Source organism: Rahnella sp. ATs2, assembly GCF_051851855.1.
Lineage (GTDB): Bacteria > Pseudomonadota > Gammaproteobacteria > Enterobacterales > Enterobacteriaceae > Rahnella > Rahnella variigena.
Genome location: NZ_JBLYPL010000005.1, coordinates 173,015 through 288,357 on the forward strand (window position 1 = coordinate 173,015; position 115,343 = coordinate 288,357).

The following is a 115,343-nucleotide window of genomic DNA, read 5'->3' on the forward strand; positions in this document are numbered from 1 at the left end:
TTGTCCTGATGCAGGCTCATTTTAGCGCCCGGCTGATAACGGTTGATGAGACAGGCGTCCGGCTCAAATCCGGGGAATCCCGCCTGTTCTGCCGCTTTCACCGCAATCTGTCGAAACAGTTCCGGCATCGGCGGCCAATGCTGATGGTTTTCCGGCGACGTCGCCTGATAACGGTATCCGGCTTTATCTGTCACCCAGCCGACATCCCCGCAGTTGGTCATCGCTACCGACATCGCATAACCGCCGGGCGTCGCGCGATACTGAAATGGTACCAGTCCGGCAATACGATCGATTTCCGCCAGCAACACGACATCGTCTTCCAGCGCAGCACCGCGCAGAACCACTGCGCCGGGACACAAGTCTTCACGCCAGTTCGGGTGAAAATCCGGGTGATCGAAAAGATCCAAATTCATAAGCGCCTCCGTTCATGCGTATCGGTTAAGTATAACGGATGTGGCCAGACAGTCATGGACGCTGCCAGCGCGCGGCCAAAAAGTCGAGCAGCGCCTTCGCCGCCGGACCGGTACGCCGGTTGGGTCGCACACAATAAACACCGGTTTCCCGCCCTGTCCATTGCGGCAATACCTGCACTAAATCCCCTGCGGCAATCGCCGCCGCCATGGTGACCGCGGAATGAAACGCGATACCTTGACCATCAATACACAGCCGACGCGCGGCATCGGCGTTATCCACTTTGACCGATCCTTTTGGCGCCAGTATTCGCTCTTCTCCATTCGACTCTCTGGCATTCGATCCTTCAGCATTCAAAAATAGCCGCCAGAGCACACCATCCTGACTGGCGGAAGAGACAATACACTCATGCTCGTGGAGATCTTCCGCGCTCAACGGCGTGCCGCGTTTTTTCAGATAAGCCGGAGCCGCCACCAGGATCCGCCGGTTATCCAGCATCTTGTGTGCAATCAGAGAAGAATCCTTCAGGCGACCAATCCGGAACGCCAGCATGATGCCTTCTGACACCAGATCAACGTAGTCATCGGTCAGACGCAGATCCAGCTGCACCTGTGGACAGGTCGCCAGAAACTCGCTCAGATAAGGCACGATATGGGTATGACCGAACGCCACCGGCGCGCTCACGACCAGCACGCCATAAGGCAGCGTCTGTTCATCACGCACCATTCCGGCAGCATTATTGAGCTGCAACAGCGCCTGATGGCATTCGGCGTAATAGCGTTTGCCGGTTTCCGTCAGCGACATCGCCCGCGTGGTGCGGTTCAGCAGCGTGGTGCTCAGTTCCTGTTCCAGCATTTTAATAAAACGACTGACAGAAGAAGGAGTAATGCCCAGCGCGCTGGCGGCACGGACAAAACTATGATGTTCAACCACCGCGACAAAGGCTTGTACCAGATGCAGGGACGGCGCGTTCATTATTGCTCTCAGCGAATGAATGAATGTTATTTCCGGCTATTATCAGGAAAATTAAGCATGATTAGAATGATTCTTTTTTGAGGAACCCTTCCATGAAAACGCCATCTGCCACCTTATTTCGTGAACTGCATCTGCAACAAACTCCGCTGAAATTACCCAATGCCTGGGACGCAGGCAGCGCGCGCCTGATTGAAAGTCTGGGGGCGACAGCCATTGCCACCACCAGCGCGGGCGTCGCCTGGTCACTGGGCTATCGAGATGGCAACCTGTTGCCCGTTGAGGAATATGTCGCACGCGCGGCATCGATTTCTCGGGTGATTTCAGTGCCGCTGTCTGCGGATATCGAAGGCGGTTACAGCGATATTCCGGCGACGGTGGCGCTAACCGTCTCACGATTTATGGATACGGGCGTGGTGGGTATCAATATTGAGGACGGCGCAGGCGATCCGCATGTGTTGTGCCGGAAAATTGAAGCCATCAGAACCGCCAGCGCCCGCTGCGGTGTAGATCTTTATATCAATGTGCGCACCGACGTTTACGCACGCAATTTGGTTCCTGCTGGCGAAAAAGCAGCGGAGGTCATCACGCGGGCTCAGGCTTACCGCGACGCCGGAGCCGACGGCATTTTTGTCATCGGGCTGGCGGAGGCAGAAGAAATACGCGCCATTGCTGGCAGCACGGATCTGCTGCTCAATGTGGCGGTCTGGCCGGGACTGCCGCCGGTCAGCGAGCTTGCAGGCATTGGCGTACGCCGCCTGAGCGCCGGTTCCTGGTTGCCGCAAACGTTATGGGCGCACAACGCGCAGTTAGTCAGCGGGTTCCTGCAACACGACGAAATGACGCCTATGCTGGAAAAAGCCGCGCCATATTCAGAAATTAATGCGATGTTTTAATGACTCAGATAACGCCTGAACCGGAGAGATAAATGAATTCCACAGCCAGCCCCGCCAATGTCACGCAACCGCGCCCGGCAGTTCTGCATATTCTATGCGGGAAAATAGCCTCGGGAAAATCCACCCTGTCCCAACATCTGGCCAGCGCGCCTTGCACCGTAGTGCTTAATGAAGACCAGTGGCTTACTCATCTTTATCAGGATGAGATGCTCTCTGTGGCGGATTATGTCCGCTGCTCGGCCAGACTCAGACAAGCCATTGCCCCGCATGTGATTTCACTGCTCAGGGCCGGTGTCTCGGTCGTGCTGGATTTTCCGGCTAATACGGTGGCGAACCGTCAGTGGATGATGAGTCTTATCACGGGATCGGGCGCAGACCATCAGCTGCATTATCTGAACGTACCGGAAGAAGTGTGTAAAGCCCGGCTGCAGGCGCGCAATCAGGCCGGAACACATCAGTTTAGCGTCACCGATGAGCAGTTTGAGCTGATATCCCGTCACTTTGTCGCACCGGAACCGGAAGAAGGTTTTCACGTGATCAGACACGATTAAGCTTCCACCTCTGACCGTCCCGGAACAGGATTATTGTCGGGGCGTATCGTTTCAGCTAAGGTGCTCTGACAGGCCGTAAGGTCATAAAGAATATCTGAAAGGAGAACGAAATGAGTCGGGAAATCAATAAAGACACGCAGTTGTGTATGTCCCTTTCCGGTCGTCCGGGAAATTTCGGCACGCGTTTTCATAATTACCTCTATCAGGCGTCAGACCTGAATTTTGTCTACAAAGCTTTCTCTACCAAAGATATCGAAGCCGCGGTGAAAGGCGTCCGCGCACTGGGCATTCGTGGCTGTGCCGTGTCGATGCCGTTCAAGGAAGCCTGCATTCCTTTCCTCGATGAACTGGATCCTTCCGCCACCGCCATTCAGTCCGTGAATACCATCGTCAATGACGACGGCTTCCTGCGCGCGTACAACACCGACTATATAGCGGTCGCCAAATTGCTCGACAGCTATCAGGTACCACGCGACGCCGTTTTTGCCCTGCGCGGCAGCGGCGGTATGGGTAAAGCGGTAGTCGCCGCCATCCGTGATGCCGGATTCAAAAAGGGCTATATCATTGCGCGCAACGAAGCCAATGGTCGTGCGCTGGCAGAAGAATATGGCTATGAATGGAAAGCCGAAGTGGGTGATTTGCCGGTGGATATGGTGGTGAACGTCACGCCAATCGGAATGGCCGGCGGGCCGGAAGTGGATTCGCTGGCCTTTGAGCCGGCAGTGATTGACCGCGCCAGCATTGTTTTTGACGTCGTCGCGCTGCCGGCAGAAACACCGCTGATTCGCTACGGTCGCGAGCACGATAAAACAGTGATTACCGGTGCAGAAGTGGCGACATTACAAGCCGTCGAGCAGTTTGTGCTGTACACCGGCAAACGCCCGTCTGATGAGCTGATTGAAAAGGCAGCGGCGCACGCACGGAGTTGATTTCCGATCAGAACGTAAAAAGCCTCTCATATGAGAGGCTTTTTTACAGGTGCATAAAGTTTAACGCACCAGACACGGCCTTTTCGGATCAAACTTCCAGTCCGGCACCAGGAACTGCATGCCCTGCGCATCGTCGCGCGCGCCGAGGCCCATACCTTTGTAAAGCTCGTGCGCTTTCATCACCTGATCCATATCCAGCTCAACGCCCAGACCAGGCTGTTCCGGCACGCGTACTTTACCGCCTTTGATCTGCAACGGTTCTTTGGTCAGGCGCTGATTACCTTCCTGCCAGATCCAGTGCGTGTCGATAGCCGTGATTTTACCCGGTGCCGCAGCCGCAACCTGAGTAAACATTGCCAGCGAGATATCAAAGTGGTTATTGGAGTGCGAGCCCCAGGTCAGGCCCCATTCGTGGCACATCTGCGCCACGCGCACGGAACCCTGCATGGTCCAGAAATGCGGATCCGCCAGCGGGATATCCACCGATTTCAGCTGAATGGTATGCCCCATCTGACGCCAGTCCGTTGCGATCATATTGGTGGCTGTCGGCAAACCGGTCGCCTGACGGAACTCCGCCATCACTTCACGCCCGGAGAATCCCTGCTCTGCCCCGCACGGATCTTCCGCATAGGCCAGCACGTCGCGCAGTTGTTTACCCAGCGCAATGGCTTCATTCAGCGACCAGGCCCCGTTGGGATCAAGCGTGATGCGCGCCTGCGGGAATCGCTGCGCCAGCGCTGTCACGGCTTCAGCTTCTTCGCTGCCCGCCAGCACACCGCCTTTGAGTTTGAAATCATTAAAGCCGTATTTCTCATACGCGGCTTCGGCCAGACGTACCACCGCCGCCGGTGTCAGCGCTTCTTCGTGGCGCAACCGGTACCAGTCGCAACTGTCACCCGGCTGGCTCTGATAGCCCAGCGACGTCTTATTGCGGTCGCCAACGTAGAACAGATAACCGAGCATTTCGACTTCATCGCGCTGCTGTCCGTCACCCAGCAATGATGCGACGGTCACGCCAAGGTGCTTGCCGAGCAAGTCCAGCATCGCGGCTTCAATAGCAGTCACTACGTGGATAGTAGTACGCAAATCAAACGTCTGTAATCCGCGACCTGACGCATCACGATCGGCGAATTTCTCCCGCACAGCGGTCATCACATTCTTGTATTCGCCCAGCGTTTTGCCAATCACCAGCAGTGACGAATCATCCAGCGTCTGGCGGATCTTCTCGCCACCCGGCACTTCGCCGACGCCGGTATTGCCGCTGCTGTCTTTGAGGATCAGAATATTACGGGTGAAAAACGGCGCGTGCGCACCGCTGAGATTGAGCAACATGCTGTCGTGTCCGGCAACCGGGATCACCTGCATGGAAACAATTTTTGGTGTAGATGAAGCACTCATACTCACTCCTTATTGATTCAGATTCCGTAATCAGCGGCCCATTGCCGGGCGCTTACGATCGAATGTCCAGCCGGGGATCAGGTACTGCATCGCAATGGCATCATTGCGCGCCCCGGACGGCAGTTTTTTATGCAGTTCATGCGCGCGACGGATCTGATCCATGTCGATCTCCACACCCAGTCCCGGCTTTTCAGGTACTTTGATTTTTCCGTTCACAATTTGCAGCGGCTCTTTGGTCAGGCGCTGATTGCCTTCTTGCCAGATCCAGTGCGTATCAATGGCCGTCGGTTTGCCCGGTACGGCCGCGCCAACATGGGTAAACATCGCCAGCGAAATATCGAAATGATTATTCGAATGACAGCCCCACGTCAGACCCCATTCGTCACAAAGTTGCGCCACGCGCACCGCGCCGTGCATAGTCCAGAAATGCGGATCCGCCAGCGGAATATCCACCGACTGCAACATCACCGCGTGCTGCATCTCACGCCAGTTGGTGGCGATCATGTTGGTCGCGACGGGCAAGCCTGTCGCACGACGGAATTCAGCCATCACTTCGCGGCCTGAAAAACCCTGTTCTGCACCGCACGGATCTTCGGCATAACTGAGGATCCCGTGCAGGTCTTTGCACAGGTCAATCGCTTCATCCAGCAGCCACGCTCCGTTCGGGTCGACGGTAATTCGTGCATCCGGGAAACGTTTTGCCAGCGCTTTAACCGCGTCGATCTCCTGCTCGCCCGGCAGCACACCGCCTTTGAGTTTGAAATCTTTAAAACCGTAGCGGTCCTGCGCGGCTTCCGCCAGTCGTACCACGGCCTCGCTGTTCATCGCTTCCTGATGGCGCAGGTGATACCAGTCGTGAACGCCTCGCGCGCCTTCCTGATACGCCAGATTGGTTTTGTTCCGGTCACCGATGTAGAACAGGTAACCGAGCACCGTCACTTCATCGCGCTGTTTGCCCGGCCCGAGCAGTTCACACACCGGCACACCGAGGAATTTGCCCATCAGATCCAGCAACGCAGCTTCCAGTGCGGCGACCGCGTTAACCCGCAGTTCAAAGGTCCACGCGCCTTTGCCAAAGGAATCAAAATCCGACGACTGATTGCCGACATGGATCTGATGCACCAGCCGGTTCATGCGCGCCACTTCCTGGCCTTTCACCTGAGGAATGGCTTCCACCAGCGTGTTGTAAATGACTTCTCCGCCCGGCGCTTCGCCCACGCCGGTATTCCCGGCGCTGTCTTTGAGGATCACGATGTTGCGGGTGAAGTAAGCGCCGTGCGCGCCGCCAATATTCATCAGCATACTGTCGTGGCCTGCCACCGGAATAACCTGCATGTCAGTGATAACCGGTGAGGATTGTGTATTCATCATGGTTTCCTTTGACTCAGAAGGCACTTAACTGAATACGTTCGATTTTTCCGACGATAAACACATAGCTGACAACCGCCAGCAACGCGTGGATCCCGACATAAATCAGCGCACCGTTGAATGACCCTGTGCTGCCGATAATGTAGCCGATGGCAATCGGGGTGATGATGCCGGAGACGTTACCGAACATGTTGAATAAGCCGCCGCTCAGCCCGCTGATTTCTTTGGGTGCGGTGTCGGCCATCACAGCCCAGCCCAATGCGCCCAGCCCTTTACCGAAGAAGGCGAAGGCCATAATGCCGACTACCATCCATTCGGTATCGACGTAGTTGCAGAAGATCATCGACATCGACAGCAGCATACCGACCACGATCGGCGCTTTGCGGGACAGCGTAAGGTTGTTGGTTCTGCGCATCAGCCAGTCAGAAATGATCCCGCCCAGTACGCCGCCGAGGAATCCGCAAATCGCAGGCACCGAGGCCACCATGCCCGCTTTGAGGATCGACATGCCGCGCGCCTGTACCAGATACACCGGGAACCAGGTGATGAAGAAGTAGGTCAGCGCATTGATGCAGTACTGGCCGATGTAGATGCCAATCATCATGCGGGATTTCAGTAATTGCTTAAGCTGGAAGGCTTTTTCCCCTTTAACAGCCGCTTTTCTGGTGGTCTTCTGATCCATATTGATCAGCGCGCCACCGGCTTCCATGTAATCAAGCTCGGCCTGATTCACACCCGGATGATCTTTCGGATCGTGGATCACTTTCAGCCAGATGAAACTCAGGATGATCCCGAGTCCGCCCATGAAGAAGAAGACGTGTGACCAGCCCACTTCGTGGGTCAGCCAGCCCATGATCGGGGCGAAAATCACGGTCGCAAAATACTGCGCAGAGTTAAAAATAGAGACGGCGGTCCCGCGTTCCTGAGCCGGGAACCACGCGGCGACGATCCGGCTGTTGCCGGGGAAAGAAGGTGCTTCTGCCAGCCCGACCAGAAAGCGTAATGCGAAGAGAGAAACCACAATGCCGAAGCCGCTGAATATATCGACGAAGCCCTGCAGCAGGGTAAACAGAGACCAGATAAAAATACTGTAGAAATAAACTTTTTTGGAGCCGAATTTATCCAGCAACCAGCCGCCGGGTATTTGTCCGATAACATAGGCCCATGAAAATGCCGAGAAAATATAGCCCATCCCGACAGAATCCAGCCCGATATCTTTGGCCATCGCCGAACCGGCAATGGATAACGTGGCACGGTCGCCATAATTAAATGAGGTGACAATAAATAACATCACCACTATCCAGTAGCGCGCGTTAGTTCTTTTTTTGACGGCACTGGCTGCTGAAACGGTAGTTTCCATGGTGTTCTCCGGAATTAATGACAACGCCTCTAAACAGAGATAAAAGTCATTCCAGTCACAGAACTGTAGGGTTCAGAGAGGAAGGAACGCAGCCAGTATATGAACAACATTCCTTTTACTCATTGGGCAATACAACAGGCTTGAACCGCGCTTTGCATTTATCCTGAGGCAAATGCCCAGCGCGGTGCGAGTTGTTTCACAAAAAATGAAACAGCTGTGATGGCTGTCACAACTGATCGTTATCTAATTGCAGCGCGACATACAGCAATAAACGATCGTCGAAATTACCCAGATCCAGACCGGTTAATTCCGAGATACGGTTAAGGCGATATTCCAGCGTATTGCGATGGATATATAACGCTTTTGAGGTGGCGGTCGGCTGCACATTATTATGGAACCAGGATGTCAGCGTGCGGCGCAGTAATCCGTTGCCGTCCGTTGCTTTCAGCCGCGCCAGCGGACGAACCAGCTCGTCGGCCTGCCAGCCACCGCGCAGACTGTCGAGCAGTACGGGCAGGATCAAATCCTGATAGAAGTAACAGCGCTGTTCGGGCATCCGCTGCTTGCCGACGGTCATGGTGGTGCGCGCGGTCCGGTAGGAACGGGCAATGCTGCCGGGACCGGTGAAAAAGTTACCCAGCGAAATACGCACTCGCAGGCGGCCAGTTTCCGTCATGCGCGAAAGAAGGTGATCGATACGCTGGCGGTGTCCGTCCGCATCCCAGCGATCGTAGCTGTTCAGCGCCGGTTTCAGCACCACCATTTCGGTAAGGGAAACAATAGCGATCAGGTTGTCGCGCTCCGGCGTGGTGAGCAATGTTTGCAGCTGTTGCAGCTCGGCCATGGCGGAATCGACGCCGAGCTGTCCGCTGTCAACTTCAACCACGGCCGCCACGCGCGGACGGTTCAGGTCAATGCCCAGACGCTGCGCCCATTCCATCAGCGCCGGAGAAAGTTCGTCCACGCGGATAAGATTGAGCACCAGTTCTTCACGCAGACGGCTGTCCTGCGCCAGCATGTGCAGCAAACGCGCCTGCTCGAGCATCATTTCGGCGGTCATACACACCAGTTCGCCATATTGCCGTAGCTGGGAAGGATTACCGGTCAGGCCGATCACGCCGACGATCTGCCCGTCAATACGCAACGGCAGGTTGATCCCCGGACGCACACCGTGCAAATGCCTGGCGACGCCTTCATCAATATCGACAATACGTTCCTGTGAAATTGCCAGCAATGCGCCTTCGTGCAATTCACCAAGACGCTGATCGTCGCCACTGCCGATTATTCTTCCGCGGCCATCCATGACATTCACATTACTATCAATAATTTGCATGGTGCGGGCAACAATCTGTTGCGCCAGCTTTGCATCGAGATGATACGCCGACATGGATCCCCTGCCTTGGCTTATTGTTTTTTGTCCAGAGAGCATACCCAGCGCGTTGCTGCCATACATTATGCAAATGCCCAAAGAGCAGAAGCACCTGTTGAAGTTGCGGCGAAAGTCACATTTTTAAGCAAATGCCCAACTGGCATAAAATACGGGCATAAAAAAAGGCACGCCGGAGCGTGCCTTACTTAAGAACCGTGCTGACGAATTACTGCGCCAGCAGGTAAATCGAGGTGTCACCACGCTGAATGTCCAGCGCCAGAACGTTTGGTTTGGTGTCGAGAATTTTACGCAGTTCACCCAGATTGGTGACTTTCTGCTGGTTCACACCCAAGATCACGTCGCCTTTTTTCAGGCCAATGCGTGCTGCGGTAGAACCGGCTTTCACTTCATCGACTTTCACACCTTTCTGATCACCTGCTGAACCGTTGCTGAGTTCAGCGCCTTCGATGCCGGTGTAAATGTTGCCGGATTCGACTTTAGGCGTCTGCGTGCTTTGCTCAATGGTGACATCCACGTTCATCGGTTTGCCTTCGCGCAGCAGACCCAGCGTGACTTTGGTACCAATTGGCATGGTGCCGATGTCAGCACGGAACGAAGCGAAGCTGCTGATTGGCTTGCCGTTCATGCTCAGGATCACGTCACCGGCTTTGATGCCCGCTTTCTCTGCCGCAGATTTCGGCATGACCTGGCTGATGAATGCGCCGCGCTGTGCGTCGACTTTCATGGCTTTCGCCAGTTCAGAGTTCAGCTCGGTACCCATGATGCCCAGTTCGCCACGTTTCACCTGACCGAACTCAATCATCTGTTTGGACAGGTTTTTCACCATGTTACTTGGGATCGCAAAACCGATACCGATGTTGCCGCCGTCCGGAGCCAGGATCGCTGTATTCAGACCAATCAGTTCACCGTTCAGGTTCACCAGCGCACCGCCGGAGTTACCGCGGTTGATCGCCGCATCCGTCTGGATGAAGTTTTCGTAGTTTTCGATATTCAGGCCGGAACGTCCCAGTGCAGAAACGATACCGGAAGTCACGGTTTCGCCCAGACCATACGGGTTACCGATAGCCACGGTGTAATCACCGACGCGCAGTTGCTCGGAATCGGCCATTTTAATGGCTGTCAGGTTTTTCGCGTTTTGCAGCTGGATAACCGCGATGTCTGAACGCGGATCTTTACCGATCACTTTCGCGTCGAATTTACGGCCATCGTTCAGCTGAACGCTGATTTTTGTCGCGTTATCAACTACATGATTGTTGGTAACCACATAACCTTTATCGGCATCAATGATGACGCCGGAACCCAGCGCGCGGAAATCTTCTTTCTGCTCAGGTGCTGGCTGACCATCTGGTCCCTGACCGCCGCCCTGACAAACCGGTGACCCCTGGAACGGAGAACCGTCCTGGCACAGCGGCGAGTTCTGACCAAAGAACTGCTGGAACTGCTGGCCCATGCGCGGTGTTTTTACCGACGCACTGCCTTCCACGTTCACGCTCACCACGGATGGCATCACTTTTTCCAGCATTGGCGCCAGACTTGGCAGCTGTGTAGAGCTGGCGGACGAAGACGCTGTTTCAGCAGCCAGTGCAGAAGAAACCGGGGCCATTGCCATACCGATACTTAACGCTAATGCGCTGAGGAATAAACTCGATTTTTTCATTTTTCAGGATCTCTTAAAATTATTGTGGCAACCAAAATAGTCGCTTTGCTTGGTAGTCGTGATACTGAGATGGTATTAATAGCGTGAAGTTCATCAGGGTCGATCTGACAATGGTAAAAAATTATTGTCAGTATTTACAAATGGCGTCTTTTCAGACAGTTCCGTAAAGAAAATTAAAGAGAGTTCAACTTGTCTTTTTAAAAACAAATTACTCAGCCGCCATGAGTCTTCTGTATTCATCATACGCATAAAGGTCAGTCATTCCGCTGATATAATCCTGAATCATTCTCGCCCGGTAATAAAACTCCTGCGCCGCATGGTTTGCGACCGGTAATCCTTCCAGCGCCGTCACGGCATTGTTGTAAGCCAGACGATGCTTGGCAGAGATCTTATGCAGAAGACGGGTTTCTATAGGATATTTCCTGTGTGTATCTTCCTGAACCAGCTGCGAAAAATCCGAAAGCGGCATGTCCAGCAACGGGCTGTAAATATCCAGTAATCCGCTGATCACCCGGTAGCCCTGCAATTCCAGTTCTTCTACTTCGTGATGATTGAAAACCTGTTTGAAAGCCACGCTTTTATAAATCTCTAACAAACGATTAGCCTGACTGTCATCTTCGAGCAGGGCATGATTAAACGTGCCCTGATAAATATCTTCTATATTATCAATGAAGCGGCGTGCCGCGTGCGGGACAAGTTGTTTGACAGTCTGAACACGCAATTCCATAAAGAAGTAATCGACCGGATTACGGAAGGTTTTGGCTTTATCCATTTTCTCGTAAGCGGTACGAACCACTTTATCGAAGAAGTCGTTTTTCTCAATCTCGCCCCATTCGCGATACAGATAATGATAGAGCTGATCGACGCTAAAAATGTTTTTTTCGACCGCATCTTCGAGATCCGCAATACAGTAAGAAATATCATCCGCCGCTTCCATAATGTAGGTGAGCGGAAAACGATTGAACTCACCCAGACTCAGTTCGCTGCGCAACTCTTTAATAAACGGCTCTTCCGCCAGATAAAAACCCGGTTTTTTCATCAGGTAATCATGGGAAGGCAGTTTAGCCATCGAATACGCCGGACGGGTATATTTCAAAATGCAGGCGGTCTGGCTGTAGGTCAGATTGAGTTTCAGCAGGGTAAATACCAGCCGGATGGCCTGCGCGTTGCCTTCAAAATTAGACAGATCGTAGCGGATTTTGCTGCGCAACTGATTGAGTTCAACGTCCCCGGACGTCAGGCGTAAACAGGCCACCAGACAGGAATCTGTTTCCTGCGGCGTTTCGCCACAACTGTCAGTATCCATCCTTTTGGCAAACCAGTTATTAATCGCCGATTCACCAAAATGTCCGAACGGGGGATTGCCGATATCGTGCATCAGGCAGGCCATTTCGACCACGCTTTCGAAAGGATCGGTGACATCGTCAAGGCCATATGCCTCGAGTTTCCCCTGACGGCGCAGACGATGGAGCACTTCTTTGGCGATATGACGGCCAACCTGCTGAACTTCAAGGGAATGGGTCAGACGGCTGCGGACGGCGGCGTTTTTCTCCAGCGGAAAAACCTGCGTTTTTTGCTGCAAACGGCGGATGGCGGCGGAGTTGATAATACGCCCGCGATCGCTTTCAAACTGGCGAACCACGTCGTACGCATCACGCGCCTCAATCGGGGCGCTGAAAGGACGCTGAAAATTGAATTTCGCTTTAAAATCGATCCCGGACATGATTTCCCACCTTTTCAGCCACTCGCGCGTCAAACCGACACCAGGACAGCATCCCAAACGCATTATCTCTTGTCATTAGCCATGATAGACTATCGGCCATTGTTTTCGTGATTAAACCGTCAATTCCGCACAAGCTGCGGCTTATTCCAACCACATCTGCGAGTATTTATATGAAAGTAGGCATCATCGGTGCAATGGAGCAGGAAGTCACCCTGCTGCGCGACAAAATCATCAATCGTCAGACTATCGAACGCGCGGGCTGCGAAATCTACACCGGTCAGCTGCACGGCGTAGACGTGGCGCTGCTGAAATCTGGCATCGGTAAAGTGTCTGCGGCGATGGGCACCACGCTGTTGCTGGAACATTGCCGTCCTGATGTGGTGATCAACACCGGTTCCGCGGGTGGGCTGGCGAAAACGCTGAAAGTGGGCGATATCGTGGTATCTGATGAAGTGCGTTATCACGATGCTGACGTCACCGCGTTTGGTTATGAACCAGGCCAGATGGCCGGTTGCCCTGCGGCATTCACTGCGGATCCGGAACTGATTACGCTGGCAGAAAACTGCATCCGTGAACTGAATTTAAACGCCGTCCGCGGTCTGGTGTGCAGCGGCGACGCATTCATTAATGGTGCTGCGCCTCTGGCCCGTATCCGCGCCACCTTCCCACAGGTCGCGGCAGTGGAAATGGAAGCGGCAGCCGTCGGTCACGTGTGCCATCTGTTTGACACGCCGTTCGTGGTCGTTCGCGCCATTTCTGACGTGGCAGACGGGGAATCGCACCTGAGCTTTGAAGAGTTCCTGGTCGTTGCAGCACAGCAATCTACCCTGATGGTTGATGCGATGCTGAAAGCGCTGGCAGCGTCAGAAGAGTGATTGTTCGCGGGTTTTGTCTGGCGCTCTGCTGCCTGTGGCTGCCCCTTACGGCCACAGCGGCACCGGCGCAACGGGTGGTCAGTCTGGCACCCAATCTGACAGAACTGGCGTACGCGGCGGGTCTCGGTGGTCAGTTAGTCGGAGTTAGTGCTTACTCCGATTATCCGCCGCAGGCCAGCAAGCTGGAACAGGTGGCGAACTGGCAGGGGATCAACGTCGAACGTATTCTGACGCTTAAACCCGATCTGGTGCTCGCCTGGCGCGGCGGAAATCCTCAGCGTCCGCTGGATCAGCTGACGTCTCTTGGCATCAAAGTGCTCTATCTTGACCCGCAAAATGCGGATCAGGTGGCACAGGCGCTGGAACAACTCGCCTCGTACAGCCCTTCTCCTGCCACCGCGCAGAACGCCGCAAAAATGTTTCGCCAGCAATGGCTGGCACTTAAGCAGAAGTATCACCGGCAAAAACCGGTTCCGGCGTTCATCCAGTTCGGCACACAGCCCCTGTTTACGGCTTCTGCCGCCACGATGCAAAGCGAAGTGCTGGATGTCTGCGGAGCAAAAAACATATTTGCCGACAGCCGCGTTCCCTGGCCTCAGGTCAGCCGGGAACAGGTTTTAACCCGTCAGCCGCAGGTTATTGTTATTTCTGGCGGAAAGTCGCAAAAACAGGTCATTGAAGATTACTGGCATTCGCTGCTTAAAGCGCAGGTCATTGCGCTGGATGCAGACTGGTTCAGCCGTGCCGGACCACGAATTTTGCTGGCGGCACAACAGCTTTGTCCGCAACTGGCAGCCCTGCCTGAAAGGTAAATGCTTACTAACATTAAGTGTCGCACTTTTCTGAATTGTTCCTTTATTAACCAAAATCAATAATTCAGTGCTGTCATCTGGTAACATGTCCGGCGTAAAATCTTCGCTGCAATACCGTTCCCCGCTTTATTATCTCTTTGTTATACAACGTTGTTATACGACGAAATATAAAAAGTCTGGCGTGTGAGTAAAAAGAAACGTCAGAGAAAAGCGTGATTTCCATCCGGAACATAAGAAATCCGGATTAAAGGCTTCGAAAACTTTACCGATAACTTTTTCAGCCTGGGCTGAATTTTTATTACACCAGCAGGAAAGAAATTTAATGAAAGCTTTATTACTCAGTGCGTTGCTCGCCTTGAGCCCGCTGGTTGCTGTCGCTGGCATGACAAGTGGCGAGATTCATATCAGCCTGACCATTTTACCCAGCTGTAAAATTGATGCTGCGCACAGCGGCACGTCCGTCACCTGCGCCAGCCGGACAATGATGCAACCGCATATCAGCGAAATGATGCTCACCGCCGTTCCGGGGATCAGCACGGATTCAAAGCTGGTGACCGTTGAATGGTAACCGCTTGGTGAATGCTTACTTACCTGAAAACCCGCGTCTGACCATTAAAAAAGCCCGTCTGCATCAGCAAACGGGCTTTTAATTTATACAAATTCTCTACCCTGGATCATTCGAGCTTGAAGGGTAGTTAAATACTAAATGAAGAGCCGCACCCACAGGTCGTCTTAGCATTCGGGTTGGTCACAACGAAACGTGAACCTTCCAGACCTTCTGTGTAATCCACTGAACCGCCGACCAGATATTGCAGGCTCATCGGGTCAACCACCAGCGCCACACCGGCTTTCTCGATAGTCATGTCGCCGTCGTTAATTTTATCGTCGAAGGTAAAGCCGTACTGGAATCCGCTGCAACCGCCACCGGTGATATAAACACGCAGCTTCAGGTTTGGATTTTCTTCATCCGAAATAAGGTTCTGTACCTTACGTGCCGCGGCCTCAGTAAACTGTAACGGCAACGCGGCTGTGTCATTCATCAATGCTTCGCTCATAATCTCTCACTCCCAATCCGCATTTGTTCAGGCCGCCGGATTGACTGTCTGAATAATGTACTCATTATCTAATACCTGAAAGTATGGTTCAAGTATGGGCATTTTTTGCTGCGCTGTCCTGCTTATTGGTGCCTTCGGCGTCGGGTTCTGCCTGCGCTTTCTCTGCATTTTCACGTTCCTGCCTCTGCAAGGTGCGGGTCAGGATCGCGGAATACAAGGGTTTACCGCCTAAAAACTGCGCCAGCAGGGTCGCACCAAGGCAGGTAATGATCATCGGTAAAATAAGCTGATAGTTATCGGTCATTTCAAGAACCAGCACAATACCGGTGAGCGGCGCACGGACACTGGCGGCAAACAGCGCCCCCATTCCGGCTATCGCAAACGTCGCGGGCTGGATACCGTACTGCGGGAACCACGTCAGCGCGGCGGTACCAAATGCCGTGCCCAGCAGCGTGCCGAGCGCCAGCATAGGGGCGAAAATCCCGCCTGGTGCGCCGGAAGCAAAGCACAAAAGCGTTGTCACCACGCGAACAAGAAAGATCACCAGCAGCATCATCAGGCTGTATTTTCCTGCCGCTGCCAGCGGGATCAGCGCAAAACCGCCGCCGGTGACTTCCTGATGAACCAGCCCGAGCAGGCCACAAAACCCGCCCAGCATCCCGCCAATCACCAGGATATTTCGCAGATTACCGCCATGAACACGGGCAAACATGTCCTGCGTGCGGAAAATCAGGGCGTTAAACATCACGCCGACCACGCCAAAAACCATCCCCAATACCAGATACAACCAAAGCGTATTCAGCGGTGCGTTGGCCAGCCTGCCTACTTCGATCACTGCGCCGTCGCCGTTGAAAATCCTGAAAACGATGCTCGACATGATCACACCGATAAACACCGCTTTTATCGATATCAGGCTATAACGAAATTGCAGGCGCATCTCTTCGAGGATGAACAAAATGCCTGCCAGCGGTGCGTTAAAGGCCGCAGAAAGCCCGGCCGCCGCACCGGTCGCCAGCAGTGAGTGGCGTGCTTCTGCGCTGCGCAGACGGAAAATATCGAACATCATTTTCCCGACATTGGCACCCATCTGCACGGTCGGCCCTTCCCTGCCCAGCACCATTCCCGCGCCGAGCGTACCGAGACCGCCAAAAAATTTCACCGGGATCACCCGCCACCAGCGAACAGGACGCAACTCTTCCAGCGCCCCTTCGATTTCCGGGATCCCCGAACCGCCCGCTTCCGGCGCGAATTTGCGCACCAGGTAATAACCGAACATCGCCATGACCGCCGAGATAACAAAGGTCAGCGGCCAGAGCAGGATCCAGTAATCACTGAACATCCCAACGCTCGAAAGACGCAACGCCATCACCAGATTCACGGTTTTTTCAAAAGCAACACCCAGCAGACCAGCAACCGTGCCCACCAGTGCGGCCATGATCAAAATCGTGACCGGAGTTTTGTCACGGCGGAGTAAAAGGCGCAGCGCTTCGCTGCGTTTACGCGGTCCGCGCACGTGCGCGCCCGCTACATTCTCAGTCTCAGATTCATTCATCACGGAAAGAAAAATACAGAAATGGTTATGGAAGATGAATGAATTTAATCATACAAATTGGCTCCCTGACAGGATCAGCAACAAAATGCAGCACGGTTTACGGTTTTATAACGCCGCTCAGTTCACTAGAATGGGCGCAACAAAATTTCTTTACCCAGAACCCAGCAATTTCAGGAGTTGAATAATGAGTAAGTCAGAAAGTCTGTTCACGCAGGCGCAAGCGCTAATCCCGGGCGGTGTTAACTCGCCGGTACGTGCCTTCTCCGGCGTTGGCGGCGTGCCATTATTCATCGCACGCGCTGACGGCGCTTTCCTGTTTGATGCCGATGGCAAAGCGTATATCGACTATGTCGGTTCGTGGGGCCCGATGGTGCTTGGTCATAACAACGCCGAAATCCGCAGCGCGGTGATTGAAGCCGCAGAACGTGGCCTGAGCTTTGGCGCGCCGACCGAAATGGAAGTCAAAATGGCCGAGCTGGTCACCGGTCTGGTGCCAAGCATGGACATGGTACGCATGGTCAACTCCGGCACCGAAGCCACCATGAGCGCTATTCGTCTGGCGCGCGGCTTCACCCATCGCGATAAAATCGTCAAATTCGAAGGCTGCTATCATGGCCACGCCGACTGCCTGCTGGTGAAAGCCGGCTCCGGCGCGCTGACCCTCGGCCAGCCAAACTCTCCGGGCGTTCCGGCTGATTTTGCCAAACACACCCTGACCTGTACCTATAACGATCTGGATTCAGTGCGTGCCGCGTTCGAACAATTCCCTGACGACATCGCCTGCATCATCGTTGAGCCGGTCGCGGGCAACATGAACTGTGTGCCGCCTTTGCCGGAATTCCTGCCGGGCCTGCGCAAGATTTGTGACGAGTTTGGCGCACTGCTGATTATCGACGAAGTGATGACCGGTTTCCGCGTCGCGCTGGGCGGTGCTCAGGAGTATTACGATGTGATGCCTGACCTGACCTGTCTGGGCAAAATCATCGGCGGCGGTATGCCGGTGGGCGCATTTGGTGGCCGTCGTGACGTGATGGAAGCACTGGCACCGACCGGCCCTGTCTATCAGGCAGGAACGCTTTCCGGCAACCCGATTGCCATGGCAGCGGGTATCGCCTGTCTGACGCAAGTCGCACAACCGGGCGTGCATCAGACCCTGACTGAGCGCACCACACAACTGGCGGAAGGTTTGCTGGATGCAGCGCAGGAAGAAAATATTCCGTTCGTGGTGAACCACGTCGGCGGGATGTTCGGTCTGTTCTTCACTGATGCCGAAACCGTGACCTGCTATCAGGACGTGATGAAGTGCGACGTTGAGCGCTTTAAGAAGTTTTTCCATCTGATGCTGGAAGAAGGCGTTTACCTGGCACCTTCCGCGTTTGAGGCTGGCTTTATGTCTCTCGCTCATACTCAGGAAGACATTCAGCGCACCATCGACGCCGCACGCCGTTGTTTCGCTAAGCTTTAAGATCTGGTGAAGTCGGTTACCTCCCCTGCGAAGGGGAGGATTGGCGTGAGGTATTAAGCTGAAACTTCTATTTCGCCTGCTTTCTCAGCAGATAAATAAAGTATGGCGCGCCGATAAATGTCGCGAGCAAACCGGCCGGGATCTGGTTCGGGAAGATAATCATCCGGCCGCACCAGTCGGCAAATACCATCAGTAAACCGCCGAGAATGCTGGCGACCATCCACTGCGGAACCGCACGACGAAAGCCCATCATACGCGCCATATGCGGTGCCATCAGACCGACAAAGCTCAGCGGCCCGATGGTCAGCGTCGCGGCAGCCGTCATCACCGCCGCCAGCAATAAAATCGCCATACGCGTTGGTGTCAGTGCAACGCCGACTGATTTCGCCGTCACGCTTCCCAGCGGCAAAATATTTATCCAGCGACGACAGAACGGCACAATCACCATCAGCACCGCAGCCAGAATGAGCGTCCGCCATGCCGCTTCAGCGGACACAGAATAAGTGGAACCGGAAAGCCAGGTCAGCAAACCGCCCATACGCGGATCACCGCTCGCCAGCAGCAGTGACATCAGCGTGGTGAATGCGGTACTCAGCGCGATACCGGTCAGCAACATACGTTCGGCAGAAAAACTGCGCAGACCCGATGCCATCATAATCACCAGCAACGTCAGCGCCGCACCGAGACTCCCCGCCGGTAACAGCCAGGCAAAGGCATCACCCGGCACGATAAACATCATGACCACCACGCCGGTCGCCGCACCCGAGCTTATTCCCAGCACTTCCGGGCTCGCCATCGCGTTACCGGTGAGTTTCTGGATCAGCACCCCGGAAGACGCCAGCATGATGCCCGCCGCCAGCGCCGCCATCACGCGGGGTAAACGCCACGGCAGCAGCGCCTGTAAATCCGCGCCTGTTGACCAGCTCCAGCCAGTCGCATTACGTCCGGCCATCAGCGCGATAACCAGCCCGATAAACAGCACCGCCAGCGCCAGCGCGACCCAGCGCACCAGATGATGACGTTCAGCCGGCACGTTATCGCCCTGATCCATCGGCGGTGGCGTCATGCTGTTGCGAAGACGCGGCAACAGCCACAGCAGCAACGGCGCGCCGACCAGCGCGGTCGCGGCACCGGTCGGAATTTCCATCCAGAACGTGGTGATGTACTGCATCACCTGATCGGTGAACCACAGCAATAAGGCCCCGATCAGCGGCGCCATAATCAGACGTGAAGGTAAACGTCGCGCACCGAGCATCTTCGCCAGAAGCGGGGCGAACAGACCGATAAAGCCGACGATACCGACCGCATTCACCAGCTGCGCACTCATCAGGATGGCCAGCGTCAGCACCGCCAGACGTGCCGCAGAAAGCCCGAGGCCGAGGTTTTTGGCCACGCCGTCGTCCAGCCCCAGCAGCGTCATCGGACGCTGCAACAAAAACGCCAGCAACCAGACAATGATCACACGCGGCAACAGGAAACTGGCGACATCCCAGTCCTGCTGCGTCAGTGAACCACTGCTCCACATGTACAGGCTTTGCAGGCTCTGATAATTGAAGATACCGATCAGGCCGTTGACCGCACCGCAATACAAACCGAGCACCAGCCCCGCCAGGATCAGCGTGACCGGCGACATGCGTTTGCCCCAGGCGATACCGAACACCAGCGCACCAATCACCACCGCGCCGATCATGGCAGCAAACTGCTGGGTGATCATTCCACCCGGCAGCGCCCACAACGTGGCAACCGTCAGGCCGAGTTGCGCGCCCGCCGAAACGCCCAGCGTCGCAGGTTCAGCCAGAGGATTACGCAACACCTGCTGGAACAGTAAACCGACCAGCCCGAGCCCCGCTCCCGCGAGCAATGCCACGGCGATGCGTGGCAGTGAGCTGTAATGGAAAAGCATCTGCTGCACGTTGTCGATGTCCGGCTGCCACAGTGCGCCGCGCCATTGCGCGTAAGGCAATTGCTGATGCAGGTTGTAAATACTGAGCGCGCCCGCAGCCAGTGCCAGAATAATCAGAAGAGTCAGCGAAACGCTGAGCGAACGGCGGTTCATACCGGTTTCCTCAGCGTGTTGGTTAAAATATTGCAGAAGTGCATCGCGCTGAACGTTGCGCCGTAGTACCAGACGGCAGGGATGACGGTGAACTGGTTCGCACGAACGAACGGCATGGATTTCCACAGCGGCGTTTTTTCGACGGCTTTCATGATGTCAGCGCTGTCGTGATCAAAGCACAACACGCGGGCATTTTTGATCGCCGCCAGCCTTTCCACTCCGACGGAAACACTGCCCCAGAAACTGCCCTCGCCCTGCCAGGCGTTGGTGAGCCCGACATCGTTCATCACTTCATGCAGCATACTGCCTTGTCCGAAGACCAGAACATGGCGCGGATCGATGAACGTGATCAGCAACAACGGCTGCTGTGCTACCGGCTTCAGCTGTTCGCGGGTTCTGGCTAAAGTGTCCTGATACCGCTGCAAATGCTGTTCTGCACGATCTTGCAAACCGAGCGTATCCGCCAGTTTGTGCAGCGAACGGATCGCCAGATCTAATGGCTTCGCAGAGCCGTCATTGGCTTTGACACTCAGCACCGGCGCGATGGTTTCCAGCTGAGCGGTCGCCGGGCCGTAACCCTGCGTCAGCAACACCAGTGACGGTTTCAGTTGCTGGATAAGTTCCATATTCGGCTCGGTGCGCTGACCGACGTCAATCACGCCCGGCGCCAGCGGCGGTTCGGCTACCCAGATGTTGTAATTGCGAATATCCGCAATCGCCAGCGGCATCACGCCGAGTGCAATCAGAAGTTCAGCGGGAAGCCATTCGAGCGCAATAATGCGGCTGAGATCGGGGCGGGACGCAGAAAGCGCGGGCAAAGATGTCAGCAACGGGGAAAGCGCCATCATCTGCAAAATACGACGGCGCGTTATTCCGGAAAAGTGTAAAATATCAGACATATCAGTATACGAAGCTCACCGGTGCGCCACCCGCAGGATGCGGCAAAATGCCCATCGGAATGCCATAGATTTGTTCGAGCACGTCACCGCGCATCATTTCTTCAGGTTCACCCTGAGCGATCATCTCGCCGCCACGCAGCGCCATCAGCTGGTCACAATAGCGGGCTGCCATATTCAGGTCATGCAGCACCGCAATCACGGTGAGGCCCTTTTCACGGCTCAGACGCTGGATCAACGCCAGAACGTCTTTCTGATGGGCGATATCGAGCGCCGAAGTCGGTTCGTCGAGCAGCAGGCAGCGGCTGTCCTGCGCCACCATCATCGCCAGCCACGCACGCTGACGTTCGCCCCCGGACAGGCTGTCGACCAGACGATGTGCAAAGGGTTTGAGGCCCACCAGTGAAATCGCTTCTTCGACTTTTTCTTTATCGTGATGTTTGAAACGCCCGAGCGCGCCGTGCCAAGGATAGCGGCCAATCGCCACCAGCTCCTGCACGGTCATGCCTTCTGCCGCCGGAAGTTGCTGCGGCAAATACGCGACCTGCCGCGCAAAAGCTTTGCTGTCCCACTGCGCCAGCGGCGTTTCATTGAGGTAAATCGTTCCGGATGTCGCCGCCTGATGACGTCCCAGCATTTTTAACAACGTCGACTTCCCTGAGCCATTGTGACCAATCAGCCCGCACACTTTTCCTTGCGGGAAAGTCAGTGACAGTGGCGCAAGAAGCGTGCGGCCCGGGACGGCAAAACTCACATCCTGCAGACGAAAGACGCTGTCTGGCAGCGGGGAAGACGGATGTACGTTGTTATCAGGCATAAGATTTTCTACGTCGACATCTGGTTGAGAACAGGAAACGGGCACGACCAGCGTGCCCGGATTTGACTACGTCACTGCTACGATACCCTGAATAATTCAGTTTGCAGGAAGGCGACAAGTTCGCGAATCCCCGGGAGCTTAGTCAGCTAAGTGACCGGGGTGAACGAACGCCGTCAACGCATCTGCGGCCTGAAGTATGACGGGTATCAGAAGCGGAATGTGGCCGTTGCAACCACCTGACGATCTGAACCCCAGTAACAGGCGTAATCGCGGTAGCAGCTGGCGACATATTCGCGATCCAGCAAGTTGTTGATGTTCAGACCCACGGAAGAACCTGGCAGGCCGAAGCGACCCAGATCGTATTTCACTGTGGCATCTACCAGCGTATAGGACGAAACGTTGAAAGCTTCATTCTCTCTGGATGCATTCACACCGTTCGCCGTGTAGAAACTTGAGCTGGCACCGACATAACGCACACCGGAACCGAGTGTCAGGCCGCTGAGCGCAGTTTCGTGGAAGGTATAATCCGCCCACAGAGACGCCATATTCGCCGGTACTTCAACAGGACGCTTGCCTTCGAAATTGGTGTCATGGGTGTATTTTGCATCGGTGTAGGTGTAAGACGCCGTCACGTTGATGTTGGCGTTAACCGCGGCTTTGGCTTCGAGTTCCACACCTCGTGAACGTATTTCACCAGACTGAACGCTAAAAGCGGCATCAGCAGGGTTGGCCGTCAGGTTTTTGTCTTTTGTCAGCTGGTATACGGCTGCCGTCAGGCTGATCGGACGATCGTTCGGGATGTATTTGATCCCGGCTTCGTACTGTTTGCCCATTGAAGGATCGAATGGCTTCCCTTCTTTGGTCGCGCCTGCGGTCGGTTCAAAGGATTCGCTGTAACTGAAGTACGGAGAAATACCGTTGTCGAACAGGTAGTTCAGACCGCCACGCCAGGTGAACTGCTCATCGTTGATCTGCGACGCGCTGTTGGTCGTGCGGGTAAAGGTTGAGCTTTTCGCGAAGTCGTAACGACCGCCAACAGTCAGGATCCACTTGTTCCACTCCGCCTGATCCTGCACATACAGACCGGTTTGTTCCTGACGATTAAGGATTTCGTACGGGAAGTACAGGGAAACGTTGCCATTACCGTATTGCGGATTCGCCAGATTCAGGTTACTTGCACTGCCGTAGTCTGCGTCAATATCGTTACGCATACGCATGTAATCAACACCAGCCAGCACGGTATGATCGATATCGCCGGTGCCGAATTTGGCCTGTGCCTGTGTATCGACATCAAAGTTCGCCAGCTTCTCTTTGGACTGAACATAGCTGCGCGTAATGTTGCCGTTACCGAGGTAACCGAAGCCGTAAACGGATTTATATTCGGTATCGAGTTTGGTGTAGCGCAGGTTCTGACGCACCGTCCAGGTATCATCAAACTGATGCGCGAAGCTGTAACCGACCATTTTCTGGTTGCGGGACATGCGGTTACCCGCTTCACCTTCGTTGAAATCTGTCGGGAGTTTATGTGCTTTACCGTTGGCGTCGTAATACGGCACCACGGTACCTTCACGCGGCAACCAGCCGTAGTAACCGGCATCCGGATCGTTCTGGAAATTGCTCAGGAAGGTAAAGTCAGTTTTATCATCAGGACGCCATGAGAAAGACGGGGCAATGGAATAACGTTTCTCTTTCGCCATTTCCTGTTGCGCATCCTGACTGCGCGCCACACCGGTCAGACGGTAGGAATACACGCCTGCATCATCAATGGCATCGCTGAAATCAAATCCGGTCTGGTACAGGTTGTCTGTACCCATTTTAAACTGCACTTCTTTCAGCGGTTCAGTGGTCGGGCGCTTGCTGACCATGCTGACAACGCCGCCCGGATTGCTTTTACCGTACAAAACGGAAGAAGGCCCGCGCAGTACTTCGACACGTTCAAGCATGTACGGATCCATCGATACTTCAGAATAGTTATCGCCCTGAAGTTTGATGCCGTCGAGATACTGGTTGGTGTTAACAGAGGTGAAGCCGCGGATTGCCATGGCGTCGATGGTGTTAGAACTGCCGCGACTGGCAAAGACACCCGGCGTATAACCCAGGGCTTCTTTCACCGTCACCGGTTGCTTCATGTCCATTTCTTCGCGAGTCACCACGGAAACAGATTGTGGTGTCTTCACCAGTGGGGTATCGGTTTTTGTACCGGTAGCGCTATGTTTTGCTGCGATGGTCGCCGCAGGGCCCCATGCAGATTCCTGTGCCGCTTCGGGAGCAGAAGAAGCCGTCACATTAATGGTATCTTCCTTCGCAGGCGCGGTGGTGGCGGCACCGGCGTAAAATGCGGCAGTACCCAGTGTTGCGGTAATGGTTAAAGCTAACGTCCGACGCTTAAATGCGCCTTTTGGGACAGAATTTGAAAGCGAGCGTTGAGAAGCCATTGCATAATCTCTGGAGTGGAAATGGGAATGTAAACGATAATTATTATTATGACCGTCGCATATTATGCGCAATGCTTGCCCGCCTGCAACACTAATTCACATATAGATCGTCTGAATGAATAAAAAATATCCCCATGTTAAACATGGGTAAAAACGCCTATAAATTAAACGGGAATGAATGTGACGGGTTTGCGGAAAATGTAAAACGTGGCGGGTTAATTTGCGTTATGAATAACAATTAAAAAGGGCACGATTTTCATCGCACCCTTTTTTGTAATTAATCCAATATCCTAAATCATTCAAGTTGATTTAAGGCAGCCAACGCCGAGCCAGCCTGAAGGATGACGGATATTTAGTTGCCTGAGCCAAACATATCCTTAATCCAGCCCGCAACGCCGTTGCTGTCTTTCTTCTCATCCTGAGATTGTGGCTGTTGTTGTTGCCCGGATTGCTGTTGTTGCTGCTGCATCTGTTGCTGTTGTTGCTGCTGCTGTTGCTGAACAGCGGTCACAGAAGCCTGGCACATGGCATCAGGGGAATCCGTCCAGACCGGAATGGAACGCGTTGCGCCACCGCCGCCCAGCATTCCGCCGCTGTTGTTGCCACAGACAAAGTTACCGCTGCCATCAATGTTCATCGTGCTGATGCCTTCCGGCATTTGCAGATCCAGAGGCTGCGGCGTGCCGTTCTCCAGATAACGTCCGTACAGTACCAGCGCACCGGTTGAACCCCACAGTTTGGACGGGCCGTTGTTATCGCGGCCAACCCAGGTAATCGCCACCTGATTGCCGTCGATGCCCGCAAACCAGCTGTCACGCAGTTCGTTGGAGGTACCCGTTTTTGCTGCCAGATGCAGTTTCGGGAACTTGTTCGCCAGCGCGCGCGAGGTCCCTTCCTGCACAACCTGCTGCATCGCATACAGCGTCAGATACGCCGCCTGAGATGGGATCACGCGAACCGCCTGCGGGAAGCTCTGATAAAGTACCGTGCCGTCTTCCGCAATCACCGAGCGCACCGCGGACAGTGGCGCTTTGTTACCGCCGCTGGCAATGGTCTGGTATTCCTGCGCAACTTCCATCGGCGTCAGTGCAATCGCACCAAGCAGCATCGACGGCGTCTGATTCAGGGATTCTTTCGGGATCCCCAGATTGATCAGCGTTTGGGTTATGTTATCCAGCCCTACCGCCATACCCAGATTTACCGTCGGGACGTTCATGGAACGCGCCAGCGCATCCACCAGCAGAACCTGACCACGGAACTGATGGTCATCGTTTTTCGGTGACCACGTCTGACCATTTGCCAGTTTCAGCGTCAGCGGCTGGTCGGCCAGAATGGTGTTCAGACGGTATTTGTCCGGCTGAGAAAGCGCGGTCAGATAGGTCGCCGGTTTAGCCAGAGAACCCACCTGACGACGCGCCTGCATCGCACGGTTAAAGCCTGCGAACTGCGTTTCCGCGCCGCCGACCATCGCCCGTACTTCGCCGGTATAACGGTCAACAATGACCATCGCGGTTTCGATGTCATTCAGGCCGCTTTTCTTACGCAGTAACGGAATGCCTTCTTCGACCGCTTTTTCCGCCGCATCCTGAGAAATAGGATCCAGCGTGGTGAAGATTTTCACCCCTGACATGTCCTGAACTTTATCGCCCAGTTTGGCCTGAAGCTCCTGACGCACCATCTGCATAAACGCAGGCTGAGGCGAAATCACGCCGCCTTTCGGCTGCACGCCAAGCGGACGGGCGCTGAGCATGTCATACAGTTCCTGATCGATAACTTTCTGATCAACCAGTAAACGCAGCACCAGATTACGACGCTGCAACGCCATTTGCGGGTTACGCCACGGGTTATACAGCGACGCCCCTTTCACCATGCCGACCAGCAATGCCTGCTGATCCAGACTCAGTTCATTCACCGGGCGGCCAAAGTAATACAGGCTCGCCAGCGGGAAACCGCGGATCTGATCGGAACCGCTCTGGCCGAGATACACTTCGTTCAGATACAGCTCAAGAATGCGGTCTTTGCTGTAATCCGCGTCCAGCAGGATCGCCATAATGGCTTCACGTGCTTTACGGCTCAGTGAACGTTCGTTGGTCAGGAACAGGTTTTTCACCAGCTGCTGTGTCAGTGTAGAACCGCCCTGCACCGCATGACCGGCGGTCAGGTTTGCCAGCACCGCACGGCCGATGGAATAGAAGTTGATGCCATCGTGTTCATAGAAATGACGGTCTTCCGTTGCCAGCAAGGTATCGACCAGCAAATCCGGGAAACCGGAACGCGGCACGAACAGACGCTGTTCGCCGTTAGCATTCGACGCCTGCAACATGGTGATCAGACGCGGGTCGAGGCGGAACAGCCCGAAATCACGCTGATTATCCAGATTTTTAATTTCTGCAAGGCTGCTGCCATCAAACATCAGGCGGGCGTTCACCTGCCCTTCTTTACCTTCCGGGAAATCAAACGGACGACGCAGCAAATCGATGTAATTCGCGTGCACCGTAAATTCGCCCGGACGGGTGATACGCGTCACTTCGCGATACTGCGTACCTTCCAGCAATCCGACCATCTCAGCTTTGCTGATCTGCATGTCCGGCTCAAGGTTTACCTGACGACCATACACCGCCGCAGGCAACTGCCAGACTTTACCGCCATCAATGCGGTCATGGATTTGTTTGTTGAGGTAAAACGCATAAATCCCGAGCAGAATAAGAAAAACGATGAACAGTTTGACTAACAGCCAGAAAATACGGCGCTTCACACTCTTTTTTCCGCCTTTTTTGGCTTTACGCGGCGCTGCTTTACGGCTCATGCGCGATTCCTGTTCTTCTTCGTACTCATCGTCATCCTCATACTCGTCATCGATTTCTTCTTCATAATCATCGTAGTCGTCATCCCGGCGGCTACGGCGAACGGGACGAGCCCGCGCAGGCTTCCGCCCGGCAGGTTTACCTTTACGGCCAATCGGCTCGCGATCATCGCCAGACATCAGTCAATCTCCCAACGTGCTGCTGTGTTCGTCATAATGATTCTGCTTAGCTGAGTCATTTTCATTTTTGATTTCAAAAAAACACTGTATTTCAAAAAGATACTGTTGATGGCCTGAAGTTCAGGCCGCAAGGCGCTTACTCTGTGCCCCGCTCATGATTTCGCCCAGAAGAAATGTCTGAAAAATCGCCCCTTTCCTGCACAATTTTTAAAAGCTCAGACAGACATCAGGACGCATGTTTTTTCGTCCGGCGCGTAGGCAGCGCCTCCGCCGGATTGTCCGGCCACGGATGTTTCGGATATCGCCCTTTCATTTCTTTTTGCACGTCGCGGTATGATCCCTGCCAGAAAGCGGCCAGATCGGCTGTTATCTGCAACGGACGCTGTGCCGGTGACAATAACTCAAGCACCACCGCAACGCGGCCTTCCGCCAGTTGCGGGCTGCGCTGCTCGCCGAACATTTCCTGCATCCGCACCGAAAGTGCCGGTGGCTGGTCTGCATGATAACGGATTGGCAGACGACTGCCAGTCGGCACGGTGTAATGTGTCGGTAATGCACTGTCAAGACGCTGACGTTGTTGCCAGTCCAGCAACCTTAATAAGGCATCATGCAAATCAACCTGTTGCAGTGATTTTAACGAGCGAACGCCCTGTAAAGACGGCTGCAACCAGCGTTCCAGACCGTCGAGCAAAGCCTGGTCGTCGGCAGCCGGCCAGTCGGCCTCAGGCAGCCATTTTGCGGCACACAGAAGCCGGAGTCGCAGTTGTTCTGCCGCTACCGACCAGTTCAGCGCCTGCAAACCCTGTGTGCGGATCCAGTCGATCAACGCCTGTTGCAGTTCTTCGTCATCCGGCTTCGCCAGCGGATTCGCTTTCAGCACCAGCCGGCCAATCTGCCAGCGTCGCCAGGCGCGCAGGGTGCCTTTTTCTTCATCCCATTCCACCGCCGTCTGTTCTTTAACGACATCGGGAAGGCGCGACGGAAGTTGCGTGATATCCAGCGAGACAGCCAGCAGAATGCGGGCATCCGGGCTGTTGTTGCCCTGTAATAACTGCGGGGCGACCAGCCACGGCGCGCGGGTTAACCCGTCGTCCTGCGGCAAAGACGCACCCAGTCCGTTCGCCAGCAGATAGCGCCCATCTTCGCCGCGCCGCTGCGCAATGCGGTCACTGAAAGCGCGGGCCAGCAGCCACGGTGCAAGGGAAGCATCCGGTTCACCGTTTTTTGCACCGGTGCGCTGCGCCAGCTGTTTCGCCCGCCGCTGCCAGTTGCCCTGCGGGCGGCTGAACCAGTAATCGATATCCGGTAATCCGCCGCGTGGCGGTTCTTCGAGGATGGCGGCCAGTAAGGCTGCCGTTGCCAGTGCGTCCGGACTTTGTGTGGCAGCCGCAATCAGCATCGCCGCCAGCCGTGGCTCACAGCCAAGCTGTGCCATACGTTGTCCGGCGGCGGTAAGTTTTCCCTGCATATCGGTGGCACCGAGCTGCTGTAACAGATTTTTGGCAGCAGATAATGCGGCGACAGGCGGCTTGTCCAGCCACTGAAGTTGCGCCGGATCCTGACAGCCCCACTGCAACAACTCCAGCCAGAAACTGCTCAGATCGCTTTGCAGAATTTCCGCTTCGGCCTGCGCACTGGCGCGTTCAGCCTGCTCTTTGCTGAACAGATGCCAGCACAATCCCGGTTCAAGACGTCCGGCACGCCCCGCGCGCTGAGTCATCGACGCCTGACTGATGCGCTGCGTCACCAGCCGCGTCAGGCCGCTGCGCGGATCAAACTGCGCGCTGCGCTCCAGACCGCTGTCCACCACCAGACGGATACCTTCGATGGTCAGACTGGTTTCCGCAATATTGGTCGCCAGCACCACTTTGCGGCGTCCTGCGGAGGAGGGCTGAATGGCTTTTTGCTGTTGTTCCAGCGACAACGCGCCGTACAACGGACAGAGATCGACATCCTCCGCCAGCCTGCCGTTCAGCAGATTTTGCACGCGGGTAATTTCAGAAACACCCGGTAAAAACAGCAGCATCGAGCCGTGATTTTCGCCCATCAGACGGCTGACAACGCGCGCCACGCCTTCGTCCAGCCGTTCGTGCGTGGCAAGGGAAAGATACTGCCGCTCGACCGGGAAACTGCGGCCTGCGGATTCAATCACCGGCGCATCCGGCAATAAAGAAGACAGGCGCAGATTGTCGAGCGTCGCCGACATAATCAGGATTTTTAAATCATCGCGCAGCGCATTCTGCACATCGAGTAATAACGCCAGCGCCAGATCGGCCTGCAAACTGCGCTCATGGAATTCATCGAGGATCACCATCGACACGCCGGTCAGTTCAGGATCCGCCTGCACCATGCGGGTCAGAATACCTTCAGTCACCACTTCAAGGCGCGTTGCGGCACTGGTTTTGCTTTCAGCGCGCATACGATAACCCACGGTCTGCCCCGGCGTTTCACCCAGCTGTTGCGCCAGACGGAAGGCGACATTTTTTGCCGCCAGACGACGGGGTTCGAGCAGCAGAATTTTGCCCGGCAAATTAGCCTGTTTGAGCAACTGCAACGGCAGCCAGGTCGATTTACCGGCACCGGTCGGGGCAAGCAAAAGCACCTGCGGCGCCTGCTGCAGTGCGGCTAATAGCGGTTCAAGTACGGCGCTGACCGGCAAAGAAGGCAATGAATTCACCATGAGAGTTAACTTTAAACGGCGGGCATTGTAGCATTTAGCCCCACATCCGGCATGTTGCCGTGATTCGTCTTAACAGGAATTTCTATGTCTGCCGAACGCCGCCTGTTCTTCGCCTTATCTCTGCCTGCAAAAATGCAAAAGCAGGTGATTAAGTGGCGTGCGGATAATTTTCCGGCGGAAACCGGCCGCCCCGTCGCAGCCGCTAATCTGCATATTACGCTGGCATTTCTCGGTGAAGTCAGCGCCCTCAAGGAAGCCGCGCTGACCCGCGTCGCCGGGCGCATTCAGGGGCAAAAATTCAGCCTGATACTGGATGATATCGGCCACTGGCCGGGTTCCGGCGTGGTATGGATTGGCACCCGACGCGCGCCCAACGCATTGTTGCAGCTGGCGTCCGTATTGCGATCCCACGCAGCGCGCAACGGGTGTCATCAGAGTACACTGCCGTTCCACCCGCATGTGTCGCTGTACCGCAATGCGACGCGCCCGGTCACTATTCCTCCGGCCACACCTGGCTGGCAACTGGATGCCACCGAATTCAGTTTGTACGAATCGCTGTTTGAACGGGGACGCACCCGTTACCACTGCCTGCAAACCTGGCCGCTGGGCGATATGCAGGAAACCTGATCTCTTTTAGCATTCTCTTTGACCAGAGTATTTCACACGGAAACCCTCATGCATTTCGAGCCTGCGCTTCAATCTGCCACTCTCATTAAACGTTACAAACGGTTTCTCGCCGACGTGATCACGCCCGATGGCACCGAACTGACCCTGCACTGCGCCAACACCGGCGCGATGACCGGTTGCGCGACACCCGGCGACACCGTCTGGTATTCCACGTCCGACAATCTCAAACGCAAATATCCGCACAGTTGGGAACTGACGGAAACACAGCAAAATCACTGGATTTGCGTCAATACGCTGCGGGCCAATCAGCTGGTACGCGAAGCCATTATGGCGCAACGCATACCGGAATTATCCGGTTACAGTAAACTCACATCAGAAGTAAAATACGGCACCGAAAATAGCCGTATAGACTTGATGTTACAGGCAGAAAATCAACCTGACTGCTATATTGAAGTGAAATCTGTCACGTTGCTGCAAGAGGGACGGGGATTCTTTCCCGATGCAGTCACACTGCGCGGTCAGAAGCATTTACGCGAGTTACAGTCGATGGCAGAACAGGGGCAGCGGGCGGTACTTTTCTTCGCTGTTTTACATTCAGGCATTGAAAGCGTGTCCGCAGCACACCATATTGATCCGCGTTATACCGAATTACTGACGTATGTTCAAAACAAGGGTGTTGAGGTGATGTGCTACGGTGCCGAACTTTCTGCTGAGGGTATCCGCCTCACAGAAAGATTACCGCTGGTGACGACATCAGTCAGTCAATAAAAAGAGTTCGGATAACCCTGTAATTACCTGTCGGCGGCATAAAAAACAGGTCGCGAATACGCTTTTCCTCACAGGCTTGTCAAGCACCTGCGAGGAATAATTGCCAACCTCGTTGCCTTCTGTTATTTATAGCGGCCTGATTTTTTCCCCCGTTGGGGATCGAAATGTTCGAAGCCTGCATGTTGCAGTCATATGCGGCATAAAAAGCGGATGAACATAGTGCGTGTTATGTAGGAGAAGCATCATGCAAGAAGGCCAAACCCGTAAGACGTCGTCCTTGAGCATTCTCGCTATCGCTGGGGTGCAGCCGTATCAAGAGAAGCCGGGCGAAGAGTACATGAACGACGCTCAGCTGGCTCACTTCAAAAAGATTCTTGAAGCATGGCGCAATCAGCTCAGGGATGAAGTAGATCGTACCGTTTCACACATGCAGGAAGAGGCAGCTAACTTCCCTGACCCGGCTGACCGGGCAACACAGGAAGAAGAGTTCAGCCTTGAACTGCGTAACCGTGACCGTGAACGTAAGCTGATTAAAAAGATTGAAAAAACACTGAAAAAAGTGGAAGACCAGGATTTCGGATATTGTGATTCCTGTGGCGTTGAGATTGGCATCCGCCGTCTTGAAGCCCGTCCTACCGCTGATTTGTGTATCGACTGTAAGACTCTGGCAGAAATCCGCGAAAAGCAGATGGCTGGCTAAGTTTCGGGTCCCACGCGGTGCGTCATGCACCGCGTTCCCTTTTAACGCCATACCCCATTTTTATGCCGCAAGAACAACACTACACTGGCCGTTTCGCCCCCTCACCTTCCGGTGACCTTCATTTCGGTTCTCTGATTGCCGCGCTTGGCAGCTATTTGCACGCCCGTTCGCAAAACGGCAAATGGTTAGTGCGCATCGACGATATCGACCCGCCGCGTGAAATTCCGGGCTCCGCTGACCGCATTTTAGCCACGCTCGAACGCTACGGACTGGAGTGGGATGGCGAGGTCGTCTGGCAGTCAAAACGTCATGACGCCTATCGTGCCGCGCTGGACTGGCTGTATCAGCAGCAAAAAAGCTATTACTGCACCTGTACCCGCCAGCGTATTTCGCAAACCGGCGGAACCTACGACGGCCATTGCCGTGATTTAAATTTAGGTGCAGAAAATGCCGCCATCCGCCTGCGCCAGACGCTGCCTGTGTACGGTTTTGATGACGATTTTCAGGGGCATTTACAGGCCAGCGCGAAACTCGCTGAAGAAGACTTTATTATCCGCCGCCGTGATGGCCTGTTTGCCTATAATCTGGCGGTGGTGGTAGATGATCATTTTCAGGGTGTAAATCACATCGTGCGCGGTGCGGATCTGATTGAACCGACCGTGCGCCAGATTTCCCTTTACCGGCATTTAGGTTATCCGCAGCCCGGATACCTGCATTTACCGCTGGCGCTCAATGAAAATGGCGATAAGCTTTCCAAGCAGAATCACGCGCCCGCGTTGCCGGAAGGCGATCCCCGTCCGGTTATCATTAACGCATTGAAATTTTTAGGCCAAAGGCTGCCGGAAAACTGGCAGGATTACACTTTGCCTTTATTATTACGCTGGGCGACAGCACAGTGGACGACAGCCGATATCCCGCATCAGGGGCGCTAATGCTGCGCAGATGTGACATCGGCATTCTCAAAGCGGCTACTGTGAGCTATGATTAGCCGCTGTTTTTGCGTCACGCCAATTTTTTCAGTCACTATCGAGGTGTACCATTTTTACCCGAGTAGCCAATTTTTGCCGTAAGGTGCTAGTTCGTGAAGATAAAGTCGTTCGTGAAGAAAAGGCTGTTCATGACGAAGCCGCGCTTCATGGAGAACCTAATCGCGAGGAAAATCCCCGTCGTGATCCGTCTCCTGTGGCCGAAGGCAATGTGAAGGCAAAAAATCCTGAACGTCGTGACAACGAGCAACGCCGTGAAAATCGCGGCCGTCGGGATGACAACGCGAACCGGGGCGACCGCCGCAATAATAACAACCGCCGCTCTTCTTCCCCTTATCAGCCTCGTGGCGAACGCAGCGATTCCCGTGGCGATCGTCATCACGATCAGCGTACTGACCGTAATGAATCGCGTAACGAACCTCGCGCTCCGCGTCCTTCTGTCGAACACGTACAGAAACCGCGTCCGTCATTTGATTACGCCGGTGAAACCCGTGCGATGACCATTATCCCCCGCGATGAGCACAATATTTCTCGTCGTGATATCAGCGAAAACGCCCTGAAAGTCCTTTACCGTCTGAACAAGTCTGGCTTTGAAGCCTTCCTGGTTGGCGGTGGCGTGCGCGATTTGCTGCTGGATAAAAAACCAAAAGACTTCGATATCACCACCAACGCCACGCCGGATCAGGTGCGTAAACTGTTCCGCAACTGCCGTCTGGTCGGTCGTCGTTTCCGTCTGGCTCACGTGATGTTTGGCCCGGAAATCATCGAAGTCGCCACCTTCCGTGGTCACCACGAACAGCACGAAGAAACCGACGATAAAAACGTGTCCCAGCAGGCGGTCAACGGCATGCTGCTGCGCGATAATATTTTCGGCACCATTGAAGACGACGCCCAGCGCCGTGACTTCACCATCAACAGTTTGTATTACGGCGTTGCTGACTTTACCGTTCGCGATTACACCGGCGGTCTGCGCGACCTGGAAAACGGCATCATTCGTCTGATTGGTGATCCGGAAACCCGTTACCGCGAAGATCCGGTCCGTATGCTGCGCGCTGTGCGTTTCGCCGCCAAACTGGACATGAAGATCAGCCCGGAAACCGCCGAGCCGATCCCGCGTCTGGCTACGCTGTTGCAGGAAATTCCGCCAGCGCGTCTGTTCGAAGAATCCCTGAAGCTCTTGCAGGCCGGTTACGGCTACGAGACATACAAAAAGCTTTGTGAATACCAGCTGTTCCAGCCTTTGTTCCCGCTGATTGCCCGCCAGTTTACTGAGCAAGGCGACAGCCCGATGGAACACATTCTGATCCAGGTGCTGAAAAATACCGACCACCGTCTGCATAACGATCAGCGCGTCAACCCGGCGTTCCTGTTTGCGGCAATGCTGTGGTATCCGGTGATTGAGCACGCACAGAAACTGGCGCAGGAAGGCGGTCTGACATATTACGATGCCTTCGCGCTGGCAATGAACGACGTGCTCGACGAGCAGTGCCGTACGCTGGCCATTCCGAAACGTATTACCACGCTGGTGCGTGACATCTGGGCGCTGCAACTGCGTCTGTCACGTCGTCAGGGTAAACGCGCGCACAAGCTGATGGAACATCCTAAGTTCCGTGCAGCTTATGATTTACTGGTGCTGCGTGCTGAAGTCGAACAACACCGCGAACTGCAAAGTCTGGCGCAGTGGTGGGGCGAGTTCCAGGAAGCCACACCGGCTTCACAAAAAAGTATGCTGGGTACGCTCGGTGACGATGCGGCACCGGCACGCCGTGCGCGTCCGCGCCGTCCGCGTAAACGGGCTCCGCGTAAGGATGGCGGTCAATGATCCGCGTTTACCTGGCTCTGGGCAGTAATCTTGCCCGTCCGCTTGACCAGGTAAATTGTGCGCTGGAGGCGCTGGCACATTTGCCGCGCACCCGCTTTGTGGCCGCATCACCGTTTTACCGCAGTAAACCGCTGGGGCCACAAGATCAACCTGATTATCTGAATGCGGTGGTGGCACTTGATACGCTGTTACCGCCGGAAGAGTTGCTCGATTGCACGCAAGGGATCGAGCAAAATCAGGGACGCGTTCGCAAAGCCGAACGCTGGGGACCGCGGACGTTAGATCTCGATATGCTGATCTATGGCGATCAGGTGATCAGTACCGAGCGTTTAACAGTGCCGCATTACGATATGAAAAACCGCGAGTTTATGCTGTATCCGCTGGCCGATCTGGCGCCGGATCTGGTGTTTCCGGATGGCGAAACGCTGCAAAGCCTGCTCGCACGCGTTCCGCTCAACGGCCTGACTAAATGGTAAGTCGCTCAGCGGCTTACCCGTACGATCAATCCCCCTTCTGCTTTGTTCTCATAGACTACTTTCAGCTGATGTAACTGCGCGATCCTCTGTACGATCGAAATCCCCAGACCGCTGCCGGTTTGTTCCTGTCCCGGTGGCCGGTAAAAACGCTCGCCGAGTCTTGCCAGATGTTCATCGCTGATCCCCGGCCCCTGATCTTCAACCGTCATTCCCCACGGTTTCAGTCGCACCGTCACGCAGGTTCCGGCCGGTGAATAACGGATCGCGTTATCCAGCAGATTGCGCACCATCAGCGAAAGCAGCAGCGACTGGCCCCGCATTTCAGGCGGCGCGCCCTGCTCTTCAAAACGTAATTCGATACCTTTGCCGTGCGCACGATAATCCTGTTCCGCCAGACTTTGAGCGACCAGCGAAGGCCAGTCGATCCGTTCCAGTTCTTCCGGAGCGGAGAAACTTTCCAGCCTTGAGAGCGTCAGTAACTGATCCACCAGCCGCGTGGCGCGATCGATGCTGGTGGTCAGATTTTCCAGCGCATGTTCACGCATTTGGGCGTCATCGCCGGAAAGCTGCACCACTTCCGTTTGCACCCGCAACGCCGCCAGCGGACTGCGCAGCTCGTGGGCGGCATCCGAAGTGAACCGGCGTTCGCGTACCAGCATTTCACCGGTACGGGCAAACAGAGAATTCAGCGCATTCGCCAGCGGCAGCACTTCGCCGGGCAGAGAGTCCGTGACTATCGGCGTGGAATCTTCCGGCGAACGCTGACGCAATCCTTGCGCCACGCGACGCAGCGGACGCAATTCCAGCGTAACCATCACTATGAGCGCCAGTAACAGTACCGGCAGCGAGCCCAGCCACGGCGTCAGTTGTCCGCTGACCAGACTCCAGGCCATATCATTGCGATAATCATATTCCTGCCCGACGGCCACGCGATATTGTCCGTCCGGCGACGTCAGCCAGACCATCCGCCAGGTATCGCTGTCACCTCTCAGTTCCGCATCGACAAAGCCCTGCGTATCACCATCGAAGCGAATGCGTTTGCCGTTCTCACCATCATTAAGCAGCATTTGCCCGTGAAGGTTAAAAATAGCAAAGGTCAGCGCATCGTCATCGGTATGACCGCGTGATCCTTTGCGCACCATTTTTTTGGTATCCGGCAGTTCGGCGTCTTTTGAGAGATTCAGGCGATCGCCCAGCCCGGTGGCGGCAAGACGTTTGGCGAACAGCATTTGCTGAGTATCGAAAACTTCATTGATGTGTTTGCGGGTCTGATGCCACGCCACGCCGCTGGCAATCATCCAGGTCAGCAGCGCCAGTACCGAGAAAAGCAGGATCAGACGCAGGCGCAGGCTGAGGTTTTTCAGTTTCTTCACCCGCTTCACGCCTCCCCTCCTTCACCTGTTTTTATCTCATCGCCCAGCGTATAGCCCACGCCATGGACGGTGCGAATAAAACCTTTGCCGAGTTTGCTGCGCAGATGGTGAATATGCACTTCCACGGCGTTGCTGCTGACCTCATCGTCCCAGTTGTAGAGTTTTTCCTGGATGAGCGTACGCGCCAGCACGCGGCCTTTGTTGTTGAGAAACAGCTCCAGTACCGCGACTTCACGCGGGGTAAGCGTCACCGCTTCTCCGTTAAGCATCACGCTGCGGGCTGCGGGATCAAATTCTATCGCGCCATGAATGACTTTTGGCGTCACTACGCCGTGACGACGGCGGATCAGTGCCTGCAGGCGCGCGGCAACTTCCACCAGTGCAAAAGGCTTACACAGATAATCATCGGCACCGGCCTGCAGGCCACCGACCCGCTGCTCGAGCGCATCACGGGCGGTGAGGATCAGCACCGGCGTATCGCGTCCGGCCTTACGCCATTCGCGCAACAGATCCATTCCGTCCATGCCCGGCAGGCTCAAATCGAGGATCACTGCATCGTAAGGCGCGCTGTCGAGCGCCGCTTTGCCCGTCACGCCGTCGGTAAACCAGTCCAGTGTAAAACCTAATTTTGTCAGCCCGGCTTTGATACCGTCGCCGATCATCTTGTCGTCTTCAACTAATAGAATTCGCATGGTTCCCTCCGTTTTTGCCATTATAGCTGACGCTTCTTAATCACTTCTTAAGAGCGGGATCAACGTCTCTGCGAGTGATCGTGCTGTCTGACTTTCCACTCATACAGTAGAATACCGGCATCATATTCATCCGATGAATTATTCAAAGGAACGTGTTCATGAAACCAACAACGCTGAGCCAGCTTCGCCAATGGAAGCAGGAAAAACATAAATTTGCGACCATTACCGCGTATGACGCCAGTTTCGCGCAACTGTTTGCTGAACAAGGCATCTCTGTGATGCTGATCGGTGACTCACTGGGCATGGTCGTTCAGGGCCAGGATTCCACGCTGCCGGTGACGGTCGAAGAGATTGCTTACCACACCCGCTGCGTGCGCCGTGGCGCGCCTCACGCGTTATTGCTGGCTGACCTGCCGTTCATGAGTTACGCCACGCCTGAACAGGCGTTTGAAAGCGCTGCCGTGCTGATGCGCGCGGGCGGCAATATGGTCAAACTCGAAGGCGGCAGCTGGCTGTGTGATACGGTCAGAATGCTGACCGAACGCGCCGTGCCGGTGTGTGGCCATCTGGGGCTGACGCCGCAGTCGGTGAACATTTTCGGTGGCTACAAAGTTCAGGGACGCGATGAAGTCGCCGCCAATCAGCTGATCAAAGATGCGATGATGCTCGAAGAAGCCGGTGCGCAGTTGCTGGTGCTGGAATGTGTGCCTGTCGAACTGGCCCGCCGCGTGACCGAAGAACTGAGCATTCCGGTGATCGGCATTGGCGCGGGCAATGTGACTGATGGACAGATTCTGGTAATGCATGACGCATTTGGCATCACCGGCGGCCATACGCCTAAATTCGCCAAAGACTTCCTCAGCGAAGCCGGTGACATTCGTGGCGCTGTGCGTTTGTATGTCGATCAGGTCGCGCAAGGCGTGTATCCGGGCGAAGAACATTCCTTTAAATAAGCGGGAGAAGGCTGGTGTTAATAATTGACAGCGTGGCGCTGCTGCGTCGCGAAATCCGTGATTTTCGTAAGAATAACAAACGCATCGCACTGGTGCCGACGATGGGCAACCTGCACGAAGGCCACATGACGCTGGTGGAAGAAGCCAAAGCGCGTGGCGACGTGGTGGTGGTGAGTATTTTCGTCAACCCGATGCAGTTCGAGCGCGCGGATGATCTTGAACGTTACCCGCGTACCTTGCAGGAAGACTGCGAGAAGCTGAATAAGCGCGGCGTAGATCTGGTATTCGCCCCGTCGCCTGCGGAAGTTTATCCGAAAGGTCTGGCAACCCAGACTCAGGTTGATGTGCCGGTGATTTCCACCATTCTGGAAGGCGCGAGCCGTCCGGGACATTTTCGTGGCGTCTCAACCATCGTCAGCAAACTGTTCAATCTGGTGCAACCGCAGGTCGCCTGTTTCGGGCAAAAGGACTTCCAGCAACTGGCACTGCTGCGCACGATGGTGGAAGATATGGGATACGACATCGAGATTGTCGGCGTGCCGATTGTGCGTGCCAAAGACGGTCTGGCGCTCAGTTCCCGTAACGGTTATCTGACTGCCGATGAACGTAAAATCGCCCCTCAGCTGAACAAGATCATGAACGCGCTGGCACAACGTCTGAGCCAGGGTGAACGTCATACCGACGAAATGTTGCAGGAAACCGCGCAACAGCTCCGCGAAGCGGGTTTCACACCGGATGAACTGTTTATCCGTGATGCAAAAACCTTGCAGGAGTTATCCGTCGACAGCACCTCTGCGGTGATCCTGATGGCGGCCTGGCTGGGTAAAGCGCGACTGATTGATAATCAGGAAGTTGATCTGACGCAGTAGACAGCGCAGGTCAAATGGACAACTATGTTGGCCGCCGGAAACTTCGGACTTTTAGACTGTCCGCCCGGCGGATCCCCAGACTTTTTACGCACGAAGGGTCACACGGAATGGTACGTACAATGCTGCAAGGCAAACTGCACCGGGTTCACGTCACTCAGGCAGATTTGCATTACGAAGGCTCCTGCGCCATCGATCAGGATTTTCTTGATGCCTCAGGCATTCTGGAATACGAAGCAATTGATATTTATAACGTTGCCAACGGTCAGCGTTTCTCGACTTACGCCATCGCGGCAGAACGCGGTTCGCGGATTATTTCGGTGAACGGTGCGGCAGCGCGCTGTGCCTGTGTCGGCGACCTGCTGATCATCTGTTCTTACGTGCAGATGTCAGATGAACAGGCCCGCCAGCACAAACCGAAAGTGGCCTATTTCGAAGGTGAAAACCAGCTGAAACGCACCGCCAAAGCCGTGCCGGTTCAGGTGGCCTGATAAAACGCCTTCCCCTGCGAAGGGGGGAGGGAGCTAATGGTGTTTCGCACTCAGCTGCAATACAACCTGAACTGATTTTGGTTTTGCTCCTCCCCCTGCGAAGGGGGAGGTTGGGAAGGGGTTTTAAATACAAAGCAATGAGTTAAAGCACACCTTTAATTTAGTTTTTGACCTTAATACCCCACCCCAACCCTCCCCTTCGCAGGGGAGGGAGCACAGAAAAATCAACTTCTCAGACCACGCCCGCGTTCGATCAAGTACCACGCCAGCAAATAAAACACCGCAATAAACGCCACCAGCACGCTCATGGTGAACACCAGCGGCACGTCTGAAATCCCCAGGAAACCGTAGCGGAAACCGCTGATCATGTAGACGATCGGGTTCAGCTTGGAAACCGCCTGCCAGATTGGCGGCAACAACGACAGCGAGTAGAACACGCCGCCAAGATAGGTCAGCGGCGTCAGCACGAACGTCGGGATCAGGCTGATATCGTCAAACGTTGTCGCAAATACCGCGTTCAGTAAACCGCCCAGCGAGAACAGGATCGCAGTCAGCAGTAAGGTCAGCGCGATGATCCACCAGGAGTGGATCACCAGCGGCACGAAGAACAACGAGATCGCCGTGACCAGGATCCCCACGCAGATCCCGCGCGCCACGCCGCCGCCGACATAACCGGCGATCACCACGTGCGTTGGCACCGGCGCGACCAGCAGTTCTTCAATGTTGCGCTGGAATTTAGCGCTGAAGAACGACGACGCCACGTTGGCGTAGGAGTTAGTGATCACCGCCATCATGATCAGCCCCGGCACGATAAACTGCATGTAGGTGAAACCGTGCATGCTGCCGATCTGTGAACCGATCAGGTTACCGAAGATGATAAAATACAAGGTCATGGTGATGACCGGCGGAACCAGTGTTTGGATCCAGATCCGGCCAAAACGGTTGATCTCTTTCATCCAGATACTTTTGAGTGCCACCCAGTACAATTGCGACATTATTTCTTTTCCTCACTGCCGTTCACCAGCGTGACAAACAGCTCTTCCAGACGGTTCGCCTTGTTACGCATACTTAATACCTGCACGCCCTGCTTGCTCAGCTGGCTGAACAGGGAATTCAGTCCCTGCTCGCGCATGACTTCCACTTCCAGCGTTGACGTGTCCGTCAGCTGGCTACGGTAGCCTTCGAGCACCGGCAGCGGGCTTTTCGCGCCTAAATCCAGAATGAACGTTTCGGATTTCAGCTTCGACAACAGCTCTTTCATACTGGTGTTTTCCACCAGCTGGCCGCCCTGAATAATGCCGATATTACGGCACAGCATTTCCGCTTCTTCCAGATAGTGCGTGGTCAGAATGATAGTGGTGCCCTGCGCGTTCAGCTCTTTCAGGAAGCCCCACATGGAGCGGCGCAGTTCGATATCCACGCCCGCCGTGGGCTCATCGAGGATCAGCAGTTTTGGCTCGTGCATCAGCGCACGGGCGATCATCAGACGACGTTTCATCCCGCCGGAGAGCATGCGCGAACGCTCGTTGCGCTTGCCCCATAAATCCAGCTGTGTCAGATATTTTTCCGCACGTTGCAGTGCCAGCGGACGTGGCACGCCGTAATAACCGGCCTGATTGACCACCACCTGCATGACGGTTTCAAACGGGTTGAAGTTGAATTCCTGCGGCACCAGACCTAACTGGCGTTTAGCATTCACAATATCTTTATCAATGTCATAGCCAAACACCTGCACTTTGCCGGCAGTTTTGTTGACCAGTGAACTGATGATACCAATGGTGGTGGATTTACCCGCACCGTTCGGCCCAAGCAGGGCATAAAAATCGCCAGCTTCGACGCGCAGATCGATTCCACGCAAAGCCTGTACACCACCGGCGTAAGTTTTGGTTAACTTTTCCAGTTCCAATGCATAATTCATAAAGGGAGCGTACCTTCTTGTGAAAACCCTGTTGTAGGAATGAGTAAGTGGAGATGCCGAATCTGTTTGAAAAGTCGGGGCATTGCCCTATATTACCCCATCGCAGTGAGCTCGTTACAGGCTATTGACCTCCATGAATGACATAGAAAGACTCATCAGTAACAACGCAGCCTGGTCTAAAACCATGATTGACGAAGATCCTGGTTTCTTTGAACGCCTTTCCCAGTCTCAAAAACCCCGTTTCTTGTGGATTGGCTGTTCCGATAGCCGTGTCCCCGCCGAGCGACTGACTGGCCTGGAGCCGGGCGAACTTTTCGTTCACCGTAACGTCGCCAATCTGGTCATCCACACCGACCTTAACTGCCTGTCCGTTGTGCAATATGCTATCGACGTGCTGGAGGTCGAACACGTGATTATCTGCGGTCACTACGGCTGTGGCGGTGTGCAGGCGGCGGTTGAAAACCCTGAACTGGGTTTGATCAATAACTGGTTGTTGCATATACGGGACATCTGGTACAAACACAGTTCCCTGCTGGGCGAACTGTCGCCAGAAAAACGTCTCGATAAATTGTGCGAACTGAATGTGGTCGAGCAAGTCTACAACCTCGGTCACTCCACGGTGATGCAATCGGCCTGGAAACGCGGCCAGAAAGTCACGCTGCACGGCTGGGTTTACGGCATTCAGGACGGACGACTGCGCAACCTGGAAGTTGACGCCACCAGCCGCGAAACGCTGGAACAGCGCTACCGTCAGGGCGTCTCCGCCTTGCTGAACGGCGACCCGCAATAACAAGCCGCACTACTCTACCGAATTTCAAAAAACAAAAGGCACAAAAATGTGCCTTTTTTACCATTTATTTTTCCTGCACTTACAACGCGATCACTATAAATCAATGCGTTATATGCGGTGTGTCTTTGACGCCGATGCTGGCCTGAGCCGGGCGGATAAATGGCTGCGTCGGTAAAATCAACGATTAACTCCCCGGAATATCGTTATCCCATCCGAAATATAATCAATAGCCCCCTTGGCTGGCTATTACCGTTTCCCCGCCTACTATTATCTGTGAGCATTACTTATGGGGCGGTTCTGCATCCTTTTTGCTCATTATTATTAATGATTAATTTTTCTGGGGAAGGATAAATATTTGAAAACAAAAATGAAGTTATTTGTCTTTAGTGGGATCGCTGGCAGCTATGGGTTATTTAATCCTGTAAATGCTCTGGCAGCCTGTAGCCCCGCAGCGGGGAATGACGTAAGCATAATCTGTGATGGAATAATCAATACGCAGCAATCCTTTACTGATGCAAGTGGTATCACAGCGACGATTATTCCTCGTACGCAAATTGATCTTACTGCACAGGATACGCCTGCCTTTTATTTCAATACCTCATCCAGCAGCCTTCAAAACCAGGGCAATATTACAACAGACGCTATCACCAGTGATGGGGTGGCTTTAGAAACCCTCAATGCGTTCACTTTAATTAACGACGCCTCCGTGGGCACCTCGGGCAGCAATTCCAACGCCGTCCATCTGTCTGGTGTTTTTGATAGCACGATTACCAATAACGGACAGTTAAGTACAACGGGGAACGTCAGTTCAGGGATCCTGTTGGATGCAAACATCGGCAATAACACCTTAAATAACAATGGAGTTATTACCACTACCGGTGCTCAATCCCATGGTATCTGGGTAACAGGAGAGAGCCGGAACATCACAATTAACAATAGCGGAAGCATCACAGCAAGCGGTCCTGGCAGTTCCGGTATCTTCGTTGATACGGCCACAACTACGGCTGACGACGTCGCGGTGGTAAACCGCTCCTCAGGTGTGATCTACTCTGAGACTGACGATGGTATTAACTTTAGCCGTGATTCAACCGGTACCATTGATAACGCCGGGATAATTGAAGCGGCAGATAGCGGCATTGCGTTGCAGGATAACGCGCAAGTTTCACGCATTATCAACGATGGGATTATTGCTGCCGGGCGCGGTGGGATTACCCTTGACGATACCAGCGGAACCAATTTACTGCTTAACCGCGGCGTTATTGGTTCAATCGAAGGGGATGCGATCCGTGTCAGCGAGACCAGTACCGTGACTAACGGAATTAATAATGAAGGCATTATTATTGGCAGGGTTGATGCTCCCACAACGAATATGAGCAACAGTGGTCTGTTTGATTTGCTCAATAATAATTCCCCTTCACGAGTCGCCAACTACAGCCAGTCTTCAGATGCCTTCTTAGCTCTGCAGGCTGAGAATTCCACTAATTATGGGCAACTGCAGGTTGGCGGAACGGCATCGCTGGCGGGTAATACCATTGTGGTCACCAATGGTAGCCTGGACTTTAGCAATGGTGATGTATTGAGTGATGTGGTTACCGCCCCGAGTATTGTGGGCACACCGACATCGGTGATTGATGACTCTCTGCGCTTCCAGTTTGTGCAGGAGCTGACACCCACGAGTTACTCATTACGCATCGTCGATACGGGACTTACCAGCGTAAAAGAAGCGGTCACCACACAAACCGCCTCACCGACGGCTTCACGTATCGGTGGCGCTATCGACCAGATTATAGCCAAAACAACTTCCGCTGGCGAAGGCACTGGTTCGGGTACTATTCCCGGCACAACCCCGGAAACCAGCGGCAACGGTAACGAGTCCAGCTATTGTTCTGGCGCGTTAGGGGCGACGGTCTGTGCCATCACGTCCTCATCCAATGCACAACAGGTTTACCGTAACGTGGTGCAGTTAGGGCCGTTGATGAACGGTATGCTGCCCTATGCCGAGTTAAATAATGCGCGTGCCTTTGGCGATATCGTGGACTCACGTCAGGACTCCGTGCGTGAGTTTGGTCAATACGAAGAGTTTAATCCCGAGAAGTACTTATGGATCAGACCGGTAGGTCGCTGGGATAACTAGGAACAACGTGGTGGTCTGGATGGTTATAAATCTGATACTCGCGGTATCGCCATTGGTGCCGATGTGCCGGTATTAGAACAGGTTCGCGTGGGCGTGGCAGTGGGTACCAGCCGCACCGATGTGAAGGATACTTCAGACGATTTCCGCCATGATGCGCAGATTGAAAGCTGGAATACTTTGCTTTATGGCAGCTTTGACTTCACCCCGGCCACATCCCTGACCTGGAAAGCGGGCTACGGCCGCGACACCGTTGACGGTAATCGTTACCTGAACATCATTAACCCGTCCTCATCTGACCTGGCTTTTGGCGGCGTGGCGCGTTCCAGCTATGACAGCCATAACGTGCAGGCAGGCTTGGGTTTACAGAGCATCTTCAATCTGACTGACAACTTAACCCTGACGCCGATAGTGCGTGGCGACTACTACAGTATCAAGGACAAAGGCTACACCGAGAAAAATGCCAGCGATCTGGGTCTGGATGTGGATGGGCAGACCCTTGAAGCGATGATTGTTTCCACCAAAGCCAAGCTGGGCTTGCAGGTGTCTGACATTGTGAATGTGCACGCGACGGCTGGTGTGGGGTATGACACCATCAATGACCGTAGCGCCAACCGAATCGCATTTACCGGCAGCCCTGATACCCCGATCACCTACCAGAGCATGGAGCAGAGCCCGTGGATTGGGATGGCGGGCGTAGGCGTGACCGCCAAGTTCACTGACCAACTGGACGGCACCGTTCAGTATGATTCAGAGCAACGCTCCAGCTTCTTCAGCCAAAGCGTTGCCGTTAAGGCACGTTACGCTTTCTGATAACAATCTGAATTCACTGAATCACCTAAGCCACCCGCATCCGCAGGTGGCTTTTTTCTTGCCTTACTCCAGAGGGCTATGATGGGGTCCGCCCGGGAAACGAAGAATATCCTGCGCTAAGCCTTCTTTTATGCAGACAGCACAGGCGAGGTGGGACCAACTCCAGCCCCGCTTTCCCCCTCAGTGGATTGAAGGAAATTGCGTCCTGCTGGGAGTCCGGAGTATTGAAAGCACTAAATATAATTACTTTAAGAATCAACATATAACGAAACGTTTAATTCTCTTGACTTGAAAGGTTCCTTTATGCGACTTATGCCCTGGTCATAAGGGAAAGGAACCAATTAGAACCGAAAGGTTCCCCCCTAAAGAACAGCGGGCGGCAGCTTAAGAATACCCCGCTTAGCAGCGGTATTCTTTCGGGCGAGTTTCCTGTCATCAGGACTGGTGAATAAAAAAACGGCCTCCAAATCTGAAGGCCGTTTTTTAATTAACTGCTGTATAGGGCGTAGCCGATGACGTCAGTTCTGGCGTACATGACTGCCCAGGTAAGCGCTAATGTTCCTGGTGACGATCAGACTGTCCGCGTAGCACGTCGCGTTGCAAATGAGCTGAATGCATATGATGAAGAAGTGGGAAAGGTTGTGGGCTTTTTCGCGCCCCACCTCGGCGAATCATATGTAGATGAAATGCGCACCACTCAATGGCGCATCGTTGCTTCTGCCGTTGATTCTGAGGTTTTGACCGCAAAAAGCGCCTCCGGCGCGCCTCGGAGTCCTGTCAATAACTGTGGGTTCGATGGAATCAAACAGGCTACAAATTAGCGTGGTCGTCAGGTTGAGAGCACCGCTACACCATTCAGTTCTGGCAATCTGCGAGTTATTGACTGGACAGACACCGCCTCCGTGAGGGCGATTGTGGCGCGCATTAGGGAGGAAACACCGAGAGTCAGCAAGGCGCAGCGAAGTTTTGACCCAACGAAAGCCCGGGATGTTGCTCCTTCGGCAAGACTGACGGCAGAGGAACGGGCGCGATTGCCTGAGATTGGACGGGAATTGATGAAAAACGGCATCACTGCGCATCGCTGGGAGCTGGAGGCATTAAGCCGCGGGGCTACGTTGAAAGTAGGTGATACAGAAATACATTTCGGAATGGTTGAGGATTGGCCGGAGTTTAGCTAAAAGAGACGCCCTGGTGGGCGTTGTATTCTAATTGCTGAGTATTTTAGTCTGATGATCTTAAATGTCGTCGGATATAAATGCGACACAGCAGGATTACCAGAATAGATATTAAACCTGAAATAATTAGTGAGGCATCGACATAAAGGTCTAGCGTTCCTTCTATGTCATGTACTCCCCAAAATTGAGCGAAACCTTCTATCTGTTCACCTGTAGCATAGCTGTCAATCACTTGGGTAAAGAAGGTCACCAGTATGCAGAACGCCACAAAGTAGCCCAATGCGGCAAAAAAATACTTAACCCACCTCATCCGAGTGTAACTCTAATCGTACCGTGTGCCTTGAGCGAAGACCCAGGTACACCGATCATTGAGGTACCCAGCAATGCAGTCCGAAGATAATCAAAATCGGATTGTGATGTCATGGTAATACAGCCCTCACTGAGTCCTTGTGGTCCGATTGGATGAAGCCGAAAACTTCCACGTTTAACTCCTTCAATAAAAGTTTCATCGTTTATCTTTCCGTCATCGCGATAGAGCCCAAACCATGTTTCTCTGTCAGTGCCGTAACCATATTTAAGGACAGCATTTCGTATACCGCCTAAGCGCCCCCCCGAAACGCGGCTGACAATAAAGTAACGCCCTGTAGGAAGTGGTCCCAGATCAGCGATATTAGTTAATGTCGGGTTATTTCGACCAACTAACTGGCCTGAGAAGGCAGGGAAATTGCCGACACCAGCACAACTCAGAATTGATGTTTCCATTCCATTCAACACATAGCTGCAGGTGATAGCCATTTAAGCTGTCACTCTCTCATTCCAGGCGTCCGCAAAAATTACGTTGCCGTCACAATATTTCCATGTGATTTTTTCATAGCGAAGCTCAACACTTTCGTTGTGGTTATGCTTTTCGAAGGCTGGGTTTTTGATATGGTGCATTGTTGGGCAGATTGATACAATTTTAACGCCTTCGAGATACATGTTGAAGTACTCAACTTCCTGGCCTGCATCGTTGATTTTGTACCATTTAAATTCGGCAGATTGGAGAGTTTGGCCGGTGGCGGTTGCTTTGTAGAGATAAGGGCTGGAGCTGTCGAATTCTTTCTCAAAACCTAATGCCGCATGTATACGTGTGCCGGTGATCTTGCCTGTAGCCCCGTCAGTTGGAAGATGCAGAGAGTGCCCGAAACCTTGAATCTCAATTGAACCTTCACGTCCATTCACATCGACAGATCCTTTAATATCTGCTCCGCCGTCATCCTTCAACCATAAATACGCTGGTATAGCCATTGTTAACAACTCCTTATGTTTTGTAGGGAAAACATACGCCCAAAAAACCACTTAAACAATATGGACTTTTACCTCAAGGCAGGGATTGTCTTATTTGCAGGAGAAGCATTCAGGTGGCAGATGATTTCTACACATAACATTCATAAATATATAAACAGGAATGCCCATATTAGTTATCCTCAACAAATCCGTTTGATTGACCAATAGTCTTAACAATAGTATCGATACACGCTTTACTGTTCGGAACCTTATAAAGAGCCTGAATTGCATCAACGACATATTGGTTAAATTCCGGTTCTTTGATGCTATAAAAGGGTAAAGCACATACATTATCGGTACTGAAGGGTAAAGCCCCACCTTTAAGAAGGGAGAGCACACCTGCGGGATTATGTGGAATTGCCGTGGCAGCGGCAGTAGCAAGCGACTCCGCTGAATCAGCATCACTACCGGGCGCTAATAATGCAGCCACGTCCAGCCAGTTTTGTTCACCACTGCCTATTTTAGTCAGCACATACAGCCATTGGGATTCGCCATCTTTGTACAAATCGGTGATAACAACTCTGGCGCCCTGAGTTTTGATCTGCTGAGTTAACTCCACGGGTGTTATTTGGGTCGTGGCGGCGGCTGAAAAAGAAAGTAAAAGCAAAAGAGAGAGTACAATTTTCATTTGACCACCAAAATCATGTCGCCACGGTGTAATGAGCTATGGTGACCTTTTTATATAAGTCTGTTAGATAATTATTGACTAAACGGACCAGCCAATCTCATTTAATGAAGCCAGAAAAAAATACCCTCAATAAATCATTCAAACAATGCAGGTTTATCACATATTCTAAATAAAAAAACGGCCTCCAAATCTGTAGGCCGTTTTAATTAACTGCTGTGTGAGGCGTAGCCGATGACGTCAGTTCTGGCGCGCCCAGCGCTGAGCATCCGCAGTGGACATAAAGTCCATGAGGAATGCGAGCACTGCCCGCGGCGGAAATGGCTAAATCGGGTAGCTATTCACTACTCGTCCAGCATCACAACCTTGCCGACGTACGGCAGATGACGATAACGCTGGGCGTAGTCGATGCCGTAACCGACAACGAATTCGTCGGGGATCGGGAAGCCGACGTATTCAACTTTAACGTCAACTTCGCGGCGTTCCGGTTTATCCAGCAGGGTGCAAATGGCCAGAGATTTCGGGCCGCGCAGTTGCAGGATTTCACGCACTTTGCTCAGCGTATTGCCGGAATCGATGATGTCTTCGACGATCAAGACATCTTTACCACGAATGTCTTCGTCGAGATCTTTAAGGATCTTCACGTCGCGGGTGGTGGACATGCCGTTGCCGTAGCTTGAGGCGGTCATGAAGTCCACTTCGTGCGGTACATCCACGGCGCGACACAGGTCAGCCATGAACATGAACGAACCGCGCAGCAATCCAACCAGCACCATTTCGCTGCCGCTGTCGCGGTAGTGTTCGGTGATTTCACGGCCCAACTCGGCAATTCGGGTTTTGACTTCCTGTTCGGAAATCATGACGTCAACGCGATGTTTCATATAAAGACTAACCACCTGATTTAAGAATATTTATCGCTGCTTTTTAGGAAAGCAGCGACCATATAGTGGAAAGGATTATATCAAAGAACCCGCCGGGGAGTAACGCCGGTGTCAGCCAATACCGGCCTGATGCAGGTCATGCAGGTTGATCGCACCGACCAGCACGCCTTCGCTATCGACCACCGGCGCGGCGCTGATATTTTGCTGATGCAGGGCTTCGAGTGCCTCGCCTGCCCGCCATTGTGCCGGAAGCTGATAACCGGGACGACTCATGGCATCGGCCAGCGGGTCGTGCAGGCTGTGGCCTTTGACCAGCCAGCGACGTAAATCGCCATCGGTGAACACGCCAACCACATGCAGGCTGGCGTCGCATACCGCAATCAGCCCCAGGCCGGTGCGGCTCAGTTCCAGCATCGCGTCCATGACATTTTTCTGACTGTCGACCACCGGCAGACGATCGCCGGAACGCATCAGATGATGCACGCGATTCAGCAAACGCGCCCCCAGACTGCCGCCAGGGTGTGAACGGGCGAAGTCTTCCGCGCCAAAACCACGGTGTCGCATCAGCGCCATCGCCAGCGCATCGCCCATCATTAAGGTATTTACCGCGCTCGAGGTCGGTGCCAGTCCCATCGGGCAGGCTTCGCGCTCAACGCTGATATCCAGCACACAATCGGCTGCCAGCGCCAGCGGCGAATCTTTGCCGCCGGTGATGGCAATCAGACGAGTTTGGTTTTCTTTTAACAATGGCAGGATCAGATCCAGCTCTTTTGCCCGGCCGGAATAGGAAATAAAAATCATCACGTCTTCACTGCCGATCATGCCCAGATCGCCGTGCAGCGCTTCGGCGGGATGCACAAAGAACGCCGGTGTGCCGGTGCTGGCCAGTGAGGCCGCAATTTTCTTACCGATATGACCGGATTTTCCCATACCGGAAATGACGGCTTTGCCGCTACAGTTCAGCAATAAGCGGCAGGCGCAGAGGAAATTATCATCCAGCCGCGTCAGTAACCGGCGGGCTTCTTCTATTTCAATCTCAAGCGTTTCACGTGCGTAATTTAGTAATGCGTCACTCATCGTCTTCCCCGACTAAAATAATGCGGATCCCCAACTTTTCGATAGCATCACGATATTGCTGGCTTAACCCGCTGTCCGTGATCAGCGTATCGACCTTGCTTAAATGGCACACCACATTCGGGCTTTTACGGCCAAATTTTGACGAATCCACCAGCAGGAAAAGACGTTCAGCCGCTTTACACATCGCCTGACTGACGCCGTGAACTTCGTTGAATGTGGTGACACCGCCATCGAGATCAACGCCATCAGCGCCGATAAACAGCTTATCGAAGTTGAATTTATCAAAGGCACTTTCGGCAAGGCTGCCGTGGAAGGAAGACGATTTTTTGCGGTATGTGCCGCCCGGCATCAGGATTGTCTGGTCGTTATCCAGCTCCACCAGCGCATTGACGATATGCAGGCTGTTGGTCATGACAGTGATGTTATTGAACTGACTCAGGAAAGGCACCATCTGCATCACGGTACTGCCCGCATCGAAAATCAGCGAGTCGCCGTCCTGAATTTCCTGAATGGCCGCGCGGGCGATGCGCAGTTTTTTGCCGGTATTGATGTGTGTTTTACGATCAATAGGCTGATCACCTTCCTCGCGACTCAGCACCACGCCGCCGTAAGTGCGGATCACTGCGCCCTCTTCTTCCAGCAGGGTGAGATCTTTACGAATAGTGGTGCCGGTTGTGGCGAAATGCGCGGCGAGATCGTCCACCGCCGTCTTTCCAAATTGCTGCAAGTGCTCCAGTATCGCCGCCTGCCGTTGCTTAGGTTTCATCACGATTTTCGCTCAAATTTTAAGATAAATTCACTGCCATCATTCTTTTTGAAAGATAATAGCTTTTAAAGTGAAAATATCATGATTTCGGTTCAATCGCTAATGATAGTGCAGTTTGAATATTCGGATCTTTCGGGAAGATCACACCTGTCATCAATTGTTCCCGGCTCATGCCATTAAGCGATGAAACCGGCTGAGGGCTGGCAAAAATCGTCAGGCCGCGCAGTAAAAATCCGTCACAGACTTTTTCCTGTTGATCGAAAGCCAGCGCCAGCACCACTCTCGGTTTGAAACGTCCGCCGGAACGCCCGACGCCCACATTGCCCTGCAAACACAACTTGTCGAATGCCCGGTTAAAGCGCTGCAACTGCCACCAGCCCAGCGCGATTTGCGCCACCCAGGCCAGCACCGCACAGAGGATTAATGCCGAAGTCGGGGTCATCTTTTCTCCTTAACATGACTTTCTGAGTAACATGATTTGCTCATTAAAATAGTCATCCGCCCCTGCAAAACAGGGGCGGATGGCATCAGAACATCACCTGACCACCGGTGATATTGATCGACTGACCGGTGCAATATGAAGCTTTATCGCTGGCGTAAAACAGCAGCATATCCAGCACATCCTGATAGTCGCACCCGCGTTTCAGCGGCACTTTATCAATGTAATATTGCTCGACTTCATCGGCCTTAATGCCAAGCTTTTTGGCGTACTGCGGCAATAATGACTGGAACATCGGCGATTTGAGCAAATTACCCAGCATCAGTGAATGCACGGTGATGCCATATTCCGCCAGATCCAGCGCCAGAGACTGCGTCAGCCCGACGCCGCCGAATTTTGCCGCGCTGTAACCGGCATTATGTTTGCTGCCCACTTTGCCGGATTTAGAGTTGATCTGGATAATCCGTCCCGGAATACGGTCGCGGATCATCAGACGGGAAAACTCACGGGCACAGAGGAAATACCCCACCAGATTGACCTGCAGTGAGAGATCAAAGTCGTTGAGAGCGAAGTCGGTGATCGGCGATGCTTTCGCCATTCCCGCGCTGTACACCAGCAAACTGACCCTGCCAAACGTCTGATCCACCGCTTTCGCCAGTTGCTCTACGCTGGCCTCATTCGTGGCATCGACCGTAAATCCGAATGCCCGATCCTCACCAAACTGCTGGTTAATCTGTTCTGCCACCGACGCGGCATTCTTCTCATTGAGATCCGCCACCGCCACGCGATAGCCGGATTCAGCCAGCCCCTGACAGAGAAATGCGCCCAGCGTCTGTCCCCCGCCGATCACGACTGCAACCTGTTCCATAACTGACTCCTGATTCTGATAGTTAATCGATAAATTTCAATACGCTGCCCAGCGGAATATCGTCGGGCGTGGTGCCTTTTACATGGACGCTGCCGGGGAATTCAGCCTCGGCACTGCCGTCAAAACGCAGGGTGATATGCCCCAGCTCGCGCAGGTTTTGCATCGCCACGTCGCCCACGGCGGTCACCGGATATCGCACATCGGCAAGTTCCATGTAAGCGCCGCGGTGCAATTCCCCTTCGGTTTTCCCGTGCTGATGAATGAAGCAATAGTCCTGAATGTCTGCCGGTGCGCCTTCACGGAAGGTGATCAGCATCTGGTCGGTCAGCGCCTCACGCGCGAAGTCGCCGATTTGCGTGATAGTGGTCTGATAAATGGTTTGCACGATGACTCCTTACTGATAGATGAAAGCGGAAGCGGCCCAGGCGATAAGTACCGTCGGTGCGCCGGTCAGAAAACGGCTGACCAGCACCGAGGGCACGCCAACACGCACGGTGTCCTGTTTGGCTTCGGCCAGCGACAATCCGACGGGAATGAAATCGCAGGCCGCCTGAGCGTTGATGGCGAAAAGTGCAGGCAGCGCCAGATGTGGCGGGATATTGCCCAGCCCGATCTGCACACCCACCAGCACACCGATAACCTGCGCAATGACCGCGCCGGGGCCGAGGAAAGGAGATAGCAGCGGGAAGGAACAGATCAGCGCCAGCATCACCAGCCCGACCGGGCTTTTCGCCAGCGGCGTCAGCCCGTGCGCCACCAGATCCCCCAGCCCGGAGGCCATAATGATGCCGATCAGCGCCGCCACGAACGCCATAAATGGCAGGATGGTTTTAAGTACGGTATCAATCGTGTCGCGTCCGGCCTGGAACAACACGGCGACGCCGGAGCCCATACCCATACCGACTTTCGCCAGCAGGCCGTCGCTCTGTTCGGTGATTTTTTTGGTGGTGTCGTAGTCGCGCCCTGCCGCAGACGCAGCCGGTTTCGGCGTCGTCGTTACCGGTTCCGCGGCGTCTGTGCTTTCAATAACAATGTCATTCTCGCGGACACCGGAAACGTAAATGTCTTCGGTAATAAACTGCGCCAGCGGGCCGGACTTGCCGGTCGAATGGATGTTTATGGTCGGGATGCGCCGTTTAGGATAAATGCCGCAGCGCAGCGTGCCGCCGCAGTCGATAACCGCCACACCGATTTCTTCCGCAGGAGGTTCGCCTTCTTTAAAACCATCCACCGTTTCCCAGCCGGTCAGTTCCGCCAGCTTGTCGACAATCGCCGGGCGCGTGCCCGCCGTGATATACACCACTTTTTTGCCGGGCACCGCGTCAATCAACAGCGGACCACCCCAGCCACCTTCACCCCGGTTAATACGGATCGTAACGCTCATTTTCTGCTCCGGTTTTTAGAATTGGATTTTGAATAGACTGGAACCTGCCTACAGCTGCACCTGACGATCCAGCTGAATGCCCATCTTGCGTTCGAAGATGCGAGTGGTGAGATCCGTTATCCAGCCGCGGAAGAAATTGGTCACCATACCGACCAGGAAATAACTGACGGCCAGCGGTCCGAGCGGCAGTCCCAGCGTGGTCAGCCCGCTGGCAACGCCGAGATACACAAACAGTTCGCCGGGGTTGATGTGCGGGAAGAGACCGTTCATGGAATGGCAGCTGTAAGAGCCAGCGGCGTAATAGCTGGGTTTGTAGATTTCGGGCATAAAGCGCCCGAGGCTGAGGGTCATCGGGTTGCAGAAAACAAAGGTGCCAATCACCGGCAGCAGCAGGTAGCGCGAAATCGGATTGCCAGCACAGCGCTGTGCCAGACGTTCGATTCGCCGTTGTCCGACAAAAACAATCAGCGCGTTCATGACTACCAGCAAACTGATTAAGAGAGGCAGGATGCCGGTGACCATCCCGACAAACACCTCACCGCCTTTTTGAAACAGGCCGATAAACCACTCGGCACCGTGCGTTATTACATCAATCATCATCTTCTCCTGTAGGGGATCGTGGGTTTACGCTTTCATGTTTTGTTACTCCACGCTGAAAATATAATCATTATGAATTTATATTAATTATATATTGATCACATTTTGAAAGTTTAACCTTTCAATTTGAAAGATTGATAATCAAGAGGCATTACAGGAAGAAGAAGGGAGCAGGAAGAAAGAGGGGTGAGACTGACCGGAGGAACGTCTCAGGCCAGCTTATTTTTAGAAACTTTTAAGAAACTACAGAAAGTAAAACCCGTTACGCCGACACCGTAAATCCAAGCATCATGCCGGTATCTTCATGTTCCAGCAGATGACAGTGCGCCATATAAGCATGTTGTTTATTGGCCAGATGGTTGAAGCGGACCAGAACTTCACTGCGGGCACCCTCAACGCGCACGATATCTTTCCAGCCCTGCCGGTGCGGCGGCACAGGCTGACCATTTTCAGAAAGAATACGGAACTGCGTGCCGTGGATATGGAAAGGATGCAGCATCATGTCGCCCTCGCCGGAAATAGTCCATTTTTCGTACTGGCCTTGTTTCACATCGAAAGCGGGCACATTCATGTCATAGGCTTTGCCGTTAATTTTGTTGCCCTGCATGAAGTCGTAACCGGCGGACGATTTGCTCATATCCATACCCGCCATGCTGCCGTGACCGTCATGTTCTGAACCCGACATGCCCGGCATTGCTGCCATATCGCCGCCGCCATGATCCATGCTCATGCCAGCCATCGCATTGTGGCCATAGCGTTTCATCAGCGCCGCCATACCCTGCTGGTCCAGTTGCGGATCCATCATCAGTTGCAGCCAGCGGGTTGGCAGATTATCGACGGACACCAGCGCAGGCAGCGGCACCAGCGTGTCCGGCAGAGAACTGCCGCTTTGCGTCAGCGTCGGCTGAATACGCAGCACCGGCAACGGTTTGTCGAACGGTGCCAGCGTCATACCCATCTGTTTCACCGGCAGCGTAACCAGATCAAAGGCTTTGCCGTCGCTGCAATCAATCAGCACTTCAAAACGTTCGCCCATCAGCAAGGATAAATCGCTGACTTTCACCGGTTCAGGCAGGAAACCGCCGTCGCTGGCGATGACGTACATTGGCCGCTGGTCACTGGTGGCGATGTGCAGCGAGCGCGCATTACAGCCATTGAGCAGACGAAAACGCATCCAGCCGCGGGAAATACCGTGCTGCGGATAAACTGCGCCGTTGGTCAGCATATGTTGCCCGAACCAGCCGACAGCCGCGGTCATCACGTCCATCTGATAATCTATCTGTCCGGCGTCGTTCAGGCGTTTATCCTGCAAAATGACCGGAATATCATCCACGCCCCAGCGTTTCGGGATCTGCAACAGGTCGCTGGCTTCATCTTCAATCAGCACCATACCGGCCAGACCCATCGCCACCTGATAACCGCTGGTCTGATGCGGATGCGGATGGAACCAGCAGGTCGACGCTGGCTGATCGAGTGTGAAACTGACTTTTCTTTTCTGACCCGGAGCGATCAGTGCCTGAGGGCCACCATCGACGTCACCGGGGATTTCCAGCCCGTGCCAGTGAACGGTGCTGGCAACATCCAGACGGTTATTAACGGTGACATCGACCTGTTTGCCGCGACGGATACGCAGCGCCGGGCCGAGAAGATTACCGTTAACGCCCCAGGTTTCGGTGTTAACACCGGGCAAAAACTGGCTCTGACCGCGCTGCAACGTCAGCATAATAGCGTTGCGGATATCCGGTTCCAGCAGCGCAGGAATGGGCAATGCAGGGCGGTCTGCGGCGAGCGCGAAGCGGCTCCAGCCGGGCAGCGTACTGGCGGCCCCCATCAGGGTTGTCCATTTTACGAAATCACGACGGTTCATTTTTCAGTCCTTATGAGGGCAATTGCCAGACGGATGGCGTGAGCGTGCCATAATAGTACGACAGCCTAACCCTTCCCCTAAGGGGAAGGTCAAGCGGCTCAGCGGGAAAAGAAATTTGGTGCCGCTCAGTGCAAATATGGTAACGTCCTTTTAACTGTTTGTGAGCCAAGTCTTTCTGACTTTCTATCTAAAAGAACAAGAACACGCCGATGAAAAAAACAACATTGTGTTTACTATTACTGTCGCTGCTTGGCTTCTCGTCCGCCAGTCAGGCGCTGAGTGAATCAGAAGCGGAAGATCTGGCGGACCTGACTGCCGTTTTCGTTTATCTGAAAAACAACTGCGGTTACGAACAGCTGCCGAATACCCAAATCAAACGGGCGATCGTGTTTTTCGCCCAACAAAACCGCTGGGATCTGAGCAATTACAACAGCTTTAATATGCAGTCGATGGGCGAAGACAGCTACCGCGATCTGAGCGGGATTGCCGTCCCTAAACCGACCAAATGCAAATCTCTGGCGCGTGATTCCCTGAGTCTGCTGGCCTACACCAACTAATTTTTAAGCCTGTTTACGCGCTTTGCGCTCCGTCATTTTGTTGCCGGAGCCGCTTCCCCTTCCCTCTGTTACCCGTACCACGTTTGCCTCAGCTACACTTAACCTAAACGGGTTTGTCTGAAACCGTGCATGGACCGGCAGAGTTAGCTATCATGTGCGCCCATTTTTATGGCTGCGATTGATCAGGAGAAACCACAACATGTCCCAGAGCTCGTCATCCAAAGAAATATGGTATGAGACGCTGCACGCCCATTTTGGCCAGTACTTCAGCGTCGATAAAGAGTTATACCGAGACAAAACCGAGCATCAGGATCTGGTGATTTTCGAGAATGCCGCGCTGGGTCGCGTGATGGCGCTCGACGGCGTGGTGCAAACCACTGAGCGTGATGAATTCATCTATCACGAAATGCTGACCCATGTGCCGTTGTTCGCCCACGGCAACGCGAAAAAGGTGCTGATCATTGGCGGCGGCGACGGCGCAATGCTGCGCGAAGTGTGCCGCCACAAAGGTGTGGAATCGGTGACGATGGTGGAAATTGATGCCGGCGTAGTGGAGTTTTGCCGCCAGTATCTGCCAAACCATAATGCCGGTGCCTATGACGATCCGCGTTTCAACCTGGTGATCGACGACGGTGTGAACTTCGTTAATCAGACCGCTGAAACCTATGATGTGATCATCTCCGATTGCACCGATCCGATCGGTCCCGGTGAAAGTCTGTTTACGTCGGCGTTCTACGAAGGCTGTGCCCGTTGTCTCAAACCGGGCGGCATTTTCGTGGCACAAAATGGCGTGTGCTTCCTCCAGCAGGATGAAGCGGTCAACAGCCACACCAAACTGAGCCACTATTTCAGTGATGTCAGTTTCTATCAGGCCGCGATCCCGACCTATTATGGCGGCATCATGACCTTTGCCTGGGCGACCAACAGCCCGGAATATCGCCAGATCGACAGCGCAACCTTGCAGGCGCGTTTTGACGCCGCAGATATCACCTGTCGTTATTACAATCCGGCGATTCATCACGGCAGCTTTGCCCTGCCACAATATTTACTGAATGCCCTGTCAGCCGCGCGCTGATACTGCATCCATAAGGGGGTGAACTAAATTGCAAAAGCTGAAACTGCATGGCTTCAACAACCTGACCAAAAGCCTGAGTTTTTGTATCTACGATATCTGCTACGCCAAAACCGCAGACGATCGTGATGGCTACATTGCCTACATTGACAAAGAATATAACGCTAACCGCTTGACGGAGATCCTCACCGAAACCTGCTCGATCATCGGTGCCAATATCCTCAACGTGGCGCGACAGGATTACGAACCACAGGGCGCCAGCGTCACGATTTTAGTGAGCGAAGAGCCGATGGATCCGCGTGATGTCGATAACACAGAACATCCGGGTCCGTTGCCGAATTCCGTGGTCGCACATCTGGATAAAAGCCATATCTGCGTGCATACCTATCCGGAAAGCCATCCCGAAGGCGGCCTGTGTACTTTCCGCGCTGATATTGAAGTCTCGACCTGTGGCGTAATTTCACCGCTGAAAGCGCTGAACTATCTGATCCATCAGCTCGAATCCGACATCGTCACCATCGATTACCGCGTTCGTGGTTTTACCCGCGACGTGAACGGCGTGAAACACTACATCGACCATTCCATTAACTCGATTCAGAACTTCATGTCGCAGGATATGAAAGCGCTGTACGACATGATGGACGTCAACGTGTATCAGGAAAATATCTTCCACACCAAGATGTTGCTGAAAGAGTTCGATCTCAAACATTATCTTTTCAATGCCAAACCGGATGAACTGAGCGCGCAGGAGCGTAAGGAAATCACCGATTTGCTGTACAAAGAAATGCAGGAAATCTATTACGGTCGCAATCTGCCGTCAGTCTGATCAGGGCTGAATAAAGAAAAGGCCGGACATGAGTAAAATGTCCGGCCTTTTTTTGTATAGACAAATTCTGATATTGAATATTCTCCCGACTGAAACTCAATAAGCATCACTTAAGTAAAATAACTTCGCCTGTATAAGAACCGGCTATACTCCTTAAGGCAAATTAATATTTAAAGAGTGATTAAATCCTTATTTAAGTCAAATTAATCGCCAATCGATCTAACAATTAAGCCAAATTTCAAAAATAATATACAACCTATAAATCAAATATAATTCATGTATAACCAATAATTTAGCTTATGGCAGATCAAAAGATCGCTTTTTTCTGAAAAACAGATAAATCCCTTTATATATTCCCCCCTGACCATTAGCATCGCGTCATTGCTTACTAAGCAACCAGCTCCATCCACCTGCAAGCAGAAATATAAAATGACAATGAGTAAATTAAAGACCGTATCCAGCCTGCTGGTCGCGAGTTCTTTATTGGTTTCCGGGGTTTCCCGGGCCGGGGAAAGTTTGTTAGGCAGCAATACTGAAGGGATGCGGCACTATGTGAGTTACGGTGCTGAATATTATAAGTGGGACGAATCCGTCGATAATATGGACGGTAAATATGTTGCTGAACATGGCCCGCGCCTGCGCGTTAATTTCGGATCCAATAATTACCTTGATGCCCCCGGCGGATTATTAAAAGCCTGGGACATGAGCGTGATGTTCGGGATCGTCCGGTATAAAGGCAGTACGCTGGACGATCAGGCCAATGTGCCGAACGGATCACTGAAAGGCAAAACCTACTACACCGGTTACAGTGCGGACATGACGCGCGGCTACCGTTACCGGGCATCCGACAGTGTGTCTTTCGATATGAAAGGCGCACTCGGCGGCCAGGCATGGTTGCGAAACATCCGCTCTGACGATGTGTATATTGCCTCGGAAAATACCACCCGCAATTACAACGCGGTGGAAGTCACGCTGCAGCCTTATGCCAAAGCATCCCTGGGTGCGAACTGGCAGATGACCGCAGATTCACGTCTGAGTCTGGAAGGCGGTGCACTGTATCCGATTAAAACCTGGACGCACAGCAATCAGGGTTCAGTCTGGCTGGAGCCGAAATCTAAGCTCTCGCCATTCACCAGCCTGACCTGGAATATCAACAAAGATGTCTTTGTGAAAGCCAGCTATGTGCACCAGAAATACGGCAAGTCGGACGAGAAACAGGGTGACCTGAACGGACGCACCGTCGGCTATTATCAGCCCGCGACCACCACCTCCACGCTGGGATTAGAAGTCGGTTTCTACTTCTGATGATGCCAGCGAATAAGCGCCCTCAAGCGGATTGTTCCGGTGTAAATCACCGGGACAATCGCTTATCTTAAAAGCCTCCTTTTCCCGAGGCTTACCTTTCATATGGATCGTTTCGCAACGCTGGCTGGCGTTCTCGCCATTTTATTGTGGAGCATGAGCGTGGCGCTCACCCGCAGTTTATCTGAATCTCTGGGGCCTTTTGGCGCCGCCGCATCGATTTATACAGTCAGTGGAATTATGGTCTGGATGGTCGGCGGAAAGCCTTCCCTGCGCGGGGAATCGCCCGCTTATCTGATCGTCTGCGGTCTGCTGTTTATCTTTTATATGGTGGCGTTTTCGCTGGCGATTGGTCTGGCGCATACCCGTCAGCAAACGCTGGAACTGGGACTTATCAATTATTTGTGGCCGAGCCTGACGCTGATTTTTGCGGTTCCGCTGCTGAAATTACGCGTACGCTGGTGGATCTGGCCGGGCGTGGTGCTGGCGTTTGCCGGTGTGCTGTGGGCAATCAGCGGCGGGCACGGACTGGATATCCATCAGTTGCTGCGTAATGTGCGTGGCAATCCGGTGGCCTACAGTCTGGCGCTGGGCGCAGCCGTTTCATGGGCGCTGTATTCCAATCTGGTTCGTGTGTTATGTAAAGGCAAAGGCGTGCTGCCGTTGTTTCTGCTGGCGACGGGTGCCGTGCTGTGGGTGTTGTATTTTACCTATTCATCGAACCGCATCAGCCTGACGCTGCCGGCTATTCTCGAACTGCTGGCGATGGGCGCAGTGACGGCCATTTCGTATCAGTGCTGGGATATCGCGATGAAAAAAGGCAATGCCACACTGGTGGCTGCGCTGTCGTATTTCACGCCGCTGTCATCGATTCTGATTGCCGGGTTGTGGCTGCACACGTTGCCGGGCGCCAGTTTCTGGCCGGGCGTGCTGATGGTGGTCGGCGGTTCGCTGCTGTGCTGGACCGCCTCGCGGGGTAAATAAGTTTCAGCGACAGGTCGTAACCTTATCGATAAGTCGTCACGAAAGAACGGTATTTGGCGAGGACTTGCAAAAAGTCCTCGACGCCGCAAAACGCCAGACTCTCTTCGTCGTAATAACTCATGCCTTCTTCAATCTCATCGCCGTCGAAATCCAGCTGATTGGCGCGGATCATCACTTCATCGTCGGCTAACAGCAGCGTGTATTCGTGGCCGACCATTTGCGTCTGGCGCTCGCTGCCCTTCAGCTCAGCCAGTGCGGCTTCAACGGTATCCAGCACGCTCAGGTCGCCCTTCACTTCTTCATTCAGCCAGTGACCGAGCACTTCGTGGCCCATTGAAAAACGCACTTTGACCTCACCGGTGATGTCGCGCAAAAAATCGTAATCCATGGGTTACTCCGCAGGAGGATGAAAAGGGGAATCGTCAACCGGCCGCATTTTGGCGTTCAAACAGCCGTATGTCCACCTCTTCTATGTTGCAAATCGGCGCACCGGCTTTACGCAGGATCTTACTCTTGTCCATCAGTAACAGTGATTGTGCGGCGTATTTGATCAATAGCGCTTTAAAGCGGGCATTTTTGTCATTACTGTCCCAAAGCACGCCTTCGCCGTCTAATCCTTCACAGGAGAAAATAAACAGATCAATCTCCAGTGATCGCAGTAAAGCCAACAGATGCGGGATGTCACTGAGGTACGCCTGATATTTACGGGAAAGCACCCCGCCCGTCGCAATCACCCGGATATTCTCACGTCGCACCAGCGTCTCCATGATACGTACGCTGTTGGTGTAGACCGTCAGAGGGATATTGGGCAGTTTTCTGGCTAAATACCAGCAGGTGGAGCTGGCATCCAGAGCCAGCGTCATATCGTTTTCAATATAGGATAACGCTTGCTGAGCCAACTGATCCTTCGGTGAAATATGACTTTTCGCTCGCTGCGCGAAAGTGATCCCCACATCCTGGGTCTGATTGATGCTTTTTGCACAACCATGCCGGCGAATTATCTCCCCCTGAATTTGTAGCTGCCCGAGATCACGGCGGATGGTTTCATGACTGACGTGTAAACTGCGGGCGAGCTGACTCACGCTGAGCGCATCCTGCTGTGCCAGGAGTTCAAGAATGCAGAGATGGCGTGCCTGCTTTATCTTCATAAACGGTTCCATAAACCTGAAAGAAGAAGGCCAGCGTAAAGCGTTTAGACAATGAATACCGCGGTGCATCATTGATTCCCGGTCAGCACCGCGTTCGTCATTTATTTGTATAACGGGCCATAGTGCTGACAGGCGCGGTAATCCTGGCCTGCTTTGTCCATCCCAAACGCTGACCACGCAGAAGGACGGAAGAGTTGTACATCCGGCAAATTGTGCAGACAGACAGAAATACGCAACATGGCAGCCAGAGTGATCAGATCCGCACCAACATGACCCGGCGTTAGCACCCCATGATTGGCTCCCCAGCAATTCATCATCGTACTGGCATCGTTAAAGGGTTCCTGTCCGGTCAGTCTCGGCGTAAACCACGTTGTGGGCCAGGTGGAATTAGTACGCTGATCCAGCTGCTGATGTACATCCTCCGGCAATTCCACACTCCAGCCTTCTGCCAATTGCAATACGGGGCCAATGCCCTTGATAAGATTGATCCGGCTGAGGGTGAAAGGCATATCGCCAGGCGTAAGAAAGTTCGATGAGAAACCGCCTCCGCGAAAATATTCATGCACTGCCGGGCACCAGAGGGTTTGCGCCAGACAACGTTGTGCGTCTTCAGGCGTCACTTGCCAGTGTGGTTTAATGGTCGGCAGCCCCTGCTCATCGCGCTGTGCACCGCTGCCATCAAGCGCGGCAGAACCGGAGTTGATCAGATGGATAATTCCCTGAGCTGCCCTGCCCGCCAGCTGATGTCCCGTCACGCGAAAAACGGCCTGCGGCGACCAGCAGGTTCGCATATCGGCAAAGATTTGCGCCTTGCCGGTCAGGTAGTGACCGAACAACATTGAGACCGCATTCAGGCTATCGTTTTCTGTCGCCATCAATATCGGCTGACGGGGTCCATTCCAGTCGAAGCTGCTGTTGAGCAAGGCTTCTGCGATATCCGCATTCGGATAATGATCGGTCCAGTGCCTTTGCCCCTGAAACCCACCGGCAATGGCGTTATAGCCTGTCGCCTCTTCATTAAAGCCACGCACCGCCAGTTGCGGGTTACCCTGCATCATGTCGCGTAAGCACAACGCCATCGTCAGTGACTCTTGCAAAATCCGCCGCTTCTCGCTGTCAGAACGCTGAAATTCTGGCGGATTAACCTCTTCGCCGTACACAAACCCAGCCTCTGCCCAACTTATCGCCAGTGCCAGTTCCTCTTCGTCATAAATACCGCAGTCTATGCGGCGGCGAAGTTCAGTCATATCAACGCCTTGCACCTGCATGCCTAATGTTTCAGCAAAAAAGTGATGATCAACAATCGATCCGGCGATCCCCATTGAGACACTGCCCACTGACAAATAACTTTTGCCACGCAGACTGGCGACAACCAACCCTGCCCGGACGAAACGCAGCAGTTTTTCCTCTACATCCGCAGGAATATGGGTGTCATCGGCATCCTGTACATCACGTCCCGAGATACCGAACGCAGGCAATCCCTGCTGATTATGCGCGGCTAACGCCGCCGCCAGATAGACCACGCCCGGACGTTCAGTGCCGTTAAACCCCCAAATGGCTTTTGGCCGCAGCGGATCGTTGTCAATCGTTTCGTCGCCATAACACCAGCAAGGCGTCACGGTGAGGGTCAGACCGACATTTTCACGACGAAACAGCGCGTCGCAGCGCGCCGATTCTGCGCGCCCGGCAATCGTAGTCTCGGCAATCACGCAGCGCAGCGATGAACCATCGGGATGACGGATACACGATGAGATAAGCTCAGCGGCAGATTCGGCCATCGCCATAGTTTGCGCTTCCAGTGATTCACGCACGCCCATTCTTCGTCCGTCGATAACCGGGCGAATACCAAGTGTAATCGGTTGAGAAATCCAGGATTCAGTCAATGTTTTCATTTTGCGCCCTCACTGGCTAATACACGGTTGGTAATCACATTCTTACGGCGGACAAAGATCAGAGTGATACCCAGAAGCAGCCAGACGCCCATAACGCTGAGTGTTTTACTGTCGGTATCGCGAAGTAACATCACAATCATGCAGCCCAGAATGGCGATACTTAACGTAGCGGTAATGATGTGTAACGCAGGTGATATACGGAAAGAAGACATCTGATAGGCGGGCGTTTTGCGCACCCGCCACGAGCAGATAATGCAGACGATTTGTGCCGCCAGAAAGGTGATTGCAGCGGCACTGGCAATATTGGACACCGAAATACCGCACAGGATTGGTATCACCCCGATCAGATACAGCAGGGTCAGCAGTAAATACGGCACGCGGGTTTTAAGACTTACACGCCCGAGGCTGCGCGGCAGCCAGCCGTCATCGCAGGCCACCAGCAAACTTTTACTGCCCCACAACATCTGCACATTGGTTATCCCCAGCATGCTGATAATTCCCGCGCCGATACTGAAGAACAGGAAAGATCCCGGTGACATGAAGGATTTTGCGACCACAGTCAGCGGCTGATGTGCCACTTCTGATAGCGGTAAAATTCCGGTTGCGGTGACAGAAACCAGCATATAAATCAGCGCAGCAAACGCCGTGGAACCCATGATCGCCACCGGAATTGCGCGTGCCGGGTTTTTCATTTCACCGGCCAGTTCTGCCACCGTACAGGCACCGTTGGTAACAAACAGCAGCAAGGCCACCGAGGTTGCAAAGGCCGCGAAGCCGTTCGGCAAAAGGGTGGTGAAGTTGTCTATCTGCACTTCCCCGATACCTTCACCGACAAACAGCAACATGCCACATAACATGATAATCGTGAGGATCATACTCAGGCGGGCGCTGAGGGCTGCACCAAGCAAATTTGCCAGATAAATGACCGTTAATATGACGAAACTGACCGCTGTTTTTGGCAGGTCGGGAAAAAAGGCCATCAGATAATCGGAACAGGTCAGCGCATATAACGACAGTGAAACGTGAGTGAGTGAGAAAAACCAGAACACCAAAAAACCACACGTCGGGCTGATTAAACGTGAAGGCCAGCTGTATATTCCGCCGGTCACCGGCAAGGTTGCTGCTAATACTGCATAGGGAATACCGGCAAGAACGGTAATTAATGATGCCACTAAGTATGCCAGGGGTGTTCCACCGCCAGTATTGGCAATAATAACGCCAGTCAGTGCAATTACGCCGCCGCCAATAATGGCTTTAATTGCAGCGAAAAAAATTACCGGCGTGCTGAGTGTTTTAACCAGTTTGTCCGCATTCCGGGAAACCGAAGGTTCGCTCATGATCATTCCTTAATTGAATGAAATAACGCAGCAGAAGATCGAATTAGCGCAGCAAAAAATTATCAGGTCGCAGTGACCATTTGTCTGAGCGCGGACGTTAATAACGTGCGTGAAGTGGCATAGTTCAGGCGAATAAATCCGTCACCGCCCCTGCCAAAATGTGTGCCGGGTTCAATCCACACATCACTTTTTTCAAGGAAAAAATGTTGCAGATCGACCTGCTGCAAACGACGACAGTCGATCCACGCCAGATAAAGTGCGTCGCCACCACATCGCTGCATACCCGAATCTTTGAGTATCAGATCCAGTTGTCTGAGGTTATCGCGCAAAGTACTAAGCAACGCGTTCAGCCAAGGCTCACCGTTTCTGTAAGCCGCTTCACAGGCGATAATCCCGGCGATATTCGGGCGCTCAAGCCCGCAGGCCAGATAGTGTTGATGTAAACGCTGGCGCAACTGCGGATTAGAAATAATCAGCGTAGAGGTCTGTAGTCCGGCCAGATTAAAAGTTTTGCTGGGTGCGGTGCAGGTAATGCTGATGTCGGAAAATTCCGCGCAGAGGCTGGCAAAAGGCAGGTATTTCACCTGTGAATTGATCACTAAATCCTGATGAATTTCATCTGCTATCACCAAAATATTATGGCGCAGACAACACTCACCAAGCAGCAATAATTCTTCGCGACTCCAGACTTTGCCTATCGGATTGTGCGGGTTACTGAGAATGAAAATTTTCACATCAGGGGTAATCGCTGCCTCGAACTTTTCGATATCCAGCACGTAATCCTGCCCCACAAGCTCCAGCTCCACGGGCACAACCCGCCGCTGATTCAGACCAACGCTGTCATGAAAAGGGCCGTATACCGGCATCAGCATAATGACGCCATCACCCGGCGCAGAAAAGGTTTGGATCGTCAGATTCAGTGCGCTGACAATGCCCGGGCTATGCAACATCCATTGCGTTTTTACTGCCCATTGATGGTGAGTATATTGCCAGCCAGCCAGTGCTTCACGCAGGCTTTCAGGCGCGTCGGTGTAACCGTAAATCCCGTGTTCGGCCATCCGGCCCAGTGCCTGATTCACTGCCGGAGGACTGATAAAATCCATGTCAGCGATCCATAGCGGTATCGGCCTTTTGGTCACATTCTCAGGTAGCCAGGGTGAGGGAAAAGCCCATTTCAGCGAGCCATCTGAAGTACGATCGTGAGGATATTCAAAGCAGTGCTCAATTTCATTCATGACATCACTCCTTGTTATTTTTATTATTCAACTCTCAGCCCGTAATGCTTAAATCGCTCCAATACCACGTTAATCTCTTCCTCTGACAGGACTGGAACAGGATTAACTCGTCCTGATACGGCCAGATACAAGCGCGCCAGAACTTCGACTTCCTGAGCCAGCCAAAGGGCTTTCTCCAGATCCACTTCGCAGGCAATCATGCCGTGGTGTTGTAATAAAGTGGCTTTGCGATCGCGTAATGCAGCCGCAACATTCACGGACAGTTCAACGGAGCCAAAGGTGGCATAAGGAGCACAGGGGATGGTGTTTCCACCGGCGGCGGCAATCATGTAATGAATGGCCGGGATCGGCAGATTGAGAATGGCGACGGCAGTGCAGTGCGGCGCGTGGTTATGGACAACAGCGTTAACGTCTGGCCTGACCTGATAGGCTGCCTGATGAAAACGCCACTCGCTGGAGGGAATTTTACCTTCTTCAGATTCTCCGCTGGCGTTCACATACACAATTTGTCCGGCATTCATCTTTTCATAGGCAATTCCCGAGGGAGTAATTAGCATGCCTTCCTGATAACGCACGCTGATATTTCCGGCAGTTCCCTGATTTAACCCCAGACGGCTCATTTCCAGACAAGCATGAATAATGTTTTCGGCTAATGTGCTTCTCGTCATAAGTGGCCTTTTTATTCGTTAGATAACGTCATAAACAGAACCATCATGTTGAGTGCTATTTTATTTTCAGGAGAAAATCTAAATATGAAGTGTGATGGACGTCATCAAAACAGGAAGGAAATTGGGAGGGTATGATACGCAGAAATAAATAAAAGTGACCTTTTTCGTAATTAATAATTCAAATGGTCAGAAATATAAAAAATTGATATAAAAAAGGGAGCCGAAGCTCCCTTTTCAACACTGGCGCAAATATAACGATTTAGACTGCGGTTTGGAAAATCACGCCGTCAGCTTTATCCGTATATTCACTCAGCTTGTCGAAGTTCAGATAACGGTAAGTATCCACCGCAGTCTTATCCACTTCAGCCATATAGCCGAGGTATTCTTCCGGCGTTGGCAGACGTCCCAGCAGGGACGCAATCGCCGCCAGTTCTGCGGAAGCCAGATAGACATTGGCACCGTTACCCAGACGGTTCGGGAAGTTACGGGTAGAGGTGGAAACCACGGTAGAACCGTCGGCCACACGCGCCTGGTTACCCATGCACAGTGAACAGCCTGGAATTTCTACACGCGCACCGCTCTTACCAAAGACGCTGTAATAGCCCTCTTCCGTCAGCTGAGCCGCATCCATTTTGGTCGGTGGCGCAACCCACAGACGGGTTGGCAACGCGCCTTTATGGCTGTCGAGCAGTTTACCTGCCGCACGGAAGTGACCGATGTTGGTCATGCATGAACCGATAAACACTTCGTCGATTTTGCTGTTCTGTACGGAAGACAGCAGACGTGCATCATCCGGATCGTTTGGCGCACAAAGGATTGGCTCTTTGATGTCCGCCAGATCGATTTCGATGATCGCCGCGTATTCCGCGTCGGCATCGGCTTCGAGCAGGTTCGGGTTCGCCAGCCACTCTTCCATACCTTTGATGCGACGCTCGATGGTACGACGATCGCCGTAACCTTCAGAGATCATCCACTTCAGCAGCACAATGTTAGAGCTCAGGTATTCTTTGATCGGCGCCTGATCCAGTTTGATCGTACAACCTGCCGCTGAACGTTCTGCGGACGCATCCGCCAGTTCAAATGCCTGTTCTACTTTCAGTTCCGGCAAGCCTTCGATTTCCAGAATACGGCCGGAGAAGAGGTTTTTCTTACCCTTCTTCTCAACGGTCAGATGGCCTTCTTTGATCGCGTAATAAGGGATCGCATGCACCAGATCACGCAGGGTGATACCCGGTTGCATTTTGCCTTTGAAGCGCACCAGAACGGATTCCGGCATATCAAGAGGCATCACGCCGGTCGCCGCAGCAAACGCCACCAGACCGGAACCCGCAGGGAAGGAAATCCCGATCGGGAAACGGGTATGGGAGTCACCGCCGGTGCCGACAGTGTCCGGCAGCAGCATACGGTTCAGCCATGAGTGAATGATGCCATCGCCAGGGCGCAGTGAAACACCGCCGCGGTTCATAATGAAATCAGGCAGCGTGTGGTGCGTGGTCACGTCAACCGGCTTAGGATACGCGGCGGTATGACAGAATGACTGCATCACTAAATCGGCGGAGAAGCCCAGACACGCCAGGTCTTTCAGTTCATCACGGGTCATCGGACCGGTGGTGTCCTGAGAACCCACGGACGTCATTTTTGGTTCGCAATATTCGTTCGGACGAATACCGGCAACGCCACAGGCGCGGCCCACCATTTTCTGTGCCAGCGAGAAACCTTTGCTGCTTGCAGCAACTGGCTTGGCGATACGGAACACTTCGCTCTGAGGCAGTTTCAGTGACTCACGGGCTTTGGTGGTTAAACCACGGCCGATGATCAGCGGAATACGGCCACCGGCGCGCACTTCGTCGAGCAGTACGTCGGTTTTCAGTTCGAAAGTCGCAATCACTTCGTTGGTTTCGTGGTTACGCACTTCGCCTTTGTACGGGTAGATATCGATGACATCGCCCATGTTCAGGTCAGAAACGTCCACTTCGATCGGCAACGCACCGGCATCTTCCATGGTGTTGAAGAAGATTGGCGCGATCTTACCGCCGAGAACCACACCGCCGCCGCGTTTGTTCGGCACATGAGGAATATCATCGCCCATGAACCACAGCACGGAGTTGGTGGCTGATTTACGTGAGGATCCGGTACCGACTACGTCACCAACGTAGGCCAGCGGGAAACCTTTTTTGTTCAGTTCTTCGATTTGCTTAATCGGACCGACGCTGCCAGGTTGATCCGGGTGGATACCTTCACGTTCGTTTTTCAGCATAGCCAGCGCGTGCAACGGAATATCTGGACGGGACCAGGCATCCGGAGCCGGTGACAAATCATCGGTGTTGGTTTCACCCGTCACTTTAAACACAGTGACAGTGATTTTTTCAGCCAGTTGCGGACGTGACAAATACCATTCGGCATCCGCCCACGACTGCAGGATTTTCTTCGCGTGTTCGTTGCCGGCGTGTGCTTTTTCTTCCACATCGTAGAAGTTATCAAACATCAGCAGGGTGTGAGACAGCGCTTTCGCGGCGATAGGCGCCAGCGTTTCGCTATCGAGCGCGTCGATCAGCGGGTGAATGTTATAACCGCCCTGCATGGTACCGAGCAGTTCAACGGCTTTTTCAGGAGTGACCAACGGAGAGGTAGTTTCGCCTTTGGCGACTGCAGCCAGGAATCCGGCTTTAACGTAGGCGGCTTCGTCGACGCCCGGTGGAACACGATTAATCAGCAGGTCTAACAGAGTATCTTCTTCGCCTTGCGGCGGATTCTTCAGGGACTCAACCAACGCTGCCATCTGTGAAGCATCAAGTGGCTTAGGGACGATGCCCTCTGCAGCACGCTCGGCTACGTGCTTACGGTATTCTTCTAGCACGACTTTCTCCTCGCTCTCATTGTCATTTATTATGCCTGGCTTCCCTCATCAGACCGCTAGTAATCCTGCAGGGACAGCGGAATATCGGATTGTCTGATGAGTCGGGGACACTGCGGGTATGATTGTTTCTTTGTCGGTTTACGACACATCCTGAACCGGAGCACAGTGTCCTTTAGCGCCGAAGCAGCATAGCAGGATTTTTAGGGGGTGTTAATCTGTTTACAAAAAAGCAACATTAAATTCTTGCTGAATCGTTAAGGGCAAAATAATCCTTTCCGATATGGCGTTCAGGCATCAGCTTACCGCCTTGTAAAGCCCGCAAAGACAAGCGTGTGGAGTAAAAGTTTACTGTTTATAATTCATCTGCAAGCTTCTGCTAAACCTGGTGCATGAAGCGAGTTCTGCCCCTCTGACGAGAAACTGATCGCCTATGAAGACAAACAATAATCTCTCAAGCCATGGCAAAAACTCGCCGCTGGGACACAAGCCATTGGAAGCCATCACTCGCCTGATTGAAGTCTGTTTACCCCACGCCACGCCGGTGGCTACAGACACCCCCAATATCCCCATCACCCTGCGCGCTGAAGACGGCAAGCAGCAAATTATCTTGCTGCTGGAAGGCGATATAAAATGCTATCGGGCCTCTGACAACTTGCTGTATGGCATTGCTGACGCGCCCACTATGCTGGGATTAATGACTTCAGAATACAGCAGCGTCTCTTTTATATTTAAAGGAAATAAGGAAAGTAAGATCAGCGTGCTGCCGCGCGATAAGGCTATCGACCTGATTGCCGAACATGGACTGGTGAGAGAGCTTATCGCCTGTAACACCCGCTTTACCGATTACCGCAACTATCATTCCGATCTGATGATCAGCCGCACCGCCTATGACATTATTTGCGGTCTGTTACTCGAAATAGAACAGTTACCACAAGAAGTCCGCAGAAAAAGCAGCGTGGTAAACTTTATTCTGGAGCGTTCGAATTTAGCACGCAGCGGCGTCATGAAGATTCTGGCGGATCTACGGACAGGGGATTATATCGATATTCAGAACGGGAAACTGATCACCATCAATAAGCGTTTTCCAGACGAATACTGACAGGTAGCAGGCATTGCTTAAAAAATAAAACTTCGCTATATTTTTTGCGGGCTAATTTACTTGCCCATTACAGGTTTACTTAATACATGGTAACTATGAAATAAATTCAACTATCGATATTTAATATGGATATTAAGGAGAGTTAAAATGATGGGATGCAATGGTACAGAACATGAGTTCTGGAAGTGCATGGAAAAAACCTTTAAATAACAAGGAACGTTCCGTATGAGAAATATCCTCCTGGTACTTATCCTCGCACTGACATTCCCTTGCCTTGCGCATATAAATGAAGATATCGAATACAGCCGTGACAAATATCTTTTAGCTTACAATAACCTCAACACTAAACTTGAGGAATGCTTATCAGAAATGAAATCCAGGCCATTCATTACTTCGTCTGATATTGAGGGTTTTGATAAAAGAACGGTAAGCATTGCCGTTGTATACCTTGGCACAGTTCAAATCGATCAATGCACCGGGAATGAGCATCATCAGTATATGATCAGGGCATTCGATTACTACGATGCACTAACAGAAGTCAGCATCTACAGCCAGCAAATTAAAACACTTCAGGATAATATTTTTGCTCTTTTACCAGCGGGAAATATAAGATTAGAAAGGGAATATGAGAGTTTTCCCTTAAAAATCAGAACTGAGCTGGAAGCACGCTTAAAAAATAAAAACCTCAGATCCTACCCCTCTTTCCAAAGCAGCCCCCAGTATGATTTTGATGACCAATAATTTAATAACCACGCTTAATGCCTGGTCGGGCTAAGACGTCGTCGTCTATAACAGATCGTTTTTGAAAAGACTTAATTGAGGTCGTCTGTCAGGGCGACCTTTTCAATAGTAGATCATCGTAAACGTCGCTGTGCCGTTCGCACTTCCGCTGCTGAGTGTTTGTCCGTTGAGATAGTAGCGGGCAAAAAAGGGAATACTCAGGCTTCCTTCACTCGCCGAGGGCGTGATTGCCCATTCCTGTCCGATGCCCACGGGCGACGTATCGCCTTTGAGTATCTGAATCCCCACCCCGGTCGCCTGCCCCTCTGCGCCACTGCTGATTTTGATTACGCCGGCGGCCAGCGAATCATCGGCAGTGCCGTCGATACGGATATTCACATTCGCCCCGGCATCACAATTGAGTTCTATGCTGAAAGGGACATCCGGTGAAACACCGCCAGGAGAGGTACTGGAAAATTGTCCCTGAGTCACCGTACCCAGTGGCACATTTATTGTGTTATTCAGCACATCGCAGCTTTCGGTTCTGATATTGATATTGCCGGTGTACGAAAGCGTGTTGTTGCCCCCACCCCCGAGGCCTGATTTGCCATACACCCCCAATCCGAAACGGGTCTGGCTTTGCGCCAGTGCCGTATCCGAAATATCGTTGGCGGTTTTGACTAACGATAACGTCACTGTTATCTGATAGCTGAGACTGCTGTCCAGGCTACCCAACGAGGTATTACGCGTATCGCAGCTTACCCCGCCTCCGACCACACGTTGTCCGCTGGAGTTGGTCAGGGCTATACCGATACCCTCGACGCCGGTGGAGTAAACGCCAGGGAAACCTGCTATTTCAGCACCGGTTCCGTAGTAACAGGCGATGATCGGGTCACCGGCGAGTTCGTTGCTGCCGTTTGTACCGCAAGTACCGCTCACATTGAACGTATGCTGACTTCCGGGTATATCCGCGCCAACAGGCAGTGAAGAGGTCACCGCAACCGAACTTAAATCCCAGGACTGAGGCATGGACGGAGAAGTAGAGCAGGCCGCCCATAATTTGCCAGAAAACAGGGCCAGACAGGCCAGCAGTAACATCATTTTCATAAAGGCCTCATCGACATACGCTGGTGGCCTGTGAGACCGCCGCTTTCTGTGTACCGGATAATGTAAACGGTGCTTCGCACTGTCCCCCTTGCCACGTCACACGGACTGCGCCCTCCTCCGGCAAGCCGCTGAGATAAAGTTGCCCGATGTCTCCGACAATGGCGCGGTTCTGCTTATCGCCCACCACAAAGGCTTCTGCACCGAAAGGTACAGGCTGCCCGTGATAGGTCAGATTGAGTAATAACCGGTTACCTGAGCGCGTAGTAAAAGAGGCCATAACGACAGCACCGGCAGTGGGAACAACCGAAAGGATGTTGTCGTCAATATCAACGTTCTCATCCAGTGATGTGGTATCCAGCGCCACGCGGGTTCGCTTATAAGGACTGAGGTAATTCACCACGGCATAGCCGCGCCAGTCGGTATACACGCCGGTGTTATTTTGCAATTTCACTCCCGCCGCCCCCGGCGCGCGGACGATGGCAATGGCGGAGAGATCGCTGGCAAGAGGCTGCGCGAAAGTGACGCCGAAGGGATGACCCACAATCGCGCCCTGCCAGCCGTAATTGACCTGATGCGTGTCCTGATTGTAGTTGTAACCCCCGCTGAGCTGAGCGGCGCTGCCGAGATAATTCAGGCTGGCGCTGCCGCTGTTTCCCTGCCCGTGAGTGCCATAGCCTTCACTGACGGCATAAGAGAGGTTGTTATCCTCAAGCAGCATGCCGTTGATGCCGGTCTGATAAAGCGTCCGCCCATGGCTCGCGCTGTTCACGTTAGCCGTGGCCCTGGCGTTGGGCAGCCAGCGCGCCAGAGGAATACTGACATTAAACGCGATCTGTTTATCGCTCTCAGTACCGTAAGTCCGGTTATCCGATACCGATAAGGCGTAATCGATACTGGCAATATTAACGTTGTAACTGATCCCGAGACTGCGCTGGTTAATTTGCGACTGTCGGTAGTTTTGCTGGTACCAGGAAAGGGAAAGTGATCCCCACTGCCCGTTGTTAATCATCTGGGTCAGGTTAAGACGATACTGTTCCCGTGGCTGACCATAGTAAGTCCCGTTGCTTTCGTCCTGACGCCAGTTACTGGCATCACTGAAATGATAAAAATCCCCGGCAAATCGGATCCCGGCCAGCGACAGCGTGGAGCCGGTCGCGGCAACGCTTTTGGCATATTGCAGCCGGTACGCCACGCCCTTTTCCCGCTGACTGTCAGTCAGCTCGCTGTTGGCCAGCGTGGTATCAAACGACAGGGATCCAAAATCCCCGACCATAGTACCGACACCGGCATTCGCCGCTTTATAGTTCTGCGCCAGCTGACTGCCGCCAAACAGGGTCACGCCATAACCCAGTCCGTAAATCAGTGACCCCTGAAGAAATTCAGGCTCGTCTCCCCCGGACTGATAAGTACGGTATTTCCCCAGCGTCATGGCGTATTTCAACCGGCCTTCGCGCTGCATGATCGGGATAGCGGAAAATGCCTGGGTAAAATGGCGCTCTTCGCCATTACTTTCCCTGACCGTCACATCCAGATCTCCGGAGGCTGAAGTCGGGTATAAATCGTTAATGCTGAAAGCGCCGGGCGGTACATAGGTCTGGTAGATCACCATGCCGTTTTGCCTGATCGTCACCTGCGCGTTGCTTCTGGCAATGCCGCGGATCACCGGCGCGAAGCCGCGTAGGCTGTCCGGCAACATGTTGTCATCCGAGGAGAGCTGTACGCCGCGAAACGAAAAGCTGTCAAAGATATCCGCAGGTGTGGTGCTTTCTCCGGCGATAAATTGCCCTTTAAACACCGGCACATCGCGCTGGAGAAAACTGTAGGCCGAGTCCCAGTCCTGCTGCGATTGACCGTCAATGTTGCGGCTGTAACGCCATGTGCTGTAGTTGCGCAGCCGCCAGCCGCCCCAGTTGGCACCGCTTCTCAGGCTCAGAAACTGGCTCTGATCGCTGCCGCCTGAATTTTGCCAGGTACGGGCACCACTGAGATTGTAATTAAGCAGCAAGGCTGGCGTTCCCTCATCCCATAACTCAGGGCTGACCGCGCCCCTTGCCAGCGTGTCGAGCAATCCCTGAGGGATGGTGATCAGCAGCTTCTGACGCGAAAAGTCAAACTGGCTCACCACTCCGGGCATCAGCGGCGTGAAATCCTCAACCGGCTTTTGTGCGGGCCAGTCACGTAATGCCGGAATGCTGCGGGTTCTGAGCCCCAGATTTTGCCACTGCGTCGGGGTAAAAAGTGGGGAAAGCGTCTGGTCATGCAGGGCAATAAACATCACATCCTGCCGCCCTTTCGGCACATTGTTCACCAGCATATCCACACGGTAGACACCGGGGGTCTGCCCGCCTGCCCGGGAAAATTGCGATAAATCCACCGGCGCGCCAGGGTGTTCAATTTCCAGCGCCTGCACGTTGAAACGGTCATCCGCGCGTGTTTCAGAGGTTCCCAAAACAATTCCGGCCAGAAGCCATGACCGCAAAGTGAAGGATGAAAGATGCGTAACGACATGATTTTTATTCATAACATGCCTCAGCGCAGCCGGGTTTTTTCCACTGAACTGGCACCGCCATAATCATTGACGACCTGCCAGCTGACCTCACCAGCAACCGCCCCCTGAGGCCAGGGATAGCGGGCTTCCCCAAAAGGCGGAACCATTGTGTTGCCTGTCGCCACATGATTGCTGCCGAGGTTCAGCCTGAAAAAGGTGAAGTAATAAGGTGTCGGATTGGTCACCCGCAGGTCTGAGCCCTGACGGGAGAACTGCAACTGCCGCCAGGCGCTTTGCCCTGCGGGTGTGAGCAACGCTGCCGGCCGGTAAAAAAGCTTCAGGCGCGTCTTCACCACGATTTGCAATAAACCGGCGGGGGCGTTTTCAGGCAGACGGGGGATAGATTTGATATTTAGCCAGAACAGGGATTCGCGATCTTCAGGCAGCAGGCCGCCCGTGCGGATAATCCGCAGACTGTTATCTTCCCCGGCATTCAGCCGGAATAGAGGGGGGGTTACGACAAAAGGTGCGGGGACGGAGGACTTTTGCGTCCCGTCAGGACCGTTATTATCTACCCATGACTGGATCAGAAAAGGCTCTGCTTGTGCTCCCTGATTACTGACGGTAAGCGAGGCTTCTTTTTTATTGCCCTGATATATCACCCGTGTGGCTTCTGTAATCACACCCGCATAAACCGTGGGAACAGAAAAGAGAATGAATAACATCCCTGATAAAATAATAAAAAGACGCCGCATATATTCCTCTCATACTTCCGTCAATAAAAATAAAAGACATCCTCGTCTGAATCTCTGGCATCCTTGCCAGTTTAAAGAGATTATTTTTGATTCTTATTATTGATAATTAATGGTGAACTGTGAGGTCCCGTTTGCCGCACCTTCGCCTACAGTTGCCCCGGTACTTCTGTAGCGGGCGATAAAGTTCATATCCACCCCTTCAGAGGTTGCATCAATGGGATAAAAACGTGAGGCCGTATAAAGAGGAATGGGTGTCCCCTGATTATCCGCAATTTCAATGCCTACGCCGGTTGCGCCACCGGTCACTTCCAGTAGCTGGTTATCCACAGCATCAGCGGTACCGTCGAATTTGACCGCAGCAGCCGTGAAAGTTGCCGGGCAGTTGGTGAGTGAAATCGTAAACGCGGTCGGCGAAGAAGTATCACCGGCTGCCGTAAATGAGGTCGCGGCGACAGTGCCTAAATCCACATTAATGGATGCATTACTTCCGCCATTCACATCACATGTCGTGGCAACAATTTGTCCGATGAAATTAATGGTGCCATCAGCTGCATGTACGACGGTATGACTGAAACACAACACACTACCGAGAAGTAAAATAAAAGAATTACGCTTGTTCATGAAATAATACCTGAGATTAAAATTGAATAAATTCCACCAGATTCATTTATCAAAGCTGGCGATATACATCCACTTTAAACAAGCAGGTACATTTGAGGTAATCACATCCCCCTCACATTATTTTATCGATAATATTAAGAGAAAGAAAATAAATGAATGAGGATGTAATGAGATAAATGAGAACGGGGTTGGAGTGTGCTATAGAGGAAAAAAGCAAAAAACCGGAAATGGAAAAATTTCCGGTTCAGACATGGACGACTTATTGCATAGAAACCTGGCGCACAAACTCTTTTCTGAGCTGCATGCTGTATTCCTTGCCGTAAAACTGCGTGGCAACGTCTGGTTGCACCACGTCTGTTTTCACTTGTTTGTTCATCGGCACCGCGCCGAAAGCTACATTCAGCGCCCGCTGGGTTTCAGCTTTCGTTAACCAGTTCAGAAACACCGCCGACGCCGCAGGATGTGTGCTGTTTGCGGCAATAGCCGCAATATTGCCCCCTCCCGGCATACCAAAAGCCGGAATATAAAATTTCAGGCGGCCGGTAATCGCCCCGGATTTTTGCAAACCCGCCAGATGATCTTCCCAGGCGGGCACCAGCAATAATTCGCCATCATTCAGACGGGTCAGGCTATCTGCACCCGATGCGGTCTGGGTGATTTTTTCTTTATTACCGACAAACCATTCCCAACCCTTTTTCCAGTTTTTAATAATGGCAGGATCGACTTGCGTAGCATCGGCATCAAAAGTGCCTGAGGAGAGGGTGACTACGCGCTGAATAAAGGCTTCGCCTGCTCCGCCGTTATTTGGATCGTTGTAACCAAACTTCTTCGGATTCGCATCGATAAAGTGTTGTAAATCATCGAGTGATTGCGGCAAAGGTTGATTGCCCATCTGTTGCGGATCGTAAGCCATACCGGTTTGGTTGCCCCAAAAGGCAACCGCATATCCTTCGGTATCCACACTTTGCAACTGATGCACTGCATCTTTGTAGCCTGGCAGCCAGGCTACCTGCACCAGGGCATTTGCTTTACGGATGATCGGTAACTGCGCCACCGACAAAGCCACCACGTCCATTTTGCCTTTTTCACGGCGTGCTTCCGCCAGCAGTTTATTCATGTTGCCATCGATCGACCCTTCCGGAATACGTACTTTAATTGCGTACTGTTTCTCAAAATCAGCCACGAAACTGCGCCATTGCGGTTGTAAATACCAGACGTTAAATGTCACTGAGCCTTCTTTTTTGGCCTGTGCGACGACAAGATCCCAATCTTGTTGCGCCAGTGGCGTGGCGGTCGCTACCCCGCTCAATAACATGCCACCGAGAAGTAAAACCGTGCCTGTTTTCATGATAAATGACTCCCTCATCAAGGATTACGCCTTGCCGGTTGACTGTGACAGATAATTCCCTTTCAACAGCTTCTCAATAATGACCATCAGGACTACATTCGGGATCACCAGGATCATTGAGACTACCGCCGCATCCGGGCGCACAAAGGAATAGCCGAGGAAAGAATAAAGAATGGTCGGCACGGTAATAAAATCTGGCGCGCCCAGGACGTATGAAATGCTGAACTCTTCTAAACTACGCACCAGACAAAAAATCAACGCGGCCAGGAAACTGGGCTTGAGCATCGGTAAAAATGCATTGCAGAACGTTCCCCAATGGCTGGCACCGAGATCGCGACTGGCATCAATTAAATCCTGCGGCACCGCTTTAAACCCTGCGGACATAATGCGGATCGAGTAAGGCAGCGTCAGCACAGTGTGCCCTAACACGATGCTGATAAACGGGTTGCTGATATTCAGATTCATCAGCATGGCACTGAAGAAAATCCCGATGATCATACCTGGCATAACCAGTGGGATCAGCGTGAGCATTTCCGCAACGGCTTTGCCCCGAAAAGTCATGCGCCCAAACGCATAAGCGGTCGGTAACGACAGCAGTAAACTCAGCATCGCCACGGCGGGCGCAATGGTGTAGCTGTTAAAGAGGGCTTCTGACAGCGAAGTTTGCTGCCACACCTGTATCCAGCGGTTAATCGACAACACTTGCGGAAATAAGTCCGGATAGCTCCACGGGTGTTGCGGGTCAACCAGCGACCATAAGATAGCCATTGAAAATGGCAGTCCAAGCCAGACCAGATTGACCAGAACAAAAAACAACAGTGAAATCCTGACGATCAGGCGTCCATTCGCCGTTCGGTTCATTTGACCTCTCCTTTGCGGGTGGCGAGGGGTGTCAGGAGGACGGCGATAAGCAAGGTGCCCAATGCTGCCGTCAGCATGATAATCACGGCAATAACCGCAGAGTTATTCCATTCCCCGTATTCCATGGCTGTGGCCTGCATCAGGCGAGCCAGTGAGTAGGTATTGCGCGGGCCAGCGACAGAGAAGAAAGCAAAGTCGCCCAGCGCACCGATAAAAATAAGGATCAGGGACACTTGCACTGCGGGTAGCGTCAGGGGAAAAATAACGTCCCGAAAACAGCGCCATCGGCTGGCACCCAGGTTACTCGCCGCGTCTAATATGTCGGTACGGATTGCGTTAACTGAGCCACCAACCAGAATCAGCGCGAACGGCAGATTCTTCCAGATTTGTAAGATAACGACGCCCCAGCCAAAGTCATCGTTCTGCATACGCAGCGGTTGATCAATAACGCCCAGCGCCAGCAATAGCTCATTGATCACGCCGTGATAAGCAATGATATTGATGAACAGAAATGCCGCCACGAGGCCGGGAATAAACATCGGCGCACGCAGCACAGCAACAATACCTTCTTTCGCCACCAGCGGCTGACGGAGCCACAACGCCAGCGGGTAAGAGAGCAGCACCGCACCAAAAGCCCCCAATATTGAGACTTTAACCGAATAGAACAGCGCGCTGTGCAGCACCGGATCTTGTAATACGCTTTGCCAGTATTCGAGCGAAAACTGGCTGTCGCCGGAAAGATTGAAATAGCCGATGCTTTGTACCAGCACCACGTAAAAGGTCGATCCCATCAGCAACACAATAGTGCCTAGTCCACTGATCATCAGCAGCCAGGCAGTCAGCTCATTACGCCATTTCATCGTGTCCCTCCGCTACCGGCTCGAGGAAGTGAATCGCATCCTCGGGTAAACGGAAGCAAACCCGCGCCCCGCTTTCGGCCTGCGGTTTTTTGATCAGTTGCAGACGTACCGACAATTTACCGTCATCGTTATCGCCCCATGCTTCGGTCAGGTTGCCCATAAACGCCATTTTGCGCAGCGTGAGGAAGAAATGGTTATCGCCGGTTTGTGGCTGTGGCACAAAGCGCGCATCTTCAGGCCGCCAGCAGATATAGCAATGCTCAGCAAGCGGGGGACGCGGAGAACGTACGTAAAACTCACCTAACTGGCAGCGAACCCGATAAAAACCAGGCTGTTCCGCAGGCGTGATGTGGGCGATATCAATATTGGCCGCACCAATAAAATCGGCGACGAAACGGTTAGCAGGACGGTAATAAATCTCTTCTGGTGGCCCTATTTGCTCCACATTGCCCGCATTGAGCACCACGATCTTATCGGACATGGTCAACGCTTCGGCCTGATCATGGGTGACATAAATGGACGTGAGTTGATATTGCCGCTGTAACTCTTTGATTTCAAAACGCACACTTTCACGCAGTTTCGCATCCAGATTGGACAGCGGCTCGTCAAACAGCACCACATCCGGGCGCGTAACCATCGCTCTGGCCAGCGCCACCCGCTGCTGTTGCCCGCCAGAAAGTTGCACCGGCATTTTCAGGTGCTGATCCTGCAAGCCAACCTGCTTCAACGCCTCCGCCAGACGCAGTTGCTGCTCGGCAACAGGTAAGCGTTTTTGCTTCAAACCAAAACAGATGTTGTGCGCCACATTCAGGTGCGGAAACAACGCGTACGACTGAAAACACATTGCGGTGTTGCGCTTTTCCGGCGGCAAATTATTAACGGATTGCCCGTTAATCAGAATGCGTCCGCTGTCAGGCTGATGAAACCCGCCGATCATTTTAAGTAACGTGGTTTTACCACATCCGCTCGGGCCAAGCAGGGTGACAAATTCACCTTCTTCGGCGGTAAAGGAGATCTCGCGGGCAGCGTAAAACGCGCCAAATTGCTTTGTGACCTGTTCCAGTGAAAGTGTCGACATAGTGTACAAATCCTCTGTTAAAACTCGTCGATTAAATTTACACACTAAATATAAAATTTATGTGACAAAGTTCCTCAAAACCAAAAACAACACTAAGAGCGAAAATAAAACCAATAAAAATCAAATAATTAACATGAAAACATTGCCGGGATATAAATTTCACTTCTCTAATTAAGTTTATAGAGTAAATTTAATATTCAAACTTTGGAATCACATGAGGAACAACCATGGCGTTTAACTTTCATCAGGCCGCACAGGGCATCGTGCTGGCAAACAGTCACCGCGGATACTCCAGCCGTTATCCGGAAAACACTCTGCCCGCGTTTATCGGAGCAAAAAAAGCAGGGACGCATTGCATTGAGTTAGATATTCATCTGACCGCAGATAATCATCTGGTGGTCACACACGATCACCGCATTGATCGCGTGTCGACCGGCACCGGTTTTGTCGAGCAAATGACGCTCGCGCAGTTACAGCAATTTGATTTCGGCGTTAAGTACCATGCGCAATTTGCTGGCACGCCGATCCCTTTATTGCAGGATATTCTGCGTTGGGCGGCAGAGAATGGCATGGGCCTGATCGTGGAAGTGAAGCAACGTCGCCGACATGACGAATTTGTGCATCATCTGGTTGCCTTGTTGCAGTCAATGCCAGAGGCGCTGTCACATATTCAGTTGCTTGGGTTTAATCATGTGTTGATTAACCGCGTCAAAGCCCTGATCCCAGATTTAGCATTGCAGGTCGTGACGCTGGAGCGTTACAACAGTCAACTGGCCGCCGTGCAACATTCCCACGCCAGTTGTGTCTGTTTTGAATATGAGTTCGCCCATGTTGACGATCTTCGCGCCTATAAACAGGCGGGACTGGGGGTACGCATGTACCTGCATGAAGTGAAAAATGGCATGACGCCACTGGAGCAGTACCAGCACAAATTCGGGTATGATAGTCGCCCCGAGATCATGGGCTGGCTGCGTGAAGGTCTGATCGATATGCTCAGCCATGATGATCTTCCGTACCTGCAGGCGCTGATTGAAGAAGCGGGATTGCGCTGGGCCTGATAACAAAAATGATAGCCATATTATGAATGTAAAACCTGACCGTCTGGAACTGCGTCCTACCCAACGTTTGCTGCTGGAGCTGATTCGTCGCCATGCACCGGTAACACGCGCCGAACTGGCGCGCTATTCAAACCTCACCGCGGGGGCAATCACCCAACAATGCCGGGAGCTTTTATTTTCGGGTCTGGTTATCGAAGGCGAACGCAATATGGGACAGCGCGGACAACCGTCGCTGCCCCTGCGGCTTAATCCTGGCGGCGCGTGTTCGGTCGGGCTGGCTTTCAGCCCTGGCTTTATCGACATGACGCTGGTCGATCTCAGTGGCCGCAAACTGTTCAGTATTTCTGAGCCTCATCAGGAAAATCAGCCACTCGCCACCACACTAAAACAGATTAAAAATCTGGTGGAGCAGACGTTAAAAAAACGCCAGCTTCAACATGCGCGCATCCTCGGCATGGGTTATGCCGTGCCGGGTTTTCTAAAGCCCGATGGCAAAAAGCGCCACTGTGTGGCCTGGCTTTCAAGCTGGCGCGATGTCGACCTGCAACAGGCGTTTGAGGACAATTTGCCGTGGCCGACATGGGTTGAAAACAACGCCAATGCCTCGGCGATTGGCGAGCTGTATTCAGGTACGTGGAATTCCTATCGTGACATAACGTTTATCGATCTTGGTTACGGGATTGGTGCAGGGATTATCGCCGATGGCAAACTCCTGCGCGGCGGGTTTTTGAATGCCGGTGAAGCCGGTATGGCATTTCCCGGTGATAAACCGCGTCCATCCTATAAAGACCTGGTCGCGACGCTCACTCAGGCAGGGCTAAGCGAAGCGCAACTACCGGCACTCACCGCAGAACAGCACCCCTTGCTGGAATCCTGGTTTTCACGCTGTTGCGATCAGGTCGAGCAGAGCATCATGGGATGTCTGCAATGGCTGGATCCACAATTGATTATTTTAGGTGGGGCCATGCCGAAAACCATCACCGAAAGGCTGGCAGAGGTTTTAACGCTAAGACTGGATGCCAGGCTTGATCCAGACCGCCCGAAAGTGCGGCTGGTGAACTCCCCGATGGGTGCCGAAAGCGCCTCGTGGGGCGCGGCGATGATCCCGTTGTATCAGGTGATTAATCAGGCATAATCCGCCGGGCAAAAAAAAACGCCTCCGGAGAGGCGTTTATCAGCAAAGGAGAAAATTACTTTTTCTTCGCTTTCGGGTTTGGCAGGTCGGTAATGCTGCCTTCGTAGATTTCTGCTGCCAGACCCACGGACTCATGCAGAGTCGGGTGAGCATGGATGGTCAGCGCGATATCTTCTGCATCACAACCCATTTCGATTGCCAGACCGATTTCACCCAGCAGCTCGCCGCCGTTGGTACCGACAATCGCACCACCGATAACACGGTGAGATTCTTTGTCGAAGATCAGTTTGGTCATACCGTCTGCACAGTCGGAAGCGATAGCACGGCCTGAAGCGGCCCACGGGAAGGTGGCGGTTTCGTAGCTGATGCCTTTTTCTTTCGCTTCTTTCTCAGTCAGACCAACCCAGGCAACTTCTGGCTCAGTGTAGGCAATGGATGGAATGACTTTCGGATCGAAGTAGTGTTTCTTGCCAGAGATAACTTCGGCAGCCACGTGGCCTTCGTGAACACCTTTGTGCGCCAGCATTGGCTGACCGACGATGTCGCCGATGGCAAAGATGTGTGGCACGTTGGTGCGCATTTGTTTGTCGACGTGAATGAAGCCACGGTCGTCAACTTCAATGCCTGCGGCGCCCGCTTCCAGCAGTTTACCGTTAGGAACACGGCCGATAGCCACCAGCACCGCGTCGTAACGCTGTGGTTCTGCAGGGGCTTTCTTGCCTTCCATTGTGACGTAGATACCGTCTTCTTTGGCTTCTACCGCGGTCACTTTGGTTTCCAGCATCAGGTTGAATTGCTTGCTGATTTTCTTGGTGAAGACTTTCACCACGTCTTTATCAGCCGCAGGAATCACCTGATCGAACATTTCTACCACGTCAATCTGCGAACCCAGCGCGTGGTAAACGGTGCCCATTTCCAGACCGATGATGCCGCCACCCATCACGAGCAGACGCTCAGGGACGGTTTTCAGTTCCAGCGCATCGGTAGAATCCCATACACGCGGGTCATCATGTGGAATGAATGGCAGTTTGATTGGACGGGAACCCGCCGCAATGATGGCATTGTCGAAAGTGATGGTCGTAGGACCGTTTTCGCCTTCAACAACCAGAGTATTTGCGCCAGTAAATTTACCCAAGCCGTTCACGACTTTGACTTTACGGCCTTTCGCCATACCTGCCAGACCACCGGTCAGCTGGTTGATGACTTTTTCTTTCCAGACACGCACTTTGTCGATGTCAGTTTTCGGCTCACCGAAAACAATACCGTGTTCTGCCAGTGCTTTTGCTTCAGAGATCACTTTCGCGACGTGCAGCAGAGCTTTAGAAGGGATACAACCTACGTTCAGGCACACGCCACCGAGAGTGGAATAACGCTCAACCAGTACGGTTTCAAGACCTAAATCAGCGCAACGGAAAGCAGCAGAATAGCCCGCAGGGCCAGCCCCAAGTACCACGACCTGAGTTTTAATTTCAGTACTCATCATGACCTCTTAATTTATGTCCGGCGGGTCTGACGTCATTTTTATGTCGCAACGCCCATCATCCACCGGGTCGTTCTATCCGCCCGCAGTTTACAAAATTGTTAACAAATTTGAAACAACAAACGGCATACGATTTGTGCTTAGCGCCCGAAAATCCCAAACAGCATGAAGAGATTATCAGAAAAAAGCCGGCCGATTGGCCGGCTTTTCACTTACATCACCAGACGGCGAATGTCAGACAACACGTTGTTGATGATGGTGATGAAGCGCGCACCATCGGCACCGTCAATAACACGGTGGTCGAAGGAGAGCGACATTGGCATCATCAGACGCGGTGTGAACTCTTTACCGTTCCAGACTGGCTCGATAGCAGACTTGGAAACACCGAGGATAGCCACTTCCGGCGCGTTGACGATTGGCGCGAAGTGGGTCGTCCCGATACCACCGAGGCTGGAGATAGTGAAGCAACCGCCCTGCATTTCGCCAGCAGTCAGCTTACCGTCACGGGCTTTCTTGGAGATAGCCATCAGCTCACGGGACAACTCGGCGATGCCTTTCTTGTTCACGTCTTTGAAGACCGGAACAACCAGACCGTTTGGCGTATCAACCGCCACACCGATGTTGATGTATTTTTTCAGCGTCAGTTTCTGACCATCTTCGGACAGGGAACTGTTGAAGCGTGGCATCTGCTCAAGGGCAGCGGCAACGGCTTTCATGATGAAGACCACTGGAGTGAATTTCACGTCCAGTTTGCGTTTAGCGGCTTCATCGTTCTGCTGTTTACGGAACGCTTCCAGCTCAGTGATATCGGTTTTGTCGAAGTGCGTAACGTGCGGGATCATCACCCAGTTACGGCTCAGGTTCGCACCAGAAATTTTCTGGATACGGCCCAGTTCCACTTCTTCAATCTCACCGAACTTGCTGAAGTCAACCTTCGGCCAAGGCAGCATGCCTGGCAGACCGCCACCCGTTGCTGCTGCCGGCGCGGCTTCAGCACGTTTGACCGCGTCTTTCACGTAAGTCTGAACGTCTTCGCGCAGGATACGACCTTTACGGCCAGTCCCTTTCACTTTCGCCAGGTTAACGCCGAACTCACGGGCCAGACGACGGATAACCGGCGTGGCGTGAACGTAAGCGTCGTTCTCAGCGAATTCGCCTTTGCTTTCAGCTTTAGCTGCAGCCGGAGCCGCCGCTTTCTGTTCCTGTTTCGCAGGAGCAGCCGCTTCTTCTTTCTTAGCCGCCGGAGCAGCAGGCGCAGCGCCTTCTACTTCGAAGACCATGATCAGAGAGCCGGTGCTGACTTTGTCGCCCGCAGCGATTTTGATTTCTTTTACGGTACCCGCGAACGGTGCCGGGACTTCCATTGAGGCTTTGTCGCCTTCAACGGTGATCAGTGACTGTTCTGCACTGATTTTGTCGCCAACTTTAACCATGATTTCAGTGACTTCAACTTCGTCGCCACCGATATCAGGCACGTTCACTTCTTTGCTGCCGGACTGAGCCGGTGCAGCAGGTGCCGCGTCTGATTGGGTTTCTGATGCTGCGGCTGGTGCGGCTGCACCAGAACCTGCCACTTCGAAGACCATGATCAGAGAACCGGTGCTGACTTTGTCGCCCGCAGCGATTTTGATTTCTTTCACTTTACCCGCGAACGGCGCAGGGACTTCCATAGAGGCTTTGTCGCCTTCTACGGTGATCAGCGATTGTTCAGCTGTCACGGTGTCGCCTACTTTAACCATGATTTCAGTGACTTCAACTTCGTCGCCACCGATGTCTGGTACGTTCACTTCTTTGCTTTCGCTGGAAGCAGGGGCAGCAGCAGCGCTCTCTTGAACATTAGCTTCTGCTTTGGCTTCCTGTTTCGCAGGTGCTGCATCAGCAGCACCGTCAGCGGCTTCAAAGATCATGATCAGTTTGCCGGTTTCGACGGTATCGCCGACCGCAACTTTAATTTCTTTGACCACGCCAGCTTGTGGAGAAGGCACTTCCATAGAAGCTTTGTCGCCTTCAACGGTGATCAGCGATTGTTCAACTTCAACCTTATCGCCCACCTTCACCATAATTTCGGTGACTTCCACTGCATCTGCACCGATGTCCGGTACGTTAATTTCAATAGCCATCTGTCTTTACCTCTTATGCCAGACGCGGGTTAACTTTTTCTGGGTTGATATCGAATTTCTTAATGGCTTCAGCCACTACAGACGTTTCGATTTCACCGCGTTTAGCCAATTCACCCAGCGCAGCAACCACAACGTAGGACGCATCCACTTCGAAGTGGTGACGCAGGTTTTCGCGGCTGTCTGAACGACCGAAGCCGTCAGTACCCAGTACGCGATAATCGCTGGCCGGAACGTAAGTACGAACCTGTTCAGCAAACAGTTTCATATAGTCGGTGGACGCAACTGCTGGCGCGTCGCTCATCACCTGGGCGATGTACGGAACGCGTGGGGTTTCAGTCGGGTGCAGCATGTTCCAGCGCTCACAGTCCTGACCGTCACGGGCCAGTTCAGTGAAGGACGTTACGCTATAAACGTCAGAACCCACACCGTAGTCTTTGGACAGGATCTCAGCTGCTTCACGTACGTGACGCAGAATAGAACCGGAGCCCAGAAGCTGCACTTTACCTTTGCTGCCTTCCAGCGTATCCAGCTTGTAGATACCCTTACGGATGCCTTCTTCCGCGCCTTCCGGCATGGCTGGCATGTGGTAGTTTTCGTTCAGCGTAGTGATGTAGTAATAAATGTTTTCCTGCGCTTCACCGTACATACGCACCAGACCGTCATGCATGATGACAGCGACTTCGTAAGCGTAAGACGGGTCGTAAGAAATACAGTTAGGGATAGTCAGAGATTGAATATGGCTGTGACCATCTTCGTGTTGCAGACCTTCACCGTTCAGGGTAGTACGACCAGAAGTCCCGCCGATCAGGAAGCCACGCGCCTGCTGGTCACCCGCTGCCCAGCACAGGTCGCCGATACGCTGGAAACCGAACATGGAGTAGTAGATGTAGAACGGGATCATTGGGAGATCGTTGGTGCTGTAAGACGTCGCTGCGGCCAGCCATGAAGACGCGGCACCCAGTTCGTTAATACCTTCCTGCAGGATCTGACCTTTCTCGTCTTCTTTATAGTAAGCAACCTGCTCACGGTCCTGCGGGGTGTACTGCTGACCGTTCGGGCTGTAAATACCAATCTGACGGAACAGACCTTCCATACCGAATGTACGCGCTTCGTCGGCGATGATCGGGACCAGACGGTCTTTAATGGAGTCGTTTTTCAGCATCACGTTCAGGGCACGGACGAAAGCGATAGTGGTAGAGATCTCTTTCTTCTGCTCTTCCAGCAGTTGTGAGAAGTCGTCCAGTTTCGGCATTTCCAGCTTCTGAGTGAAGTTTGGCAGACGAGTCGGCAGGTAGCCTTTCAGCGCGGCACGACGCTCATGCAGGTATTTGTATTCTGCAGAGTCTTTTTCCAGAGTGATGTACGGCAGTTTTTCCAGATTTTCATCGGTAACTGGCACGCTGAAGCGATCACGGATATAGCGAACGCCATCCATGTTCATTTTCTTCACCTGGTGAGCAATGTTTTTACCTTCGGCAGCGTCGCCCATGCCATAACCTTTAATGGTATGCGCAAGGATAACGGTCGGCTGGCCTTTGGTGTTCTGTGCTTTGTTCAGTGCAGCGAAGACTTTCTTCGGATCATGACCACCACGGTTCAGCGCCCAGATTTCGTCGTCGGTCATATCTTTGACCAGCGCAGCGGTTTCAGGGTATTTGCCGAAGAAGTGCTCACGAACGTATTTGCCGTCTCGGGACTTGAAGGTCTGGTAGTCGCCATCCACGGTTTCGTTCATCAGCTGGATCAGTTTACCGCTGGTGTCTTTACGCAGCAGTTCATCCCAACGGTTGCCCCAGATGACTTTGATCACGTTCCAGCCAGCGCCTGCAAAGATGCCGTCCAGTTCGTTGATGATTTTGCCGTTACCGGTGACAGGGCCATCAAGACGCTGCAGGTTACAGTTGATGATGAAGCACAGGTTGTCCAGTTTCTCACGGGTCGCGATGGTGATCGCACCTTTGGATTCTGGTTCGTCCATTTCACCGTCGCCCAGGAACGCGTAAACGCGCTGTGCGGACGTGTCTTTCAGGCCACGGTGTTCCAGATATTTCAGGAACTTAGCCTGGTAAATTGCACCGATCGGGCCCAGACCCATGGATACGGTCGGGAACTGCCAGAATTCAGGCATCAGTTTAGGGTGCGGATAAGACGACAGACCTTTACCGTGAACTTCCTGACGGAAATTGTTCATCTGGTCTTCAGTCAGGCGGCCTTCAAGGAAAGCACGCGCATACACGCCCGGAGAGATGTGACCCTGGAAGTACACCAGATCGCCGCCGTCTTTCTCGTTACGCGCACGGAAGAAGTGGTTGAAGCACACTTCGTACACGGTCGCTGAAGACTGGAAGGACGCCATGTGGCCGCCGAGTTCCAGGTCTTTCTTGGACGCACGCAGAACGGTCATGATGGCGTTCCAGCGGATAGCGGTACGAATGTTACGTTCCAGCTCCAGGTTACCCGGGTATTCAGGTTCGTCTTCAACAGCGATGGTATTGACGTAGTTACGGCTGGCTGCACCAGCAGCGACGCTCACGCCGCCCTTACGCGCTTCACTGAGAACCTGGTCGATCAGGAACTGTGCACGCTCAACACCTTCTTCACGGATGACCGATTCGATCGCTTGTAGCCAGTCGCGAGTTTCGATCGGATCCACGTCATTATTTACACGTTCTGACATGGTGCTTTTCCTTATCTGTATCTAATACGTTGGTTTATCTGGAGCCTGTCTTCCTGCGCTCTTTTAAAACGGTCCTCGTGATGAGAAAGCGCACGAAGACAGGCCCGTCATGTAGTTGCCGTGAGCCCTCAAATGAAGACTCTAAAAATTAACCTCGTGGGTTAACTTTCATCTTTTCGTTGCTGGAGCCGTCGTAAAGACCGATCCCGCCGGGTGTGTTCCCTGCTGAGATCCAGCAAAACTTCTTCAATGAACGCCAGGTGACGGTGAGATGCGGCACGCGCTTTTTCTGGTTCCCGTGCAACAATCGCCTCGAAAATACTGGCGCGGTGGTTGCTTACCATCGCCAGCATTTCGCGGCGGGAGTAAAGCAATTCAAAGTTCTGTCGAACATTTTTCTCGAGCATCGGTCCCATACAGCGAACCAGATGCAGCAGCACCACATTATGCGCTGCTTCTGTTACAGCAACCTGATACTGCATTACCGCGTCGGCTTCTGCGTCCAGGTCCCCGCTGTCTTGTGCGGTCTGAATGACCACGTGACAATCACGAATGCGCTGCAAATCTTCCTCTGTGCCACGAAGCGCCGCGTAATAGGCAGCGATCCCTTCAAGGGCATGACGTGTTTCAAGGAGATCGAATTGTGATTCAGGATGGTCGGCCAGTAACTCAGCCAGCGGGTCACTCACGCTTTGCCATAAGTTACTTTGTACGAAAGTGCCACCACCCTGACGGCGCAGGAGTAGCCCCTTCCCTTCCAGGCTTTGGATTGCCTCTCTGAGAGAAGGTCGCGATACATCAAACTGTTTGGCCAGTTCGCGCTCTGGCGGAAGCTTTTCCCCGGGTCTCAAAGTGCCTTCGAGGATCAGGAACTCAAGTTGCTGCTCGATCACATCGGATAACTTAGGCTGTCGGATTTTGCTGTAAGCCATATATGTGCTGTTCTCTGCGAGTAGCGACTCTGTAAGTTGCCGGAGTCAATTGGTAATACCAATTTAAAAAACGTGGCCGTAAAGTAACAAAGTATTCACCTTGTGTCCATATGGCTACCCAGTAAATGCGTCGACCCCGCACAATTTAACAAATTTTTATCATTTATGTTTTTTACCCAGTCACGGATCACATTTTTTAGATCCTGAACAAATTTACAGTCAATTTGGCTATTTGTTATGCAGATGATGCATAAACCCCGTGCAAACTTTTGCGCATAACATTATTCTTGCGCGAACGGTAGATGATCCTGCGTTTTAGGTACAATCCAGCCGTAAATAATTAGATACAAAAAGTGTAATTATCGCCTTACATTCTCTCTAACACACAGAATGTTATGGGTTTTGCCCCAATGACAGAGGACAGGTAAATGGTTGAACAACAACAAGGCGATGAGCTGAAGCGTGGTCTCAAAAACCGCCATATTCAGCTGATTGCACTAGGTGGGGCCGTCGGTACAGGGCTGTTTCTGGGCAGCGCTTCCGTCATTCAGTCTGCGGGGCCGGGGATTATTCTTGGCTACGCAATTGCAGGTTTTATTGCCTTTTTAATCATGCGCCAGTTAGGTGAAATGGTTGTTGAGGAGCCGGTTGCGGGCTCATTCAGCCACTTTGCTTACAAATACTGGGGTGGGTTCGCAGGCTTTGCTTCTGGCTGGAACTACTGGGTTCTGTACGTGCTGGTGGCGATGGCAGAACTGACCGCAGTCGGTAAATACATTCAATTCTGGTGGCCGGAAATTCCTACCTGGGTTTCTGCGGCGGCCTTCTTCGTGCTGATCAACGCCATCAACCTGACTAACGTTAAAGTCTTCGGTGAGATGGAATTCTGGTTTGCGATCATCAAAGTGGTTGCGGTTGTGGCGATGATCCTGTTCGGCGGCTGGTTGCTGTTCAGCGACACTGCCGGTCCGCAGGCAACAGTACGTAACCTGTGGGAGCAAGGCGGATTCCTGCCGCATGGTATGACCGGGCTGGTGATGATGATGGCCATCATTATGTTCTCGTTCGGTGGCCTGGAGCTGGTGGGGATTACAGCGGCAGAAGCCGATAATCCTGAAGTCAGCATTCCTAAAGCGACCAACCAGGTTATCTACCGCATCCTGATTTTCTATGTGGGCTCACTGGCCGTGCTGCTTTCCCTGATGCCGTGGACTCGCGTCGGGCCGGACACCAGTCCGTTCGTCCTTATCTTCCATGAACTGGGTGATGCACTGGTTGCCAACGCACTGAACGTGGTGATCCTGACTGCCGCGCTGTCGGTCTACAACAGCTGTGTTTACTGTAACAGCCGCATGTTGTTTGGTCTGGCGCAGCAAGGCAACGCACCGAGATCCCTGATGAAAGTGGACAAACGCGGCGTGCCGGTGACGTCTATCCTTGTCTCTGCGGCCACTACTGCCCTGTGTGTTCTGATTAACTACCTGATGCCAGCCGAAGCATTTGGTCTGCTGATGGCGCTGGTGGTTTCTGCACTGGTGATCAACTGGGCGATGATCAGCCTGGCACACATTAAATTCCGTCAGGCGAAGCGTCGTGAAGGCGTGGAACCTAAGTTTAAAGCGCTGCTGTATCCGGTGGGTAACTACATCTGCCTGCTGTTTATGGCGGCAATTCTGGTGATCATGGCGATTACTCCGGGCATGGCGATCTCCGTATGGCTGATCCCTGTCTGGCTGGTGGTTCTGGGCATTGGTTACTGGATCAAGAATCAGCAAAGCGGGAAGTCCGTTAACGCTTAAGCAAGAGTCATAATTTAAAATCCTCAGACGCCCCGGTTAAGTCACTTGCCGGGGCGTCTTGTTATACAGGTCACACTTTTTCTGAGATGACCAAATCGTCCATCTTCATGACTCTTACCTCCTGACTCTTATTCCCTTCCTCAGCCAATACTCTGGTCTATCAAACAGTTTTTTAACAACTGTCCTTTTGACATCTATGCGGAGAGAACATCCATGAAGGAAGGCGCGCTGTCGTTCAAAGAGAAAGTGGCGTACGGCATGGGGGATGCGGGCTGCAATATGATTGGCGGCGCCATCATGCTGTTTCTTAATTATTTTTATACGGACGTTTTCGGATTAGCCCCGGCGCTGGTCGGCATACTGCTGCTCTCCGTGCGCGTTATTGACGCCGTCACCGACCCGATTATGGGCGCGATTGCCGACCGTACCACCACCCGCTGGGGACGATTCCGCCCGTATTTGTTATGGGTTTCGGTGCCGTATGTTCTTTTCAGCGTGCTGATGTTCACCACGCCGGAATGGAGCTACAACAGCAAGGTTATCTATGCTTTTGTGACTTACTTCCTGATGTCCCTGACTTACACAGCCATTAACATTCCTTATTGCTCGCTCGGTGGCGTCATTACTGCCGATCCGCACGAACGTGTTGCCTGCCAGTCTTACCGCTTCTTTATGGTGGGCATCGCAACACTTATTTTGTCTTCCACCCTGCTGCCAATGGCAGATTTTTTCGGTGGCGCGGACAAAGCCAAGGGTTACCAGATGTCGATGGGCGTAATGGCGATCATCGCGCTGTTTATGTTCCTGTTCTGCTTCAGCTCAGTGAAAGAACGTATCCAGCCAGCGGTGCCGTCTAAACATGCCTTAAAATCTGACCTGAAAGATGTCTGGAAAAATGACCAGTGGGTGCGCATCCTGCTGCTGACGTTCTGTAACGTGTGTCCGGGCTTCATTCGTATGGCAGCCACCATGTATTACGTCACCTGGGTCATGGAAAAATCCACGTCATTTGCCAGTATGTTTATCAGCCTCGGTGTGGTCGGCATGATGATCGGCAGCGCGCTGGCAAAACCGCTGACCGATAAATACTGCAAACTGAAAGTGTTCTTCTGGGCCAACATTATCCTGACCATTTTCTCCTGCGGCTTCTATTTCCTCGATCCGCACGCGACAACGCTGATTCTTGTGGCGTACTTCATCCTGAACATCATGCATCAGCTCCCTTCCCCGCTGCACTGGTCGCTGATGGCCGATGTGGATGATTACGGCGAATGGAAAACCGGTAAACGCGTGACCGGCATCAGCTTCTCCGGCAACCTGTTCTTCCTCAAATGCGGGCTGGCGGTAGCCGGTGCAATGGTCGGATTCCTGTTGTCAGCTTATGGCTACAATGCCGGAGCAGCGCAGCAAAGTGATCACGCAATCAACGGAATTATGCTGCTGTTCACCATCATTCCGGGCGTGGGATATCTGATTACTGCCGGTGTGGTGCGCTTACTGAAAGTGGATCGCGAAACCATGCGTACCATTCAGGCTGATCTCGAAATTCGCCGCCGTAATTACCGCGAACTGAATGAATATCACGATGCGAAAAATGCACAGGACGCGGATATCGCCAGCGTCTCACTGAACAGCAAGGAGCTGAAACATGAGTAATTACCCTAATCCGCTGATTGAGCAACGTGCAGACCCGCATATCTGGCTGCACAGCGACGGAAATTATTACTTTATCGCGTCGGTTCCTGAATACGACCGGCTTGAGATCCGCCGCTCGCCAACGCTGGCCGGACTTGCCAATGCACCAGCCACCATCGTCTGGCATAAACCTGAAACCGGCCCGATGAGCGCACTGATCTGGGCACCGGAACTGCATTTTATCGACGGAAAATGGGTTATCTATTACGCCGCTGCGCCGTCGCAGGAGATTGTGGACGGATTATTCCAGCACCGGATGTATGCGCTGGTGTGCGAAGAAGCAGATCCGCTCACGGGAAAATGGCAGGAGAAAGGCCGGATCCAGACCCCGATCGACAGCTTCTCGCTGGATGCCACGCACTTTGAGCATCAGGGCAAAAGCTATTATCTGTGGGCGCAGAAAGATCCGGCAATTCGCGGAAACTCGAATTTGTATCTGGCTGAAATGGAAAACCCGTGGACGCTGAAATCACCGCCTGTCATGCTCAGCAAGCCGGAGCTGGACTGGGAAATCATCGGTTTTTGGGTTAACGAAGGCCCCGCCGTGATCACGCACGGCGATAAGATTTTCATCACTTATTCCGCCAGCGCCACCGATGAAAATTACTGTATCGGGCTGCTTTGTGCAGATCTCAGCAGTAACCTGATGGACCCGGCGAGCTGGCATAAATCTCTGTATCCGGTGTTCACTACTCAGACTCAGAACAAACAGTTCGGCCCCGGCCACAACAGCTTTACCCGCAACGAACAGGGCGAAGATGTGCTGGTATATCACGCCCGAAATTACACGGAAATCGAAGGTGATCCGCTGTATGACCCAAACCGGCATACGCGCATCAAAACCTTCCGCTGGGATGAAAACGGGATGCCAGATTTCGGTGAACCCGCGGCCGATAACCGTCTGCTGACCTTACAAAAGCAGCGCGGATAAAAAGCAAAAAGCCCGGACATGTAAATGTACCGGGCTTTTTTAATTGCGCTCTCTTTTCAGATAAGCGGATTAAATCAGGGTGCCGTAAATCGTCAGCAGTGCCACAACCACCAGAATAATCATCGTCACTTTACGCGCCAGCCCGACGGCTGCACGAGGCGTTTGTACCGGATCGGTGTGCGGATCACGCGCCAGCGAGAACTGCGCCAGACGGGTTAATACCTGATACTGCGACGAGTGAATATCACCCAGCGAGGCGAACCAGGCTGGCAGAGCCTTCTCGCCGTGCCCCAGCAAGGCATAGGCCACACCGGCCAGACGAACCGGGATCCAGTCCAGAATATGTAACAGGGCATCAACGCCGGACTGAGCACGTTTCAAAGGCGTCATGTGGCGCGCCAGCCAGGTCTGATAACCGCGTAAAGCCGCGTATCCGCCTAATGCTATCGGTCCGTAGGGACCACACACCACAAACCAGAATAAAGGGCCAAGATAGTAGCGATAGTTAATCCATAGCAGCGCATTTTGCAGTTCCCGCAAACGGGCTTCTTCTGTGCAATCCGTTGGCAGACCGTGGATCAGCGCCAGTTCTTCGGCCATTTCCTTACAAGCGTCGGCATCCCCCTGACGGGCTGACTTAAGATAAGCGCGATAATGCTTACGTTTGATCCCCGCGCCAATGCATAGCAGACACAAAATCACCCATAAAATCAGTGTCGGTACGCCAAAGAATATCCCCTGAAGCGCACGCAAGACGGCCCAGATCACCGCCATCCAGATGACCATGATAGCCAGCGTTTTCACTAAGGAAGTCTGCCGCCCGCGGCGAAATATCACCTCGAACCGATGGTCCAGCTGCCAGTGTTCACCCAGTTTGAACAGCCGTTCCCAAGCCAGCACCAGCAGCAAAGTAAATAACGTCATCGATTGTCACTCTCTCTCAACACATCACATGCTTAAACACGCACCAGAGACCGCGTTAACTCACTGGCCAGAAGCGCTATTCTGCCCTACCGGCAGGGCTATCAGCTTGCGATAAAATGCCCAGTCAAATTCAGGGCCGGGATCGGTCTTACGCCCCGGAGCAATATCACTGTGTCCGGTAATGGCATCAAGATTAATGGGATAGTGCTTAATTAACAACTCAGTAACAGCGGCCAGGCTGCGATATTGCGCGTCAATAAACGGCTCAAAATCCGTGCCCTCCAGCTCGATACCGATTGAGAAATCATTACAGCGCTCGCGCCCCTGCCAGCTGGAAACACCCGCATGCCAGGCGCGTTTATCAAAAGGAACGTATTGAACAATTTCGCCATCGCGGCGGATCAGGCAATGTGCCGCCACACGCAACTGGTGGATACCTTCAAAATAAGGATCGTCCTGCGGATTCAGCGTACCGGTAAAGAGTTGATCAATGTAGGGACCACCGAATTTTCCGGGCGGCAAACTGATGTTGTGGATAACCAGCAACGAGGGAATTTCATCGTCAGGACGGAGATCAAAATGGGGAGAAACGACCCGCCGGGCTTCGGCTATCCAGCCTTGTTCTAAGTGCATCAAAGACCTCAATGATGTGCTTGTGTGGTACTTATCACAGCAACAGGGTAGCATGTTTTTTTGTCCTTCTTATCCGCCATTTCGGAGTATTTGTATGTCTACCCGCAGCTACAGCCCTGAAAGTCGCCGCGCACAGTTACTCGAACGTATCCAGAATGATATTCCTGCTCTTGTGACTCAAGCCCTGGGCGAAGACCTCGGCGGCGAAGCTAATGCTAACAATGACTTAACGGCACAATTATTGCCGCAGGATAAAAACGCGACCGCCACCATCATCACCCGTGAACCCGGTATTTTTTGCGGGCAACGCTGGCTGGATGAAGTCTTTAAGCAACTGGCCGGGGATAAAATCACCGTTAAATGGCATGTTAAAGACGGTGATACAGTTTCTGAAAACCAGACCTTATGCGAACTTTCCGGCTCTGCCCGCATGTTGCTGACCGGTGAACGCACCGCGCTGAATTTTGTGCAAACCCTCTCCGGCGTGGCAACCGAAGTGAATCACTATGTGAAAATTCTGCAGGGCACCAAAACTCAGTTGCTGGACACCCGCAAAACCTTGCCGGGTCTGCGTACTGCACTGAAATATGCCGTGCTCTGCGGTGGCGGAAGCAATCACCGTCTGGGTCTGGCTGACGCATTTCTTATTAAAGAAAATCACATCATCGCCTGTGGCTCAATCAAAGCGGCCGTGGAGCGCGCGTTGTGGATCCATGCCGACGTTCCTGTGGAAGTGGAGGTCGAATCCATTGATGAACTTCAGCAGGCGCTGGATGCCAAAGCTGACATTATTATGCTCGATAACTTTACCGTGCCGATGATGCGTGAAGCCGTTGCGCTGACTGCCGGCCGAGCACTGCTGGAAGTCTCCGGTAACGTCACGGAAAAAACACTGCGTGAATTCGCAGAGACCGGCGTGGATTACATTTCCGTCGGCGCGCTGACAAAACATGTCAGAGCGATGGATCTCTCCATGCGCTTTAGCTAATCGCAACGCTGTTGCCCCTGACTTCCTTTTCAGGGGCAACACGACTTCTTTCGGTCTATTTCATCTTGCCACATTACCCTCTCATTCTCCCGGTCTGACTGCTATCCCCTTTTTCATTTCATCTTCATTGTTGCGGCGCATCGCGCAAAAGTTTTGCCAACCTGACTGACATACATATTTATCCTGGAAGACATCCCGGAGAAGCCAACAATGGGGCTGGAGTCTGGTTATTTCTGCGTTTAGTTTGCTGCCCGAGCTTTACCCACGCAGTTTTACAAAACGGAGAACGCCATGCACCGGCAACAAGGATTTACCCTCATTGAACTGATGGTAGTGATCGCGATTATTGCGATCCTCAGTGCCATCGGCATACCCGCTTACCAGAGTTATATCCAGAAGGCCGCCATGACCGACATGCTGCAAACCATGGTGCCGTATAAAACCGGCGTCGAATTGTGTGTGATTGATTCCGGCACTCTGACGGGTTGCGATGCAGGCACTCAGGGAATACCCGCAGCAGTCAGCAGCCGTTACGTCAGCCAGGTGCAAGTCAGCACAGGCGTCATCTCGCTCACCGGACAACAGGCGCTTGAAGGGCTCAGCGTTGTCATGACGCCGGTTGTCGATAATGTGGCCGGAGGGATTGTCTGGAATCGCAGTTGTACTAACGCCGCTAACACGTCGATGGTTGAGGCCTGCGAAAGCGTATTCCGCTTTGACAGTCAGGGAGCAACACAATGACCGATACTCCACTGGTTCCTGTTTCGCCGGTACACAGCGAAAGGCAGCAAAACGAAGCATCGCTTGAAGCCCTGTGCCAGCGATATAAAGCCGTCATTTTGCATCGTGATCCGCAGATAATTCGCGTTGCCTGCCATGAAAGTGAGGCGGACACGGAATCCCTGAGCAACGTGCTGCGTTTCGCCACCGGATTAAAAGTCCAGCTTGAACGCTGGCCACAGGCGCGGCTGGAACAGGTGATGGAAAAAGGCCATTCAGGATCGCAACAACTTGTCGCGCAGGAAGAGCTCACTCCTTCTGTACCTCGTGATGAGAATGAACTGGATGCCCAAAGCGATGCGCCAGTGATCAATGTACTTAATCAGATCCTCAGGCACGCTATCACCCGCCGCGCATCGGATATTCACTTTGAACCTTTTGAGCACAGTTTCCGGGTTCGCGTCCGGATTGATGGCGTACTACAAGAAATCCCCGGCCCTGAATTTGCAATGGCCGCCGGTATCTGTGCACGCCTGAAAATCATGGGACAGCTCAATGTGGCAGAACGCAGATTGCCGCAGGACGGGCAGCTTTCGGTGATGTTACAAAATCAGCGATATTCCATGCGGGTCTCGTCCCTGCCAACGCTGCACGGCGAAAAAATTGTGCTGCGGATACTCCATATGACGCAACAGGATCTGTCGATGTCACAGCTGGGATTCACGCCGCGTGATCTCGATTATTTCAAGGCCGCGCTTAAACATCCGCAAGGATTGATTCTGGTCACAGGTCCGACAGGGAGCGGAAAAACAGTCACGCTCTACACGGGTCTGCGACATCTGAATACCATTACCCGCAATATCTGCAGCGTCGAAGATCCGATTGAGATCCCGGTCAGCGGTATTAATCAGACGCAGATCAATAGCAAAACAGATCTGAGTTTTGCCGGTGTCCTGCGGGCATTATTACGTCAGGATCCTGACGTGATTATGGTCGGTGAGATCCGGGATAAAGAAACAGCCGAGATTGCCGTAAAAGCTGCGCAGACCGGGCATATGGTGCTTTCCACCCTGCATACCAATTCCACCTGCGAGACGCTGACCCGTCTCAGGCAAATGGGGATCGAGAGTTTTCATATTGCAGCCAGTTTACGTCTGGTCATTGCACAGCGGCTGGTTCGAAAGCTCTGCCCACATTGCCGAAAAGCACATATGTCACTGGTCGAAAAAGGCCCGGATGGTCACAGCGGTACGTTGCCACTTTGGTTGGCTGCGGGTTGCCATCAATGTTTTTCCGGCTACTACGGGCGTACGGGAATTTACGAGATACTCAATATCACGCCCCGGTTACAGCAGGCACTGGTCGCCGGAGCGGGCGTCACAGAACTGAGTAAAATCGCCCGTGAGCAGGGACAGAAAACATTGCAGGAAGCGGGAATGTTGCTGGTCGAGCAAGGCATTACCTCGCTTGAGGAGCTTTACAGAGTCACCGGCGAAGACACTGGCTTATGAGCGAAACCGGGGCTATTTCTAAGAAATGGAGGCTTTATCAATGGCAGGCAGTTGATACCCAGGGAAGCATTCAGCAAGGCAACAGCATTGAGATAAATAAAGACATCATCTACCAGCAGCTTTTTGCTGCTGGCTTACAGCCGGTGAGTATCAGGATGAGGCAACGCCTGAGAGGAAATTGTTGGAAAAATCAGGAGCGCGTCGCCTTTGTCAGACAGCTGGCGACACTTTTGCAGGCCGGATTACCCCTGATGAATAGCCTGACGCTGCTGGGCAATGAGCATACGAAACCGGCATGGAACTGCGTGCTGTTAAATATCGCCAGAGGAGTTCGTGAGGGAATGCCTCTTTCAGAGATGCTGGGTCAGTATCCCGACACGTTCCCTGATATTTACCGGCAAATTATTTCGATTGGTGAACTGACGGGGCAACTCGACAAATGCTGCCTGCAACTGGCGAGTCAGCAGGAACAACAGGCTGAATTAAGAAATAAGGTGAAAAAGGCCCTGCGTTATCCGCTGATTGTCAGTGCGATCGCCACGATTGTTACCCTGCTGATGCTGACCCTGGTGTTGCCTGAGTTTGCGAAAATCTATGCATCCTTTGATGCTAAGTTACCGTGGTTTACTCAGATGTTAATCAACACATCAGAAGCATTAATCACAACAGGCCCGTGGATAGCTGGAGGATTATTGTTTTGCTGTTTTGGGTATCTGCAAAAAATGCATCCGCACGTACGCTGGAAACTCCGTGAGCAGATGCTTCTGCTGCGGTTGCCCCTGACTTCACGGCTGGTCACCGACAGCAGCCTCGGACAGATTTTTCAGACACTGGCCATGACACAACAGGCCGGAATGACGTTAATTGCGGGGCTGGCGGCGGCCTCTGCGTCTGTATCCAACTTGCATTTTCAGGCCGCGCTGAGCCAGATACGTGAGCAAATCATACAAGGGGTTCCGTTACACAAAGCTTTTGTTCAGTCACCACTGTTTCCGACCTTATGCCATCAATTGATTAAAATCGGTGAGGAGTCAGGTTCTCTCGATGAGTTACTGCAAAAGCTCGCGCAACTGCATAATCATAAAGCGAATTCACTGGCGGATACGTTATCGCAAACCATTGAGCCGGTACTGATGGCAGTAATGGGCGTCATTGTGGGCGGGCTGGTGATTGCAATGTATCTGCCGATATTCCAGCTGGGGTCAGTGATGGGATAGGAAAAGGATAAAGCTTAAGGAGCAGAAAGCGGCGAAAACGAGTCTCGCCGCATCAGCCATTGCCGACTTATTTACTGCCGAACAGACGGTTTTCCTGTTCCGCGACGCGGATAAAGGTCGTGCGTTTGGTCAGTTCTTTAAGACGCTCAGCACCCACATAAGTACAGGCAGAACGCAGGCCACCGAGGACATCGCGCACAGTGTTTTCAACCGGACCACGCAGAGGTAATTTCACCGTTTTACCTTCTGCCGCACGGTATTCTGCAACACCACCGACGTGACGTTTCATCGCAGATTCTGAACTCATGCCATAGAAAAGCATGAATTTTTCGCCATTTTCTTCAACGACTGTACCTTCACATTCGTCATGCGCAGCCAGCATACCGCCAAGCATGACGAAATCAGCGCCGCCGCCGAAGGCTTTTGCCACATCGCCAGGAACCGCACAGCCGCCATCACTGACAATCTGTCCGCCCAGACCGTGCGCCGCATCAGCACATTCGATAACCGCAGAAAGCTGCGGATAACCCACACCGGTTTTCACGCGAGTGGTACAGACAGACCCTGGACCTATACCGACTTTAACGATATCTGCACCTGAAAGGATCAGCTCTTCAACCATTTCGCCGGTGACCACGTTACCGGCACAGATCACTTTATCCGGACAGGCTTCACGAACACGTTGCAGGAAACCGACAAAATGCTCGGAGTACCCGTTCGCCACATCCAGACAAACAAATTTCAACAGCGGGGAAAGAGCCAGAATTTGCAGAGTTTTAACGAAATCCGCTTCTGATGTTCCGGTCGACACCATCACATTGCGCAGGACGGATTCATCCGAAGACGTGATAAATGCCTGCCACTGTTCTACGGTGTAATGCTTATGTACCGCCGTCAAAAGACCGAAAGAAGCCAGAACGGTGGCCATACGGAATGTTCCGACGGTGTCCATGTTCGCGGCAATGATCGGTGTGCCAGACCAGCTGATACCAGAGTGTTTGAATGTGAATGTGCGTTCCAGTTCGACTTCGGAACGACTTTTGAGAGTAGAACGTTTAGGGCGGATAAGTACGTCTTTAAAACCTAACTTCAAATCTTCTTCAATACGCATGACGGGTTTGTCCTGGTTTGGCGACGGGTCGCTAGGGTGTACAGCAAATTTTTAGACACCCTTTCCAGTGGTTTTATCATACACAGGAAAATGACAACGGCAAGATGGCTTTTGCAACTCACATCACAGACTTTTGATTGTGCTGCTGAATAATTTTCGCATGAAAAGCGGGACGACGACGGCTTGCACTTAATCACAATCTCTTTATCATTTACCTGTCTAATTTTATCAGAGCATCCGCATGAGCTATATCGTTGCATTGACCGGAGGTATCGGGAGTGGCAAAAGTACAGTTGCCGAAAGTTTCGCCCGCCACGGTGTAAACATTGTCGATGCCGATATTATCGCCCGTCAGGTAGTAGCGCCGGGAGAACCTGCGCTGGATCAGCTCCATCAGCGATTTGGTAACGAAATTATTCTTGCCGATGGCTCACTGAACCGCCCGGCTCTGCGGGAAAAGATTTTCAGTTATCCGCCTGATAAAGAATGGGTTAACCAGTTACTGCACCCCATCATTCATGCCAGAACACAGCAGCTTTTTGCACAGGCCAATACGCCTTATGTGCTCTGGGTTGTTCCATTGCTGATTGAAAATGGATTACAGACGCGAGCAAATCGCGTACTGGTAGTGGATGTTGAGCCTCAGCTTCAGCTTTCACGCACCCTACTTCGCGACAGAATTAGTCGTCAGCAGGCAGAAAATATTATTGCTGCGCAGGTAAGTCGTGAAAAGCGGCTGGCCTGTGCGGATGACATCATTGATAACAGCGGTGACCCGAAATCCATCGAACCGCGTGTTGCCTTATTACATTGCCGCTATCTGGAATTTGCGGCATCAGTAAACAGACAGGATATTGCCAAGCATGACTGATGTAGCTGCAACCGTTCTTTTTGAACATCCCCTGAATGAGAAGATGCGCACCTGGCTGCGTATCGAGTTTTTGTTGCAACAGATGCACTCTAATGCACAAATCACTTCCATTGCTTCTGCCCTGTTATTTTTCCGTACCGTATCTGATTTGCTCGACGTACTGGAGCGCGGAGAAGTCCGTACTGATTTACTGAAAGAACTGGAACGTCAGCAACAAAAATTATCCCAGTGGAAAGACGTTCCGGGCGTGGATCTTTCAAGAGTTGACGGCCTGCGTAGCGAGCTCAAACAGTGCGCCTCCGTGCTGATGAAAGCCCCACGTATCGGACAGGCGCTGAAGGAAGATCGCCTGATTGCTCTGGTCCGCCAGCGTCTGAGTATTCCGGGTGGCTGCTGTAGTTTTGATCTCCCGACGCTGCACATATGGCTGCATCTGGCTCAGTCCCAGCGTGACAGCGAAGTAAAAAACTGGCTCGAAACGCTCGCCCCGCTGAATAACTCACTCACTATGGTTTTGGGGCTGATCCGCCAGTCTGGCGCGTTTCGTAATCAGATCAGCCTGAATGGTTTTTTCCAGGACAACGCAGAAGGCGCAGATCTGTTACGATTGCGCCTCTCGATGGAAAACCAACTTTATCCGCAAGTATCCGGGCATAAAACCCGTTATGCCATTCGCTTTTTACCTCTGGACAGCGAACATGGCGTGGTTCCCGCGCGACTGAATTTCGAACTTGCCTGCTGCTAGGAGTTGCACATGGATCCTGAAATTATTGAAGTAAATTGCCCGACGTGTGGCAAAACGGTGGTTTGGGGCGAACAGAGCCCTTTCCGCCCTTTTTGTTCCAAGCGCTGCCAGTTGATTGATCTCGGTGAATGGGCCGATGAAGAGAAACGCATCCCGAGTAAAGGCGATGTGAATGACCTGGACGACTGGAGTGAAGAAGAGATTTAAGTCAGATCATGAGTACGCAAAAAGGGGCTTTGGCCCCTTTTTTGATCATGTCATCCACAACAAATGCGTCATCAGTACTGATTGTTTTTAAGGGCTGTTACGATGGCTTCATTAGCCGGAGGAAACTCTTCCTCTTTCAAATCAGACTGTGCAACCCAGCGTTTAGGCTGCCCTTCTTTGCCATAAGGTTCACCTTGCCACTCTTCCACCAGGAAGAAATGCAACGTGATGATGCGGTCGGGGAAACGATGCTCCAGCGTTTTCAGCAGTACCGGTGATTGCGCATCGATTCCAACTTCTTCCTGCAATTCGCGGATCACTGCCTGATCCGGCGTTTCACCTGCTTCAATTTTCCCGCCGGGAAACTCCCAGAAACCTGCCATATGCGATGACGCATCGCGCTGAGTAATAAAGATTTCTTTCTGAGCATTACGAATAATGCCGACTGAGATATTCAGTTGTTTAAGCGTCACAGTATCCACCTATCCGCTGACTGCAAAGACTGTCCTGTACGAACTTTTAGACAAAATTAAAGGCGGTGATTAGCCGCCTTTAAGATTAACACGATGACTTAGCCTGAGATGTTACTTTTGCAGGCGGCCATGGCATTGTTTGTATTTTTTACCGGAACCGCATGGGCACAGATCGTTACGTCCCACTTTGCGTTCACCGGAGGCAGCCAGACGTGCGGCTTCCGCTACTTCGATTTCCTGCTGATCCTGATGGCTCAGCTGCTGCTGACGGGCCAGATGTTCCGCTTCTTCACGGCGCTGGATTTCCATCGCTTCAATTTCTTCAGGCATACGCACCTGAACTTTGCTCAGCACGCTGACCACTTCATATTTCAGGGATTCCAGCATCGCAGCAAACATCGCGAAGGATTCACGTTTGTATTCCTGCTTAGGATCCTTTTGCGCGTAACCGCGTAAGTGGATGCCCTGACGCAGATAATCCATCGCTGCCAGATGCTCTTTCCACAGGGAATCGAGGGTCTGCAACATTACGCCTTTCTCGAAGTTACGCATCATTTCAGCGCCAACCACTTCTTCTTTACGGGCGTAAGACTCTTTCGCGAGTTCCATGATACGTTCGCGAAGGGTTTCTTCATGCAGTTCCGGCTCTTTATCCAGCCACTCAGAAATCGGCATTTCCAGCTCGAAATCGTTTTTCAGGCGCTCTTCCAGACCTTTCACATCCCACATTTCTTCCAGAGACTGTGGTGGAATGTAGCTGTCGATAGTCGCTTTGAACACATCTTCACGGATGCTGGCAATGGTTTCGCTCACATCAGATACGTCAAGCAGTTCGTTACGCTGGCTGTAGATCGCACGACGCTGATCGCTCGCCACATCATCGTATTCCAGCAATTGCTTACGAATATCGAAGTTACGGCTTTCAACTTTACGCTGAGCGTTGGCAATCGCTTTGGTCACCCATGGGTGCTCAATCGCTTCGCCTGGTTTCATACCCAGTTTACGCATCATGCTTGATACACGGTCAGATGCGAAGATACGCATCAGGGCATCTTCCATAGACAGGTAGAAGCGTGATGAACCGGCATCACCTTGACGACCCGCACGACCGCGCAACTGGTTATCGATACGACGTGATTCGTGACGCTCGGTACCAATGATGTGCAAACCACCAGAAGCCAGAACCGCGTCATGGCGAATCTGCCATGCGGCTTTAATTTCAGCAATTTTCTCGTCGGTCACTTCTTCGCCCAGGTTTTCAACTTCAACCTGCCAGCTGCCGCCCAGCACGATATCGGTACCACGACCCGCCATGTTGGTGGCGATGGTTACCGCGCTTGGCTGACCCGCCTGAGCAACAATGTCTGCTTCTTTGGCGTGGAACTTGGCGTTCAGAACGCTGTGCGCGATGCCCGCTTTCGTCAGCTCGTTAGAAACCACTTCTGATTTTTCAATCGAAATAGTACCGACCAGAACCGGCTGGCCCTTAGCGGTACACTGACGGATATCTTCGATAATCGCGCCAATTTTTTCCATCTCAGTCATGTACACCAGGTCGGCCATGTCTTTACGCACCATAGGGCGGTTAGTTGGCACAACAATGGTATCCAGTTTGTAGATAGAGCTGAATTCGAACGCTTCGGTATCCGCAGTACCGGTCATACCGGCCAGTTTTTCGTACAGACGGAAGTAGTTCTGGAAGGTGATAGAAGCCAGCGTCTGGTTTTCGTTCTGAATCTCAACGCCTTCTTTAGCTTCTACTGCCTGATGCAGACCGTCGGACCAGCGACGACCTTGCATGGTACGGCCAGTGTGTTCATCGACGATAATGACTTCACCGTCTTTCACGATGTAATCGACATCGCGGGTGAACAGCACGTGTGCGCGCAGTGCCGCAGTCACGTGGTGCATCAGCATGATGTTAGTCGGGGAATACAGAGATTCACCTTCTTCCATGATACCTGCTTCTACCAGCATTTCTTCGATCAGCACCAGACCACGTTCGGTCAGGTGAACCTGACGCGCTTTCTCATCCACAGAGAAGTGGCCTTCACCCTGGAAGGTGTCGGAATCTTCTTTTTCCTGACGGATCAGTTTAGGGATCAGTTTGTCCACGCGGGTGTACATTTCTGAGCTGTCTTCGGCAGGACCGGAGATGATCAGCGGAGTACGTGCTTCATCGATCAGGATGGAGTCAACCTCATCCACCAGCGCATAGTGCAGTTTACGCTGTACACGTTCTTCCGGGCTGAATGCCATGTTGTCGCGCAGGTAGTCAAAGCCGTATTCGTTGTTTGTACCGTAAGTGATGTCAGCAGCGTAAGCAGCACGCTTAGCCGGGGAAGGCATACCCGGCAAGTTAATGCCGATGCTCAGACCGAGGAATTCAAACAACGGACGGTTATTTTCGGCGTCACGCTGGGCTAAGTAGTCATTGACGGTCACGACGTGAACGCCTTTTCCGCTCAGTGCGTTCAGGTAAGCTGGCAGCGTTGCGGTCAGCGTTTTACCTTCACCGGTACGCATTTCCGCGATGCAACGCTCGTTCAGTACCATACCGCCGAGTAACTGCACGTCAAAGTGACGCATGCCGAACACACGTTTACTGGATTCACGCACCACAGCAAAAGCTTCCGGGATCAGGTTTTCCAGCACTTCACCTTTTGCCAGACGCTCACGGAACTCATTGGTTTTCGCCTGCAGTTGCTCGTCAGTCAACTTTTGAATTTCAGGTTCCATGCGGTTGATCAGGTCAACAACTTTACGCATGCGACGCAGTGTACGATCGTTACGGCTACCAAAAACTTTGGTCAATAATTTGATTAACATTATGCTTAATATCTCTTGGAGGCCATCTGAAAATGGCCACTAATTTATTGATTTATAGATAGAGTTTTAAATTACAGTCTGTTAAATCAGGAAGTTTGGCCCAGCACGAATGCCTTGTACCTGTGCTAACCACAGGCCGGTCTGGTGCGGTAAAGAGAAGGTAAGGAAAGGTTGTTGCGTCTGACGGATGATAACCGGTGGTTTGGATTCATGGGTCAGTAAAGCATTCAGAGTGACCAGCAGGGCCAGTTGCTGAACGTGTAATGGTCCGGCTTCTTCAGCGACCACTTCCGGCGCGGCAACGGTATAAACCACCTGCGGAGCCAGAGCAAAAGAGAGATGACGGATAACTGTGCGCAACGCATGTTGCTGCCAGTAATCCACACCGAAAGACGGGCGGCGGTTCGCCTGAAGCAATGCAAGATTACTCAGCCCTGTACTACTGATGTTAAGACGGTTTAGACTTGAGGACGTATTGGGAACAGCAGGCAGTTCCGTTTGCGACAGGTTCGTTGACACGCCAAGGCTGGCCGCGACCATCCCCAAAAGGAGATGCGGCCAAAAATACCTTCTGCCAAATTGTCGCCAACGATTTAGAATGCCAATCACAAGTTTACAATCCGCCGGAGCCCGTCATGCGCGATAGTCGCCCACAATTATTAGATATCCTGTTCGATGACGCTTCTTCCACAGAGCAAAGCCCGCTGCGTATTGTTCAACAGCGTGCTGCGGCGTTATTAAAACTCAACCGCGCAGTCAAAGGTCTGTTACCGGCACCCATGCAACCATGGTGTCGTGTCGGTAATTATCGACAGGGTGTTTTAGTACTCGAGATTGCTAATGCCAGCTGGATGATGCGACTACGCTATGAACAACCTGCATTACTCTCTGCACTTCGAGCGCAAATTCTACCATCTTTGTCATCAATCGACATCAGGATTAATCCTTCGCTCATGTCGAAAATGGAAAATGCTTCGCAGATTGCGATTAAAAATAAAGCAATCGCTTCAGAGTCCATGCCTGTCAGACATTTGAGTGCGCAAAGTGCTGAGGAATTAAGAGGACTGGCGAGCCGTAGCCCGGAAAAACTGAGGAAGGCATTAGAACGACTGGCTGAATTGGCCGGAGAGGGTGCCAAAACGACCAGTCGTAATAAGTAATACGAGTATCGATTACGCCAATACGGTGGAAGGCGCTTTAAAAGCCAGTGGCAATTCAGCTTCATCCTGGAAGGTAACTAATTCCCAGGCTTCCTGCTTAGCCAATACCGCTTGCAATAACTTGTTGTTCAACGCGTGGCCAGACTTGAATGCGGTAAACGCACCAATGATGTTATGCCCACACATGAACAGGTCACCGATAGCATCCAGCATTTTGTGACGAACGAATTCATCTTCAAAACGCAGGCCATCTTCGTTAAGCACGCGATAATCATCCACAACGATAGCGCAATCAAAGCTGCCACCCAGGCACAAACCACGTGACTGCAGGTACTCGATATCACGCATGAAACCAAAAGTACGTGCGCGGCTAATTTGGCGAACAAATGCTTCTGCGGAGAAGTTCATTTTGTAGCGCTGTGAGCTGGAATCGATCGCCGGGTGGTTGAAGTCGATAGTGAAGTCCAGAGAGAAACCATTAAATGGTTTGAACTCAGCCCACTTATCACCGTCTTCAACACGCACGGTTTCTTTGATGCGCAAGAATTTCTTGGCGCTGTTCAACTCTTCAATCCCTGCATCCATCAGCAGATAGACGAAAGGTGCAGCACTACCGTCCATAATCGGCACTTCAGGCGCATCGACTTCGATAACAATGTTATCAATGCCCAGGCCAGCTAATGCCGCATTAAGGTGTTCAACCGTAGAAATGCGTACGTCATGCTCATTAACCAGGCAAGTACAGAGCATGGTATCACGCACGGATTTTGCATCTGCCGGGAAATCAACCGGTGGATTCAAGTCAGTGCGACGATAGATGACCCCGGTATTTGCCGGTGCAGGACGCAGAGTCAGGGTGACTTTCTTGCCGGTATGTAAACCGACGCCCGTCGCCTGAACGATACGTTTTAATGTACGTTGTTTGATCATCGTTTTTATCTCGCAATGTTTATCCATCCAACCGACCTAAGCATACCTTAAGGTCGGCGGGACAGTTTAGCACAAAGAGCGGAGATCCTACAATTCGGACTAGTCTGCCTGCTTACGCAGGAAGGCTGGGATGTCCAAATAGTCGGGCTCTTTATTAGATTGCGCGCTTTGATCATTGACCACTTTAGCAGCGGGTTTCGTTTCCTGCGGCAGCGGAGACATCCCGTGCTGCTGATAACGATGATCCATCACTGGCTGAGCGGCTGGCTTATTGGTCACCAACGTGATTTCAGGACGTTTGTCCATGCCAATACCGGTCGCAACTACGGTGACGCGCAATTCGTCATTCATTTCCGGGTCAAGGGAAGTACCAATAACCACGGTAGCGTTGTCAGAGGCGAAAGCACGGATAGTGTTACCCACAGTTTCAAACTCATCCAGACGCAGGTCGAAGCCAGCGGTGATGTTGACCAGAACGCCGCGAGCGCCTGACAGGTCGATATCTTCCAGCAGCGGGCTGGAGATCGCCATTTCTGCTGCTTCTTCAGCACGGTCTTCACCACATGCCACGCCGGAGCCCATCATGGCATAACCCATTTCAGACATAACGGTGCGCACGTCAGCGAAGTCGACGTTCATCAGACCCGGACGGGTGATCAGCTCTGCGATACCCTGCACCGCGCCTTTCAGCACGTCGTTGGCCGCACCAAAAGCGTCCAGCAGAGAGATACCGCGACCCAGAACTTTTAACAGCTTGTCGTTCGGGATAGTGATCAGGGAGTCCACATGTTTGGACAATTCAGCAATACCCTGCTCCGCGAATGCCATACGCTTTTTGCCTTCGAAATTGAAAGGCTTAGTCACGACAGCAACGGTCAGAATACCTAAATCTTTAGCTACTTCAGCAACCACTGGCGCTGCACCGGTACCGGTACCGCCGCCCATGCCCGCTGCGATAAAGACCATATCAGCACCTTCAAGCGCAGCGCGCAGGGCTTCACGGTCTTCTTCTGCAGAATTGCGACCCACTTCCGGGTTCGCACCAGCACCCAGACCCTTGGTAATACCGCTACCGATCTGAATAGTCTGGCCTACTGCCGTTTTACGTAACGCCTGTGCGTCGGTGTTAACGGCGAAGAATTCAACACCTTCGATGCGCTCGCGCACCATGTGTTCGACAGCGTTGCCACCGCCACCGCCGACGCCGATGACTTTAATCACCGCGTCATTGGTCAGTTCCATAGGTTCAAACATAGTTTCTCTCCGTTTTGTGCCTGTCGCGTCGGGATCAAAAACCTTAACAGCATGATCCCGTTGTTAAACCATTAAAACTCTTTTCTCAGCCAGCTGTTGATTCGTTTGAACCAGTTGCCCACTGAGGCGCGTTTTTCCACTTCGGCCTCACCGCTCAGGTGAGACTCCTTCCCGTAGTGCAGCAGCCCTACAGCCGTTGAGTAGTAAGGTTCCTGCGCATAATCTGTCAGCCCGGTGATGTTCAGGGGTTGCCCGATACGCACCTGGGTATGGAATACCCGCTGCGCACAGGCTGCCAGACCATCAATTTGTGCTGCACCGCCTGTCAGAACAATACCGGCGGCCAGATGATGTTTTACGCCTTGCTGGCGTAACTGCTCCTGCAATTGCAAAATTTCGTCGTTCACTAAATTCAGCAATTCTGTGTAACGTGGCTCAATAACTTCCGCCAGTGTCTGACGTTGCAGACTGCGTGGTGGACGTCCACCTACGCTCGGCACTTCGACGTTTTCGTCTTTGCCGACAATCGAACCTAATGCACAACCGTGGCGAACTTTGATCGCTTCGGCATCGGTCGGTGGTGTACCAAACGCATAAGCGATGTCGCTGGTGACCACGTTCCCTGCATAAGGGATAACCTTAGTATGACGTAGTGCGCCGCCGGTATAAACCGCGATATCCATGGTTCCGCCACCAATATCGACCACACACACACCTAATTCACGCTCATCTTCGGTCAGAACGGCATAACTGGCTGCCAGACCGGCAAAAATGAGCTGGTCAACTTTTAAGCCGCAGCGTTCTACCGCTTTAACTATGTTCTTCGCCATATCGTTATGGCAGGTAATCAGGTGAACTTTGGCCTGCATACGCACGCCGGAAAGTCCGACCGGGTTTTTGATCCCTTCCTGATAATCAATGGCATATTCCTGAGGGATCACATGCAGAACCCGATGTTCATCACGCACACGCACAGATTTTGCGGTATGCACGACGTTCTCTACATCTTCCTGTGTGACTTCCTCTTCTGAAATAGGAACCATCCCTATTTCATTCTGACAACTGATATGTTTACCAGACAAAGCAAGGTAAACAGAGGAAATCTGGCAATCCGCCATCAGTTCAGCCTGATCGATGGCGCGCTGTACGCATTTCACCACCGATTCCAGATCATTCACGCCACCCTTGTCCATGCCACGGGATGGGCAACTGCCCACGCCGATAATATTGACCATGCCATCGGGCAGAACTTCCCCCACCAATGCGGCGACCTTTGCCGTACCGATCTCCAGCCCAACTACCAGTTTTCTGTCCGTCGACTTGATCATTGTTGTTTAGCCTGTGCCTGATTCTGTTGCTGATTACTGTTTTGCTGGTCAATAAACTCTGGCGCCCAACCTACCGACGCACCGCTGTCATAACGTAAATCGACATAAGTGATGCGTTTCTTATCGGCCTCTGCCTGTTGCTGGAATCGCGGGTAGAGCTCGATAAAACGTTGTAAACGCCCCATCCGGTCATCTCTCCCCAATTCCAGCCGGACGTCATTATCCAGAGTTAACTGCCACGAGTGACGCGCACTCATTGCCACTGCTTTCAACTGGAACTTACCGGCGGCCAGCGCCTGGCTCATTGTTTGAAAGCCCTGCAAAACATCCTGTTCGCTGCCTTCCGGACCGTAAAGCAACGGCATTTTCTGTTTGACCACACGTTCGGCGGGTATGCTGAATGATTTGCCCTCGGCATCCACCATATGCAGATCATTCCAGTGTGCGACCGGCACATACTCCACCAGGTGTATCTTCAATTCATTCGGCCATTGCTTACGGACGCTGACCTGTTTTATCCAGGGTAAACGCTCAATCTGCTGCTGAATGACGTTTACATCCTGCGTCATGAACGTTCCCGGAGCCCCTAAGGACAGGATCGCCTGACGAATATCATCATTGGTCGTGTAATGACGTTCCCCGGTAACCACTAACTGGGATAACGGCAATCGGTTCGCATCCTGCATCCAGCCAACAACGGCCCACGCACTCCATAAAATCGTTCCTACAACCAACAACAGAAACACGATCCCAGCCAGCTGGCCACCGTTACTGCGACGGCCGTTGTTTTCGACCGTCTCACGCTCTCGGGTATTCAGGGCGGCTTGAGACATATCAGTCCGCCAGTGCCAGAATACGGGAAACGAGCTGCGGGAAACTTAACCCGGCGTGTTTGGCTGCCATTGGCACCAGACTGTGGCTGGTCATGCCCGGCGACGTATTTACTTCCAGCAGGTTAAAGCTGCCGTCGCTGTCTTGCATCACGTCAACACGCCCCCAGCCGCTGCAATCGAGCGCCTGATACGCCTGCAATGCCAGCGCAGAAAGCTGTTGTTCCTGTGCTTCGCTTAAACCGCTCGGACAGAAGTACTGTGTTTCATCAGACAAATATTTTGCCTGATAGTCATAAAATGTTCCGGCTGGCTGGATGCGAATGGAAGGCATCACGTCGTCACCCACGATGGCGACCGTGTATTCCGGGCCGCTCAGCCATTTTTCAATCAGTACGTTATCGTCATGGCGGAAGCCTTCCTGCAGGGCTGGCAGCAACTCTTTTTCCGTAGTCACCTTGCTCATGCCAACGCTGGAACCTTCGCGGCTGGGTTTGACGATAACCGGCAGACCCAGTTCGGCGATTTTTGCCGCCAGAGCGCCCTGCCCTGCTTCTTCAATTTGTGAACGATGCAGTACAACAAACGGTGCGACCGGTAAACCTGACGCCTGCCACACCAGTTTGGTGCGGAATTTATCCATAGTCAGCGCAGATGCCATCACACCGCTGCCGGTATAAGGCAAACCGATTTGTTCCAGCAAGCCCTGCAACGTACCGTCTTCACCGCCGCGACCGTGCAGTGCGATAAAGACTTTGCTGAAGCCTTCTTGTTTAAGAAGCGCCACATTAAATGTTTTGGTATCGATGCCGTGAGCATCAATGCCTGATTCACGTAAGCCAGCCAGCACCGCGGCGCCGGACTGTAATGACACATCGCGTTCTGCGGAAGTACCACCCAACAATACTGCTACTTTCTCAGACATGATGTTCTTCACCTTTCTTAACTGGTTGCAGCTTTTGATCAGCCAATTTACGGGCCACTCTGCCGACATTACCGGCGCCCTGAACCAGAACTAAATCGTCACCTTCGAGGATCTGCGCCAGACTTTCCGGCACGGCTTCAATATCAGAAACCAAAATAGGATCCAATTTTCCGCGCGCACGGATGGTGCGGCACAGCGAGCGGCTGTCAGCGCCAGGGATGGGCGCTTCACCCGCCGGATAAACATCCAGCATGATCAGCACATCAACCTGAGACAGCACATTCGCAAAATCGTCGTACAAATCACGGGTACGCGTGTAACGGTGCGGCTGGAAAATCATCACCAGTCGCTTATTCGCCCAACCTGCCCGTGCGGCTTTGATCGTCGCATCGACTTCCGTCGGATGGTGACCGTAGTCATCAACCAGCATCGCGCTGCCGGTTTTGCCGTTCACATTTTCCAGCGCATATTCGCCCAGGAAATCGAAACGACGGCCTGTACCCTGAAAACCTGCCAGTGCGCGAAGAATGGCGTCATCACTGATCCCTTCATCTGACGCAACGGCTACTGCGGCCGCGGCGTTCAGGGCGTTATGACGACCCGGCGCATTCAGCGTCACGCTTATCAGCGGCAAGTCCTGACGGCGCAGCGTAAAGTGTCCTTGCGCGCCGACCTGACGGTAATTTTCGATAATCACATCCGCGTCTTCGCTGAAACCGTACGTCGTCATATGACGGCCCACGCGTGGGATCAGCTCGCGGATCACCGGATCATCAATGCACATCACTGCACGTCCGTAGAATGGCAGGTTGTGCAGGAAATTAATGAACGTCTGCTTCAGGATTTCGAAGTCACCCTGATACGTATCCATATGATCCGCTTCGATGTTGGTCACAATCGCCACCATCGGTTGCAGATGCAGGAACGACGCATCACTTTCATCTGCTTCAGCAATCAGAAAACGGCTTGATCCCAGACGCGCATGGGTACCGGCAGCTTTGACCAGTCCACCGTTAACGAATGTCGGATCCAGACCGTCTTCAGCATAAATACTGGTGACCATTGCTGTGGTCGTCGTTTTGCCGTGCGTACCTGCCACGGCGATACCGTGACGAAAACGCATCAGCTCAGCGAGCATTTCCGCGCGGCGGATCACAGGTATGCGCGCTTCACGTGCGGCAACGATTTCCGGGTTATCGGAAGAGATCGCCGTGGATACCACGACTACGCTGGCATCCAGCACGTTTTCAGGACGGTGATTAAAATAAATCGTCGCGCCCAAAGCAGTCAGTTGCTGTGTTACTTCGTTCGGCGCCAGATCGGAACCACTGATCTGATAGCCTTCATTTGCCA

Annotated in this window: 102 protein-coding genes and 1 pseudogene (2 of these 103 running past the window's edge); 40 read left to right on the plus strand and 63 right to left on the minus strand. The window is 52.8% G+C overall.

Annotated elements, in window-relative coordinates; all coding sequences use genetic code 11:
- Positions 1–413, minus strand: partial view of a DNA oxidative demethylase AlkB gene (gene alkB / locus ACJY2G_RS06720; protein ID WP_439291580.1) — the 5' portion only. 241 nt of this gene lie to the left of the window's left edge; 413 of the gene's 654 nt are visible here — the first part of the coding sequence; the start codon lies at positions 411–413; its stop codon lies off the left edge, out of view.
- Positions 414–465: 52 nt separating this feature from the next.
- Positions 466–1,386, minus strand: coding sequence for a LysR substrate-binding domain-containing protein (locus tag ACJY2G_RS06725; RefSeq protein WP_439291581.1), 921 nt, complete (start codon positions 1,384–1,386; stop codon positions 466–468).
- 92 nt (positions 1,387–1,478) lie between these two features.
- On the opposite strand from ACJY2G_RS06725, the gene ACJY2G_RS06730 reads away from it, so the two are divergent.
- From ACJY2G_RS06730 to ACJY2G_RS06740, 3 genes are all read left to right on the plus strand, one after another.
- Entirely contained in the window at positions 1,479–2,279 is an 801-nt protein-coding gene (locus tag ACJY2G_RS06730; protein WP_430318801.1) for an isocitrate lyase/PEP mutase family protein, read from the plus strand.
- A 32-nt stretch (positions 2,280–2,311) separates the two neighbouring features.
- On the plus strand, positions 2,312–2,830 hold the full coding sequence (locus ACJY2G_RS06735) for an AAA family ATPase (protein ID WP_430318800.1): 519 nt from the start codon (positions 2,312–2,314) through the stop codon (positions 2,828–2,830).
- 110 nt (positions 2,831–2,940) lie between these two features.
- Positions 2,941–3,759: a shikimate 5-dehydrogenase gene (locus ACJY2G_RS06740; protein WP_439291582.1), complete on the plus strand. Its 819-nt coding sequence runs from the start codon at positions 2,941–2,943 to the stop codon at positions 3,757–3,759.
- Between the two features lie 60 nt (positions 3,760–3,819).
- Here ACJY2G_RS06740 and gudD read toward each other — a convergent pair whose 3' ends face one another.
- The 6 genes from gudD to dgt form a co-directional block, all read right to left on the minus strand.
- A complete protein-coding gene (gene gudD / locus ACJY2G_RS06745) occupies positions 3,820–5,157 on the minus strand; it encodes a glucarate dehydratase (RefSeq protein WP_439291583.1) in 1,338 nt (445 codons plus the stop codon).
- 30 nt (positions 5,158–5,187) lie between these two features.
- The gene (locus tag ACJY2G_RS06750; protein ID WP_439291584.1) at positions 5,188–6,528 is read right to left on the minus strand and encodes an enolase C-terminal domain-like protein; all 1,341 of its coding nucleotides are present in this window, start codon (positions 6,526–6,528) and stop codon (positions 5,188–5,190) included.
- A gap of 13 nt (positions 6,529–6,541) precedes the next feature.
- Positions 6,542–7,885, minus strand: coding sequence for an MFS transporter (locus ACJY2G_RS06755; protein ID WP_439291585.1), 1,344 nt, complete (start codon positions 7,883–7,885; stop codon positions 6,542–6,544).
- Between the two features lie 226 nt (positions 7,886–8,111).
- Entirely contained in the window at positions 8,112–9,272 is a 1,161-nt protein-coding gene (locus ACJY2G_RS06760) for a CdaR family transcriptional regulator (protein ID WP_112287823.1), read from the minus strand.
- Positions 9,273–9,480: 208 nt separating this feature from the next.
- Positions 9,481–10,932, minus strand: a complete 1,452-nt coding sequence (gene degP / locus ACJY2G_RS06765; RefSeq protein WP_120161113.1) for a serine endoprotease DegP — start codon at positions 10,930–10,932, stop codon at positions 9,481–9,483.
- A 208-nt stretch (positions 10,933–11,140) separates the two neighbouring features.
- Positions 11,141–12,655, minus strand: coding sequence for a dGTPase (gene dgt / locus ACJY2G_RS06770; RefSeq protein ID WP_439291586.1), 1,515 nt, complete (start codon positions 12,653–12,655; stop codon positions 11,141–11,143).
- 170 nt (positions 12,656–12,825) lie between these two features.
- Between dgt and mtnN the strand changes: the two genes are divergently transcribed.
- The 3 genes from mtnN to ACJY2G_RS06785 all read left to right on the plus strand — a co-directional run bounded on the left by mtnN (position 12,826) and on the right by ACJY2G_RS06785 (position 14,910).
- Positions 12,826–13,530 carry a 5'-methylthioadenosine/S-adenosylhomocysteine nucleosidase gene (gene mtnN, locus ACJY2G_RS06775; protein WP_120161117.1) on the plus strand — a complete coding sequence of 235 codons (705 nt, stop codon included), beginning with the start codon at positions 12,826–12,828 and terminating at the stop codon, positions 13,528–13,530.
- Positions 13,530–14,342: a vitamin B12 ABC transporter substrate-binding protein BtuF gene (btuF, locus tag ACJY2G_RS06780; protein ID WP_439291593.1), complete on the plus strand. Its 813-nt coding sequence runs from the start codon at positions 13,530–13,532 to the stop codon at positions 14,340–14,342. The genes mtnN and btuF overlap by 1 nt, the downstream gene beginning before the upstream one ends.
- Before the next feature lie 322 nt (positions 14,343–14,664).
- Positions 14,665–14,910, plus strand: a complete 246-nt coding sequence (locus ACJY2G_RS06785) for a hypothetical protein (RefSeq protein ID WP_113876394.1) — start codon at positions 14,665–14,667, stop codon at positions 14,908–14,910.
- 127 nt (positions 14,911–15,037) lie between these two features.
- Here ACJY2G_RS06785 and erpA read toward each other — a convergent pair whose 3' ends face one another.
- Positions 15,038–15,382 carry an iron-sulfur cluster insertion protein ErpA gene (erpA, locus tag ACJY2G_RS06790; RefSeq protein WP_147243261.1) on the minus strand — a complete coding sequence of 115 codons (345 nt, stop codon included), beginning with the start codon at positions 15,380–15,382 and terminating at the stop codon, positions 15,038–15,040.
- Between the two features lie 103 nt (positions 15,383–15,485).
- On the minus strand, positions 15,486–16,949 hold the full coding sequence (gene clcA / locus ACJY2G_RS06795; protein WP_120161119.1) for a H(+)/Cl(-) exchange transporter ClcA: 1,464 nt from the start codon (positions 16,947–16,949) through the stop codon (positions 15,486–15,488).
- Positions 16,950–17,133: 184 nt separating this feature from the next.
- Here clcA and hemL point away from each other — a divergent pair, with 184 nt between their 5' ends.
- Complete coding sequence (gene hemL, locus ACJY2G_RS06800; RefSeq protein ID WP_113876393.1) at positions 17,134–18,414, plus strand: glutamate-1-semialdehyde 2,1-aminomutase; 1,281 nt, start codon at positions 17,134–17,136, stop codon at positions 18,412–18,414.
- Positions 18,415–18,481: 67 nt separating this feature from the next.
- Here hemL and fhuB read toward each other — a convergent pair whose 3' ends face one another.
- The 6 genes from fhuB to hrpB form a co-directional block, all read right to left on the minus strand.
- Positions 18,482–20,470, minus strand: a complete 1,989-nt coding sequence (fhuB, locus tag ACJY2G_RS06805) for a Fe(3+)-hydroxamate ABC transporter permease FhuB (protein ID WP_430318796.1) — start codon at positions 20,468–20,470, stop codon at positions 18,482–18,484.
- On the minus strand, positions 20,467–21,369 hold the full coding sequence (gene fhuD / locus ACJY2G_RS06810; RefSeq protein ID WP_430318795.1) for a Fe(3+)-hydroxamate ABC transporter substrate-binding protein FhuD: 903 nt from the start codon (positions 21,367–21,369) through the stop codon (positions 20,467–20,469). Before fhuD ends, fhuB begins: the two co-directional genes overlap by 4 nt.
- Before the next feature lies 1 nt (position 21,370).
- Positions 21,371–22,183, minus strand: a complete 813-nt coding sequence (gene fhuC, locus ACJY2G_RS06815) for a Fe3+-hydroxamate ABC transporter ATP-binding protein FhuC (RefSeq protein ID WP_112287815.1) — start codon at positions 22,181–22,183, stop codon at positions 21,371–21,373.
- A 206-nt stretch (positions 22,184–22,389) separates the two neighbouring features.
- Positions 22,390–24,618 (minus strand): ferrichrome porin FhuA, encoded by a 2,229-nt coding sequence (fhuA, locus tag ACJY2G_RS06820; protein WP_430318794.1) that lies wholly within the window; start codon positions 24,616–24,618, stop codon positions 22,390–22,392.
- Positions 24,619–24,970: 352 nt separating this feature from the next.
- Positions 24,971–27,601: a bifunctional glycosyl transferase/transpeptidase gene (mrcB, locus tag ACJY2G_RS06825; RefSeq protein WP_439291587.1), complete on the minus strand. Its 2,631-nt coding sequence runs from the start codon at positions 27,599–27,601 to the stop codon at positions 24,971–24,973.
- A 226-nt stretch (positions 27,602–27,827) separates the two neighbouring features.
- Complete coding sequence (hrpB, locus tag ACJY2G_RS06830; RefSeq protein WP_430319097.1) at positions 27,828–30,269, minus strand: ATP-dependent helicase HrpB; 2,442 nt, start codon at positions 30,267–30,269, stop codon at positions 27,828–27,830.
- Positions 30,270–30,365: 96 nt separating this feature from the next.
- Here hrpB and thpR point away from each other — a divergent pair, with 96 nt between their 5' ends.
- From thpR to folK, 6 genes and pseudogenes are all read left to right on the plus strand, one after another.
- Positions 30,366–30,908: an RNA 2',3'-cyclic phosphodiesterase gene (gene thpR, locus ACJY2G_RS06835; protein WP_430318792.1), complete on the plus strand. Its 543-nt coding sequence runs from the start codon at positions 30,366–30,368 to the stop codon at positions 30,906–30,908.
- A gap of 48 nt (positions 30,909–30,956) precedes the next feature.
- Positions 30,957–31,676 (plus strand): DNA/RNA nuclease SfsA, encoded by a 720-nt coding sequence (sfsA, locus tag ACJY2G_RS06840; protein WP_112287809.1) that lies wholly within the window; start codon positions 30,957–30,959, stop codon positions 31,674–31,676.
- 244 nt (positions 31,677–31,920) lie between these two features.
- On the plus strand, positions 31,921–32,376 hold the full coding sequence (dksA, locus tag ACJY2G_RS06845; RefSeq protein ID WP_112287808.1) for an RNA polymerase-binding protein DksA: 456 nt from the start codon (positions 31,921–31,923) through the stop codon (positions 32,374–32,376).
- A gap of 62 nt (positions 32,377–32,438) precedes the next feature.
- Positions 32,439–33,308, plus strand: a complete 870-nt coding sequence (gluQRS, locus tag ACJY2G_RS06850; RefSeq protein WP_120161129.1) for a tRNA glutamyl-Q(34) synthetase GluQRS — start codon at positions 32,439–32,441, stop codon at positions 33,306–33,308.
- Positions 33,309–33,782: 474 nt separating this feature from the next.
- A pseudogene (pcnB, locus tag ACJY2G_RS06855) lies at positions 33,783–35,184 on the plus strand (polynucleotide adenylyltransferase PcnB); the annotation flags it as partial.
- Positions 35,181–35,660, plus strand: coding sequence for a 2-amino-4-hydroxy-6-hydroxymethyldihydropteridine diphosphokinase (folK, locus tag ACJY2G_RS06860; RefSeq protein ID WP_430318791.1), 480 nt, complete (start codon positions 35,181–35,183; stop codon positions 35,658–35,660). The pseudogene pcnB and the gene folK, both read left to right, overlap by 4 nt.
- Positions 35,661–35,665: 5 nt before the next feature.
- On the opposite strand, the gene qseC is transcribed toward folK, so the two are convergent.
- Positions 35,666–37,024: a quorum sensing histidine kinase QseC gene (gene qseC / locus ACJY2G_RS06865; RefSeq protein WP_167459664.1), complete on the minus strand. Its 1,359-nt coding sequence runs from the start codon at positions 37,022–37,024 to the stop codon at positions 35,666–35,668.
- A 14-nt stretch (positions 37,025–37,038) separates the two neighbouring features.
- Positions 37,039–37,725 carry a quorum sensing response regulator transcription factor QseB gene (gene qseB, locus ACJY2G_RS06870; protein WP_120161136.1) on the minus strand — a complete coding sequence of 229 codons (687 nt, stop codon included), beginning with the start codon at positions 37,723–37,725 and terminating at the stop codon, positions 37,039–37,041.
- Between the two features lie 158 nt (positions 37,726–37,883).
- On the opposite strand from qseB, the gene panB reads away from it, so the two are divergent.
- From panB to panD, 3 genes are all read left to right on the plus strand, one after another.
- Entirely contained in the window at positions 37,884–38,678 is a 795-nt protein-coding gene (panB, locus tag ACJY2G_RS06875) for a 3-methyl-2-oxobutanoate hydroxymethyltransferase (RefSeq protein ID WP_112287803.1), read from the plus strand.
- 14 nt (positions 38,679–38,692) lie between these two features.
- On the plus strand, positions 38,693–39,547 hold the full coding sequence (gene panC / locus ACJY2G_RS06880) for a pantoate--beta-alanine ligase (RefSeq protein ID WP_113876381.1): 855 nt from the start codon (positions 38,693–38,695) through the stop codon (positions 39,545–39,547).
- A 107-nt stretch (positions 39,548–39,654) separates the two neighbouring features.
- Positions 39,655–40,035, plus strand: a complete 381-nt coding sequence (panD, locus tag ACJY2G_RS06885) for an aspartate 1-decarboxylase (protein WP_112287801.1) — start codon at positions 39,655–39,657, stop codon at positions 40,033–40,035.
- 224 nt (positions 40,036–40,259) lie between these two features.
- Here the strand turns inward: panD and ACJY2G_RS06890 are convergent, their stop codons facing one another.
- The gene (locus tag ACJY2G_RS06890) at positions 40,260–41,030 is read right to left on the minus strand and encodes an ABC transporter permease (RefSeq protein ID WP_095924696.1); all 771 of its coding nucleotides are present in this window, start codon (positions 41,028–41,030) and stop codon (positions 40,260–40,262) included.
- On the minus strand, positions 41,030–41,953 hold the full coding sequence (locus tag ACJY2G_RS06895; RefSeq protein ID WP_112286855.1) for an ABC transporter ATP-binding protein: 924 nt from the start codon (positions 41,951–41,953) through the stop codon (positions 41,030–41,032). Before ACJY2G_RS06895 ends, ACJY2G_RS06890 begins: the two co-directional genes overlap by 1 nt.
- 133 nt (positions 41,954–42,086) lie before the next feature.
- Between ACJY2G_RS06895 and can the strand changes: the two genes are divergently transcribed.
- The 4 genes from can to ACJY2G_RS06915 all read left to right on the plus strand — a co-directional run bounded on the left by can (position 42,087) and on the right by ACJY2G_RS06915 (position 46,508).
- Positions 42,087–42,743 (plus strand): carbonate dehydratase, encoded by a 657-nt coding sequence (gene can, locus ACJY2G_RS06900; RefSeq protein WP_056774718.1) that lies wholly within the window; start codon positions 42,087–42,089, stop codon positions 42,741–42,743.
- A gap of 355 nt (positions 42,744–43,098) precedes the next feature.
- Positions 43,099–44,877 (plus strand): hypothetical protein, encoded by a 1,779-nt coding sequence (locus ACJY2G_RS06905; protein ID WP_439291588.1) that lies wholly within the window; start codon positions 43,099–43,101, stop codon positions 44,875–44,877.
- A 15-nt stretch (positions 44,878–44,892) separates the two neighbouring features.
- Complete coding sequence (locus ACJY2G_RS06910) at positions 44,893–45,687, plus strand: autotransporter outer membrane beta-barrel domain-containing protein (protein ID WP_439291594.1); 795 nt, start codon at positions 44,893–44,895, stop codon at positions 45,685–45,687.
- A 512-nt stretch (positions 45,688–46,199) separates the two neighbouring features.
- Positions 46,200–46,508, plus strand: a complete 309-nt coding sequence (locus ACJY2G_RS06915) for a hypothetical protein (RefSeq protein ID WP_430320707.1) — start codon at positions 46,200–46,202, stop codon at positions 46,506–46,508.
- Between the two features lie 660 nt (positions 46,509–47,168).
- Here the strand turns inward: ACJY2G_RS06915 and ACJY2G_RS06920 are convergent.
- From ACJY2G_RS06920 to cueO, 12 genes are all read right to left on the minus strand, one after another.
- A complete protein-coding gene (locus tag ACJY2G_RS06920; RefSeq protein ID WP_120349670.1) occupies positions 47,169–47,657 on the minus strand; it encodes a DUF2778 domain-containing protein in 489 nt (162 codons plus the stop codon).
- The gene (locus ACJY2G_RS06925) at positions 47,658–48,149 is read right to left on the minus strand and encodes an Hcp family type VI secretion system effector (protein ID WP_047607110.1); all 492 of its coding nucleotides are present in this window, start codon (positions 48,147–48,149) and stop codon (positions 47,658–47,660) included.
- Between the two features lie 169 nt (positions 48,150–48,318).
- Positions 48,319–48,816, minus strand: coding sequence for a hypothetical protein (locus tag ACJY2G_RS06930; protein WP_430320708.1), 498 nt, complete (start codon positions 48,814–48,816; stop codon positions 48,319–48,321).
- Positions 48,817–49,157: 341 nt separating this feature from the next.
- Positions 49,158–49,694: a hypoxanthine phosphoribosyltransferase gene (hpt, locus tag ACJY2G_RS06935; RefSeq protein WP_101075215.1), complete on the minus strand. Its 537-nt coding sequence runs from the start codon at positions 49,692–49,694 to the stop codon at positions 49,158–49,160.
- 111 nt (positions 49,695–49,805) lie between these two features.
- A complete protein-coding gene (gene gutQ, locus ACJY2G_RS06940) occupies positions 49,806–50,771 on the minus strand; it encodes an arabinose-5-phosphate isomerase GutQ (protein ID WP_113876377.1) in 966 nt (321 codons plus the stop codon).
- Entirely contained in the window at positions 50,764–51,537 is a 774-nt protein-coding gene (gene srlR, locus ACJY2G_RS06945; RefSeq protein WP_112286898.1) for a glucitol operon DNA-binding transcriptional repressor SrlR, read from the minus strand. The genes gutQ and srlR overlap by 8 nt, the downstream gene beginning before the upstream one ends.
- Positions 51,538–51,616: 79 nt before the next feature.
- Complete coding sequence (gutM, locus tag ACJY2G_RS06950; protein WP_113876376.1) at positions 51,617–51,979, minus strand: transcriptional regulator GutM; 363 nt, start codon at positions 51,977–51,979, stop codon at positions 51,617–51,619.
- 85 nt (positions 51,980–52,064) lie between these two features.
- The gene (srlD, locus tag ACJY2G_RS06955) at positions 52,065–52,844 is read right to left on the minus strand and encodes a sorbitol-6-phosphate dehydrogenase (RefSeq protein WP_113876375.1); all 780 of its coding nucleotides are present in this window, start codon (positions 52,842–52,844) and stop codon (positions 52,065–52,067) included.
- Between the two features lie 22 nt (positions 52,845–52,866).
- Entirely contained in the window at positions 52,867–53,229 is a 363-nt protein-coding gene (srlB, locus tag ACJY2G_RS06960; protein ID WP_112286901.1) for a PTS glucitol/sorbitol transporter subunit IIA, read from the minus strand.
- A gap of 9 nt (positions 53,230–53,238) precedes the next feature.
- Positions 53,239–54,228, minus strand: a complete 990-nt coding sequence (gene srlE, locus ACJY2G_RS06965) for a PTS glucitol/sorbitol transporter subunit IIB (protein ID WP_129639743.1) — start codon at positions 54,226–54,228, stop codon at positions 53,239–53,241.
- A gap of 48 nt (positions 54,229–54,276) precedes the next feature.
- A complete protein-coding gene (gene srlA / locus ACJY2G_RS06970; RefSeq protein ID WP_112286903.1) occupies positions 54,277–54,825 on the minus strand; it encodes a PTS glucitol/sorbitol transporter subunit IIC in 549 nt (182 codons plus the stop codon).
- Positions 54,826–55,087: 262 nt separating this feature from the next.
- Positions 55,088–56,692 (minus strand): multicopper oxidase CueO, encoded by a 1,605-nt coding sequence (cueO, locus tag ACJY2G_RS06975; protein WP_430320710.1) that lies wholly within the window; start codon positions 56,690–56,692, stop codon positions 55,088–55,090.
- 209 nt (positions 56,693–56,901) lie between these two features.
- Between cueO and ACJY2G_RS06980 the strand changes: the two genes are divergently transcribed.
- The 5 genes from ACJY2G_RS06980 to yddG all read left to right on the plus strand — a co-directional run bounded on the left by ACJY2G_RS06980 (position 56,902) and on the right by yddG (position 61,433).
- A complete protein-coding gene (locus tag ACJY2G_RS06980) occupies positions 56,902–57,249 on the plus strand; it encodes a YacC family pilotin-like protein (RefSeq protein WP_095924682.1) in 348 nt (115 codons plus the stop codon).
- Between the two features lie 199 nt (positions 57,250–57,448).
- Positions 57,449–58,324, plus strand: a complete 876-nt coding sequence (speE, locus tag ACJY2G_RS06985) for a polyamine aminopropyltransferase (RefSeq protein ID WP_112286905.1) — start codon at positions 57,449–57,451, stop codon at positions 58,322–58,324.
- 28 nt (positions 58,325–58,352) lie between these two features.
- Positions 58,353–59,147: an adenosylmethionine decarboxylase gene (speD, locus tag ACJY2G_RS06990; RefSeq protein WP_112286906.1), complete on the plus strand. Its 795-nt coding sequence runs from the start codon at positions 58,353–58,355 to the stop codon at positions 59,145–59,147.
- A 435-nt stretch (positions 59,148–59,582) separates the two neighbouring features.
- A complete protein-coding gene (locus ACJY2G_RS06995; protein WP_240783368.1) occupies positions 59,583–60,452 on the plus strand; it encodes a hypothetical protein in 870 nt (289 codons plus the stop codon).
- Positions 60,453–60,554: 102 nt separating this feature from the next.
- Positions 60,555–61,433: an aromatic amino acid DMT transporter YddG gene (yddG, locus tag ACJY2G_RS07000; protein ID WP_430320711.1), complete on the plus strand. Its 879-nt coding sequence runs from the start codon at positions 60,555–60,557 to the stop codon at positions 61,431–61,433.
- A 22-nt stretch (positions 61,434–61,455) separates the two neighbouring features.
- Here yddG and yacL read toward each other — a convergent pair whose 3' ends face one another.
- The 7 genes from yacL to acnB all read right to left on the minus strand — a co-directional run bounded on the left by yacL (position 61,456) and on the right by acnB (position 70,570).
- Positions 61,456–61,821, minus strand: a complete 366-nt coding sequence (yacL, locus tag ACJY2G_RS07005; RefSeq protein ID WP_112286909.1) for a protein YacL — start codon at positions 61,819–61,821, stop codon at positions 61,456–61,458.
- Positions 61,822–61,855: 34 nt separating this feature from the next.
- Positions 61,856–62,575, minus strand: a complete 720-nt coding sequence (fucR, locus tag ACJY2G_RS07010; protein WP_369920231.1) for an L-fucose operon activator — start codon at positions 62,573–62,575, stop codon at positions 61,856–61,858.
- Positions 62,576–62,682: 107 nt separating this feature from the next.
- The gene (locus ACJY2G_RS07015) at positions 62,683–64,473 is read right to left on the minus strand and encodes an L-fucose isomerase (RefSeq protein ID WP_430320712.1); all 1,791 of its coding nucleotides are present in this window, start codon (positions 64,471–64,473) and stop codon (positions 62,683–62,685) included.
- A complete protein-coding gene (locus tag ACJY2G_RS07020) occupies positions 64,470–65,810 on the minus strand; it encodes an APC family permease (protein WP_167507627.1) in 1,341 nt (446 codons plus the stop codon). The genes ACJY2G_RS07015 and ACJY2G_RS07020 overlap by 4 nt, the downstream gene beginning before the upstream one ends.
- A 62-nt stretch (positions 65,811–65,872) precedes the next feature.
- Positions 65,873–67,045 carry a MalY/PatB family protein gene (locus ACJY2G_RS07025; protein ID WP_430320713.1) on the minus strand — a complete coding sequence of 391 codons (1,173 nt, stop codon included), beginning with the start codon at positions 67,043–67,045 and terminating at the stop codon, positions 65,873–65,875.
- Positions 67,046–67,068: 23 nt separating this feature from the next.
- A complete protein-coding gene (locus tag ACJY2G_RS07030; RefSeq protein WP_113876368.1) occupies positions 67,069–67,713 on the minus strand; it encodes an L-fuculose-phosphate aldolase in 645 nt (214 codons plus the stop codon).
- Positions 67,714–67,972: 259 nt separating this feature from the next.
- On the minus strand, positions 67,973–70,570 hold the full coding sequence (gene acnB, locus ACJY2G_RS07035) for a bifunctional aconitate hydratase 2/2-methylisocitrate dehydratase (protein WP_120161897.1): 2,598 nt from the start codon (positions 70,568–70,570) through the stop codon (positions 67,973–67,975).
- A 430-nt stretch (positions 70,571–71,000) separates the two neighbouring features.
- On the opposite strand from acnB, the gene ACJY2G_RS07040 reads away from it, so the two are divergent.
- Both ACJY2G_RS07040 and ACJY2G_RS07045 read left to right on the plus strand, forming a co-directional pair.
- On the plus strand, positions 71,001–71,669 hold the full coding sequence (locus ACJY2G_RS07040; protein ID WP_430320714.1) for a helix-turn-helix domain-containing protein: 669 nt from the start codon (positions 71,001–71,003) through the stop codon (positions 71,667–71,669).
- A 225-nt stretch (positions 71,670–71,894) separates the two neighbouring features.
- Positions 71,895–72,410, plus strand: coding sequence for a hypothetical protein (locus ACJY2G_RS07045; RefSeq protein ID WP_430320715.1), 516 nt, complete (start codon positions 71,895–71,897; stop codon positions 72,408–72,410).
- Positions 72,411–72,512: 102 nt separating this feature from the next.
- On the opposite strand, the gene ACJY2G_RS07050 is transcribed toward ACJY2G_RS07045, so the two are convergent.
- The 8 genes from ACJY2G_RS07050 to ACJY2G_RS07085 form a co-directional block, all read right to left on the minus strand.
- On the minus strand, positions 72,513–73,496 hold the full coding sequence (locus ACJY2G_RS07050) for a fimbrial protein (protein WP_430320716.1): 984 nt from the start codon (positions 73,494–73,496) through the stop codon (positions 72,513–72,515).
- Between the two features lie 7 nt (positions 73,497–73,503).
- The gene (locus ACJY2G_RS07055) at positions 73,504–76,017 is read right to left on the minus strand and encodes a fimbria/pilus outer membrane usher protein (protein WP_439291589.1); all 2,514 of its coding nucleotides are present in this window, start codon (positions 76,015–76,017) and stop codon (positions 73,504–73,506) included.
- Positions 76,018–76,025: 8 nt separating this feature from the next.
- Positions 76,026–76,667, minus strand: a complete 642-nt coding sequence (locus ACJY2G_RS07060; RefSeq protein ID WP_430320718.1) for a fimbrial biogenesis chaperone — start codon at positions 76,665–76,667, stop codon at positions 76,026–76,028.
- 168 nt (positions 76,668–76,835) lie between these two features.
- Complete coding sequence (locus tag ACJY2G_RS07065; RefSeq protein WP_120161902.1) at positions 76,836–77,360, minus strand: fimbrial protein; 525 nt, start codon at positions 77,358–77,360, stop codon at positions 76,836–76,838.
- A 259-nt stretch (positions 77,361–77,619) separates the two neighbouring features.
- Positions 77,620–78,675 (minus strand): extracellular solute-binding protein, encoded by a 1,056-nt coding sequence (locus ACJY2G_RS07070; protein ID WP_430320738.1) that lies wholly within the window; start codon positions 78,673–78,675, stop codon positions 77,620–77,622.
- A gap of 57 nt (positions 78,676–78,732) precedes the next feature.
- Entirely contained in the window at positions 78,733–79,569 is an 837-nt protein-coding gene (locus ACJY2G_RS07075) for an ABC transporter permease (protein ID WP_430320719.1), read from the minus strand.
- Positions 79,566–80,429: an ABC transporter permease gene (locus tag ACJY2G_RS07080; protein WP_430320720.1), complete on the minus strand. Its 864-nt coding sequence runs from the start codon at positions 80,427–80,429 to the stop codon at positions 79,566–79,568. Before ACJY2G_RS07080 ends, ACJY2G_RS07075 begins: the two co-directional genes overlap by 4 nt.
- Positions 80,416–81,507, minus strand: a complete 1,092-nt coding sequence (locus tag ACJY2G_RS07085) for an ABC transporter ATP-binding protein (RefSeq protein WP_430320721.1) — start codon at positions 81,505–81,507, stop codon at positions 80,416–80,418. Before ACJY2G_RS07085 ends, ACJY2G_RS07080 begins: the two co-directional genes overlap by 14 nt.
- Positions 81,508–81,734: 227 nt before the next feature.
- On the opposite strand from ACJY2G_RS07085, the gene ACJY2G_RS07090 reads away from it, so the two are divergent.
- Complete coding sequence (locus ACJY2G_RS07090; protein WP_120161907.1) at positions 81,735–82,565, plus strand: glycerophosphodiester phosphodiesterase; 831 nt, start codon at positions 81,735–81,737, stop codon at positions 82,563–82,565.
- Positions 82,566–82,587: 22 nt separating this feature from the next.
- Complete coding sequence (locus tag ACJY2G_RS07095) at positions 82,588–83,700, plus strand: ROK family protein (protein ID WP_430320722.1); 1,113 nt, start codon at positions 82,588–82,590, stop codon at positions 83,698–83,700.
- Between the two features lie 55 nt (positions 83,701–83,755).
- Here ACJY2G_RS07095 and lpdA read toward each other — a convergent pair whose 3' ends face one another.
- From lpdA to pdhR, 4 genes are all read right to left on the minus strand, one after another.
- On the minus strand, positions 83,756–85,180 hold the full coding sequence (gene lpdA / locus ACJY2G_RS07100; protein WP_165353190.1) for a dihydrolipoyl dehydrogenase: 1,425 nt from the start codon (positions 85,178–85,180) through the stop codon (positions 83,756–83,758).
- Between the two features lie 212 nt (positions 85,181–85,392).
- Complete coding sequence (gene aceF / locus ACJY2G_RS07105; RefSeq protein WP_120161909.1) at positions 85,393–87,300, minus strand: pyruvate dehydrogenase complex dihydrolipoyllysine-residue acetyltransferase; 1,908 nt, start codon at positions 87,298–87,300, stop codon at positions 85,393–85,395.
- Positions 87,301–87,313: 13 nt separating this feature from the next.
- Positions 87,314–89,977 carry a pyruvate dehydrogenase (acetyl-transferring), homodimeric type gene (gene aceE, locus ACJY2G_RS07110; RefSeq protein ID WP_439291590.1) on the minus strand — a complete coding sequence of 888 codons (2,664 nt, stop codon included), beginning with the start codon at positions 89,975–89,977 and terminating at the stop codon, positions 87,314–87,316.
- A 161-nt stretch (positions 89,978–90,138) separates the two neighbouring features.
- Positions 90,139–90,909: a pyruvate dehydrogenase complex transcriptional repressor PdhR gene (gene pdhR / locus ACJY2G_RS07115; RefSeq protein WP_112286925.1), complete on the minus strand. Its 771-nt coding sequence runs from the start codon at positions 90,907–90,909 to the stop codon at positions 90,139–90,141.
- 428 nt (positions 90,910–91,337) lie between these two features.
- On the opposite strand from pdhR, the gene aroP reads away from it, so the two are divergent.
- From aroP to ACJY2G_RS07130, 3 genes are all read left to right on the plus strand, one after another.
- On the plus strand, positions 91,338–92,708 hold the full coding sequence (aroP, locus tag ACJY2G_RS07120; protein ID WP_112286926.1) for an aromatic amino acid transporter AroP: 1,371 nt from the start codon (positions 91,338–91,340) through the stop codon (positions 92,706–92,708).
- 213 nt (positions 92,709–92,921) lie between these two features.
- On the plus strand, positions 92,922–94,364 hold the full coding sequence (locus ACJY2G_RS07125; RefSeq protein ID WP_120161910.1) for a glycoside-pentoside-hexuronide (GPH):cation symporter: 1,443 nt from the start codon (positions 92,922–92,924) through the stop codon (positions 94,362–94,364).
- Positions 94,357–95,334, plus strand: a complete 978-nt coding sequence (locus ACJY2G_RS07130; RefSeq protein WP_439291591.1) for a glycoside hydrolase family 43 protein — start codon at positions 94,357–94,359, stop codon at positions 95,332–95,334. Before ACJY2G_RS07125 ends, ACJY2G_RS07130 begins: the two co-directional genes overlap by 8 nt.
- Before the next feature lie 69 nt (positions 95,335–95,403).
- On the opposite strand, the gene ampE is transcribed toward ACJY2G_RS07130, so the two are convergent.
- On the minus strand, positions 95,404–96,258 hold the full coding sequence (gene ampE / locus ACJY2G_RS07135) for a beta-lactamase regulator AmpE (protein ID WP_120161912.1): 855 nt from the start codon (positions 96,256–96,258) through the stop codon (positions 95,404–95,406).
- 60 nt (positions 96,259–96,318) lie between these two features.
- Complete coding sequence (gene ampD / locus ACJY2G_RS07140) at positions 96,319–96,891, minus strand: 1,6-anhydro-N-acetylmuramyl-L-alanine amidase AmpD (protein WP_430320726.1); 573 nt, start codon at positions 96,889–96,891, stop codon at positions 96,319–96,321.
- Positions 96,892–96,985: 94 nt separating this feature from the next.
- On the opposite strand from ampD, the gene nadC reads away from it, so the two are divergent.
- The 4 genes from nadC (at position 96,986) to hofC (ending at position 101,327) form a co-directional block, all read left to right on the plus strand.
- Positions 96,986–97,879 (plus strand): carboxylating nicotinate-nucleotide diphosphorylase, encoded by an 894-nt coding sequence (gene nadC / locus ACJY2G_RS07145; RefSeq protein ID WP_120161914.1) that lies wholly within the window; start codon positions 96,986–96,988, stop codon positions 97,877–97,879.
- A 291-nt stretch (positions 97,880–98,170) separates the two neighbouring features.
- Positions 98,171–98,620, plus strand: coding sequence for a prepilin peptidase-dependent pilin (ppdD, locus tag ACJY2G_RS07150; protein WP_120161915.1), 450 nt, complete (start codon positions 98,171–98,173; stop codon positions 98,618–98,620).
- Complete coding sequence (gene gspE, locus ACJY2G_RS07155; protein ID WP_430320727.1) at positions 98,617–100,110, plus strand: type II secretion system protein GspE; 1,494 nt, start codon at positions 98,617–98,619, stop codon at positions 100,108–100,110. Before ppdD ends, gspE begins: the two co-directional genes overlap by 4 nt.
- The gene (gene hofC / locus ACJY2G_RS07160; RefSeq protein WP_430320728.1) at positions 100,107–101,327 is read left to right on the plus strand and encodes a protein transport protein HofC; all 1,221 of its coding nucleotides are present in this window, start codon (positions 100,107–100,109) and stop codon (positions 101,325–101,327) included. Before gspE ends, hofC begins: the two co-directional genes overlap by 4 nt.
- Positions 101,328–101,394: 67 nt before the next feature.
- On the opposite strand, the gene ACJY2G_RS07165 is transcribed toward hofC, so the two are convergent.
- A complete protein-coding gene (locus tag ACJY2G_RS07165; RefSeq protein WP_112286935.1) occupies positions 101,395–102,438 on the minus strand; it encodes a GMP reductase in 1,044 nt (347 codons plus the stop codon).
- 241 nt (positions 102,439–102,679) lie between these two features.
- Here ACJY2G_RS07165 and coaE point away from each other — a divergent pair, with 241 nt between their 5' ends.
- From coaE to yacG, 3 genes are read left to right on the plus strand one after another with little or no spacing between them, the layout of a single operon-like run.
- Positions 102,680–103,309, plus strand: coding sequence for a dephospho-CoA kinase (gene coaE, locus ACJY2G_RS07170; protein WP_430320729.1), 630 nt, complete (start codon positions 102,680–102,682; stop codon positions 103,307–103,309).
- Entirely contained in the window at positions 103,302–104,054 is a 753-nt protein-coding gene (gene zapD / locus ACJY2G_RS07175; RefSeq protein ID WP_120161919.1) for a cell division protein ZapD, read from the plus strand. Before coaE ends, zapD begins: the two co-directional genes overlap by 8 nt.
- Before the next feature lie 9 nt (positions 104,055–104,063).
- Positions 104,064–104,261, plus strand: a complete 198-nt coding sequence (yacG, locus tag ACJY2G_RS07180; protein ID WP_112286938.1) for a DNA gyrase inhibitor YacG — start codon at positions 104,064–104,066, stop codon at positions 104,259–104,261.
- A 71-nt stretch (positions 104,262–104,332) separates the two neighbouring features.
- On the opposite strand, the gene mutT is transcribed toward yacG, so the two are convergent.
- From mutT to secM, 3 genes are all read right to left on the minus strand, one after another.
- A complete protein-coding gene (mutT, locus tag ACJY2G_RS07185) occupies positions 104,333–104,734 on the minus strand; it encodes an 8-oxo-dGTP diphosphatase MutT (protein ID WP_120162000.1) in 402 nt (133 codons plus the stop codon).
- A 111-nt stretch (positions 104,735–104,845) separates the two neighbouring features.
- Complete coding sequence (secA, locus tag ACJY2G_RS07190) at positions 104,846–107,563, minus strand: preprotein translocase subunit SecA (protein WP_112286939.1); 2,718 nt, start codon at positions 107,561–107,563, stop codon at positions 104,846–104,848.
- An 81-nt stretch (positions 107,564–107,644) separates the two neighbouring features.
- Positions 107,645–108,172 (minus strand): secA translation cis-regulator SecM, encoded by a 528-nt coding sequence (gene secM, locus ACJY2G_RS07195; RefSeq protein WP_120161920.1) that lies wholly within the window; start codon positions 108,170–108,172, stop codon positions 107,645–107,647.
- A 26-nt stretch (positions 108,173–108,198) separates the two neighbouring features.
- Here secM and ACJY2G_RS07200 point away from each other — a divergent pair, with 26 nt between their 5' ends.
- Positions 108,199–108,723: a DUF721 domain-containing protein gene (locus ACJY2G_RS07200; RefSeq protein WP_112286941.1), complete on the plus strand. Its 525-nt coding sequence runs from the start codon at positions 108,199–108,201 to the stop codon at positions 108,721–108,723.
- Positions 108,724–108,735: 12 nt separating this feature from the next.
- Here ACJY2G_RS07200 and lpxC read toward each other — a convergent pair whose 3' ends face one another.
- From lpxC to murC, 6 genes are all read right to left on the minus strand, one after another.
- Positions 108,736–109,653, minus strand: a complete 918-nt coding sequence (lpxC, locus tag ACJY2G_RS07205) for a UDP-3-O-acyl-N-acetylglucosamine deacetylase (protein ID WP_120161921.1) — start codon at positions 109,651–109,653, stop codon at positions 108,736–108,738.
- 99 nt (positions 109,654–109,752) lie between these two features.
- Positions 109,753–110,907 (minus strand): cell division protein FtsZ, encoded by a 1,155-nt coding sequence (ftsZ, locus tag ACJY2G_RS07210; RefSeq protein ID WP_112286943.1) that lies wholly within the window; start codon positions 110,905–110,907, stop codon positions 109,753–109,755.
- A gap of 71 nt (positions 110,908–110,978) precedes the next feature.
- Positions 110,979–112,235, minus strand: coding sequence for a cell division protein FtsA (ftsA, locus tag ACJY2G_RS07215; protein WP_009634688.1), 1,257 nt, complete (start codon positions 112,233–112,235; stop codon positions 110,979–110,981).
- Positions 112,232–113,068: a cell division protein FtsQ gene (gene ftsQ / locus ACJY2G_RS07220; protein ID WP_112286944.1), complete on the minus strand. Its 837-nt coding sequence runs from the start codon at positions 113,066–113,068 to the stop codon at positions 112,232–112,234. The genes ftsA and ftsQ overlap by 4 nt, the downstream gene beginning before the upstream one ends.
- A gap of 1 nt (position 113,069) precedes the next feature.
- The gene (locus ACJY2G_RS07225) at positions 113,070–113,990 is read right to left on the minus strand and encodes a D-alanine--D-alanine ligase (RefSeq protein ID WP_430320730.1); all 921 of its coding nucleotides are present in this window, start codon (positions 113,988–113,990) and stop codon (positions 113,070–113,072) included.
- Positions 113,983–115,343: the 3' portion of a UDP-N-acetylmuramate--L-alanine ligase gene (murC, locus tag ACJY2G_RS07230; RefSeq protein WP_430320731.1), read on the minus strand. It continues 115 nt past the right edge of the window; 1,361 of the gene's 1,476 nt are visible here — the last part of the coding sequence; the start codon falls outside the window, past its right edge; its stop codon occupies positions 113,983–113,985. Before murC ends, ACJY2G_RS07225 begins: the two co-directional genes overlap by 8 nt.

Bases quoted from the DNA above. Each gene is read 5' to 3' on its own strand.
- ACJY2G_RS06725 (WP_439291581.1), bottom strand. From the start codon at position 1,386: ATGAACGCGCCGTCCCTGCATCTGGTACAAGCCTTTGTCGCGGTGGTT.
- ACJY2G_RS06730 (WP_430318801.1), top strand. From the start codon at position 1,479: ATGAAAACGCCATCTGCCACCTTATTTCGTGAACTGCATCTGCAACAA.
- ACJY2G_RS06735 (WP_430318800.1), top strand. From the start codon at position 2,312: ATGAATTCCACAGCCAGCCCCGCCAATGTCACGCAACCGCGCCCGGCA.
- ACJY2G_RS06740 (WP_439291582.1), top strand. From the start codon at position 2,941: ATGAGTCGGGAAATCAATAAAGACACGCAGTTGTGTATGTCCCTTTCC.
- gudD (WP_439291583.1), bottom strand. From the start codon at position 5,157: ATGAGTGCTTCATCTACACCAAAAATTGTTTCCATGCAGGTGATCCCG.
- ACJY2G_RS06750 (WP_439291584.1), bottom strand. From the start codon at position 6,528: ATGATGAATACACAATCCTCACCGGTTATCACTGACATGCAGGTTATT.
- ACJY2G_RS06755 (WP_439291585.1), bottom strand. From the start codon at position 7,885: ATGGAAACTACCGTTTCAGCAGCCAGTGCCGTCAAAAAAAGAACTAAC.
- ACJY2G_RS06760 (WP_112287823.1), bottom strand. From the start codon at position 9,272: ATGTCGGCGTATCATCTCGATGCAAAGCTGGCGCAACAGATTGTTGCC.
- degP (WP_120161113.1), bottom strand. From the start codon at position 10,932: ATGAAAAAATCGAGTTTATTCCTCAGCGCATTAGCGTTAAGTATCGGT.
- dgt (WP_439291586.1), bottom strand. From the start codon at position 12,655: ATGTCCGGGATCGATTTTAAAGCGAAATTCAATTTTCAGCGTCCTTTC.
- mtnN (WP_120161117.1), top strand. From the start codon at position 12,826: ATGAAAGTAGGCATCATCGGTGCAATGGAGCAGGAAGTCACCCTGCTG.
- ACJY2G_RS06785 (WP_113876394.1), top strand. From the start codon at position 14,665: ATGAAAGCTTTATTACTCAGTGCGTTGCTCGCCTTGAGCCCGCTGGTT.
- erpA (WP_147243261.1), bottom strand. From the start codon at position 15,382: ATGAATGACACAGCCGCGTTGCCGTTACAGTTTACTGAGGCCGCGGCA.
- clcA (WP_120161119.1), bottom strand. From the start codon at position 16,949: ATGAATGAATCTGAGACTGAGAATGTAGCGGGCGCGCACGTGCGCGGA.
- hemL (WP_113876393.1), top strand. From the start codon at position 17,134: ATGAGTAAGTCAGAAAGTCTGTTCACGCAGGCGCAAGCGCTAATCCCG.
- fhuB (WP_430318796.1), bottom strand. From the start codon at position 20,470: ATGAACCGCCGTTCGCTCAGCGTTTCGCTGACTCTTCTGATTATTCTG.
- fhuD (WP_430318795.1), bottom strand. From the start codon at position 21,369: ATGTCTGATATTTTACACTTTTCCGGAATAACGCGCCGTCGTATTTTG.
- fhuC (WP_112287815.1), bottom strand. From the start codon at position 22,183: ATGCCTGATAACAACGTACATCCGTCTTCCCCGCTGCCAGACAGCGTC.
- fhuA (WP_430318794.1), bottom strand. From the start codon at position 24,618: ATGGCTTCTCAACGCTCGCTTTCAAATTCTGTCCCAAAAGGCGCATTT.
- mrcB (WP_439291587.1), bottom strand. From the start codon at position 27,601: ATGTCTGGCGATGATCGCGAGCCGATTGGCCGTAAAGGTAAACCTGCC.
- thpR (WP_430318792.1), top strand. From the start codon at position 30,366: ATGTCTGCCGAACGCCGCCTGTTCTTCGCCTTATCTCTGCCTGCAAAA.
- sfsA (WP_112287809.1), top strand. From the start codon at position 30,957: ATGCATTTCGAGCCTGCGCTTCAATCTGCCACTCTCATTAAACGTTAC.
- dksA (WP_112287808.1), top strand. From the start codon at position 31,921: ATGCAAGAAGGCCAAACCCGTAAGACGTCGTCCTTGAGCATTCTCGCT.
- gluQRS (WP_120161129.1), top strand. From the start codon at position 32,439: ATGCCGCAAGAACAACACTACACTGGCCGTTTCGCCCCCTCACCTTCC.
- folK (WP_430318791.1), top strand. From the start codon at position 35,181: ATGATCCGCGTTTACCTGGCTCTGGGCAGTAATCTTGCCCGTCCGCTT.
- qseB (WP_120161136.1), bottom strand. From the start codon at position 37,725: ATGCGAATTCTATTAGTTGAAGACGACAAGATGATCGGCGACGGTATC.
- panB (WP_112287803.1), top strand. From the start codon at position 37,884: ATGAAACCAACAACGCTGAGCCAGCTTCGCCAATGGAAGCAGGAAAAA.
- panD (WP_112287801.1), top strand. From the start codon at position 39,655: ATGGTACGTACAATGCTGCAAGGCAAACTGCACCGGGTTCACGTCACT.
- ACJY2G_RS06890 (WP_095924696.1), bottom strand. From the start codon at position 41,030: ATGTCGCAATTGTACTGGGTGGCACTCAAAAGTATCTGGATGAAAGAG.
- ACJY2G_RS06895 (WP_112286855.1), bottom strand. From the start codon at position 41,953: ATGAATTATGCATTGGAACTGGAAAAGTTAACCAAAACTTACGCCGGT.
- can (WP_056774718.1), top strand. From the start codon at position 42,087: ATGAATGACATAGAAAGACTCATCAGTAACAACGCAGCCTGGTCTAAA.
- ACJY2G_RS06915 (WP_430320707.1), top strand. From the start codon at position 46,200: ATGACGTCAGTTCTGGCGTACATGACTGCCCAGGTAAGCGCTAATGTT.
- ACJY2G_RS06920 (WP_120349670.1), bottom strand. From the start codon at position 47,657: ATGGCTATCACCTGCAGCTATGTGTTGAATGGAATGGAAACATCAATT.
- ACJY2G_RS06925 (WP_047607110.1), bottom strand. From the start codon at position 48,149: ATGGCTATACCAGCGTATTTATGGTTGAAGGATGACGGCGGAGCAGAT.
- ACJY2G_RS06930 (WP_430320708.1), bottom strand. From the start codon at position 48,816: ATGAAAATTGTACTCTCTCTTTTGCTTTTACTTTCTTTTTCAGCCGCC.
- hpt (WP_101075215.1), bottom strand. From the start codon at position 49,694: ATGAAACATCGCGTTGACGTCATGATTTCCGAACAGGAAGTCAAAACC.
- gutQ (WP_113876377.1), bottom strand. From the start codon at position 50,771: ATGAGTGACGCATTACTAAATTACGCACGTGAAACGCTTGAGATTGAA.
- srlR (WP_112286898.1), bottom strand. From the start codon at position 51,537: ATGAAACCTAAGCAACGGCAGGCGGCGATACTGGAGCACTTGCAGCAA.
- gutM (WP_113876376.1), bottom strand. From the start codon at position 51,979: ATGACCCCGACTTCGGCATTAATCCTCTGTGCGGTGCTGGCCTGGGTG.
- srlD (WP_113876375.1), bottom strand. From the start codon at position 52,844: ATGGAACAGGTTGCAGTCGTGATCGGCGGGGGACAGACGCTGGGCGCA.
- srlE (WP_129639743.1), bottom strand. From the start codon at position 54,228: ATGAGCGTTACGATCCGTATTAACCGGGGTGAAGGTGGCTGGGGTGGT.
- srlA (WP_112286903.1), bottom strand. From the start codon at position 54,825: ATGATTGATGTAATAACGCACGGTGCCGAGTGGTTTATCGGCCTGTTT.
- cueO (WP_430320710.1), bottom strand. From the start codon at position 56,692: ATGAACCGTCGTGATTTCGTAAAATGGACAACCCTGATGGGGGCCGCC.
- ACJY2G_RS06980 (WP_095924682.1), top strand. From the start codon at position 56,902: ATGAAAAAAACAACATTGTGTTTACTATTACTGTCGCTGCTTGGCTTC.
- speE (WP_112286905.1), top strand. From the start codon at position 57,449: ATGTCCCAGAGCTCGTCATCCAAAGAAATATGGTATGAGACGCTGCAC.
- ACJY2G_RS06995 (WP_240783368.1), top strand. From the start codon at position 59,583: ATGAGTAAATTAAAGACCGTATCCAGCCTGCTGGTCGCGAGTTCTTTA.
- yddG (WP_430320711.1), top strand. From the start codon at position 60,555: ATGGATCGTTTCGCAACGCTGGCTGGCGTTCTCGCCATTTTATTGTGG.
- yacL (WP_112286909.1), bottom strand. From the start codon at position 61,821: ATGGATTACGATTTTTTGCGCGACATCACCGGTGAGGTCAAAGTGCGT.
- ACJY2G_RS07015 (WP_430320712.1), bottom strand. From the start codon at position 64,473: ATGAAAACATTGACTGAATCCTGGATTTCTCAACCGATTACACTTGGT.
- ACJY2G_RS07020 (WP_167507627.1), bottom strand. From the start codon at position 65,810: ATGAGCGAACCTTCGGTTTCCCGGAATGCGGACAAACTGGTTAAAACA.
- ACJY2G_RS07025 (WP_430320713.1), bottom strand. From the start codon at position 67,045: ATGAATGAAATTGAGCACTGCTTTGAATATCCTCACGATCGTACTTCA.
- ACJY2G_RS07030 (WP_113876368.1), bottom strand. From the start codon at position 67,713: ATGACGAGAAGCACATTAGCCGAAAACATTATTCATGCTTGTCTGGAA.
- ACJY2G_RS07040 (WP_430320714.1), top strand. From the start codon at position 71,001: ATGAAGACAAACAATAATCTCTCAAGCCATGGCAAAAACTCGCCGCTG.
- ACJY2G_RS07045 (WP_430320715.1), top strand. From the start codon at position 71,895: ATGAGAAATATCCTCCTGGTACTTATCCTCGCACTGACATTCCCTTGC.
- ACJY2G_RS07050 (WP_430320716.1), bottom strand. From the start codon at position 73,496: ATGAAAATGATGTTACTGCTGGCCTGTCTGGCCCTGTTTTCTGGCAAA.
- ACJY2G_RS07055 (WP_439291589.1), bottom strand. From the start codon at position 76,017: ATGAATAAAAATCATGTCGTTACGCATCTTTCATCCTTCACTTTGCGG.
- ACJY2G_RS07065 (WP_120161902.1), bottom strand. From the start codon at position 77,360: ATGAACAAGCGTAATTCTTTTATTTTACTTCTCGGTAGTGTGTTGTGT.
- ACJY2G_RS07070 (WP_430320738.1), bottom strand. From the start codon at position 78,675: ATGTTATTGAGCGGGGTAGCGACCGCCACGCCACTGGCGCAACAAGAT.
- ACJY2G_RS07075 (WP_430320719.1), bottom strand. From the start codon at position 79,569: ATGAACCGAACGGCGAATGGACGCCTGATCGTCAGGATTTCACTGTTG.
- ACJY2G_RS07080 (WP_430320720.1), bottom strand. From the start codon at position 80,429: ATGAAATGGCGTAATGAGCTGACTGCCTGGCTGCTGATGATCAGTGGA.
- ACJY2G_RS07085 (WP_430320721.1), bottom strand. From the start codon at position 81,507: ATGTCGACACTTTCACTGGAACAGGTCACAAAGCAATTTGGCGCGTTT.
- ACJY2G_RS07090 (WP_120161907.1), top strand. From the start codon at position 81,735: ATGGCGTTTAACTTTCATCAGGCCGCACAGGGCATCGTGCTGGCAAAC.
- ACJY2G_RS07095 (WP_430320722.1), top strand. From the start codon at position 82,588: ATGAATGTAAAACCTGACCGTCTGGAACTGCGTCCTACCCAACGTTTG.
- lpdA (WP_165353190.1), bottom strand. From the start codon at position 85,180: ATGAGTACTGAAATTAAAACTCAGGTCGTGGTACTTGGGGCTGGCCCT.
- aceF (WP_120161909.1), bottom strand. From the start codon at position 87,300: ATGGCTATTGAAATTAACGTACCGGACATCGGTGCAGATGCAGTGGAA.
- aceE (WP_439291590.1), bottom strand. From the start codon at position 89,977: ATGTCAGAACGTGTAAATAATGACGTGGATCCGATCGAAACTCGCGAC.
- pdhR (WP_112286925.1), bottom strand. From the start codon at position 90,909: ATGGCTTACAGCAAAATCCGACAGCCTAAGTTATCCGATGTGATCGAG.
- aroP (WP_112286926.1), top strand. From the start codon at position 91,338: ATGGTTGAACAACAACAAGGCGATGAGCTGAAGCGTGGTCTCAAAAAC.
- ACJY2G_RS07125 (WP_120161910.1), top strand. From the start codon at position 92,922: ATGAAGGAAGGCGCGCTGTCGTTCAAAGAGAAAGTGGCGTACGGCATG.
- ACJY2G_RS07130 (WP_439291591.1), top strand. From the start codon at position 94,357: ATGAGTAATTACCCTAATCCGCTGATTGAGCAACGTGCAGACCCGCAT.
- ampE (WP_120161912.1), bottom strand. From the start codon at position 96,258: ATGACGTTATTTACTTTGCTGCTGGTGCTGGCTTGGGAACGGCTGTTC.
- ampD (WP_430320726.1), bottom strand. From the start codon at position 96,891: ATGCACTTAGAACAAGGCTGGATAGCCGAAGCCCGGCGGGTCGTTTCT.
- nadC (WP_120161914.1), top strand. From the start codon at position 96,986: ATGTCTACCCGCAGCTACAGCCCTGAAAGTCGCCGCGCACAGTTACTC.
- ppdD (WP_120161915.1), top strand. From the start codon at position 98,171: ATGCACCGGCAACAAGGATTTACCCTCATTGAACTGATGGTAGTGATC.
- gspE (WP_430320727.1), top strand. From the start codon at position 98,617: ATGACCGATACTCCACTGGTTCCTGTTTCGCCGGTACACAGCGAAAGG.
- hofC (WP_430320728.1), top strand. From the start codon at position 100,107: ATGAGCGAAACCGGGGCTATTTCTAAGAAATGGAGGCTTTATCAATGG.
- ACJY2G_RS07165 (WP_112286935.1), bottom strand. From the start codon at position 102,438: ATGCGTATTGAAGAAGATTTGAAGTTAGGTTTTAAAGACGTACTTATC.
- coaE (WP_430320729.1), top strand. From the start codon at position 102,680: ATGAGCTATATCGTTGCATTGACCGGAGGTATCGGGAGTGGCAAAAGT.
- zapD (WP_120161919.1), top strand. From the start codon at position 103,302: ATGACTGATGTAGCTGCAACCGTTCTTTTTGAACATCCCCTGAATGAG.
- yacG (WP_112286938.1), top strand. From the start codon at position 104,064: ATGGATCCTGAAATTATTGAAGTAAATTGCCCGACGTGTGGCAAAACG.
- secA (WP_112286939.1), bottom strand. From the start codon at position 107,563: ATGTTAATCAAATTATTGACCAAAGTTTTTGGTAGCCGTAACGATCGT.
- ACJY2G_RS07200 (WP_112286941.1), top strand. From the start codon at position 108,199: ATGCGCGATAGTCGCCCACAATTATTAGATATCCTGTTCGATGACGCT.
- lpxC (WP_120161921.1), bottom strand. From the start codon at position 109,653: ATGATCAAACAACGTACATTAAAACGTATCGTTCAGGCGACGGGCGTC.
- ftsZ (WP_112286943.1), bottom strand. From the start codon at position 110,907: ATGTTTGAACCTATGGAACTGACCAATGACGCGGTGATTAAAGTCATC.
- ftsA (WP_009634688.1), bottom strand. From the start codon at position 112,235: ATGATCAAGTCGACGGACAGAAAACTGGTAGTTGGGCTGGAGATCGGT.
- ftsQ (WP_112286944.1), bottom strand. From the start codon at position 113,068: ATGTCTCAAGCCGCCCTGAATACCCGAGAGCGTGAGACGGTCGAAAAC.
- ACJY2G_RS07225 (WP_430320730.1), bottom strand. From the start codon at position 113,990: ATGTCTGAGAAAGTAGCAGTATTGTTGGGTGGTACTTCCGCAGAACGC.